Annotated in this window: 103 protein-coding genes and 3 pseudogenes (2 of these 106 cut by a window edge); 39 read left to right on the top strand and 67 right to left on the bottom strand. The window is 38.1% G+C overall.

Going from position 1 to position 115,343, the window contains the following annotated elements:
- On the top strand, positions 1-301 hold the 3' portion of the coding sequence (locus F3D3_RS13865; protein WP_139132095.1) for a hypothetical protein. Its footprint begins 221 nt before the window's first position; the window shows 301 of its 522 coding nt (coding positions 222-522); its start codon lies off the left edge, out of view; its stop codon occupies positions 299-301.
- A gap of 202 nt (positions 302-503) precedes the next feature.
- Here F3D3_RS13865 and F3D3_RS13860 read toward each other — a convergent pair whose 3' ends face one another.
- From F3D3_RS13860 to F3D3_RS13815, 11 genes and pseudogenes are all read right to left on the bottom strand, one after another.
- Positions 504-1,592: a leucine-rich repeat domain-containing protein gene (locus tag F3D3_RS13860; protein ID WP_069874812.1), complete on the bottom strand. Its 1,089-nt coding sequence runs from the start codon at positions 1,590-1,592 to the stop codon at positions 504-506.
- Between the two features lie 122 nt (positions 1,593-1,714).
- Positions 1,715-2,497, bottom strand: a pseudogene (locus F3D3_RS13855) (RNA-guided endonuclease InsQ/TnpB family protein); the annotation flags it as partial.
- A gap of 195 nt (positions 2,498-2,692) precedes the next feature.
- The gene (locus F3D3_RS25195) at positions 2,693-2,776 is read right to left on the bottom strand and encodes a helix-turn-helix domain-containing protein (RefSeq protein ID WP_084389042.1); all 84 of its coding nucleotides are present in this window, start codon (positions 2,774-2,776) and stop codon (positions 2,693-2,695) included.
- A complete protein-coding gene (gene tnpA / locus F3D3_RS13850) occupies positions 2,773-3,174 on the bottom strand; it encodes an IS200/IS605 family transposase (RefSeq protein WP_069874809.1) in 402 nt (133 codons plus the stop codon). Before tnpA (F3D3_RS13850) ends, F3D3_RS25195 begins: the two co-directional genes overlap by 4 nt.
- A 255-nt stretch (positions 3,175-3,429) precedes the next feature.
- Positions 3,430-4,281, bottom strand: a complete 852-nt coding sequence (locus F3D3_RS13845; RefSeq protein ID WP_069874807.1) for a DUF5022 domain-containing protein — start codon at positions 4,279-4,281, stop codon at positions 3,430-3,432.
- A 438-nt stretch (positions 4,282-4,719) separates the two neighbouring features.
- Positions 4,720-6,714, bottom strand: a complete 1,995-nt coding sequence (locus tag F3D3_RS13840) for a TRAP transporter permease (RefSeq protein ID WP_084389041.1) — start codon at positions 6,712-6,714, stop codon at positions 4,720-4,722.
- Positions 6,696-7,226 (bottom strand): DUF1850 domain-containing protein, encoded by a 531-nt coding sequence (locus tag F3D3_RS13835; RefSeq protein ID WP_084389040.1) that lies wholly within the window; start codon positions 7,224-7,226, stop codon positions 6,696-6,698. The genes F3D3_RS13840 and F3D3_RS13835 overlap by 19 nt, the downstream gene beginning before the upstream one ends.
- A 3-nt stretch (positions 7,227-7,229) precedes the next feature.
- Positions 7,230-8,273: a TAXI family TRAP transporter solute-binding subunit gene (locus F3D3_RS13830; RefSeq protein ID WP_084389039.1), complete on the bottom strand. Its 1,044-nt coding sequence runs from the start codon at positions 8,271-8,273 to the stop codon at positions 7,230-7,232.
- 234 nt (positions 8,274-8,507) lie between these two features.
- Complete coding sequence (locus F3D3_RS13825) at positions 8,508-9,884, bottom strand: sigma-54 dependent transcriptional regulator (RefSeq protein WP_069874805.1); 1,377 nt, start codon at positions 9,882-9,884, stop codon at positions 8,508-8,510.
- The gene (locus F3D3_RS13820; RefSeq protein WP_175438379.1) at positions 9,856-11,862 is read right to left on the bottom strand and encodes a transporter substrate-binding domain-containing protein; all 2,007 of its coding nucleotides are present in this window, start codon (positions 11,860-11,862) and stop codon (positions 9,856-9,858) included. Before F3D3_RS13820 ends, F3D3_RS13825 begins: the two co-directional genes overlap by 29 nt.
- 279 nt (positions 11,863-12,141) lie before the next feature.
- Positions 12,142-15,576 carry a pyruvate carboxylase gene (locus F3D3_RS13815; RefSeq protein WP_069874802.1) on the bottom strand — a complete coding sequence of 1,145 codons (3,435 nt, stop codon included), beginning with the start codon at positions 15,574-15,576 and terminating at the stop codon, positions 12,142-12,144.
- Positions 15,577-16,107: 531 nt separating this feature from the next.
- On the opposite strand from F3D3_RS13815, the gene acpP reads away from it, so the two are divergent.
- From acpP to F3D3_RS13770, 9 genes are all read left to right on the top strand, one after another.
- Positions 16,108-16,329 carry an acyl carrier protein gene (acpP, locus tag F3D3_RS13810; protein WP_069874801.1) on the top strand — a complete coding sequence of 74 codons (222 nt, stop codon included), beginning with the start codon at positions 16,108-16,110 and terminating at the stop codon, positions 16,327-16,329.
- Between the two features lie 114 nt (positions 16,330-16,443).
- Positions 16,444-17,394 (top strand): enoyl-[acyl-carrier-protein] reductase FabK, encoded by a 951-nt coding sequence (gene fabK, locus F3D3_RS13805; RefSeq protein ID WP_069874799.1) that lies wholly within the window; start codon positions 16,444-16,446, stop codon positions 17,392-17,394.
- Positions 17,395-17,409: 15 nt separating this feature from the next.
- The gene (gene fabD / locus F3D3_RS13800) at positions 17,410-18,366 is read left to right on the top strand and encodes an ACP S-malonyltransferase (RefSeq protein ID WP_069874798.1); all 957 of its coding nucleotides are present in this window, start codon (positions 17,410-17,412) and stop codon (positions 18,364-18,366) included.
- Positions 18,367-18,484: 118 nt separating this feature from the next.
- On the top strand, positions 18,485-19,207 hold the full coding sequence (gene fabG, locus F3D3_RS13795; protein ID WP_069874796.1) for a 3-oxoacyl-[acyl-carrier-protein] reductase: 723 nt from the start codon (positions 18,485-18,487) through the stop codon (positions 19,205-19,207).
- A 52-nt stretch (positions 19,208-19,259) separates the two neighbouring features.
- Positions 19,260-20,498 carry a beta-ketoacyl-ACP synthase II gene (gene fabF, locus F3D3_RS13790; protein WP_069874794.1) on the top strand — a complete coding sequence of 413 codons (1,239 nt, stop codon included), beginning with the start codon at positions 19,260-19,262 and terminating at the stop codon, positions 20,496-20,498.
- A gap of 57 nt (positions 20,499-20,555) precedes the next feature.
- Positions 20,556-20,990 carry a 3-hydroxyacyl-ACP dehydratase FabZ gene (gene fabZ, locus F3D3_RS13785; RefSeq protein WP_069874791.1) on the top strand — a complete coding sequence of 145 codons (435 nt, stop codon included), beginning with the start codon at positions 20,556-20,558 and terminating at the stop codon, positions 20,988-20,990.
- Between the two features lie 188 nt (positions 20,991-21,178).
- Positions 21,179-21,976 carry a glutamate 5-kinase gene (gene proB, locus F3D3_RS13780; RefSeq protein ID WP_069874790.1) on the top strand — a complete coding sequence of 266 codons (798 nt, stop codon included), beginning with the start codon at positions 21,179-21,181 and terminating at the stop codon, positions 21,974-21,976.
- A gap of 23 nt (positions 21,977-21,999) precedes the next feature.
- A complete protein-coding gene (locus F3D3_RS13775; RefSeq protein WP_069874789.1) occupies positions 22,000-23,280 on the top strand; it encodes a glutamate-5-semialdehyde dehydrogenase in 1,281 nt (426 codons plus the stop codon).
- Between the two features lie 119 nt (positions 23,281-23,399).
- Positions 23,400-23,858, top strand: a complete 459-nt coding sequence (locus F3D3_RS13770; RefSeq protein ID WP_069874788.1) for a MarR family winged helix-turn-helix transcriptional regulator — start codon at positions 23,400-23,402, stop codon at positions 23,856-23,858.
- 127 nt (positions 23,859-23,985) lie between these two features.
- On the opposite strand, the gene F3D3_RS13765 is transcribed toward F3D3_RS13770, so the two are convergent.
- Entirely contained in the window at positions 23,986-24,348 is a 363-nt protein-coding gene (locus F3D3_RS13765; protein WP_069874786.1) for a phage holin family protein, read from the bottom strand.
- A 182-nt stretch (positions 24,349-24,530) separates the two neighbouring features.
- Here F3D3_RS13765 and F3D3_RS13760 point away from each other — a divergent pair, with 182 nt between their 5' ends.
- The 3 genes from F3D3_RS13760 to F3D3_RS13750 all read left to right on the top strand — a co-directional run bounded on the left by F3D3_RS13760 (position 24,531) and on the right by F3D3_RS13750 (position 29,356).
- A complete protein-coding gene (locus F3D3_RS13760) occupies positions 24,531-26,690 on the top strand; it encodes a M3 family oligoendopeptidase (protein ID WP_069874785.1) in 2,160 nt (719 codons plus the stop codon).
- Between the two features lie 170 nt (positions 26,691-26,860).
- Entirely contained in the window at positions 26,861-27,217 is a 357-nt protein-coding gene (locus tag F3D3_RS13755; protein WP_069874783.1) for a metalloregulator ArsR/SmtB family transcription factor, read from the top strand.
- 12 nt (positions 27,218-27,229) lie between these two features.
- Positions 27,230-29,356, top strand: a complete 2,127-nt coding sequence (locus tag F3D3_RS13750; RefSeq protein WP_069874781.1) for a heavy metal translocating P-type ATPase — start codon at positions 27,230-27,232, stop codon at positions 29,354-29,356.
- Between the two features lie 118 nt (positions 29,357-29,474).
- Here the strand turns inward: F3D3_RS13750 and F3D3_RS13745 are convergent, their stop codons facing one another.
- The 8 genes from F3D3_RS13745 to F3D3_RS13715 form a co-directional block, all read right to left on the bottom strand.
- A complete protein-coding gene (locus F3D3_RS13745; protein ID WP_069874780.1) occupies positions 29,475-30,143 on the bottom strand; it encodes a hypothetical protein in 669 nt (222 codons plus the stop codon).
- A gap of 129 nt (positions 30,144-30,272) precedes the next feature.
- On the bottom strand, positions 30,273-30,383 hold the full coding sequence (locus F3D3_RS23375) for a DUF2000 family protein (protein WP_139132094.1): 111 nt from the start codon (positions 30,381-30,383) through the stop codon (positions 30,273-30,275).
- A gap of 232 nt (positions 30,384-30,615) precedes the next feature.
- A complete protein-coding gene (gene ilvB / locus F3D3_RS13740) occupies positions 30,616-32,280 on the bottom strand; it encodes a biosynthetic-type acetolactate synthase large subunit (protein WP_069874778.1) in 1,665 nt (554 codons plus the stop codon).
- Between the two features lie 33 nt (positions 32,281-32,313).
- Positions 32,314-34,047: a dihydroxy-acid dehydratase gene (gene ilvD, locus F3D3_RS13735; RefSeq protein WP_069874776.1), complete on the bottom strand. Its 1,734-nt coding sequence runs from the start codon at positions 34,045-34,047 to the stop codon at positions 32,314-32,316.
- A 58-nt stretch (positions 34,048-34,105) separates the two neighbouring features.
- On the bottom strand, positions 34,106-35,095 hold the full coding sequence (gene ilvC, locus F3D3_RS13730; protein ID WP_069874774.1) for a ketol-acid reductoisomerase: 990 nt from the start codon (positions 35,093-35,095) through the stop codon (positions 34,106-34,108).
- Entirely contained in the window at positions 35,095-35,337 is a 243-nt protein-coding gene (locus F3D3_RS13725; RefSeq protein WP_069874773.1) for an ACT domain-containing protein, read from the bottom strand. Before F3D3_RS13725 ends, ilvC begins: the two co-directional genes overlap by 1 nt.
- A 676-nt stretch (positions 35,338-36,013) precedes the next feature.
- Positions 36,014-37,444: an amidohydrolase gene (locus F3D3_RS13720; protein WP_069874771.1), complete on the bottom strand. Its 1,431-nt coding sequence runs from the start codon at positions 37,442-37,444 to the stop codon at positions 36,014-36,016.
- Complete coding sequence (locus F3D3_RS13715) at positions 37,437-37,628, bottom strand: hypothetical protein (protein ID WP_175438378.1); 192 nt, start codon at positions 37,626-37,628, stop codon at positions 37,437-37,439. The genes F3D3_RS13720 and F3D3_RS13715 overlap by 8 nt, the downstream gene beginning before the upstream one ends.
- 132 nt (positions 37,629-37,760) lie before the next feature.
- Between F3D3_RS13715 and def the strand changes: the two genes are divergently transcribed.
- The 5 genes from def to speB all read left to right on the top strand — a co-directional run bounded on the left by def (position 37,761) and on the right by speB (position 42,644).
- Positions 37,761-38,216 (top strand): peptide deformylase, encoded by a 456-nt coding sequence (def, locus tag F3D3_RS13710; protein WP_069874767.1) that lies wholly within the window; start codon positions 37,761-37,763, stop codon positions 38,214-38,216.
- Between the two features lie 408 nt (positions 38,217-38,624).
- Positions 38,625-39,437: an adenosylmethionine decarboxylase gene (gene speD / locus F3D3_RS13700; RefSeq protein WP_069874764.1), complete on the top strand. Its 813-nt coding sequence runs from the start codon at positions 38,625-38,627 to the stop codon at positions 39,435-39,437.
- A gap of 20 nt (positions 39,438-39,457) precedes the next feature.
- On the top strand, positions 39,458-40,903 hold the full coding sequence (locus F3D3_RS13695) for an aminotransferase class I/II-fold pyridoxal phosphate-dependent enzyme (RefSeq protein WP_069874763.1): 1,446 nt from the start codon (positions 39,458-39,460) through the stop codon (positions 40,901-40,903).
- A 32-nt stretch (positions 40,904-40,935) separates the two neighbouring features.
- Positions 40,936-41,781, top strand: a complete 846-nt coding sequence (gene speE, locus F3D3_RS13690) for a polyamine aminopropyltransferase (RefSeq protein WP_069874761.1) — start codon at positions 40,936-40,938, stop codon at positions 41,779-41,781.
- 11 nt (positions 41,782-41,792) lie between these two features.
- Positions 41,793-42,644: an agmatinase gene (speB, locus tag F3D3_RS13685; RefSeq protein ID WP_069874759.1), complete on the top strand. Its 852-nt coding sequence runs from the start codon at positions 41,793-41,795 to the stop codon at positions 42,642-42,644.
- Positions 42,645-42,874: 230 nt separating this feature from the next.
- Here the strand turns inward: speB and F3D3_RS13680 are convergent, their stop codons facing one another.
- The 3 genes from F3D3_RS13680 to F3D3_RS13670 all read right to left on the bottom strand — a co-directional run bounded on the left by F3D3_RS13680 (position 42,875) and on the right by F3D3_RS13670 (position 46,896).
- Entirely contained in the window at positions 42,875-44,587 is a 1,713-nt protein-coding gene (locus F3D3_RS13680) for an HD-GYP domain-containing protein (protein WP_069874758.1), read from the bottom strand.
- A gap of 166 nt (positions 44,588-44,753) precedes the next feature.
- Positions 44,754-46,379, bottom strand: a complete 1,626-nt coding sequence (locus F3D3_RS13675; protein WP_069874756.1) for a hypothetical protein — start codon at positions 46,377-46,379, stop codon at positions 44,754-44,756.
- A 229-nt stretch (positions 46,380-46,608) separates the two neighbouring features.
- Complete coding sequence (locus tag F3D3_RS13670) at positions 46,609-46,896, bottom strand: hypothetical protein (protein WP_069874754.1); 288 nt, start codon at positions 46,894-46,896, stop codon at positions 46,609-46,611.
- 200 nt (positions 46,897-47,096) lie between these two features.
- Between F3D3_RS13670 and F3D3_RS13665 the strand changes: the two genes are divergently transcribed.
- On the top strand, positions 47,097-47,825 hold the full coding sequence (locus tag F3D3_RS13665; protein ID WP_069874753.1) for a YaaA family protein: 729 nt from the start codon (positions 47,097-47,099) through the stop codon (positions 47,823-47,825).
- A gap of 196 nt (positions 47,826-48,021) precedes the next feature.
- On the opposite strand, the gene F3D3_RS13660 is transcribed toward F3D3_RS13665, so the two are convergent.
- Positions 48,022-48,345 (bottom strand): helix-turn-helix domain-containing protein, encoded by a 324-nt coding sequence (locus F3D3_RS13660; protein ID WP_069874751.1) that lies wholly within the window; start codon positions 48,343-48,345, stop codon positions 48,022-48,024.
- Positions 48,346-48,389: 44 nt separating this feature from the next.
- The gene (locus tag F3D3_RS24670; protein WP_069874749.1) at positions 48,390-48,854 is read right to left on the bottom strand and encodes a cytochrome b5 domain-containing protein; all 465 of its coding nucleotides are present in this window, start codon (positions 48,852-48,854) and stop codon (positions 48,390-48,392) included.
- Positions 48,855-49,050: 196 nt separating this feature from the next.
- Between F3D3_RS24670 and F3D3_RS13650 the strand changes: the two genes are divergently transcribed.
- On the top strand, positions 49,051-49,524 hold the full coding sequence (locus F3D3_RS13650) for an S-ribosylhomocysteine lyase (protein WP_069874748.1): 474 nt from the start codon (positions 49,051-49,053) through the stop codon (positions 49,522-49,524).
- Positions 49,525-49,604: 80 nt separating this feature from the next.
- Positions 49,605-50,312: a 5'-methylthioadenosine/adenosylhomocysteine nucleosidase gene (locus F3D3_RS13645; protein ID WP_069874746.1), complete on the top strand. Its 708-nt coding sequence runs from the start codon at positions 49,605-49,607 to the stop codon at positions 50,310-50,312.
- A gap of 118 nt (positions 50,313-50,430) precedes the next feature.
- Here the strand turns inward: F3D3_RS13645 and F3D3_RS13640 are convergent, their stop codons facing one another.
- From F3D3_RS13640 to F3D3_RS13630, 3 genes are all read right to left on the bottom strand, one after another.
- Positions 50,431-51,972: a polysaccharide biosynthesis protein gene (locus F3D3_RS13640; protein WP_069874744.1), complete on the bottom strand. Its 1,542-nt coding sequence runs from the start codon at positions 51,970-51,972 to the stop codon at positions 50,431-50,433.
- Between the two features lie 118 nt (positions 51,973-52,090).
- The gene (locus F3D3_RS13635; protein WP_069874742.1) at positions 52,091-53,536 is read right to left on the bottom strand and encodes an HlyD family efflux transporter periplasmic adaptor subunit; all 1,446 of its coding nucleotides are present in this window, start codon (positions 53,534-53,536) and stop codon (positions 52,091-52,093) included.
- Positions 53,533-55,758 carry a peptidase domain-containing ABC transporter gene (locus F3D3_RS13630; RefSeq protein ID WP_242877138.1) on the bottom strand — a complete coding sequence of 742 codons (2,226 nt, stop codon included), beginning with the start codon at positions 55,756-55,758 and terminating at the stop codon, positions 53,533-53,535. The genes F3D3_RS13635 and F3D3_RS13630 overlap by 4 nt, the downstream gene beginning before the upstream one ends.
- A gap of 482 nt (positions 55,759-56,240) precedes the next feature.
- Here F3D3_RS13630 and F3D3_RS13625 point away from each other — a divergent pair, with 482 nt between their 5' ends.
- From F3D3_RS13625 to F3D3_RS13615, 3 genes are all read left to right on the top strand, one after another.
- On the top strand, positions 56,241-56,420 hold the full coding sequence (locus F3D3_RS13625; RefSeq protein ID WP_139132092.1) for a hypothetical protein: 180 nt from the start codon (positions 56,241-56,243) through the stop codon (positions 56,418-56,420).
- A gap of 61 nt (positions 56,421-56,481) precedes the next feature.
- Positions 56,482-58,344: a S9 family peptidase gene (locus F3D3_RS13620; RefSeq protein WP_069874739.1), complete on the top strand. Its 1,863-nt coding sequence runs from the start codon at positions 56,482-56,484 to the stop codon at positions 58,342-58,344.
- A gap of 209 nt (positions 58,345-58,553) precedes the next feature.
- Positions 58,554-59,069 carry a hypothetical protein gene (locus tag F3D3_RS13615; RefSeq protein WP_139132091.1) on the top strand — a complete coding sequence of 172 codons (516 nt, stop codon included), beginning with the start codon at positions 58,554-58,556 and terminating at the stop codon, positions 59,067-59,069.
- A gap of 497 nt (positions 59,070-59,566) precedes the next feature.
- Here F3D3_RS13615 and F3D3_RS13610 read toward each other — a convergent pair whose 3' ends face one another.
- The 14 genes from F3D3_RS13610 to aroF all read right to left on the bottom strand — a co-directional run bounded on the left by F3D3_RS13610 (position 59,567) and on the right by aroF (position 73,309).
- Positions 59,567-60,376, bottom strand: coding sequence for an alpha/beta fold hydrolase (locus F3D3_RS13610; protein ID WP_069874736.1), 810 nt, complete (start codon positions 60,374-60,376; stop codon positions 59,567-59,569).
- 85 nt (positions 60,377-60,461) lie between these two features.
- The gene (locus F3D3_RS13605; RefSeq protein WP_084389046.1) at positions 60,462-61,364 is read right to left on the bottom strand and encodes an alpha/beta fold hydrolase; all 903 of its coding nucleotides are present in this window, start codon (positions 61,362-61,364) and stop codon (positions 60,462-60,464) included.
- A 25-nt stretch (positions 61,365-61,389) separates the two neighbouring features.
- Positions 61,390-62,697, bottom strand: a complete 1,308-nt coding sequence (locus F3D3_RS13600) for an ABC transporter substrate-binding protein (RefSeq protein WP_069874733.1) — start codon at positions 62,695-62,697, stop codon at positions 61,390-61,392.
- A gap of 18 nt (positions 62,698-62,715) precedes the next feature.
- Positions 62,716-63,435 (bottom strand): ABC transporter ATP-binding protein, encoded by a 720-nt coding sequence (locus F3D3_RS13595; protein ID WP_306455959.1) that lies wholly within the window; start codon positions 63,433-63,435, stop codon positions 62,716-62,718.
- Positions 63,422-64,213, bottom strand: a complete 792-nt coding sequence (locus tag F3D3_RS13590; protein WP_069874730.1) for an ABC transporter ATP-binding protein — start codon at positions 64,211-64,213, stop codon at positions 63,422-63,424. The genes F3D3_RS13595 and F3D3_RS13590 overlap by 14 nt, the downstream gene beginning before the upstream one ends.
- Entirely contained in the window at positions 64,191-65,192 is a 1,002-nt protein-coding gene (locus F3D3_RS13585; RefSeq protein ID WP_139132090.1) for a branched-chain amino acid ABC transporter permease, read from the bottom strand. Before F3D3_RS13585 ends, F3D3_RS13590 begins: the two co-directional genes overlap by 23 nt.
- 8 nt (positions 65,193-65,200) lie before the next feature.
- Positions 65,201-66,073, bottom strand: a complete 873-nt coding sequence (locus tag F3D3_RS13580; protein WP_069874728.1) for a branched-chain amino acid ABC transporter permease — start codon at positions 66,071-66,073, stop codon at positions 65,201-65,203.
- Positions 66,074-66,281: 208 nt separating this feature from the next.
- Positions 66,282-67,055 carry a shikimate dehydrogenase gene (locus F3D3_RS13575; RefSeq protein WP_069874727.1) on the bottom strand — a complete coding sequence of 258 codons (774 nt, stop codon included), beginning with the start codon at positions 67,053-67,055 and terminating at the stop codon, positions 66,282-66,284.
- Positions 67,052-67,873 (bottom strand): prephenate dehydratase, encoded by an 822-nt coding sequence (gene pheA, locus F3D3_RS13570; RefSeq protein ID WP_069874725.1) that lies wholly within the window; start codon positions 67,871-67,873, stop codon positions 67,052-67,054. The genes F3D3_RS13575 and pheA overlap by 4 nt, the downstream gene beginning before the upstream one ends.
- A complete protein-coding gene (gene aroC, locus F3D3_RS13565; protein ID WP_069874723.1) occupies positions 67,866-68,954 on the bottom strand; it encodes a chorismate synthase in 1,089 nt (362 codons plus the stop codon). The genes pheA and aroC overlap by 8 nt, the downstream gene beginning before the upstream one ends.
- Entirely contained in the window at positions 68,926-70,260 is a 1,335-nt protein-coding gene (aroA, locus tag F3D3_RS13560; RefSeq protein ID WP_069874721.1) for a 3-phosphoshikimate 1-carboxyvinyltransferase, read from the bottom strand. The genes aroC and aroA overlap by 29 nt, the downstream gene beginning before the upstream one ends.
- On the bottom strand, positions 70,257-71,333 hold the full coding sequence (gene aroB / locus F3D3_RS13555) for a 3-dehydroquinate synthase (RefSeq protein WP_069874720.1): 1,077 nt from the start codon (positions 71,331-71,333) through the stop codon (positions 70,257-70,259). The genes aroA and aroB overlap by 4 nt, the downstream gene beginning before the upstream one ends.
- A 223-nt stretch (positions 71,334-71,556) precedes the next feature.
- Positions 71,557-72,417 carry a prephenate dehydrogenase/arogenate dehydrogenase family protein gene (locus F3D3_RS13550; protein WP_084389036.1) on the bottom strand — a complete coding sequence of 287 codons (861 nt, stop codon included), beginning with the start codon at positions 72,415-72,417 and terminating at the stop codon, positions 71,557-71,559.
- A 1-nt stretch (position 72,418) separates the two neighbouring features.
- On the bottom strand, positions 72,419-73,309 hold the full coding sequence (gene aroF, locus F3D3_RS13545) for a 3-deoxy-7-phosphoheptulonate synthase (protein ID WP_069874718.1): 891 nt from the start codon (positions 73,307-73,309) through the stop codon (positions 72,419-72,421).
- 477 nt (positions 73,310-73,786) lie between these two features.
- Between aroF and F3D3_RS13540 the strand changes: the two genes are divergently transcribed.
- Positions 73,787-75,013, top strand: coding sequence for an aminopeptidase (locus F3D3_RS13540; RefSeq protein WP_069874717.1), 1,227 nt, complete (start codon positions 73,787-73,789; stop codon positions 75,011-75,013).
- A gap of 38 nt (positions 75,014-75,051) precedes the next feature.
- Here the strand turns inward: F3D3_RS13540 and F3D3_RS13535 are convergent, their stop codons facing one another.
- The gene (locus tag F3D3_RS13535) at positions 75,052-75,897 is read right to left on the bottom strand and encodes a Cof-type HAD-IIB family hydrolase (RefSeq protein WP_069874715.1); all 846 of its coding nucleotides are present in this window, start codon (positions 75,895-75,897) and stop codon (positions 75,052-75,054) included.
- A gap of 469 nt (positions 75,898-76,366) precedes the next feature.
- On the opposite strand from F3D3_RS13535, the gene F3D3_RS24170 reads away from it, so the two are divergent.
- Positions 76,367-76,540 (top strand): hypothetical protein, encoded by a 174-nt coding sequence (locus tag F3D3_RS24170; RefSeq protein ID WP_175438377.1) that lies wholly within the window; start codon positions 76,367-76,369, stop codon positions 76,538-76,540.
- A 287-nt stretch (positions 76,541-76,827) separates the two neighbouring features.
- Here the strand turns inward: F3D3_RS24170 and F3D3_RS13530 are convergent, their stop codons facing one another.
- The 16 genes from F3D3_RS13530 to F3D3_RS13455 all read right to left on the bottom strand — a co-directional run bounded on the left by F3D3_RS13530 (position 76,828) and on the right by F3D3_RS13455 (position 92,754).
- Complete coding sequence (locus tag F3D3_RS13530; RefSeq protein ID WP_069874714.1) at positions 76,828-78,036, bottom strand: hypothetical protein; 1,209 nt, start codon at positions 78,034-78,036, stop codon at positions 76,828-76,830.
- A gap of 13 nt (positions 78,037-78,049) precedes the next feature.
- Complete coding sequence (locus tag F3D3_RS13525; protein ID WP_069874712.1) at positions 78,050-78,889, bottom strand: serine/threonine-protein kinase; 840 nt, start codon at positions 78,887-78,889, stop codon at positions 78,050-78,052.
- On the bottom strand, positions 78,882-79,619 hold the full coding sequence (locus F3D3_RS13520; protein WP_069874710.1) for a transcriptional regulator: 738 nt from the start codon (positions 79,617-79,619) through the stop codon (positions 78,882-78,884). The genes F3D3_RS13525 and F3D3_RS13520 overlap by 8 nt, the downstream gene beginning before the upstream one ends.
- A gap of 220 nt (positions 79,620-79,839) precedes the next feature.
- On the bottom strand, positions 79,840-81,201 hold the full coding sequence (locus tag F3D3_RS13515) for a DUF4179 domain-containing protein (RefSeq protein ID WP_069874709.1): 1,362 nt from the start codon (positions 81,199-81,201) through the stop codon (positions 79,840-79,842).
- Positions 81,202-81,768: a sigma-70 family RNA polymerase sigma factor gene (locus F3D3_RS13510; RefSeq protein ID WP_069874707.1), complete on the bottom strand. Its 567-nt coding sequence runs from the start codon at positions 81,766-81,768 to the stop codon at positions 81,202-81,204.
- A gap of 295 nt (positions 81,769-82,063) precedes the next feature.
- The gene (locus tag F3D3_RS13505) at positions 82,064-82,507 is read right to left on the bottom strand and encodes a pyridoxamine 5'-phosphate oxidase family protein (protein WP_069874705.1); all 444 of its coding nucleotides are present in this window, start codon (positions 82,505-82,507) and stop codon (positions 82,064-82,066) included.
- Positions 82,508-82,612: 105 nt separating this feature from the next.
- On the bottom strand, positions 82,613-83,485 hold the full coding sequence (locus F3D3_RS13500) for a YafY family protein (protein WP_069874703.1): 873 nt from the start codon (positions 83,483-83,485) through the stop codon (positions 82,613-82,615).
- Between the two features lie 494 nt (positions 83,486-83,979).
- Entirely contained in the window at positions 83,980-85,626 is a 1,647-nt protein-coding gene (gene hcp / locus F3D3_RS13495; protein ID WP_069874702.1) for a hydroxylamine reductase, read from the bottom strand.
- Positions 85,627-85,803: 177 nt separating this feature from the next.
- Positions 85,804-86,550 (bottom strand): nickel pincer cofactor biosynthesis protein LarB, encoded by a 747-nt coding sequence (gene larB, locus F3D3_RS13490; RefSeq protein ID WP_069874700.1) that lies wholly within the window; start codon positions 86,548-86,550, stop codon positions 85,804-85,806.
- 3 nt (positions 86,551-86,553) lie between these two features.
- Positions 86,554-87,387 carry an ATP-dependent sacrificial sulfur transferase LarE gene (larE, locus tag F3D3_RS13485; protein WP_069874833.1) on the bottom strand — a complete coding sequence of 278 codons (834 nt, stop codon included), beginning with the start codon at positions 87,385-87,387 and terminating at the stop codon, positions 86,554-86,556.
- 17 nt (positions 87,388-87,404) lie between these two features.
- Positions 87,405-88,754, bottom strand: coding sequence for a nickel pincer cofactor biosynthesis protein LarC (gene larC / locus F3D3_RS13480; RefSeq protein ID WP_175438376.1), 1,350 nt, complete (start codon positions 88,752-88,754; stop codon positions 87,405-87,407).
- Positions 88,755-88,814: 60 nt separating this feature from the next.
- Complete coding sequence (gene truA, locus F3D3_RS13475; protein WP_084389032.1) at positions 88,815-89,558, bottom strand: tRNA pseudouridine(38-40) synthase TruA; 744 nt, start codon at positions 89,556-89,558, stop codon at positions 88,815-88,817.
- Positions 89,548-90,234 (bottom strand): metal-dependent hydrolase, encoded by a 687-nt coding sequence (locus F3D3_RS13470; RefSeq protein ID WP_069874696.1) that lies wholly within the window; start codon positions 90,232-90,234, stop codon positions 89,548-89,550. Before F3D3_RS13470 ends, truA begins: the two co-directional genes overlap by 11 nt.
- 317 nt (positions 90,235-90,551) lie before the next feature.
- Positions 90,552-90,884: a hypothetical protein gene (locus tag F3D3_RS13465; RefSeq protein WP_069874694.1), complete on the bottom strand. Its 333-nt coding sequence runs from the start codon at positions 90,882-90,884 to the stop codon at positions 90,552-90,554.
- Positions 90,885-91,019: 135 nt separating this feature from the next.
- On the bottom strand, positions 91,020-92,033 hold the full coding sequence (locus F3D3_RS13460; RefSeq protein WP_069874692.1) for a hypothetical protein: 1,014 nt from the start codon (positions 92,031-92,033) through the stop codon (positions 91,020-91,022).
- Positions 92,034-92,058: 25 nt separating this feature from the next.
- Positions 92,059-92,754: a metallophosphoesterase gene (locus F3D3_RS13455; RefSeq protein WP_069874691.1), complete on the bottom strand. Its 696-nt coding sequence runs from the start codon at positions 92,752-92,754 to the stop codon at positions 92,059-92,061.
- A 110-nt stretch (positions 92,755-92,864) separates the two neighbouring features.
- Between F3D3_RS13455 and F3D3_RS13450 the strand changes: the two genes are divergently transcribed.
- The 7 genes and pseudogenes from F3D3_RS13450 to F3D3_RS23365 all read left to right on the top strand — a co-directional run.
- A complete protein-coding gene (locus F3D3_RS13450) occupies positions 92,865-93,554 on the top strand; it encodes a response regulator transcription factor (protein ID WP_069874689.1) in 690 nt (229 codons plus the stop codon).
- On the top strand, positions 93,535-94,536 hold the full coding sequence (locus tag F3D3_RS13445; protein ID WP_069874687.1) for a HAMP domain-containing sensor histidine kinase: 1,002 nt from the start codon (positions 93,535-93,537) through the stop codon (positions 94,534-94,536). Before F3D3_RS13450 ends, F3D3_RS13445 begins: the two co-directional genes overlap by 20 nt.
- Positions 94,537-94,684: 148 nt before the next feature.
- Positions 94,685-95,449 carry an ABC transporter ATP-binding protein gene (locus F3D3_RS13440; protein WP_069874686.1) on the top strand — a complete coding sequence of 255 codons (765 nt, stop codon included), beginning with the start codon at positions 94,685-94,687 and terminating at the stop codon, positions 95,447-95,449.
- A complete protein-coding gene (locus F3D3_RS13435) occupies positions 95,436-97,370 on the top strand; it encodes an FtsX-like permease family protein (protein WP_069874684.1) in 1,935 nt (644 codons plus the stop codon). The genes F3D3_RS13440 and F3D3_RS13435 overlap by 14 nt, the downstream gene beginning before the upstream one ends.
- A 276-nt stretch (positions 97,371-97,646) precedes the next feature.
- The gene (locus F3D3_RS13430) at positions 97,647-98,150 is read left to right on the top strand and encodes an NAD(P)H-dependent oxidoreductase subunit E (protein ID WP_069874682.1); all 504 of its coding nucleotides are present in this window, start codon (positions 97,647-97,649) and stop codon (positions 98,148-98,150) included.
- 2 nt (positions 98,151-98,152) lie between these two features.
- On the top strand, positions 98,153-98,548 hold the full coding sequence (locus F3D3_RS13425; RefSeq protein WP_069874681.1) for a ferredoxin: 396 nt from the start codon (positions 98,153-98,155) through the stop codon (positions 98,546-98,548).
- 12 nt (positions 98,549-98,560) lie between these two features.
- Positions 98,561-99,772, top strand: a pseudogene (locus tag F3D3_RS23365) (NAD(P)H-dependent oxidoreductase subunit E); the annotation flags it as partial.
- A gap of 125 nt (positions 99,773-99,897) precedes the next feature.
- Here F3D3_RS23365 and tnpA (F3D3_RS13415) read toward each other — a convergent pair.
- Positions 99,898-100,320, bottom strand: coding sequence for an IS200/IS605 family transposase (gene tnpA / locus F3D3_RS13415; RefSeq protein ID WP_069871175.1), 423 nt, complete (start codon positions 100,318-100,320; stop codon positions 99,898-99,900).
- A 131-nt stretch (positions 100,321-100,451) separates the two neighbouring features.
- Here tnpA (F3D3_RS13415) and F3D3_RS13410 point away from each other — a divergent pair.
- Positions 100,452-101,024 (top strand): annotated as a pseudogene (locus tag F3D3_RS13410) (NADH-ubiquinone oxidoreductase-F iron-sulfur binding region domain-containing protein); the annotation flags it as partial.
- Between the two features lie 22 nt (positions 101,025-101,046).
- Positions 101,047-102,783 carry an NADH-dependent [FeFe] hydrogenase, group A6 gene (locus F3D3_RS13405; protein WP_069874832.1) on the top strand — a complete coding sequence of 579 codons (1,737 nt, stop codon included), beginning with the start codon at positions 101,047-101,049 and terminating at the stop codon, positions 102,781-102,783.
- A 200-nt stretch (positions 102,784-102,983) separates the two neighbouring features.
- On the opposite strand, the gene F3D3_RS13400 is transcribed toward F3D3_RS13405, so the two are convergent.
- Entirely contained in the window at positions 102,984-103,517 is a 534-nt protein-coding gene (locus F3D3_RS13400; RefSeq protein ID WP_069874677.1) for a hypothetical protein, read from the bottom strand.
- Positions 103,518-103,819: 302 nt separating this feature from the next.
- On the opposite strand from F3D3_RS13400, the gene F3D3_RS13395 reads away from it, so the two are divergent.
- Positions 103,820-105,160 (top strand): D-serine ammonia-lyase, encoded by a 1,341-nt coding sequence (locus F3D3_RS13395; RefSeq protein WP_069874675.1) that lies wholly within the window; start codon positions 103,820-103,822, stop codon positions 105,158-105,160.
- Positions 105,161-105,370: 210 nt separating this feature from the next.
- Here the strand turns inward: F3D3_RS13395 and F3D3_RS13390 are convergent, their stop codons facing one another.
- Positions 105,371-107,698, bottom strand: coding sequence for an ATP-dependent Clp protease ATP-binding subunit (locus tag F3D3_RS13390; protein WP_069874674.1), 2,328 nt, complete (start codon positions 107,696-107,698; stop codon positions 105,371-105,373).
- A gap of 182 nt (positions 107,699-107,880) precedes the next feature.
- Here F3D3_RS13390 and F3D3_RS13385 point away from each other — a divergent pair, with 182 nt between their 5' ends.
- The gene (locus F3D3_RS13385; RefSeq protein WP_069874672.1) at positions 107,881-108,522 is read left to right on the top strand and encodes a lactate utilization protein; all 642 of its coding nucleotides are present in this window, start codon (positions 107,881-107,883) and stop codon (positions 108,520-108,522) included.
- Between the two features lie 52 nt (positions 108,523-108,574).
- Here the strand turns inward: F3D3_RS13385 and F3D3_RS13380 are convergent, their stop codons facing one another.
- Positions 108,575-109,018: a MarR family winged helix-turn-helix transcriptional regulator gene (locus F3D3_RS13380; protein ID WP_069874671.1), complete on the bottom strand. Its 444-nt coding sequence runs from the start codon at positions 109,016-109,018 to the stop codon at positions 108,575-108,577.
- Positions 109,019-109,194: 176 nt separating this feature from the next.
- On the opposite strand from F3D3_RS13380, the gene F3D3_RS13375 reads away from it, so the two are divergent.
- Positions 109,195-109,746, top strand: a complete 552-nt coding sequence (locus F3D3_RS13375) for a glutathione peroxidase (RefSeq protein WP_069874669.1) — start codon at positions 109,195-109,197, stop codon at positions 109,744-109,746.
- Between the two features lie 126 nt (positions 109,747-109,872).
- On the opposite strand, the gene F3D3_RS13370 is transcribed toward F3D3_RS13375, so the two are convergent.
- The 3 genes from F3D3_RS13370 to F3D3_RS13360 form a co-directional block, all read right to left on the bottom strand.
- Positions 109,873-111,534 carry a hypothetical protein gene (locus tag F3D3_RS13370; RefSeq protein ID WP_069874668.1) on the bottom strand — a complete coding sequence of 554 codons (1,662 nt, stop codon included), beginning with the start codon at positions 111,532-111,534 and terminating at the stop codon, positions 109,873-109,875.
- A 1-nt stretch (position 111,535) separates the two neighbouring features.
- Positions 111,536-112,384: an ABC transporter ATP-binding protein gene (locus F3D3_RS13365; RefSeq protein ID WP_084389029.1), complete on the bottom strand. Its 849-nt coding sequence runs from the start codon at positions 112,382-112,384 to the stop codon at positions 111,536-111,538.
- Positions 112,385-112,572: 188 nt separating this feature from the next.
- Positions 112,573-113,208, bottom strand: coding sequence for a GPR1/FUN34/YaaH family transporter (locus F3D3_RS13360; protein WP_069874666.1), 636 nt, complete (start codon positions 113,206-113,208; stop codon positions 112,573-112,575).
- A 149-nt stretch (positions 113,209-113,357) separates the two neighbouring features.
- Here F3D3_RS13360 and F3D3_RS13355 point away from each other — a divergent pair, with 149 nt between their 5' ends.
- Positions 113,358-114,101: an HAD-IB family hydrolase gene (locus tag F3D3_RS13355; protein ID WP_069874665.1), complete on the top strand. Its 744-nt coding sequence runs from the start codon at positions 113,358-113,360 to the stop codon at positions 114,099-114,101.
- Positions 114,102-114,459: 358 nt separating this feature from the next.
- Here the strand turns inward: F3D3_RS13355 and dapF are convergent, their stop codons facing one another.
- A protein-coding gene (dapF, locus tag F3D3_RS13345) for a diaminopimelate epimerase (RefSeq protein ID WP_069874661.1) crosses the window boundary here: on the bottom strand, positions 114,460-115,343 show its 3' portion. It continues 82 nt past the right edge of the window; 884 of the gene's 966 nt are visible here — the last part of the coding sequence; its start codon lies beyond the right edge, outside the window — the gene reads right to left on this strand; it ends in the stop codon at positions 114,460-114,462.

The raw sequence follows: 115,343 nt of genomic DNA, 5'->3' as shown, positions 1-115,343 counted from the left end.
TTCACTAAAAAACAAAATATATTCAGCAACAACTGGAAGTTTCAATTCTTTAAAAGCTGCTATGTTTGAAAACATCATTACAAATGAATTGCCAATGGTTGTTGCCGTTCCAGACCATTTTATTGTTGTTCAGGAATTTGTTGGAACCCTTCCAATGGATCCAGGTGGCGGACCAATTTACAGTTCAATTACTTCCGACATGTTTACAGTGAACGATCCAGGATCTTCTTACAATTTTACACTTCAAGATGTTATTAATCAAAAAGGACCAGTTTCAAGGATTGGAGTATTTAAACAATGATTAGAAACTCCTAATATAGCCTTTTTTATCCAGGTAAAGCTGGATATTGCTTACTATCTGTCACTTAATTTTACAGACAGACTGGTTCGCTACCAACTCATCAATAAAAGACTTCTAGACGTTACACGGAAGTCTTTTATTGTATTTATGAATATGATTTTGAAACACACTAGAATTTATATTTTAATTCTATATCAATAAGTTAACCAATAAATTTATCTGAGATAATCAAATTCTTGTTTTTTATAAGCTGATTGATATCATCAATGTCTTTACTATTAAGATACAACTCTAATATTTTAGGATACGTTTCCAAATATTTTAAATTTTTAATTTGGGTTTCTCTAATATCAAGTATTCCTAAATTTGGCAATAACAACACTACAGAGCAATCTGATATATCCGTATTATTTAATGTCAATGTCTCGAGTTTATCTAGTTCTGATAAACAAGAGATGTCTGAAATGGGATTATAGCCCAAATGCAATTCTTCAATCTCTTTCAGAGTTGATAAATTTTGCAGATCTGTAATCCTATTGTTTTCTAAATATAAAAACTTTAATTTTTTTAGATTGGAGAATCCATCAAATGAAGTCAGATTAGCATTACTTAACTGAAGAAATTCTAAATTTGATAAGGAATTTAGAATTTCGACATTTTCAAGATTTATTCTCGTCAAACTCAAACTTGAAAGCTGTTCAAGTTTGGATAATTTATTTATATTTTGTATGCTGACATTATTTAAAAATAAAGTTGATAAATATTTAAGTGCTTCCAAATTAGAAATATCACAAATTACAGATGTGGGATCCAATTCATTATTAGTAATACTCAATATCTGTAGTTGATTCAAGTTTTTAATAAAATCAAGTTTATCTATCTTGCAACCATTTATTGATAAACTTGTCAAATTCAGAAGTTTGTTATATTTTAACACATCTATGTTGACATTCGATAAATTTAATTCTTTTAATTTATAAATACGCGATAAATACTTTTCATTACTAATCATCACATCAGATATGTACAGTGATTCTAAATCGTTGAATTTTGTTAAATTGTTCAAATTTAACTTACGACCACTAATGTCATTTCTCTTAATTGAAAGTGAGGTTATTTTTGATATTATTTCTTCATTGACTTCATTCGGAGGGAGATTTAAGTCCTTGGCTATAATTTTAATCAATTCGTTTTCTTGGGTTATATTACTTTGAATATTAATAAGAAAAAAAACTGATATTATCACTATAGCAATAAGCGATAATATCCACTTGCTTCTTAGATTTTTCATTTTTTATACTCCTTGTGACATACTCCCACCACTTGAAGAAGTGGGGGCTTCTTGTTCGAGTAGCCTAACGGCTACAGCATAAGCAAGCTATCCCCGTGTGCCCCACGGTTCTATGAGTTCGTTTACCCTAATAATAAGCGTATACCTTCCGTTTTGATATTTATACTTGCATTGTAATCCCTATCCATTGTCATGCCACAATCTTCGCAATGATATGTCCGCTCTGAAAGCGATAATGTTTTCTTCACTATCCCGCAAACACTACACTTTTTAGAACTTGGAAACCATTTGTCAATTTTGACGAGGTGTTTTCCTTGTTCCATCAACTTGTAATTAAGCATAGACACGAACATCCCAAACCCATTATCCATAACACTTTTACCAAAATTCAACGCYTGTGACATCACCTTCATGTCCAAATCTTCAATACACACCGCATCAACAGCATCCGCGATCTGCTTTGACTGCTTGTGTAAAAAGTCTTTTCGTTGGTTCGTCACTTTCTCATGAATTTTCGCTACTTTTATGCTTTGTTTCTTACGATTTTTACTGCCCTTTTGGCACAGAGATAGCTTTTTTTGTTCGCGTTTGAGTTGTTCAAGAGACTGTCTGTAATATCTAGGATACTCTGCTGATATGCCATCGGAAGATAGAAAAAGTGCTTTCATGGAAAAATCTAACCCTAAGAATGTTTTAGGCTGAACTGTTTCTATAGTCACTTCATATTCATATAAGATACTTGCAAAATACTTCCCAGTTGCAGTTTGACTTACCGTTACAGCTTTAAGTTTGTATTCTTTAGGAATAGCTCGGTGCTGTTTGATTTTCACAGCTTTAAGCTTTGGTAAAACAATACAACCATTTTCTAACTTGATATTTCCATTTACAAAATTAGTTGTATAACCCTTGAGGAGATGTCCCCCACTTCTCTAAGTGGGGGTTCATATTCCTAATTCAGTGGGAGTCCAAACGCCCACTGAATGCAATCCGATAGGATTGTGCAAGTGTTACGAAGGTAGCGAAGCGGACTGAGTAGACGCTTTGATCTTTTGTTATTATTTCGTTTTGACTTGAATTTAGGAAATCCTGTTTTAGGCTTTCTAACGCACACAACCAAAAGTCTTACCTATGAGCACTTCTTGTTCTGAATTTGGATATATTCTAAATTTGAACGCTTTATTCAATGCTTTTCACCTTGACTTTCTATATATTTCTTGATGACTTCAATAGGGGCGCCACCAGTTGTAAGTAAACAGTAACTTCTTGACCAAAAATATKCTTTCCATAGTTTTTKACGAATTGACTGAAATTCATTTTTGAGTAGCCTTGAGCTCGCACTTTTATAAGCATTAATAAACTTTGATAATTCACTATTTGGGTGTGCCTTGAACAGTATATGAATACGGTCACTTTCGTGATTCCACTCTAGCAATGTTATATTGTAATTTTTTGCGATATATTCGAATATTTCTTTAGCCCTTTCAGATACTGCATCTTCAAGGACCATTCGTCTATATTTGATTACTAGCACAAGATGATAATACATCAAAAACACTGAATGATTATTATTATCCATTTTCATTTATTTCCAACCTCCTTTGTATACTACTACTGATTACATTATAGCATTTTCTGCAGCATATTTCAAAGGCAAAAACCACCGATTCATCTCCCACCTACGCTCTCACTCCCTGAGCAAGGAAGGCTAAGAGGAAGGATACTTCTCGGCTTTTAGGTTAAAATATCATTTTTTTTGCAAAAGGAGAATATAATATTAGAAACTCATATTTTAAATCAATTCATAGTTACAGCTTTCAGCTATTAAAAGCACTCTCACTTAGTCCGCAATTTTTAATGTTTTATTCCCTATTTTCAAAGTAAATCTTTCATCAAAATAGCTATTAAGTTTTGCATTCGAAAGGGCAATAGCATTTGGATTTGTAAAGCCTCTTGATACGAAGAACTTGTTCGAAATACTAGTGACAACTGTGTTTTCCCATTTTCTTGTATTTTGATTAAGTACATGCGTTTCTACAGTAAGATTTAGATTATTTAGTTTTTGAGAGATTAGGCCAAGCCTATAACCACTACCATCATTTAAATCACAGTAAGTATATTTATCAACCCTTGTTGATATCGTTCCATCTACTTCAGTATAATTGCCCGATTGTGGTGTTACAGCACCATCACCCCAAAGATCAACTAAATATTCTAAAATGCTAATACCACTTACAAATAAACTAACTTCACTAATGGCAATACCTGCGGATGTCATAGCAATGCCAGTAATGGCTGTTGCATTTGAACCCGTAATTAACAAGTCAACTGGATCCGAATAATACGTCGAATCATAAGATTTATAATATACTGTGGATGAGAGCATAGCATTGACCCCAAATTGGTTTACTGGTGGCTGAATTTTTGTAATATTCGATTCAGCTATTGTAACTTGTACGTTGATAACATTATCCTTGCTTTTATGAGCCTTTTTCATTATATCATTAATAACCTCAACAGGAATATTCTCAGCTTCCATTTTACTTCTTAAGTTTTTTTCATGTATATTCCCTGTAAATAACACTTTCCTAATTGGAGGCTCTGAAATTGATTCAGTAGAAGCACAAAATGCTTGTGTTGAACCCGTAAAAACCATAATTATTAGTACAACCACAGAAATAATTTTTCTCATTAGTTTTTTCTCCTTCTTATCTCGTTGCGCAATCTAATATTGAGTTGGCCAGACTAAGCATACTTTGATCGCTACTTTAAATTTGTGTTTAGTAACCTCTGAAACAGATGCTTCATAATTATAAATATATTGCACTATTATTATGTAATCATTTTACCAATAACACTCCGATAAACAACCCAATTCAAGTTGGGTTATTCTCATACCCATACAGTTCAGCTGCTTTATCTATATATATTTTTTTAAGTCTCATGTTCCATCACATTGAGCAGTTCAATTGACATTTTAAAATTCTTATCCGAATCTGGACATCGAAGATTCTTTTTTAGAAACTGCTCGTCGGAATAAGAGCCCACTCAAAAATATAAAAATAACCCCATCATTATGAACAACGTGTTCATTTAAATAGGGTTATTTGGGAGATGTTAAAAATAAATTTTATTCAAAAGCTGCTTCTGTCTGCTTGCTTTTAATTTTTTGAACAACGATTACGAGGATAAAAATCGAAAGCCCAATAGCATCCTGAGTCACACTTTCAGTGATTAATAAGAGCGACCCCGCAAATACAACCACACGAATAAGGGGATTAAGCTTGCCTTTCAAGTACCCCTCTGTGGCGATTCCGATCATGAAAACACCGATAATCGCTGTTATAGTTACTCTAATCGCAACAAATGGGGTGGTATCTAATAAGAGTAATCCCGTATTATACACGAACATATAGGGTACGATAAAGCCTGCAAGCGCCAATTTTACAGATTGAAGCCCCGTTTTCATTGGATCGCCACCTGAAATACCTGCTGCTGCAAAAGAAGCCAATGCCACAGGTGGTGTAATGTTGGCGAACATTGCAAAATAGAATACAAACATATGTGCTGCAATTGCTGGAACACCAAGTTGAATAAGTGCAGGTGCTGCCATGGTTGCTGTGATCAAATAAGCTGGAATTGAAGGCAAGCCCATGCCAAGGATCATACAAGTGACCATCGTGAGCATAAGTGTCGCCAAAAGGCTGGTGTGACCAAGTTGAATGATTGCATTTGCCATGTTGAGACCAAATCCAGTTAAACTTACAACACCGATGATGATACCCACCACTGCACATGCCACTGCAACCGATACAACTGATTTCGTCCCTTCTTCAAATGCATCTAAGATATCACGAAAGCTCATACGCGTTTCTTTCTTGATCATACTTACAGCTATCGTTACGATGATTGTACAAAATGCAGAGAAGATAACAGTTCTACCGCTAAATAGCAACATATAGAGCAAGAAAATAATCGGAAGTAATAAGTGCCCTCTGGCTTTCATAACTTCTTTTACCTTAGGCAATTCCGCTTTCGGAATACCCACAAGGTTATTTTTAGAAGCACGGAGCTGAACTTGGACAATAATGCCCAAATAGTATAAAAGTGCAGGAATTGCAGCACTGACAACGATTACGCTGTACTTAACGCCCAGCATCTCTGCCATGATAAATGCAGCAGCCCCCATAATTGGCGGCAAAAGCTGTCCGCCTACTGAGGCCGTCGCTTCGACAGACCCTGAAAATTCGTCACTATAACCTGTTTTCTTCATAAGTGGAATGGTGAACGCGCCTGTGGTAACGACATTTGCAACCGCTGAACCATTGATACTGCCCAAGAAACCACTTGCAATAACCGCTACTTTTGCAGGACCACCTTTAGTATGCCCTGCAAGCGCAAGCGCAATATCATTGAAGAACTGACCCATCCCCGATTTGTTCATAATGGCACCAAACAAAATGAATAGGAAGATATAGCTGGCTGCCACATTGACTGACGTACCATAGATGCCTTCTGTATTAATAAATACATGGTTTACGAGTTTGCCCCATGTATAACCTCTGTGCATGAAGATACTCGGCATATATTGTCCAAAGAGCCCATATGCCAAAAATAGAGCACTTAATATGACCAGTGGCCATCCCGAAATCCGTCTTGACGCTTCCATAACAAGGAAGATGAGCATTGTGCCTACGATGACGTCCATCGTATTTGGCATTCCCATTCGGTTGATAAAATTGACATAATCTGACCAAACGTATACCGCCACTGCTATTGCCATCAATGCAAGGACATAATCATACCATGGAATGGCTTTATGATTTGACTTTCCAGTTGCTGGATACAGAAAAAATGCCATCACAAGCATCATAGCCACATGAAGTGATCTGTGAAGATGCGTTGCGGGGTAACCCATAAATGAAGTGATAAAATGATAAAGCGCAATCCCTATAGCCAACCAGTACACTATCTTTGAGATCGATTTATTGTCAAACTTACGCGTTTTAGATTCTTTATCAAATTTTTCTAAAAGTTCTTGTTGTTGAGCATCCATCACACCTTCGAGGTTTTTAACCGCTTTGGGAGATGTGCTTTTCTCTTTTTCTATTGAGGCTTTCGCCATAATTGAAACCTCCTTTCAATTTTCAGCAAAATGGGTTCATGATGCGGTAATTCTGACCCTCTAATGATGGGTTTATCATTAACTGCGATGTACTGATTTGCTGTTTGTGAATTAATCCACTGGATCTCTTTAAAAATTTCATGAATATTGGACATGTAAACCATGCCCTCTTTCACCGTTACTGTGCCTTTATTTTCTGGAATACCTGCCCCAAATCCAGCGACTCTAATCTCTTCGAGATCAAGACAGGATTCACCTATTATTCTAAAATCTTCGTACCAAGGAATATGCTCAAAAGAATGAATCCATTCATAGGTTAGTAAATCGCCTGCATGCACAGGCATGGTCAAATAAACCTCTCCAGTTTCCTGATGTGAGATTACAAGTTTCAGTTCCCTATGAGTCCAAATAAAAATACCTAATATCATAATGCCTATGCCTATAAAGGTCATTCCTTTTTTAAGAGAGGGGAAAGCCACTCTTGGCTTCCCCTTCATATCCTTCTGATTCATAATCTAATTTATACCTTGCTCTTCGTAATATTTAAGTGCGCCTGGATGGAAAGGAATATCAACGCCTAATTTTGCATTTTCAAGTGAAATATTTTTTTCTGCCGTTGCATGAGATGCTTTGATATCATCAATATTTTCAAAAATACCTTTTGTCAAGTCATAAACAACATCATCCGGTAAGTCTTTGCTCACAAGCATAATATTTCTAACCGTTGCAGTTGTAATGTCCTTCTCAGTACCGTAGACATCTGCTGGAATTCGAGCGCCCACAAAGAAAGGATACTTAGCAATCAAATTCTCAAGACCTTCGCCTTCGATTGGAATAATTACGATTTTAGCCGCTGTACCAAGTTCCATAACCGTTGCGTTTGGAATACCACTGGTTACAAACACAGCATCCACTTGATTGTTCTTCATTTGATCGATCGCTTCACCGTAGTTGAGGTAATCCACACTACTGTCTTCATAAGTCATACCATGCGCTTCGTACATCATTCTTGCATTTAACTCAACGCCTGAGTTCGGCGCGCCAATACCCACACGTTTACCTTTAAGGTCTTCAAATTTAGTGATGCCGCTTTTGTCTGTTGTCACTAACTGTACATAGTTCGGATAAAGTGACATTAAGCATCTCAAATCTTGTGCAGGCTCTTTGCCTTCAAATGCGCCAAATGCATCATATGCCTGAGCCACTGAATCCGACATTGTGATTGCCATTTCTGCCCCACCAGTGAGAATCAAGTTGATGTTTTCAACAGATGCGCCTGTTGCTTGAGCTGATGATTTATAACCCAATTTATTTTGGAATACGCTTGAAAAAGCACCTCCAATCGGATAGTAAAGTCCGCTCGTTGCCCCTGTTGCCACTGTGATAAAATACTGGCTTCTATCTAGCGTTGGTTCGCTCGTAGCTTGTACTTCTGTTCCTGATTCTGGTGCTGCTTCTGTAGCTGGTGCTGGCTCTGCAGGCTTGCTTGAACATGCCGTTAATAATAACGCCCCCGTTAGAATTAAAACACCTAATTTAGAAATTTTACTTTTTAACATGGAAGTCCTCCCCATAATTTTTTAGTCACAATTACATAACGCAAAGATGGTGCCAATGCATCGCTGTTTTTGATAAAGTGCTTTTTCTAGCAATGAGAGGCTGTGAAGCGATTTTCTTGTTTTTTTAAATTCAAAAATGTTCAAAAAAAAACGGCAGTTTTTGCCGCAAGGCAATTTTTGCCGTTTTACGATCCACTCGACTCAACCCAAAAGCATTCATGAGGTTTATTCAGCTTAATGAATCCCATAATCTTGAATTTTATTTCTGAGGCCCCTTTCGCTGATGCCGAGCATCGTTGCAGTGGCTTTCTTATGACCCTTATTCAATTTGAGTGCAGCACTTATCAATTCTTTTTCAGCTTCTTGTAGAGTTAACCCGACTAAGTTCTGCGTCCCAATCTTCACACCAATCGTAAGATCCAAAGTGTCTCCACTGAGGCCCTTTTGCGCTCTCAATTCCATCGGCAAATTTTCGACTTCTATTATTTTATCTTTGGAGAGCAAGACGGCACACTCCATTATGTTGGCAAGTTCCCTTACATTTCCAGGATAATGATATTCTCGTAAAAGTGACTCTGCTTTTTTAGAGATGCCTTCCACATTTTGCGACATACTCTCATTATAAAGTCGGATGAAATTTTGAAGCAAAAGCGGTATATCGGATCTTCTTTCTCTAAGAGGTGGCAATTGAATTTCAATCACATTGAGTCTAAAATAAAGATCACTCCTAAACTTTCCTTCTTCTACCATTTTCTTTAGATTTTGATTCGTTGCAGCCAAGACTCTCACATTGACCTTAATGGCTTCATTACTCCCAAGAGGCGTGTATTCTTTTTGCTGCAAAACCCTTAACAATTTGGCCTGAAGCGGATAGGGCATATCTCCAATCTCATCAAGAAAAATGGTGCCACCATCTGCATATTCAAATTTACCAATTTTATCTGTCACAGCACCTGTAAAAGTCCCCTTTACATGTCCAAAGAGTTCCTCTTCTAGAAGCCCTTCTGGAATTGCCGCACAATTGATCTCCACGAACTTCTTATGTTTTCGCTTGCCCGCATAGTGAATGGCCCTTGCCACAAGTTCCTTACCGGTGCCACTTTCACCGTTGATCACCACACTGGTATCCACATCTTTTAATTTCTCTATATAGCTGAAAACATTTTTCATGACGGCGCTTTTTCCGATGATTCCATGATAAACATACTCACCCTCGCCATCATACTCAAAGCGAACAGCTTCTCGATGCATTTGAAATTCTAATGCCTGCTCTATCGACTTATAGAGTAAATCCAAATCCAGCGGCTTCGTAAGATACGTGAAAGCACCTTTCTTAATAGCATCTACTGAAGATACAATCGTGCCATATGCTGTCATTATGATGACCTGAATCGTCTTGTCTATATTTTTAATCTCCTCTAAAAGATCAATGCCATCCACATTGCCAATCCTCAGATCTAAAAGCACTAAGTTGAAATTCTCTTTCACTAAATAATCAAGTCCCTTTTGAGGCAATACTGTGGTCTTGACCTCATATAGATCTTCCAGTGCAAACTCAAGAGATGAGCAAATATCCTCTTCGTCATCTATGATCAATATCTTTTTGTTCATCAAATGCCCCCTTAAACAATAACCCGATTTGAGTCCCTACAAATTTTTGACTCTCGATCTTAATTTGTCCCCCATTGTCTTCAATCATCTGTTTTGAAAGTGGCATCCCAATACCACTCCCCTTGACTTTCGTGGTATAAAAAAGCTCAAATATGAGTGCCATTTCATCTGGCGTCATGCCCACACCATTATCCGACACGTTTATCAAAACCTGTTCATCGTCTCTATGTGCTTCTATTGTAATTTGATTTGCGAGTTCTAAATGCTGTAGCCTTGATTCGATAATGGCATCTATGGCATTTAAGATCAAGTTGATAAACACTTGCTTCATTTGATCTTTATCTGCTAAGATCGTTAACCCCTCATCAATCATTATGTTAAGATGAATGTTATTTTCGTTTAAAGTCGGTGAAAACAAAACCGAGCAGTATTCAACGAGCAACTGAACATCTACGACTTCTATATTTTTAGCTTTTGGCTTAACATAATCGATTAAGTTTTCGATTAATTTATTCACGCGTTCCACTTCATTGGGCACTACCTTTGTGATCTGTTTCTGAAATTCAGCATTGTCCTTTTTACGTGGCAATAATTCAACGTAAGTCTTTATCGAAGTCAGCGGATTTCGAATTTCATGTGCAATTCCAGAGATCATGCGCAATAAAACCCGATTCTTTTCTTTTTCAACCACTTGCTCTTTTAATATTTTTTCCTCAGTGATATCTTCAATGGTAATAATCCCGCCACTGGAATTCATCAAGGGGTAAATCACATATCTGTAGTACATTTTAATACCGTTTGTAATGATTTCAAATTCCTTTTCCGAATAAGACTCACCATATTTTATAACGCGTTCAATCCCATTTTTAATCATCTCGCTCAGTGGCACCAATGTAAATATATCGGTGCCCACGGGCATTTCTGTAAGCTTGCAAAGCGCTAAAGCGGGCTCATTCATGGCAGAAATCTTATAATTTTTATCAAAGATGGCAATGCTTCTCGGACTACTCTCAAAGATGAGATTTTTAAGTTCATTCGAATTGTTAATTTCAATAATCTTATGTTCAAGTTGCTTATTCGTTGCACTTAATTCCTCTGTTTTTTCATCCACTCTTTTTTTAAGCTGAACACTGATCATCGCCGCTATAAAAATCACGCATAGCGCCAGTACCAAGCCAAATCCCGTAATTTTCATAAACCGTTCAAAATTTTTTTGATTCTCTAAATTTTTATCATCAATCCAGACATTATACATTTTTTCATATTCGCCATCCAGTTTAAGCCGTTTCAAAGCTTCGTTAAAACGAATGAGCATGATTTCTTCTGACTTATTCATGGCGAGATAATAATCGATTGGTGTTACATAACTGTTGTTAAAACTGTATAATGACGTCAAATTATTTTTTTCGAGCAAATACTCAGCCACATGTCTAACGCCAATCATCATATCCGCACGTTTTAACATCATAAGATCTACAACGGCTTCTTGATTAAAGGTATTGTTAAAATTGGCTTTTTTGATATTCCTGACATACTCAAATTCTGCGGAGTCCCTTTCTACTGCAATGAGCACCGTTGACTTGCCTATACTCTTTTGAATATTATCTTCACTTGCTTTAGGCACCACGATGGAAATCGTTGAATTCACAAGGCTATCGCTAAAATTAAGCGTTTCGTCTAAGTCACCGTTGTATCTTAAGCCTAAAATCATATCAATTTCACGGGCTTCAAATTTATTTAGGCATTCCGCATACGGCAACGGGATGAACGTAACACTTACATTGAGCTCTTTAAAAATAGACTGTGTCAAATCGATTAAAAACCCTTGATAGGCACCCGCTTCATAAAACTGATAGGGGGGAAGCGCTGGATCGAATCCAATTCGAATCACTTTCTCTAGACCATTACGATCATCCTCAGAGTAAGTCAAAACAGAAAGGTTCCCTACTAAAAGAGAAATCATTACTATGCACATCATAAAGCTTTTAAACTTAATGCTCTTCACGTTTGCCACATGCCTTTCAAATGATTTTCAATACACTTTTATGATCGCGCAACTTAATTAATAGTATAGTTTAAACCCCAGTTGATGTAAAGTTCCTTCGCCTTCAAAAAGGGGATAGCCTCTATCTGAACGTTATAAGCTCTATAATCAACAAAAGCGATTATCCCTTCCTCTAGTCATGAGTCCTCGGCAGAAATGCGCTGCCTGTGGCGTGACCGTCTGAATGAATAATCGCTTTTATACAGTTAAAACTTATCCGATGCACACCTCAAGTAGTAGTTCACCTGATTTCACAAGTTGATCCTGTTTCACATAAATTTTCTCCACTGTGCCGCCTTGCTTTGCACTGATAGTGGTTTCCATCTTCATGGCTTCAATGATAAACAGCACATCATTTTCTGCCACTTCATCCCCTTCGCTTACCAAAACTTTGGTCACTTTTCCTGGTATTGGACTGCCGATTTCACAAGGATTTGTCTCATCTGCAAATACCGTTTGAGCAAGGTTACTTCTCAGCGATGAACTCTCATCTTTAATAGAGACTTCTCTTCTATTGCCATTTACCTCATAGATGATCGCTCTTGTGCCGTCCTCTTGGAGTTTACCGATTTCAAGCAATTTTATATTCAATATTTTACCAGATTCAATTTCCACCTCACATGTTTCACCTTCGATAAGACCGTGAAAGAAAATGTCACTGCCCATTCTGCTGAAATCACCATGCTTATCCAGATAATCATAGTAATCATCCACCACTTTTGGATAAAGCGCGTAACTGATCAAATCCGATTTACTGGGTTTAATATTGTATTTATTTCTAAGGTGTGAATCAATCGCACCAAAGTCCTCTGGAGGCAACAAATCACCCGGTCTACAAGTCACAGGCTCTTGATTTTTGAGCACGATCTTTTGGAGTGGCTCGGGAAAACCACCTTGTGGCTGTCCCATATAACCACCAAAGTAAGAAACTACCGAATCTGGAAAAGCAAGATCTTTACCTTTCTCTAAGATATTCTCTGGTGTAAGTTCATTTTGCACCATAAAGATGGCCATGTCGCCCACGGCTTTAGAGGAAGGTGTTACCTTGATGATATCCCCAAACATATCGTTTACGGCTTTATACATTTCCTTAACTTCACCAAACTTGTGTGAAAGACCAAAACTGTCTACCTGTGGTTTGAGATTTGAGTACTGTCCACCGGGAATTTCATATTTGTAAATCTCAGCACTAGAAGTCTTGAGATCGGATTCAAAACTCTGATATACTGGTCTTACATTCGCCCAATAATCCGATATTTGCTGGATATGATCCAGTTTAAGCCCCGTATCTCTTGACGAATTCGAAAGTGCTGCCACGATGCTGTTGAGTGCGGGTTGACTTGTGAGACCTGACATGCTGTTAAAGGCAGTATCTACGATATCCACACCTGCCTCTGCTGCCATGAGCAATGTTGCCACACCATTTCCAGTGGTATCATGTGTGTGAAGATGAATGGGTATTGAAATCTCATTTTTCAGTGCCGTTATGAGTTTCTTCGCCGCATATGGTTTTAAAAGTGCTGACATATCCTTGATGCCCAATATGTGCGCACCCATTTTTTCAACTTCTTTAGCCATTTTCACATAGTACTCAAGGCTGTATTTATCCCGCGTTTCGTCCAGTATATCCCCTGTATAACAAAGCGTTCCCTCAGCAATTTTTCCAGTTTGAAGCACTTGATCCATCGAGACCTTCATACCTTCAAGCCAGTTGAGCGAGTCAAAGATTCTAAAGACATCAATCCCTCTCATTGCGGATTCATCGATTAAGGCTTTAATCACATTATCAGGATAATTCTTATACCCAACGCCATTTGAGCCTCTGATGAGCATTTGAAGCAGTACATTAGGTACTCTTTCCCTGATGCTATCGAGTCTATCCCATGGGTTTTCTTTTAGAAAACGATACGCCACATCAAAAGTTGCACCGCCCCACATTTCAAGCGAAAAGAGCTCTGGCGCAAGCACTGCTGTGGCTTTTGCGATCTTCTTCATATCCACAGTTCTCATGCGCGTCGCCATTAGTGATTGATGAGCATCGCGCATAGTGGTATCTGTCAGAAGCAATCTGTTTTGACCTCTAATCCAGTCCACAACACCTTTTGCACCTTTTTGATCCAGTATTTGCTTTGTACCGAAGCCCCGAGCCATCCCCTCAATATTAGGGACATGCGGCACATCGAACTCTTGTTTTCGGCCCTTCGTTTCATTGACCACTTTTTCTCCAATGAAATTGAGGACGCGCAATTCTTTATCTGTTTTAGATTTAAAATCCACTAACGACTTGTTATCTGCTATAAAATTCGTATCGCAAAGCCCTTTGTGGAAAGTCTCATGATTGAGCACATTAATAAGGAAATCTGTATTCGTCTTAACCCCACTAATCTTAATTTCCTTAATCGCTCTTACCGATTTACGAATCGCATCTTCAAAGCTTCTTGACCAAGTGGTACATTTAACCAATAAACTGTCATAGTAAGGTGAAATGACTGCACCTGTAAACCCGTTGCCACCATCAAGTCTCACACCAAATCCAGAGCCTGTTCTATAGACATCAATCTTGCCTGTGTCTGGCATAAAATCATGTTTGGGATCTTCTGTTGTGATCCGGCATTGAATGGCATAACCGTTGACGTGAATGCTCTCTTGACCTTTAATATCGATCTCTTGAGAATCCAGCGCATAGCCTTCTGCAACTAAAATTTGCGCTTGTACAAGGTCAATACCTGTGACCATCTCGGTAACCGTATGTTCTACTTGAATTCTAGGATTCATTTCAATAAAGTAATGTGCCCCTGTCTGATCTACTAAAAATTCACAAGTCCCAGCACCTCTATAGTTAACAGCCCTTGCTATTTTTAGAGCGTCCTCACAAATCATCTTTCTCTGTGCATCTGTCAAGCAAAGTGAAGGTGTGAACTCCACAACTTTTTGATGTCTTCTTTGAATAGAACAATCCCTTTCAAAGAGATGGACGATATGCCCCTGCTTATCCCCTAAAATCTGAACTTCAATATGCTTTGGTGCCTCTAAATATTTTTCAATAAAAATATCATCATTGCCAAAAGCTTTAAGCGCTTCTGAACGCGCTGCGTGAAATTCCTTCAAAATATGTTTTTCATCCCTTACAATCCTCATACCTCTACCGCCACCGCCTGACGCTGCTTTGAGCATAATCGGATAACCTGCTTTTTGTGCGAATTGTTTTGCCTCTTCATCATTCGCTATCGGTCTTTCAACACCAGGAATTATAGGGACCCCTGCTGTGGTAGCCACTATTTTAGACTTGATTTTATCCCCTACAGAAATCATCATTTCCGGTGTCGGCCCTATAAATTCAATCCCAGCTTCTGCACATTTCTTTGCGAAATCTGGATTTTCTGATAGAAAACCATAGCCGGGATGAATGGCATCAACACCTTTTTTGATTGCAAGTTTCACGATTTCATCGATATCAAGATACGCCTCAATCGGCCCTTTATTTTTGCCTATAAGATAGGATTCATCTGCCTTCGTTCTAAAGAGTGAATTTTGATCTTCTTTAGAATAGACTGCCACCGTTCTAATACCAAGTTCATGGCATGCCCTAAAGACGCGAATCGCAATTTCACCTCTATTGGCTACAAGTACACGTTTAAACTTCTTCACGTCTGAGCCCTCCTCACATTTAATTCATACCAATATATCAGTCTTCACATAAAAATACAACCCATTTTGTATATTTTCATTGAACATAATGTTTTTTTCTTTAGCTTGTGCTGTTTTTTAAAGTTTTTTTGCCTTTTACTTTATCAAATTCGATTTTAGGCGTCCGTAGACAGCGTTCAACTTAAATTTATTAATAAGAATAGATGTATTTTTATGCATCAATGTTGCATAAACCACAATCAGCCCTATTGGATTGTTTCGATTCTCACAAGTAAGTTTCTTCTATTATATTCTCTTATCTATAAGCCTTAAGATTTATGCGTTTTAAAGGCCTCTCTCTTAGAGGCACGCCTTCATTTTCTTTATTAACAATTTATGCTCAATTATAAACAATTTATAAAATGCCTTGATTCTCATGTTTAAGTGACATATACTTTGAATGTCAAATGATTATCGGCGATTCTGTCGCCACTATTATTCGGAATAATGATGAACTCATAATATGAAATGAAATTTAGGAGGAACTTTAAAATGACTTTTGAAAAAGTAAGAGATATTCTAGTAGAAGAATTAGATTTAGATGCAAATGAAGTGACATTGGAAAGCAACATCAGAGAAGACTTAGGCGCAGATTCACTGGATATGGTGGATTTGATCATGTCAATCGAAGATGCTTTTGAAGTAAAAGTTGAAGAAAACGACGCTGTAAACATCAAAACAGTGGGCGATATCGTTAATTACATCAATAAATAACATTTATGATCTCAATATCCTTTAATGAAAATCCTTGGCTTATGCCTAGGATTTTCTTCATAAAGAAAACAAATAAACTTTTTATAAACTTTTTATAGTCTTCAAGGAGGCAATATGTTTAGAACAAACATCTGCGATTTACTTAATATTGAATACCCAATCTTACAAGGTGGGATGGCATGGATTTCAGATGCCGACTTAGCTGCAGCCGTTTCCAACGCAGGTGGTCTTGGGGTTATTGCTGGCGGCAATGCTGAAAAGCATATTGTCGAAAAACAAATTACTAGAATTCAAAGCTTAACTCAAAAACCTTATGCACTTAACGTCATGTTATTAAGCCCCTTTGTGGATGATATCATCGACCTCGCAATTGAAAAAAAAGTCCCTATTGTCATTACAGGGGCAGGGAGTCCAGGCAAATATATCGAACGTCTAAAAGCGGCAAATATCAAGATTATTCCAGTGGTTGCATCTGTGGCCCTCGCCAGAAGAATGGAGTCTTTAAACGTAGATGCACTCATTGCTGAGGGCATGGAATCAGGCGGGCATATTGGCGAGCTCACAACCATGGCACTTGTCCCGCAGGTCATTGATTCTGTCAACATCCCCGTTATAGCAGCTGGTGGGATTGCCGACGGTAGAGGTGCAGCAGCCGCGTTTATGCTCGGTGCTCAAGGCATCCAAGTCGGTACACGTTTTCTTGTTGCTCACGAGTGCAATGTGCACGCGGCTTATAAAGGCATGGTCATCAGTGCAAAAGATACTTCTTCTGTGATCTCTGGAAGATCAACGGGCCACCCTGTGAGAATTCTAAAAAACAAACTCTATCGTCAATGTGCTGAACTTGAAAAGCAGAATGCTTCGCCTGAAGCAATCGATGCGCTTGGTGTAGGTGCTCTCAGAAAAGCAGCTGTTGATGGCGATATTCAGTTTGGTTCTGTCATGGCAGGTCAAGTGGCTGGTCTTATAAAAAAGGAAGAGTCCTCTGAAGAAATTATTAAACAAATTTTTACTGAATGTGAAACAGTCATACTCAAAAACTTTAAAATGGTTGCTAATAAATAGAAAGGACGGTATGTTATGAAAATTGGTTATGTGTTTGCAGGACAAGGTGCACAAAAAGAAGGTATGGGAAAAGAATTCTTCGAGGCTTATGAAGTCAGTCGTGTTGTTTATGATCAAGCAAATCTCGCTTTAGGATATGATTTAAAATCACTTTGCTTTAACGGTCCTCAAGAAGATCTTAACAAGACTGAAATCACTCAGCCAGCGATCTTAACAACCTCCATCGCTATGCTCAAAGCCTTTGAATCTAAAATGTCGATCAAACCGAGTGCCGTTGCAGGCTTAAGCCTTGGTGAATACAGTGCACATGTTTGTTCAGGCTCTCTCGCTTTTGATGAAGCGGTTCAACTCGTCAAAAAAAGAGGTGCTTTTATGCAAGAAGCCGTTCCTTTTGGTGTTGGTGGTATGAGCGCCATTGTAGGCTTATCGCCTGAAGAAACAGAAGAAGTTGCTAAACTTGCCAGTGCTCATGGCACTGTAGAAGTCTGTAATTACAATTCTCCAAAGCAAATCGTCATTGGCGGCGATCTCAAAGCACTTGAAATCGCTGGTGAAATCGCAAAAGAAAAAGGTGCCAAACGCGTGTTACCACTTCCTGTGAGTGCGCCTTTCCATACCTCTATGCTTGTTAAAGCTCAAGAAAATTTAGCAGCTGAACTTGAAAACGTCAATATCTTTGATATGAAAGTGCCTGTTATTTCAAATGTAGATGGCAGAATCGTATCTTCTGAAACCCTGATTAAAGATACACTTGCCAAGCAAGTTACGAGTTCCGTAAGATGGATTGAGTGTATTGAGTCCATGAAATCCATAGGCATTGACACAATCGTCGAATTCGGCCCTGGAAATGCACTTTCCTCTTTTATTGGCAAGATTGATAAAAGCATCAAAGTCGTTTCAATTCATGATTTAGAATCCTTAAATAGCGCTGTTGCTTATTTCAATGATGCCTTTATTGAAAGAGCTATATAAGGTTAGCGCGTCAAAAGTCAAAAATTATTTTGTCTATTATCTGACCCTAGAAATAGTCTTTTCAAAATGAAAAGACTATTTCTAGGCAAGTCATGCCCTATAAAAATGAGGTGTTCAAATGAAAGTCGCAATCGTTACAGGTGCCAGTCGAGGCATTGGAAAAGCCATCGCCATCGCACTTGCCGAAGAAGGCTACAACTTAGTCCTTAACTATCGAAATAGTCGTGAGGCGCTTGAGGAACTTGCAAGCACATTAAAAACAGAAACCATCTTAGTTCAAGGTGACGTCAGCAATTTTGAAGAGGCCGAAAACATCATCAATACTGCTAAATCAACTTTTGGACAAATTGATCTCCTTGTAAACAATGCTGGGATCACCAAGGACAATCTCATCCTCAGAATGAGCGAAGCAGATTTTGATTCCGTCCAAAACATCAATTTAAAAGGGACTTTTAATTGTACCAAGCACGTGTCAAGAATCATGCTCAAACAGAAATTTGGTAGAATCATCAACATATCATCTGTTGTTGGTATCACTGGGAACGTTGGACAATCCAACTATGCAGCTTCAAAAGCAGGTATTATCGGTTTTACGAAATCCATCGCCAGAGAACTCGCTTCAAGAAACATCACTGTCAATGCCATAGCCCCTGGGTTTATTCAAACGAAAATGTCCGATGCCATTAGCGAAGAAGCAAAACAAGCTTCCTTATCCAAAATTCCTCTTGGTAAATTTGGTCAACCCGAAGATGTTGCTGGTGTGGTGGTTTTCCTAGCATCTGATAAGGCCAATTATATTACAGGTCAAGTCATCCAAGTAGATGGCGGTATGGCAATTTAGAACAATGCGTTAAAAACATTATTAACAAAATCATGACTGGAGGCATTTTATAATGAATAATAGAGTTGTTGTTACTGGAATGGGTGTTGTATCCCCTATCGGAGCAGGAAAAGATACCTTTTTAAAAAATATCAAAGCAGGTACATGTGGAATCAGTTTAATTGAATCTTTTGATACAGCAAATTTCAAAGTTAAATGTGCTGGCGAGATCAAAGATTTCGTTGTCACCGATTATATCAATAAAAAAGACGCAAAACGTATGGATCGTTTTACACATTTCGCCATTGCAGCATCGCAACTTGCTGTACAAGATTCTAATTTAACAATTGATGATGACAATGCCCAAGCTGTTGGTGTTTATTTAGGCTCGGGGATTGGTGGTCTCATCACAATCGAAGAAAATAGTGAAAAACTTATTACTAAAGGCGCTGACAGAATGTCACCGTTTTTCATCCCAATGTCGATCTCTAACATGGCTGCGGGTAACGTCTCTATAGCACTTGGTGTAAAAGGCTCTTGTCTTACTTACAATACCGCATGTGCATCAAGCGCAAGTGCTATTGGAGAAGCTTTTAAAGATTTGAGATGTGGCTATCATGATGTGATCATCGCTGGCGGTTCTGAAGCTTCTATTTCAGCACTTGGCATCGGTGGTTTTCAAGCGATGACTGCACTTAATGAATCTCATGATCCCATGAGAGCCTCTATCCCTTTTGACAAGGAAAGAAGTGGTTTTGTCATGTCAGAAGGTGCTGCAATGCTCGTACTCGAAACACTTGAGCACGCTCAAAAAAGAGGTGCAACAATCTATGCTGAACTCGTAGGCTATGGTTCAACAAGTGATTCGCACCACATTACAACGCCTGCTCCAGGGGGTGAAGGTGGCGCTAGAGCGATGAAAATGGCATTGAAAGATGCGGGGATCACACCAGAGGAAGTGGGTTACATCAATGCTCACGGTACAAGTACGCCATACAATGATATCTTTGAAACTGCAGCCATTAAATCCGCATTTGGTGATTATGCTTACAAGGTACCTGTATCCTCTACCAAATCTATGACTGGCCATTTACTCGGTGCAGCGGGCGCAATTGAATCCATCGTTTGTATCCATTCAATCATGGACAGTTTCGTACCACCTACCATCAACTTTACAGAAGCAGATGAACTTTGTGATCTGGATTATGTGCCAAACGTTGGTAGAAATCAAGAAGTGACTTATGCACTTACCAATTCACTTGGCTTTGGTGGACACAACGCTACCTTGATTTTCAGAAAATTTAAAGGTTAATGAGTAAGTGTTTTAGAGTTTCAAAAATCAAGATATCGTTTTATTGAGGAGACTATCATGGAAACCCTATTAAATAGCAATCAAATTCAAGAAATCATTCCACACCGTTACCCTTTTTTGCTCGTGGATAAGATCGTAGCACTTGAAGAAGGTATAAGTGCAGTGGGCATCAAAAATGTCACTGCAAACGAGTATTTCTTTCAAGGTCATTTTCCTCAGGAACATGTAATGCCAGGCGTACTCATCGTGGAAGCCCTTGCGCAAGTAGGTGCAGTAGTCCTTCTTAAAAAAGCAGAAAACATGGGAAAAATCGCTTACTTTGCAGGCATCAATAACTGCAAATTTAGGAGAAAGGTAATCCCTGGTGATACTTTATCTCTTGAAATAGAAATCATTAAATCGAGAGCCAACTTCGGTGTGGGCAAAGCCGTTGCAAAAGTCGATGGCAAAGTTGCATGTGAAGCGGAACTCTCCTTTATGATTGGATCATGATTAGATAATGATAGAAAGTTCCCCACTCGAGGGAACTTTTTTTCAATCTTCAATTGAGATTATCCTCTATGTGCGTTCAAAAGCAATTTTTGAGAGTTTTTAAGTGTATGACTTTACTAAAGGGCTTTTTTTTGATATAATGCGTCGATACAATTGTTACATTTCCGAAATTTTTAGGGGGGGTTAATATGCGTCAAAAGGTCACTACTCAAAATAAAATCGTAATCAAGATTGGCTCTTCATCACTCACGCACGAAAGTGGGTTGATTGATTTGTGGAAGATGGAGTCCTTGGTCCGACAGATTGTCAATATTCACAATAGTGGTAAAAAAGTCATCGTCGTCTCTTCAGGTGCTATAGCGGCTGGTATGGGTAAGATGCATTTGAGCGAGCGCCCCCAATCGATCCCCGAGAAGCAGGCTGCAGCTGCAGTTGGTCAAAGCACTCTCATGCACATGTATGAAAAATTCTTCTCTGAATACGGTATTACCGTAGCTCAGGTTCTCTTAACCAAAGAAGACATGTATGAAGAAACACGTCGAGAACACTGTACAAATGCATTGAATACATTAATCAAACACAATATTATACCCATCATCAATGAAAATGATGTGGTTGCCATAGACGAAATAAAAGTAGGTGACAACGATACACTCTCTGCTGAAGTCTGTAAAATGATTTCCTTTGAATGCTTAATTATCCTGTCAGATATCAACGGCGTGTACGATAAAGATCCAAGACAAAATCCAGATGCTGTTCAAATTTTTGAAATTGATGACATCAGAGCACTTGATAAAATAGACGCAAGCGATTCCAACACTTCAGTAGGTACAGGAGGTATGATTACAAAATTCAATGCCGCCAGACTCCTTGCACCTTCAAAAATCAATTTACTCATCATCAACAGTCAAGTAGATCATATTCTTGATAGAACGCTTGAAGGCGAAAAATTGGGAACCTTTTTTCACTTTAGCAACTCATATTGAATAGACTATAACGGAGGCTTATTATGATAAACGATTATAAAAAGATGCTAGAACAGATGGGCTTCGAATCCAAAGAGGCCGCTGTGAGGCTTAGAACGCTGAGCTCAACAGATAAAAACAGACTCTTGCAAACGATTGGAAAGCAACTCCTCATTTTTGAATCTAAAATCTTAGAAGCAAATGAAATTGATATGAAAAACGCAAAACAAGCGGGTACTTCTGAAGCCATGCTAGATCGCCTCAGATTGGATTCAAAACGCATTCAAGATATGATAAAGGGCATTGAGCAAACTGTCGCTCTAAAGGACCCCGTGGGCACTGTGGATAAGATGTGGATTAATGATGCTGGTCTTAACATAGGCGCTAGACGTGTCCCCCTTGGCGTCATCGGCATTATTTATGAATCTAGACCCAATGTTACGGTGGATGCTGCGACACTTTGTTTAAAAACCGGCAATTCGGTTATCTTAAAAGGGGGCAAAGAAGCCGTCAATACCAACGTCGTATTGATTGAAGCCATTCAGGAAGCCCTTAAATTCAGAGCACTTCCTACTTCTTGTGTTCAGCTTATTCCAAGTTCTGATCGCGAACTCATCAAAATGTTCTTAGGCCTCAAATCTCTAGATTGTGTAATTCCAAGAGGTGGCGCTGGTCTCATACAATTTGTTCTAGAACATGCCAAAGTCCCTGTAATTGAAACAGGCACTGGAAATTGTCATATTTTCGTTGACCATCAATATCCAATTGACAATGCAACCGACATTATCCTCAACGCCAAAATTCAAAAACCGGGTGCTTGCAATGCAGTTGAAACCGTATTGCTTCACGAAAAAAACTTGGACTCTCACCTCATTCCAATTGTAGAATCGCTACATCTAGAAAATGTTAAAGTCGCTGTTTGTGATAAATGCTATAATCATCTGAAAAATTTCAACAAACTTGGGGATCACATTAGCCTCGCAACTGAGACGGATTGGGAAACCGAATATTTGGATTACAAACTTGCGATAAAAGCAGTCACTGACATCAAGGAAGCGATTGAGCACATTGAAACATTTAGCACACATCATTCAGAAGCAATCCTCACTGAAAATTATGCGCATTCTGAGTACTTTTTAAATCATGTAGATTCAGCTGCGGTTTATGTCAATGCTTCTACACGCTTTACAGATGGTAACCAGTTCGGTTTTGGAGCAGAAATAGGTATAAGTACTCAAAAACTACATGCTAGGGGCCCAATGGGACTTGAAGCTTTAACAACCATCAAATATATTATTTATGGACAAGGACAAATTCGGGATTAGTTACATTGTGTGGAAATTACTTCTGCTTGTTATTGTTTAATCAAAATTATTAATTTTTAATAAACTCTACTTGCATTTAAGGCTTCAAAATTCTATAATCTATTATAAGGAGTGATTTTATGAATGATAACAAGATTAACAGCATACTTAAACAAGTCATTATTTTCAATGATATCTACGAAGAAGTTATCCACTCTAGCTTTAAGAAAAATAAACACCAAGATGTTAGCAAGCTAGAATTTAAAATGCTTCAAACCGTATATAGACATAAAAAATTAATGATTTCCGAAGTATCTGAATTGCTTGATATTTCTCTACCAAATTGTAGCAGATATATTAAGACAGCCATTAATGAAGGCTATTTTACAAAAGAGATCGATGCCTTAGATAAACGAATCTACTACATTTCATTGAGCGAAAAAGGAAAAGCAATTGTTGAAACAACGCTGGATCGTTTTTCAAATGAGATGTTCCAACAGCTTGAAGTATTAGACACAAGCGATTTAGACCGATTAGATGAGTCTTTCTCGAATCTTAACTCCGCATTGTCGGATACTTTGCTCAACAAGAGCAATTAGTTTTAATGGTCAGTTCGTCATTAGGTCAAGACTCCCTAATGATCAAAAAAACCTCCAATGATTTAACCATCATTAGAGGTTTTTTTAGAATTTAACTAGACAATACCGTTTGAACCACGTTTTCCGATTAGTCCCTTTTATGACGGTCTTTAACACCAAAAATCGTATTCAACACCATAGTTGAAACTGAAATTACAACAGATGCTAAAATTGCATCCCATAAACTCGACACTTGAACCGTCTTGAGAAGCATCCCAAGTATATAAACCAAAATACCATTGACCACAAATAAAAATAGGCCAAATGTTATTAAAGTCACTGGAAATGTCAAAATACTTAAAATGGGTTTGATTGAAAAATTGAGAAGTCCAAAGACAAAAGCTGCACCAAATGCAGCTTGCCACCCAGATACTTGAAACCCATTTATCACTTGGCTCGCTAAGTAGATGGAAACTGCTGCTATAATCCATTTAGATAGTAATTTTTTCATGTTACCCTCACCTATTTCTTATTATATGGACACCGAAAGGCCACATCTTTCTGCTATAATCGCATACGGGATAGGAGGGTCTGTAGTGAAACTCACCCTAACCCTACGAAACACTTTGTCGTCCACCATTCTTATTATATCAAAGTTAAGACACCATCACAAATATATAAACGGAGGCACTCATGTCTACTTTTCTACCAAAGTATATTCAAAAATCAATAGTACTCACAATCTCTATATTGCTCATTTTCAACACCTTTTCATTTGCTGCGGATTATCCAACCGAATGGGACCTCACAAAAATCTTTGCGAGCGAATCTGAATTTAATGACAGCGTGGAAAATCTCAATAAAAAGATTATCCCAGAACTCGAAAAATTCAAGGGCCATCTCGCAGATGCTGGTCAATTAGAAGACTGTTTATCGCTTTATTTAGAGGCTTCCATCATGAGCGATAAACTCTATATTTATGCTTCTATGCTTCAGGATACCGATACCACCAATTCCAATTACCAAGAATATTTTTCTACAGCTATGGATGCCTATGCCAATTTAGAAGAGGTCGTGGCTTATGTTAAGCCCGAACTCATGACATACTCTGATAATGATCTTATCCAGTTGGCCAAGCTTAAACAATTTGAGCCTTTTAAAAATTATTTCTTATCACTTGTGGATGCTAGACCTTACATTCTCGCAGAAGAAGCAGAAAGCATCTTAGCCTATGCCACAGAATTCTCTGAAATGCCGAAAGAGATCTATGACCAGCTCACCATTTCGGATGTCCACTATGATGAATTTTTAAATCCCCTTGGTGAAACTCGCCTCTTTGATTTTGATATAGATACCATTTATTTTTATAGTGATCAACTGGAAGATCGTCTCAAAGCAAATGACGCCTATATGAAACCCTATAGCATGCACGCCAATACCATTGCAAGTGTTTTTATAGCAGAAGTTCAAAAGAATATATTTCTCTCTAAATCACGCGGTTACGACTCAGTTCTAGAATATGCAACTTCTGGCATAATTGAACCTGACCAATACAGAAATCTCATCAAAACTGCACGTGCAAACGCTACATTAATTCAACAATTTAATCATATTAAACAAAAATCTCTTGGCTATGAAGCACTCCACAGTTCTGATTTTCATCTTCCCTACGCAAGTTCTTACTATGCAGAGGTTTCTTATGAAGATGGTATTCAAGAGGTCTTAGAGGCACTTTCTCCACTTGGAGAGTCATACATTGAGGGGCTCAATCAATTTCTACAAAGTGGCAATATCGACGTTTACCCCGGCGACTTTAAAACCAACTCACAGTATACTTGGGGTGCTTATGACGCACCAATTTATGTGTTGCTCAACTACACAGATGATTTTTCAAGCGAGTCCACACTAGCTCATGAACTTGGCCATGCAATGCATCAGTTGTATACAACTGAAAATCAAACTTATTTTGACACGAGTGTCGGTTCATTTCCTTCAGAAGCCACATCAACTCTAAATGAGCTTTTGTTACTTGAGTCCTTAAAAAACAAAGCTGATGATGACGAACTCAAGCTCTTTTATTTAGAAAAAGAAATTGAACTCTACTACGAGACGTTCTTCATGCAAACGATTTTAGCTGATTTTGAAATGCGTGTTTATGATGAAGCAGAAATGGGCAACCCACTTTCACTCGATAAATTAAATGCACTTTGGCTTGAAACTTCTAAAGATTATTATGGTGATCGTGTTATCTTAGATGACGCTTACCAATATCAATGGATGCAGATTCCACATATGTATCAAACTTTCTATGTTTATTCATATGCAATGAGTATCGCTGCCTCTACTGCCATTAAGGATCATCTCACCAGCGAAGGTGATGCTTATCAAAAGGTGTATCTAGACTTTTTAAAGAGTGGCGCTTCATCATCTCCAACGGAACAAATGGCAAATCTAAAAATTGATTTGAATAGCCCTGAATTCTACACGACTCTCTTTGCACATTTTGAAAGTTTACTTGAAGAAATGGACCAGACCCTAGAGGCACTTAAGTATTATGATACTCATCCTGCACTTGACTATTTATACACGCCCGATGAGATAAAAAGGGCGTATAAGGACTACGATGCACTTAAGACGGAAAGCACAGCGTCGAGCGGAGATACTCGTGAAGATCCAGATGATGCCCTCTATGAAGCTTTAGGTTATGGCTTACTCCTCTTCATGCTTTTCATTTTCATTTATTCTATTGTAATAACTATACTTTATGTGTCCAAATCCAAAAAACTAAAACAACTAGAAAGAGAATACTTGCACGCATCCAAAAGATATGATCCCTTTGATGATCGATTTTAGAAATCCAAAAAATCTCAATTCCGAACGTCCAGAATTGAGATTTTTTTAAATTTAATGCCGAGTGCTATTGATTTTTAAGTTGAAGAGGATTATACTATACATGAGCAGTTGTTCATACGTTCATATGTTCATATGTTCTAAACCTATTATGAAAGGATTAAGGTATTATAATGACCGAACAAAAGGTTTGTAAATGTTCTCGTGTATTAGAAGAGGCCATAAGCAATGGCGCTCACGTTATGATCGAAAACGATATGGCGAATGCAGTGGCCGATATTTTTAAAGTTTTTGGAGATACTACGCGCATAAAAATTTTGCATCTCCTCATTACGTCTGAGTTTTGTGTCTACGATATATCCGAATCTCTTGGAATGACGCAATCTGCCATTTCGCATCAACTTCGTGTTTTAAAGCAAGCTGGTCTCGTGAAAAACAGGAAAGAAGGTAAAGTCGTTTATTACTCATTAGATGATGATCATGTCTTGACAATACTCACACAAGGCATCGATCATGTTGTCCACAAATAAGCAGGTGATCCCATGACAAAAGTAAATTTATATCTCGAAGGCCTTGGCTGTGCCAATTGCGCTGCAAAAATCGAAACTAAAACCAAAAATATCGTCGGTCTAAGTAAAGTCAATTTGGACTTTTCTCAATCTAAATTGACTTTTGAATACGATGAAAAACAACTTTCAAAACAAGATTCCTCTTTAAAAATTAAAGAAATTGAGAAGATTGTCACTGATCTGGAACCCGATGTTAAAGTTCTCTTAAAATCAGATTCAAATTCAAAGGAAACTGCCGACGCACATAAATCACATACCCATAAAGAACTCATTCGCTTAGGCCTTAGTTTAACGCTTTTCTTTGGCTCTTTCGTGGCACCGCTATTTGAGATCAAATTGGGTTTGCTAGGCATCGCATATGTGATTTCCGGACACCGAGTCTTATACAAATCTCTAAGAAATATATTAAAAGGGCAAATTTTCGATGAAAATTTTCTCATGTCCATCGCCACTTTTGGCGCAATAGGCATTGGAGAATATCCTGAAGCCGTTGCGGTTATGATATTTTATGAAATTGGTGAATTTTTTGAAGACTTAGCTGTCAATCATTCAAGAAATGCCATTAAATCGCTTATAAATCTTAAGCCTGACAAGGCTATTGTTGTTGAAGGCCATTCACAAAGAGAAGTGCCGCCTGAAGAAGTGTCCATTGGCGACATTATTTTAGTAAAACCAGGCATGCGTATACCGATTGACGGCACCATCGTCGAGGGGCGTACCATGATTGATACATCTGCTCTTACTGGAGAATCCATGCCAATAAGCTATGGCATTGGCGATAACGTACTCAGCGGTACTGTGGTTATGAACGCGGTTGTTAAGATGAAGGTTTCAAAGCTCTATAAGGATTCAACCGTGGCTAGGATACTCGACCTCGTCGAAAATGCCAGTGGTCAAAAAGCAAAAACGGAACATTTTATCACAAAATTTGCTCGGATTTACACCCCAATTGTTGTGGGTATTGCAGCTTTCATTGCGATCGTGCCGCCATTTTTGATCTCTGGTGCTCATTTTCATGAATGGCTCTATAGAAGTTTGATTTTCCTTGTTATTTCATGTCCATGTGCACTTGTATTATCTGTTCCTCTTGGCTTTTTTAGCGGTATTGGTACGGCTTCTAAAAACGGTATTCTTGTGAAAGGCAGCAACTACCTAGAAGCTTTAAGCCAAATCGATACTGTTGTCTTTGATAAGACAGGAACACTTACTAAAGGCCGTTTTGAAGTGAGCCAAGTAATCGTTGCCAATGATGCAACGCATAAAGAGCTCATAGAAAGTGCCTATATGTGTGAAAGACATTCAAACCACCCTATTGCTAAATCTATCATCCAGTATATATCCGAACACGAAAACCTTTCTGTTCTTGAGACAATAACGGGTGATACCGTGGAAGAGATCAGCGGAAAAGGGGTTCAAGTAACGCTTTCAAGCACCACATATCTCGCTGGAAACGCCTCCCTTGGGAGTCTTTATGACCTTCCCGTACCTGAAGTTCAACAAAGGGGAACACTTGTCTATCTCTTTAAAAACAAAAAATATGTCGGCGTAATCGTCCTTGAAGATATGTTAAAAGTCGACAGCAAGAAAACCATTGAAGCGCTCAAAAAGAGCCATCACGAAGTCTGGATGCTCACTGGAGATCGCGAACTTCAAGCAAAAGAAACGGCTCAAATACTCTCTATTGAAAATTATAAGAGTGCGCTATTGCCAGAAGATAAATTTAGGCAGGTGCAAGCCTTAAAAGCCCAAGGAAAAAAAATCGCTTTCTTAGGCGATGGTATTAACGATGCCCCCGTACTAACACTTGCTGATGTGGGTATCTCCATGGGATCCATTGGTAGTGATGCGGCTATAGAAGCTTCTGACATCGTCTTTATGACCGATGAACCTTCAAAACTCATCACAGCCATCTCAATTTCAAAATTTACTAAACGGATCGTCACACAAAACATCATCTTCGCACTTTCCGTTAAAGTAATGATCATGATTCTAGGCGTGATGGGACTTGGCACCATGTGGCTTGCCATTTTCGGAGATGTTGGGGTCGCATTACTGGCTGTACTGAACGCCACACGCATTTTAAATTATAAGCACAATTAAAAGGGTTTTCATGCAGAAATTGACGATATTCACAACAGCTATTTTATGATGCCTGAGCTCTTTATGCCCGCAGCTGCCCAGTGGTTTAATGCACACTAATACTAAAAATCAATTTTTTCTATACGACACTTTTTTCTTCAATAATACATTCAGGCGAACAGGCCTTTAAAAGATTTTCAAGATGATCAAGTGTCTGATGGATATTGAGCTCTAATGCGTTTACCTCATAAGGCCCATAAATCACAAAGAGAGCATCCCGTGTACTTTCGGTAACGCGTGTTCTATAATCAGGTCCCTTTAAAATACTTGAAATGACACCTTCCGCGTCACTGATATAAAAATCATTTTCACTTATTTTTTGGTCACGATGGCTAATCCCCACATAGTGAATCGCATCATCTGCGGCCCCCTTTTCTAACGTCAGTGGCATTTTAACCGCAGTCATGTCATGACAAGCCATCAGTAGCATGCTTTCTAGCTCCGTAAGCAGCAATACTTTTAAAAGGGGGATATCGACTTCTAGTTGTTTATCCCCCTTTAAAAAGGATTCTAGCTGCCCCAGCACAGGGTAACTGTATCCATATTGCTTATAGTGTTCTGCAAACATGTCTATTGGAGATTTCTGCTTCAATTGCTTACGGCTCAACGCACCATAATCTTGATGGATCTTGACAATTGTCTGATCGACCAGTGTATTAAAATGCGTCTGATCTCCTATTGGTTTGAAATTTCTTATCCTCAACAAACCGATTTGCACATTTTCGCTCTTTATTTTGATTGATGTCATCCTAAGCCCTCCCAGTCTAGTTAAAGTCTTTACACAGTCTACACCTTTTCGTTTTAATCTCATTATACAAAACAATCTGGTATAGTAAAGCACCAGTAAACCACTATGTTTAAAGTACCAGTTGAGCTTTTAAGGTGTAGCGCCTTCTACCTCACTCGCCAAACTTATACCAAGAGCAGCCGCTGTGTTCATCTGAATGCCAAGCGGCAATTCTAAATCAATAATCATTACACATTTCATATGCATCACCTCAAAACTAGCATATGACAAATCGAACATAAATTCTTGTATGTAATTGACCTACCGAGCGATCGGATTGATCCCTACCCTTACATATCGTCTGTTTCAAATAGTATGCTTAAAATACTTTGCTCCAAAAAAGGAAAAAAACCCACTGTCCTGTGTGAGTTCTTTTCCTTATATCTAGTATTGGAGTTTAAACCTATAGCTGGGCTATAGAGATTTAATAAAGTTATCGTGTCAGATACTGGTCTATTGATTTTCCAGGGGGCACGATTGGATAGACATCTTCATTTTTATTAATTTTACATTCAATAAACATCGCTTTTCCGCTTTTCTTAAAGCGTTCAACACTTTGCTTGAGCTCAAAAATGGATCTCGCTTTGACACTCTCGATGCCATAAGCACTGGCGAGTTTACAATAATCCATATTGCTTGGAAGTGTCGTCTCTGCATATCTGCCATCTTGAAATAACTTCTGCCATTGTCTGACCATTCCAAGCACACTGTTGTTAAATAAAATGATGAGCATGGGGATGTTGTAATCCACCACAGTGGCAAGTTCGTTGTTGTTCATCCTAAAGCTCCCATCACCAGTGATTAAAACCACGTGTTTATCAGGATTCCCCATTTTCGAACCGATTGCAGCCCCAAGTCCGAAGCCCATTGTGCCAAGACCACCTGAAGTGATAAATTGACGCTGATTTTGGAACTTAAAGTACTGAGCAGTCCACATTTGATGTTGTCCGACATCGGTGGCAATAATACTGGTTTCACCAAGACTCTCGTGAACCGTTTCTATGATATCCTTGGGTGGTAAACCCTCTCCCATGGTTTCAGAAATCTGTTGTTCAACACAGTAAGCCTTAATTTCCTTCAGCCACGGTCCCCGATGCCTTTCTTCAACATTTTGATTAAACGCTTCTAAAATTGTATTGAGATCGCCACAGATATCCACATCTGCATCGATATTTTTACTGAATTCAGTAAGGTCAAAGTCCACATGGATGACTTTAGCATTTTCTGCGAAATCCTTAGGGTTCCCAATCACACGATCGCTAAATCTTGCACCGATGGCGATAATCAAGTCCGATTTTGTAATGGCCATATTGGCTTCTGGGTAACCGTGCATCCCCACCATGCCAAGAGAGAGTTCATGTGTTCTTGGAAATGTCCCTAAGCTCATCAGTGTATTTACCACTGGGATTTCTTTATCTATACAAAAGCTTCGGAGCTTCTCATGCGCATTGGCAATTCGAATTCCTCCACCTGCATAAACGATAGGTCTTTCAGATTGATTAATAAGCGTACACGCATATTTGACCTTTTCCTCATCAATTTCTGGTTGGCTCATCTTGTATTCATACTCTGGGTACCTCGGAAACTCAATTTCTTTGATAAACAAATCCTTCGGAATGTCTATCAAAACAGGTCCTGGTCTTCCAGTCGTTGCAATTTTAATCGCTTTTCGGATAATCTTTTCAAGGTCTTCAAGTTTTCTTACCAGAACGGAATATTTAGTGATCGACATGCACATGCCTGTGATATCAATTTCTTGAAAGGAGTCCTTCCCGAGCAATGCTGTTGGCACTTGACCCGAGATCACAAGCAGCGGTGACGAGTCTAGATATGCAGTCGCTATACCCGTTACCGTATTAGTAACGCCGGGGCCAGAAGTTGCAAAGCAAACGCCTAGCTTTCCTGTAGAGCGCGCATAACCATCTGCAGCATGCACTGCGCCCTGCTCGTGTGAAGTTCTAATATGAGTAAAGCGATCGTATTGTACACCGAGTTCGTGATACAAGGGAATCACAGCGCCGCCCGGGTATCCGAAGATTGTATCAATACCACTTTCATGTAATAAATCTAGTAATATCTGGGCGCCATTTTTTAGCATATACTCTTACTCCTTTATCTATTATACATATTTCTACTTTTTGCTGATCGCACCTTGATCTGCAGATGTCACAGATTGACGGTAGCGTGTTAAATAGCCTTTTATTGGTTTTTCTAAAATTTGATGTGTTGATCGTCTGATTTCAAGCTCCGCATCTGAAACTTGTAAGTTCAAGATGCCTTCTGGTATATTGATTTCAATCAGATCGCCCTCTTTGACAAGTCCAATCACACCGCCTTCATAGGCTTCTGGTGAAACGTGTCCAATAGCAGCACCTCTTGTACCTCCAGAGAATCTGCCATCGGTTATAAGCGATACGGCTTCATCAAGCCCCATCCCTGAAAGCGCAGAAGTAGGTGTCAACATTTCACGCATTCCCGGTCCACCTTTAGGGCCTTCATAACGTATAACCACCACATCACCCGCAACGATTTGTCTTTTTAAAATCGCCTCTGTTGCGGCTTCTTCTGATTCAAATACTCTGGCTTTGCCAATATTTTTAAGCATTTTTTCTGAAACTGCTGATTTCTTAACCACAGCCCCATTAGGTGCCAAAGATCCCTTTAAAACTTTTAAGCCCCCTGTTGGGCTATAAGGAGACTCTATTGAAGCAATCACACCTTTTGATTTTCGATGAGCAGCCTTTAGTTTAACACTTAAAAGCACGCCTTCTGAAACCGTCTTAACATTAAGATCTAAAAGATTTGCCTTTGAAAGTTCTTTCATCACCGCATCTATGCCGCCATCTTCATGTAAATCTTGAATATGCCAAGGTCCAGCTGGACTGAGTTTACAAAGGTTTGGTGTCTTCTCACATACGGCATCAAAATCCGAAAGACCAATAGGCAGTTCGAGTTCACTAGCAATCGCTGTTAAATGTAAAATCGTATTCGTAGAACATCCAAGTGCCATGTCCACAGTCAGTGCATTTTTAAGAGCCTCTGCTGTGACGATATCTCTCGGTTTTAAGTCCATTTCAATCAGTTCAACGATGCGTTCACCCGTCTCTTTTGCCAACCTGACACGGTCTTGATAAACCGCTGGGATCGTTCCATTTCCAGATAAGGCAAGCCCCAAAACTTCTGTGATACAGTTCATCGAATTCGCTGTGAACATCCCTGAACACGAGCCACAAGTTGGACATGCCGAATCCTCAATTTCTTCAAGTACATCCAGATCAATCTTGTTATTTTGATAGGCACCCACAGCTTCAAAAGCCGTTGTGAGATCAATCGCCGTGTTGATGGCACCTTTTCTAATTTCGCTTAGTGTATCTATCGTGCCTGAAAATTTACCTGCAAGCATTGGCCCCCCACTGACAAAGATAGAAGGTCTATCGATTCGAGCGGCTGCCATGAGCATCCCTGGTACAGTCTTATCACAATTCGGAATAAAGACGATGCCGTCAAAAGCATGTGCCTTTACCATGATCTCAATACTATCTGCGATGAGCTCCCTTGAAGCAAGTGAATACTTCATGCCTTCATGGTTCATGGCAATCCCATCACACACGGCTATCGCTGGAATTTCAAAAGGCAATCCCCCTGCCATTAGGATACCCTTCTTAACGGCATCCACCACACGTTTGAGTTCCACATGTCCAGGCACGATTTCGTTATACGAATTCACCACGGCCACAAAGGGCTTTTTCATATCGCTATTTGAAAGTCCAAGTGCTTTTAAAAGCGAACGATGGGGGGTCTTTTCCACACCGTTCACAATATTGGCACTTGTGTATTTATCTGATTTATAATTGAATGTTTTCATTGATCTCCCTCTCAAATCTGTAGCAGTTCTTATAGACTGTCTCTATAAAGCATTTGGTCTATTCTTTAATCCAAGACATCATGCCTCTTAATCTTTTGCCCACTTCAACAATTGGATGCTCAAGCTCAAGTGCTTTAACGCGGTTGAACATCGGTCTATTAAGTTGATTTTCAAGCAAGAACTCTTGAGCAAATTTACCGGTTTGAATTTCACTAAGTACTTTTTTCATTTCCGCTTTAGTTTCAGCGGTTACAATTCTGTTACCAATTGCATAATCGCCATATTCTGCTGTATCACTTACAGAATATCTCATCTTCTCGAAGCCGCCTTCATAAAGTAAATCTACGATGAGTTTCATCTCATGAAGACACTCAAAATAGGCAACTTCTGGTTGATAGCCTGCTTCAGTTAAAGTCTCGAAACCTGCTTTGATCAGTGAAGTTAAGCCCCCGCAAAGAACAGCTTGCTCACCAAATAAATCTGTTTCTGTTTCCTCTTGGAATGTCGTTTCGATAACGCCTGCTCTTGTGCCTCCAATTGCATTGGCATACTCAAGTGCCAAGTCACGTGCATTTCCAGTATAATCTTGATAAACGGCAAATAAGTTAGGAACGCCTTTGCCCTCTTGATAAACTCTTCTTACCAAATGTCCAGGACCTTTAGGTGCTACCATAAATACATCAATATTTTTAGGCGGATGAATTTGAGTAAAGTGAATATTGAAACCATGTGCAAAAGCCAAAGCTTTTCCTTCTGCTAAATTGGGTTTAATTTCTGCTTCGTATACCATTCTCTGTTTTTCATCTGGAAGCAAAATCATGATCACATCCGATTTCTTAACAGCTTCTGCCACTGTGAATACTTCAAGACCACCTGCCTCAGCTTTTGCTTTTGATGGACTGCCTTCATATAAACCTACACATACATCTATGCCTGATTCTTTCATGTTGAGTGCGTGCGCATGTCCTTGTGAACCGAATCCGATTACTGCTACTTTTTTACCTTGTAAGTGCTGAGTTGTTACATCCTCTTTGTAGTAAACTTTCATTAGTTTTCTCCTCCGTCAATTGTAATGTTTTGAATATCTATAATTTTTTCAAGCTGATATTTTGCATATTCAGCATTGAGTTTTTCCTTTTCTCTCAAGGTTATGCATATGTCTGCACGGTCCTCATCGAAACAATTCATGTTGACACCCACTACGTCAAACTCTTTTCTTCTAAGCGTTGCTACAACCTTAATCAGTGAATGCACCCCGTAATCCGTACTTGCATAAATCTTTCTTAGCATAATCCTCACTCCTTCCAAAATTGCCTGTGACCAACGTCTTTTTTGTATAATCATTGTCCGTCTAACCACTTACAGCAGGTTCAACATGCCTGCACTACGCTGGACGAAAACGAATGATCTATATAAAAAAGTCCCTATAAACAATCTCATACGATTGTTTATAGGGACGAATTATTATCCGCGGTACCACCCAATTTCAGTTTAGCAAACTGCTCTCATCAAGTCGATCTCACTTTTTTATTATTTTCAAGCCTTGAATAGATTTTCACCCATCCAATGCTGCTTATAAAAAAATTCAACGAACTTTAGTCTTATAACGGTGACTACCGGAATCATCTACATTGTCGAATCATCAATTCGGGAGTGATTTTCATCTTAAGTCTGTTGCTACACTTGCACCCTCTGTAGCTCGCTTTGAACAGTGTTTTTAAGAATCGTTCTCCGTCGTTATCTTTATCAGTGTTTTAGTTGATATTGAAATTGATTATAAACATATTTAAGGGTTGTGTCAACACTTTAAAACGTTTTTTTCTGATAATTCTCATTTATTAAGATTTTGTCAGAACCACTACCCTTTGCATGTCCGCCACAGAAGCACATATTGAGTTCTGTTTCAAAAAGTATAGATTTCAGAACATTTGTAGCCCACTTGCTACGACCACATCACACCGATTTATCACGGTATTTTAGGATAAACGTCATTTGGAATAGGGCAAACATAGACCTTCCCCTGTAAAGTTTCTAGGTGTTCTTCTTTTGCGCGCATAATATGATCCGTATCTTCCAATAAACAGATCCCCGTAAGTGCTAAAGTTTTAGCGGCGGCGATCATTCCTGCATGCGCTGTGGCCGTTTTACCTTGAGAGACCATCTGCCAAGTGTGCATCGCTGTGCCAATCGCTGCACTTGCTGTATAAAACTGAGCCGTTGGCACAATCCAGCTCACATCACCGACATCCGTTGACCCATAGAGTCTAGTTTGCTTTGCACTATAGGGTAATGCAACATCGGCAAGTACTTTCTGCTTGTAAGCTTTTCTAAGCTCAGGCGGCATCTCACCCGCGAGGCCTTCCATCATGTCAAGATCGTTATCAACCTCTTCTGATGTAAAAGTCTCTCGAATACGAGCAGCGCTCTCATAATCTGCCTCTTTGAATTTAGGTAATTGCATTTGCGCTGCAATAAGTTTTCCCAAAGTTTGGTTTGGTATATAATTGGAACAAGCTTTATCAAATGTCCTTTCAACTTGAGTCCCCGTCATTAAAGCGGCACCTTGAGCGATGTCACACACCCTTTCATACAGCACATTGACATCTGAAATTTTCGGCGCTCTGATCAAGTAGAGCACTTCTGCTTCTGCTTGAACAACATTGGGCGATCGCCCACCCGTGTCTGTAATCGCATAGTGAACCCTAGCCTCTAGAGGCATATGTTCTCTCAAAAAATTGGTACCCACATTCATAAGTTCCACAGCATCCAGTGCACTGCGGCCAAGATGTGGCGAAGCGGCTGCATGAGCGCTAATCCCTTTAAATTTAAAATAGACCTGGCAATTCGCAAGTGTTTCTGATCCAAATATAGCATTATGTGTCATGGGATGCCATGTTAAAGCCACATCAAGCGCGTTAAAGACACCTTCCCTTGCCATAAAAGTCTTGCCAGAACCCCCTTCTTCACCTGGGCACCCCAAAACAACAACTTGTCCTGAAAGGTGATGCGCCTCCATATAAGCTTTAAGTGCAATTGCTGAAGCGATCACGGCCGTTCCTAAAGCATGATGACCACAGCCGTGCCCATTATCATGCCCCTTTCGTTTTAAAGGCACCCTTTCATCCGCACATTGACTTAAACCCGACAGTGCATCATACTCTGCCAATAAACCAATGATTGGTTTGCCGTGTCCAAAAGACGCCTTAAAAGCAGTCTGTAAATACGCCACTGGTTTTTCCACTGTGAAAGCATTTTCTTCAAGGATTTTCATCAAGAGTACTGCCGACTCTATTTCTTTGAATCTAATCTCCGCATAATCCCAAATTTTATTTTGAATATCCATAAATTCAGCCGATCTTGATTCAATAAAATGAGATATCCAGTCCACTTTATCCATATAACGATCCTTTCGATAATAGATTTAAAACAACGCCTGTAAAGACTTTGACGCTTTCCAGTAGCGCCTCTTCTCTAAAATCAAAGTTTGAAGTATGATGACCCATGCCGCCCTCTTCAACAGGTGAGGCCCCAATCATAAAAAAGGCTGCTTTGCCACCTTGTGATTGAACGGCTGACATCATATATTCTATGATTTCATTTTACTACACATCGATTAAATGCACAACGGACCTTCAATTCATACAATATAATAGACAACAAATGAATAACCCAGTAAAATAGAATTAGTAAAAATGATTTAAAAGGAGACTTTCATGGCACTTAGAACAATAAGAATAAATGACGATCCCATCCTCCGCAAGACTTGTAGAGCTGTTGATGTCATTGATGAAAAAATAAAACTCATTTTAGATGATATGGCGGATACACTTTACCACACGGATAATAGCGCCGCTCTGGCTGCGCCGCAATTAGGTATTCTCAAGAGACTTGTCGTGATCGATATTGGTGATGGCCTCATCGAGCTGATTAATCCCATTATAATAGAATCCAGAGGCGTTCAAGAAGTGACCGAAGGCTGTCTCAGCCTCCCTGATCAATGGGGAAAACTTAAACGTCCAAGCTTTGTTAAAGTCTCTGCACAAAATCGTTTAGGTGAAACTATTGAAATTGAAGGTGAAGGTATTATGGCGAAGTGCTTATGCCATGAAATTGATCATCTAGATGGCATTCTTTTTATCGATAAAGTTTATGAATTTATAGAAGGTTAGGGTGTCAAATTCAAAAGTTGAGCAACCCTCTAACCCTAGAATGAAACTCACATGAATATCAATTTCGAAAACGCCCTTCATACATGAGGGGCGTTTTTATGCTTACAAAGTCACTTGCACAATTCTATTGGATTGCATTCATTTAACATCAATATAAGCATTTTCAAATACTAAAAGTTTGTCAGTGGCATTTATATGACTTAATATTTTAAACTTATATTTGTTAAAAAAGCTTATGATTTTTTATTTGAAAATAACCTACAAAACACTAGCATTTATAATTTTTTCTGATATAATTGTACTTGTGTAAAAAATAGTATTAGTATACTTCCGGGTTAATATTTTAAGTATTATCTGTCGCTTTTCACCACTGAAAAAAAACGTGTTTTGAACAAGGAGGGTCATCCGTTGAAAGGTTATAAAAAAATCAAACTTCATGGGTTTAACAACCTCACTAAGACTTTGAGTTTTAACATCTACGACATCAGCTATACGAAAACTGAGGCCGATCGTAAAAAATATATAGAATACATTGACGAACAATACAATTCAGACCGTCTAACACATATTTTAGAAGATGTTACCGAGATGATTGGTGCCCATGTGTTGAATGTTGCAAAGCAAGACTATGATCCTCAAGGTGCAAGCGTAACCATACTGATTTCTGAAGAGGAGGTTCCCCAATCTGCTTTGGATGACTCCTGCAACAAAGGCATTCTCGTCAACGTGCCCCAACATGTGGTCGGGCACTTAGATAAAAGTCATTTAACCGTTCATACGTATCCGGAATACCATCCCGATAACGGCATCAGTACTTTCAGAGTTGATATTGACGTATCCACTTGCGGCCAAATTTCACCCCTAAAAGCCCTTAATTATTTAATTGATAGCTTTGACTCTGATATTATCACCATTGATTACAGGGTAAGAGGCTTTACAAGAGATGCTTCTGGACAAAAATTATTTATTGACCACAACATCAATTCGATTCAAAATTTCATTGCAAAACGCACTTTAAATAAGTATCAATTAATTGATGTCAACATCTACCAAGAAAATATTTTTCACACGAAGATGATGCTCAAAGATTTTGAACTCGCGAGCTATCTCTTTGAAATTAACAAAGATGATCTCACCGTCAAAGAACAACGCGAGATCATCACAAAACTCAAAAAAGAAATGGCTGAAATCTACCACGGGCGCAACATGCCGAAGATGTAATTTAAAAAGGAGAAGTGATAATGGATCATTCAAAAACACCAGTTTTTACCGCTATGAAGGCATATCATGCAAAAAAAGTGATTCCCTTTGATGTCCCTGGACACAAACATGGTCGCGGGCTACCTGAATACGCTGCTTATTTTGGAAACACAATGCTTGAACTTGATGTCAATTCTATGAAGCCATTAGATTTTCTAGGCAATCCAACCAGCGTCATTAAAGAAGGCGAAGAACTTCTAGCAGACGCTTTTGGTGCGGATCGTGGTTTTTTCATAGTGGGTGGTACCTCTTTCGCCGTTCAGACCATGATTATGGCCACTGTAACCACTGGCGATAAAATCATCTTGCCTAGAAATGTTCATAAATCGGCCATCAACGCACTTATTTTATGTGGCGCAGAACCCGTTTATATGGCGCCAGAGATTGACAATGAAATGGGTGTTTCTCATAACATCACCCTTGAAAGTTTAAAAAAAGCATACGAAGAACATCCAGAATCCAAGGCAGCTTTCATAATCAACCCAACCTATTATGGCGCTGCATGCGACTTAAAGACTGTTGTCGATTATTGTCATGAAAAGGGGATGTTCGTTCTCGTAGACGAAGCGCACGGCTCACATTTTCATTTTCACGAAAAATTTCCACTCAGTGGTATGGCCGCAGGTGCAGATATGTCCTCAGTCAGCCTTCACAAAACAGGCGGGTCGTTAACGCAGAGTTCTGCACTCCTAATAAAAACCGATCGTATTGATGGTCAATATGTTCGAAAAGTGATCAATACCATGCAGACCACAAGTCCATCGTACTTACTCATGGGCTCTATTGATGTCGCACGTAAAATGCTCGCAACAGAAGGGCATGATATATTATCGCATGTCATAGAAATAGCCGACTATGCAAGGACAGAAATCAACCAAATTCCCGGTTGTTACGCCATCGGATATGAATCTGAAGGTCAACCCGGTATCTATAAATTTGATCCCACTAAACTAAGTGTAACCACTCGCAATATGGGCCTTAACGGCATGGAGCTCTACGATATTTTGAGAGATGAATACAACATTCAAATGGAAACTGGAGATGTTTACAACTCACTTGCCATTTTAAGCGTTGGCGATGATTATGATAGTGTCAACGCTCTGATTGACGCACTAAAGGCTATTAGCAAACGCTTCCATTCCGAGCGTATTGATTACAAAAAAATAGATTTACATTACCCAGAAGTGGTATTAACACCAAGAGAGGCCTTTTATGCAGTGAAAGAAATGGTTGCTCTCGAAGACACACTTGGTCGAATCAGTGGCGAATCGCTTATGAGCTACCCTCCAGGAATTCCTGTTGTAAGTTATGGCGAACGCATCAATGAATCCGTCATTGAGCAAATTAAACTCTTTAAGGCGTCACACGGTGTTGTTACTGGCATGGAAGATCCTGACGCAAATTTCATAAAGGTCATTAAAGGATAACACATGAACTATACTTTAGAGGAGGATTTAGCATGGAATTATGGTACACCGAAAAACACACAGATACAGTTGATTTTTCAATTAAAGTTCAAAAACATTTTTATTCAGAAACCAGCCCTTTTCAACAAATTGATTTCTTTAAATCAGAAGAATTCGGCACCTTCTTTACATTAGATGGTCTGATGATGGTCAATGAAAAAGATGAATTTGTCTACCACGATATGATCACACATGTGGCTATGGCAACCAATCCAGATATTAAACGCGTCCTCGTCATCGGCGGTGGTGACGGGGGCACAGTAAGAGAACTCACAAGATATAAACACATTGAAAAGATTGATATGGTGGAAATAGATGAAATGGTCGTTAGAGCTTGTCAAAAATACTTGCCGCTCACAGCCGATAAACTCACGGACCCACGTGTTACCCTTTACTTTGAAGACGGTTTAAAATTCATCGAAGGCAAAGTTGCCCAGTATGATTTAATCCTTGTGGATTCTACAGATCCAATCGGCCCAGGTGAAGGTTTATTCTCTGAGGCATTTTACACAGACTGTTTTAATGCCCTTACTGAAATTGGTATTCTCATTAACCAACACGAAAGCCCGTATTATTCAAACTACGCAAGAGAAATGAAACGTTCGCATGATAAAATAGAAAAGATATTCCCAATCAGTAGAGTATATCAATTCCATATGCCAACTTATCCATCTGGACATTGGTTATTTGGATTTGCTTCCAAATCACTCGATCCCATAAAGGATTTCAAAAAAGAAGCGTGGGAAGCATTTGGACTTGAAACAAAATACTACAACACAGAGCTTCACACAGGTTGTTTTGCACTGCCTACTTTTGTAAAAAAACTATTGTCTGAATAACGGAGGAACCTATGCATTCAAATATTCATACTTTTATCGGTTGTGATTCTGATTATCAAGATGCCGAGCTCGTCATCTACGGCGCACCGTTCGACTCAACGACTTCTTTCAGACCAGGAACACGTTTTGCCGCTGATTTTATCAGAATGGATTCTTATGGTCTGGAAACCTATAGCCCCTATCAAGACAAAGATCTTGCAGATTACGCTCTAACCGACGTGGGCAATCTCGATCTACCTTTTGGCAATGCGAAAAAATCACTTGAAGTTATAGAAGACATGGCTAGGACCATTTTGAAAGCAGGCAAAAAGCCCTTCTTGATTGGCGGCGAACACTTAGTCTCTCTCGGGGCAATTAAAGCTTCCTATGAAGTATACCCAGACCTTGTGCTATTTCATCTGGATGCACATGCGGATTTGAGGGAACACTACATGGGAGAGCCTCTTTCTCATTCAACAGTGATCAGACGCGCTTGGGACTTTATGGGCGATCATAAAATCAATCAGTTCTGCATTCGTTCAGGTGAGAAATGGGAATTCGAGTGGGCCAAATCGCATACGCATTTGGAAAAATTCACTTTCTCAACATTAAAAGAGCGCATCGCTGCGATTGGTCCAAAGACACCTTGTTACATCACCATTGATCTCGATGTTCTAGATCCTTCCATATTTTCAGGGACTGGAACACCTGAACCTGGCGGTATCTCTTTCATCGAGATGATGACTATTATACAGTCTTTTAAGGATTTAAACGTCATAGGCGCTGATATTGTAGAATTGTCACCGCATTATGATCAATCTGGCGTGAGCACAGCTACCGCTTGTAAAGTCATGAGAGAATTCTTACTTGCAATTCTAAGATAACAGCGAATGCGCAATGCGCTTTATCCTTTCACAAGTTCACTGCCTTTCCTAATTCAGTGGGAGTCCAAACTCACACTGAATGCAATCCAAACGGATTGCGCAAGGGTTACGAAGGTAGCATAGCGGACTGAGTATACGCTTTGATAAAATAAGCGTTGCTATTTTGGCTCTTACCAGACTTCTTAATCAAAGTCCATAAGAATTATAATAGCAACGCTTCTCTACTTGAGTTAAATCACACTTGTCTTCAACCTAACTTGTCTATCATGCGTTTGTTTTCTAAAAAGCATTCTTAAAATCGAATCTCTTTCCACACTGTTAATGTTGGTGTACTTAAATACGAAAACGGTGACATTTTGAAAATTAAAAAACCTTATGATCCTGCCCATTAGCGAAAGCCTATTGTGCACATGATCGATTTCCAAATCAAAATCTATCATTGCCGTTTTATCAATGCTCGAAACCAAAATATCATTAAAAAACTGATCTGCAACTTCAAAAACTAATGTATCACCACCCACTTTTATAATTTTTACATTACCTTTTCTATTTGAAGGTGTTTTTAATATCCCCGTTAATTCCCATATTAAAGAAAAATATTTATCTGTGGGCACAAATTTAAATCCCGTCATCAGTATCTGATTATTCAATGCGCCTAATATCTCGACTTCATATTCTAAAAAATCGTTCAGTGCAAAAAAACTGATAGAAGGTTTATAGACGCGACTTACTTGAAGATCAGATAACGCACCACCACTATGTATGATCAATTTCCCAGTTCTTTCATTCATAATGAGATTGCCTACATACGAACGTTGATTTTGAAAGTTATCATAGTAAAAATTAAGCGAAGCTTGGGGGATAAAATTCATTTCCTCAACGAAGGTCTCACCAGTGTCCTTAGTCCTACTTCTAAGCAGTTGAATCATTACATTTGCAATTTCCGGATCAAATTGTTTGCCGCTTCCTTTTAAAAGTTCTTTTATGACAAAATCTTCAGAGAGTAAATCTCGATAAGCTCTTCTTGACAACATTGCATCGGTTGCGTCTGCCACTGAGATAATTCGACTTAAAAAGGGAATTTCCTCTCCACTTTTTTTGGAAGGATAACCGCTACCATCAAACCACTCATGATGATATCGGATAATGTTGGGCACATTTTTAAAAAAATGCATCCCATAGAGTGTAGTCTTTGTGATCTCATAGCTTTTTTCTGGCACTTGCCTCATCAAACCATACTCTTCTTCACTTAGTTTGCTGGATTTATTAATAATCTTTTCAGGAATGTACACAATGCCAATATCATGCATTAAGGAAGCCACATACAAAGTAAGCCGATCTTTGTAATCTAAATTGAGTTCATTGGCAATCGACATGGTCCAATTGGCGACATTGGTCATGTGATAAGGCATAAAGCGATCTTTTGTAGTCACAATTTCCGAAAAAAAGTCGATCAAATAATATAATTTTTCATAGTTTTCAATATTAATTCTAATACTGTTGATCAAATAATCAATTCTCAAGAAACTCTTTTTTTTATTTTGCGTTTTAAGGAGAAGCGCCTCATATTTCTTATCAATTGTAAAATAAACATATCCGACTAAATTATCTTCTTCTTCAAGTGGATCAAGCGAGATCAGAGCAATTTCATAAAACTGTTCTCTTACCTCATCATCATCCAAAATTGAATTGAATAGGATATATTTCATATTACCCATACCCAGTTCTGCTTTGGTAATGACATCCATTGTCATATTTATATCTAACCGTTTTAAAAAAGCATCATCACATGTCCTATATATATACGCATTTTCACCACTTGCATGGGTGTAAATGCTGAGTATCAGTTGATCCGCATAAACAAGAACATCCGAATTTTCAATCATCGTTTGGATTGTTTCATCAAATTTTAGCATATCATCATAAAGTAAAGTTGTTTTCATTACGCATCCCCTCTCCACTGAATAGTGTTTAGGTTATATGGAGCCATCACATCATTTTTACCCATTTACATTTTCAACTAACATTATAATTATATTTTTTTAACTTTTCGAATGTTTTTTTAGGTCATTAGGACTATAAAAACCAGACTAATAGACCTGATAGTTCTTAATTTAAAATGGTAATCGTCTTATTCAGTTCGTCGACCTGTACCTTGAAACCTATTTTTTCCATATCAGATATCTTTACCAATTGTTCATATTGATCTTTTTTCATTAACAAATATACTGGGATGCTCGTTTCATTATTGGATACACATAGAGTAGACTGTATCACTTTCTTTGTTTCACTTTCTTTATCACCAACTCTTGGGAGTTCTTTTTGCTCTAGTCCACTCAACAACGCTCCATACTTACTACTACTCAGTAAAGTATTCGCTCTGCTCATGTACAGCTCTCCATCGATCTCAAAGACCTCATATGCTTCTTCTCCTATTTTAGCGCGCCATTTTGACTCCCGAGCATCCCCTACAACAATATTAGGTAAATGCCACGTTAAATTTATAGAAGCATTCTGTTCGTTTGCTAAAATAGGTTTTTTCTCTCCATCAGCTTGTAAAATTCTACTTTGGTTGTAATAATAGGGTACAAACATCTGTGGTGGTATCGAAGCAAATTTGGGACTTATCGAGCCAAAAGAAGTCATGCTAAAACTAAGTGTGTATAACTGATTTTCGATAAAAGTTAAATTCACATGGGTATATTTTTGATCTACATTCTGATAGATGGATTGGACTATACGCTTACCCGTTTTAACCTCTGTAGCAGCTACACTGATCTCCCTGATATAACTGCTATCAATCGCACCAAAAACATCCCCCTCTAAGTTTAATGTGAGACTTACTTCCTGTTTTGGTAACAACTCAATATTAACGTTCGAATAAACATCTTGATAATAACTCATACGCTTTAAAAAAGGATGTTCTAAACAACTACTCTTCTCTAAATCATAATGAATATACTGGCCTTCTTCTGTTTCTATCTCGTAACCCATATAGCCATAAATGTTAATATCATAAAAAGGCGTACTCACAGCTGAATTGGATGGCAATATCATCTCATAATTAACATTGGATTCACCTTCATCAATAGCGTAACTTTCGCCTAGATATTTTACCAATCGACCCCTTTCAGCATAGTAAAATACAGGTTTTACAACTAAACCTCCCTTTGGTGAGCCCACCCCTTCAGGAAGCCTTATTATGCCGCCTACATGTATATCATGAATTTCCGCTCTCTCAACGCTAACATATCTCTTTTCAGTAAGATCAGAAAATTTAACCAAACTGTATCCGCCAATATTATAGGCAGGCAGTTCAATTCCATCAACAAAAACTTTGATATCACTGTAATAGACATGCCCACTTGTCTTGACAAATCTTTCAGTTCCTGATGATTTAACCTGATTATAGTCAGCCCAAGTGGTTCTAGTCAGACGTTCCATAGGATGCCAAGTTACTCGACCGCCATAATATTTAAGGTCTTCAATCACAAAGCAAAGTTCATTGCCCATTTCATATGTTGGGATGGTTTTCTCCCCCAATTTCATTTGAGTCGCGCTTTTTTTAAAGGAACCGACCACATCACCAATTTGATGCTCCTCTTTTTCTTCAAATAAAACGTCCCCTTGAAATGTATCATCACCGTATGTATTGATACTTCCAATATAAACCCAAAACATTAGTATAAATAGAATACTTATGTTTTTAAACTGTTCACGCCTTCTCACTGTCATTTGATGCCTCCATCACTGTCATTTTAGTAGTATTTCATCTTTCTAGTTATAGATTACCACATATGTGGTTTAGAAAGATATTTTGTTTGAAATTTGTAACGAATAAATTCAAGCTTTAATAATATTTGAATTTTCTTCAGGTCCAACGACCTGATCCAACAAATTTAATGATTTATCTCATAAAAAAATCACCTATGATCATATTGCATCAAGGTGATATCAATCATTGTTAAGCACATCGCGTTCGCGATTTTCTATGGTTATTGTTATAATTTTCTTTTTTCCGCTTTGGAGTCAAAGTCTCAAATCCTTCTCCTAATAATCTTTTAGCTGCTTTTAGCATATAAGGCGAAGTTGGTTTTAGACCATTTTCAATAAGAGCCAATAAATGGTACAGCGGTTGGATTGATTTGAAGTGTGCATGATTTTCATAAGCTAGTGTCATGTTGATGACGACATAATCTCTATTTGTCGCTAAAATCTTATAATCTCCTCTTACCTCAAGAACCTTTGACATATGATCACTCCTTTGCTACTCTTATGGTATCAACGGTTTGTTATATCAGGTTTAAAGTTAGGTAAAAAATGCGCACTTTTTTTGTAAAACCTACAATATATCCGGATTAATAAAACTTTCTATCTATATATAGTATATCGGATCAAATAAGCATTGACTTTAATGATATCTAAAAATTTATTACATGAGAGGCGTTTAATATGAAAATAATCATGTCCCCGAGTAAAACCCAGCGAACACCGTCATCAGAATCCCCCCTTTGCTACAGCCCCGAAAAGCATATAACTTACTTTTCACCAGAGCAAGACACACTGACCAATCAAGTGATATCAACTCTCCTTTTAGAGGATTTTTCACGTATTTACAAAGATAAATCCGATTATTATGAGACGCATTACAAAAACTTTAATAAGCACGAGCGCCTTCCTGCTATTCACTCATATACTGGTCTCGTTTTCAAGCAATTAGAGCTCCAAAACTATAACAAAGCGGACTTTAATTATATAGATCAGCATCTCATTATATTGAGTGCTCTATATGGTATGACTTCTCCCTTTGATCCTATTAAACCTTATCGCTTGGACTTTCAAATGAAAATAAAGAACCTAAATTTATATACGCATTGGCATGATTATATCCAAGCCTTATTTAAAGAAAATGAAATCATCATCGATCTCGCTTCTAATGAATTCTCTAAAATGGTTACTCTTCCTAAAATCACAATTCACTTTAGAGAAGACACTCAAGGTAAGCTGATCAATAAAGCGACCTTTGCTAAAATGGCGCGTGGCAAAATGATTCACTTAATGACCAAAGAACGTATAAAAACAGTAAAAGCATTGAAATCAGTCACCTTTGACGGCTATGCTTTCAACGCTTCTATCTCTGATTCAAACAACCTTTACTATGTCCGTTCTACTAATCTGTAATCAAGTGACTGCCTTCACTTGAATTTACATAAAATCTGCGGTTTCACCGTGAAGTACTTCATCAAGACCTGTCACTTGCTCTCTTGCATCGACTCTTACAGGTGTAACCATATCAATGAGATAAAGTAGCCCCTATGAAATCACAAATGCGTATAATGATGCAAATGCAACGGCACCCACTTCAACTAAAAAGAAATTAACCCCTCCATGAATCAAGCCATACGATCGCCGCAAACGAAGCTGAAATATCCGTATTTAAAAATGCCAATGCGGTAATAGAATCTACTCTGAGTTCACTGCCTGCATTGAAGCCATACCATCCAAACCATAAAATAGCAGTCCCAATTGCTATAAGAGGAATACGATGAAGCGACCATCTACTAATTCCTAACTTTTCAGCTGCTTTCGTAATATTACCACCCCAAGCCTCAAGCGCTCCCTTTAAGACCTCTGCCTCAACGGATTCCTTATAAGCTTCAAGTGATTCTGTGGGAATCGTGTTCTTTTTTAGTACAGACAATAAAATTTAAGTGTTGTTCAAGTTCAATGCTCTTTTGCTCAATTTTACTCAAGTGTGCCCACTATGGGCGCATTGTCTGTGAGATTCGTTGGTGCATGTGGGGCTAAGTTATTGAGGACATCAGTCAAATCTTGTCCAGCTTCATACTTGCCTTGATGGGTGCCGTTTTTCCAAGCTTTAATCTCAGAGACATCATATACGTTCCCTTCATAACCCACGTATGCCGACATGCCCTCCTTCCCATTGTATTTTGCAAGTTCTTCAAGTGTAAAAACAGGAAGCTCATTCATTGAATTATTTTCTCCAGGTGCAGTTTCTGGTGTAGTTGCTTCTGGTGTAGTTGCTTCTGGTGTAGTTGCTTCTGGTGTAGTTGCTTCTGGTGTAGTTGCTTCTGGTGATTCAGTTGTAGATTTGTCCACTTGAGCCGTGGGTGTTCCTGCAGTACATGCTACTAAAAGCACCACAGAAACTAAAAATATGAGCATCAGCCCTAAAGGCCATTTTTTCATGGCGTAACCTCCTTATATGCGATCTGTCAAATTCAGTTGTAAAATCTAACACTAACATCTGTTTCATACCCTTTTAAATTCTTTTTAGTCGCCCAAGTGCCGTTTTATGATACAATAGCATTGAAAACCAACACTAGAACAAAAAATTGAAAGGAGTGCGTGATGACATCATTAGAGGTATCATGCAAAGCTTAAAATGAAGAAAATTGATAGTTTTACGGTGAATCATATTAAACTTAAAAAAGGTGTTTACGTCTCTCGCATGGATCACTACGGCGCAGAAACATTGACAACATTTGATGTCAGAATGAAGCTTCCCAACAGCGATATGCTTGAAAACGGCTCTATTCACACATTAGAGCACCTCATTGCCACTTTTGTCAGAAATGATGCAGAGTTCAAATCAAGCATTGCTTATTTTGGACCTATGGGATGTCTCACAGGGATGTACCTCATCGTAAACGGTGCTTACACCTCAGAGCAAATTCTCCCCTTACTCATACGTGCCTTTGAATTCGTTTCAACTTTTGAAGGCGAAATTCCTGGTGCAAGTGAAATCGAATGCGGCAACTATAAACTACACAATTTAGAAGGGGCTAAACAAGAAGCGTTAGCGTATCTTGACGTTTTAAAAAATGCAACGACTGAAAATTTAATTTACCCACAGTAAGAACTTGTGAAACATGAATCGTTTCACATTTCAAAACTAAAAAAAGTTTAAATTATGATTTATATAGAACGGAGATCAATATGAAATTAGGTATTATCGGTGCTATGGATTTAGAAACAGAAATTCTTAAAAGTAAGATGTGTGTTGAAAGCACAATGGAAATCGCAGGAATGACCTATTATTCAGGCACATTACATGACAAACCTGTGGTGGTCGTGACTTGTGGTATAGGTAAAGTCAACGCCGCTGCTTGTTCACAGATTCTCGTCTCAAACTTTAAAGTCGATGCGATTGTCAATACAGGTGTTTCGGGTGCCATCCACGATGACCTCAACGTTGGCGATATCGTCATCTCCACGGATTGTATGGAGCACGATGTGGACTGCACTGGATTTGGTTATGAGTACGGTATCATCCCTCAAATGGAAACCTCAACCTTTATTGCAGATCCCTACCTTGTAGACCTTGCTTACAATTCTAGCATTGAAGCGGTTAAATCGCATAAAATTTTTAAAGGCAGAATCGTCTCTGGCGATCAATTCGTGTCCTCAGCAGAGCGCAAAATATTTATTGAAACAAACTTTGGTGCTCACACCACTGAAATGGAAGGTGCATCCATTGCACATGTTTGTTATCTCAACAAACTTCCATTTGTCATCATCAGATCCATGTCTGATAAAGCCGACGGTTCTGCTCATGTGAATTATGCTGAGTTTGCAGAAGAAGCTGCTAAAAATTCGACTCAAATCATTCTGAATATGGTCGGCAATATGAAGACTGCAATATAAAAATAGTCTCAAATCAAATAAAACAATAAAAGGACATTCCCTAGTCTGCCGATTTTACAGTCAGTGACAGGAAATGTCCTTTTTTTATTTTAAACTTTACCTTTAATGATTCAATCCTCTACTTATTATCCATTGCAGTCAAATCTTCTTTTGTAACCACTTTGGTCAGAAGCATCATCCCCGCATAGACGATAACTGCCACAAGTATGCCAACGAGCAAACTCAACCTTGCACCAAGATATGCATGCACTAAAATGAATGAACCTTTAGCAGCTACAATCATCACTGCATTTGACATCAATGTCAATGCTGCTTTTCTAATAAAAGACTTTGGCATTTCCACATGTTTGAGTAATACGATCATATTTAAAGTTGCCGCAACTGCATAAGCTAATAATGTAGAAATTGCTGCCCCTTTTATATTTAAGGTTGGAATACCCAGCAAGATATATGCTGTAATCACTTTTACCACCGCACCTACGAATAGATTTTTAACAGGCTTCTTGTAGAGATTGATGCCCTGTAGGATGCCCGTAGACGCTTGATAAAGAGATAAGAAGGCAACGCCTAGACCTAAAATGCCAAGCACTGGTGCCGCTCCTAGGATCATCTCAGCTTTATTAGGATAAAGGAAAACTAATATTTCTCTTGAAAACACTGCAATTCCAAGTCCCATTGGAAGTCCAAGAAGAAGCGCTGTCAAAACGCCGAGGTAAACTTTCTCTCGGAACTGTTCGCTCTTTTGTGTAAAAGCACGTGTAATCATTGGGAGCAGACTTACTTGAAGGGCTGTGAAAATAATTTGTGCAAGATTGATGATTGGCACTGAGTAGAATGTAATAAAGGTATACATCACGCCAGCTTGATCACCAAAGCCCGTCTGTCTAAGTCTCCAAATGATCATGGTCGCGTCTATTATTGTGAGTAACGGCATAATCGATGCACCTAGCGCAATTGGAAATACCATTTTCAAAATCTTTTCAATTAACGGTTTATGATCTTTAAGCGCTACCTTTTGTGAAGGTGCTACTTTCAGCTTCTTGTACTTATTCGCCACATAAATCCAACTGATCAACGCTCCAAAAGCAGCCCCTGAAGTTCCCGCAGCAGCAAGCCATGAATCGGGTGCCGCCATGGTACTGAGAATCCACACAAGCAAAAGTCCAATTCCAGCGCGTCCCAATTGTTCGAAGAGTTGAGATATCCCGAAGATTTCTAATCTCTGTGTGCCTTGAAAATAACCTCTATAGGCCGCATTTGAAGCGACAAAATAAGAAGCTATGGCGAGGACATAGAAAGAATAAATACTCTCTGAATACCCCGATGCACTGGATATAAGTCCCGCTGCAGCTGATAAAAATATCAAGGTAACAATTCCAAAGACCTTCATTAAACGCCTTGAAACATCAAATACAAGCGTTTGACCTTCTATATCATCTTTAGCACCATATTCAGCGGTGAGTTTTGCAATAACAGCGGGTAATGCGGTGGTGGATATAACGATTAAAAAGGTATACCAAGGATAAGCAATAGAGTAATACGTCACTGCATTTTCTGGCATAATATAAGCCAGTGGCAATCTATAGAGTGCCCCAATGACTTTTATAACAAGGCCTATAATTCCAAGTATCCCAAGTTGCTTTGCAAATTTATTTTTCATAATTTGAATTTTGCCTCTCTCTCAATGAAATAGGGTGAAAAACACCTATTATCATTATATTGTTTTTCAGTGAAAATTCAACAAAAAAAGGATAAGTCGTTTTTATCGCGTTAGAAGTTTACCATAAATCAATCTTTTCAAGTAGATAGTGCAGTATTTTTTTGCGTTTGGTGATAATTTGCCCTTCTAGTGTCATACCCACTTTTATCGTGGATGTCTCACCTTTATAAGAGACGAGTGGTCTACTGTCTACCTGTGCCTCCACTAAGTAATAACGGGTTCCTATTAAGGCGTTATAACTTGAATCCGCATTGATGTGTATGATTTGGCCCTCAAGCATGCCATACTCTTTATAAGGCAGTGCTTGAAATTTAAATTTAACATCATCTCCCACATGAATTTGACTTATATCTCTATTTTTCACCGAAAGTTGAATTTTAAAATCCGTATCACCCGTGGGGACTACTGTTCCCATGGCCATACCAATCCCGATTTGATCACCCACAACATAGTTTTGTTCAACATTGAGAATGCCCTCAATAGGACTTCTAATAGAAGCATTTTCCACATCGAGATCTATGCTCTGTATGGACTCATTTAACCGATCTATTTGCGTGGCATAATCTTCTAATTTACTATTGAGATCAATTAATTGCTCATTTTCATAATAAGCAAACCCAGATTTCGTCTGGGTTTCCGGTGTCAATTTGCTGAGCTCTAACTGGTATTGAGCTTGATTATTTTTAGCTTCCTCAATTGCAGATTTATAATTGAGCTGAACTTCATTCTTATATTTTTCCAGTGCATTTTGAGTTTTTAAATATTCATTTTTCGATTCTTTAAGTTCATTTTCTGAAACACTTCCCGTCTCATAGAGTGCTTCCATAGCAGTATAATCCACTTGAGCCTTAAGGCATTGAGCATCTAGATCATTTATATTAAAGGTATAGTCCAGATACTTTAACGCATATTCATCCTTTTGCTCAAAACAATTCTTATTCTGATCAATGGATTCTATCAATTTACTGTAACCATCAATCACCTTTTGATATGTTTCTATTCGCTTTGTGTAACTGTCAATGCTTTCACGCACTTTTAAAAGTTCCATTTCATACTGTGCATACTTTTGATAGTATTCTGACTCACTCTGAGGATCAAACAAATTCGTCTTTTTCAAAATGGAGTTCACCAATTTCTGAGTTAAAGTATTTTCTGTCATGGCTTTTTCAAGTTCTTTTTCAAGACCTTGCTTTTGAATTAAAAGTACTCCATGGTCAATTGTAAAAAGTAAATCGTTTTTCTCGACCACTTCTCCATTGCCAAAATTGATTGTTAAGAGTTTCCCACTAATCTTTGACGTTAAGGTACTTACGCCTACCGAAGGGCGCACAATACCATCTGCCTTAACCACAATATCGATCTCTCCAAAATAAGTCCATATAAAGGCTGCACTCACTAAAGCAATGAAGCCATAAATAAACCAAATTGCAAATGGTTTTGGTTTATTTTCCATGAGTTCTTTAGAATCACTCAAATCTGAGAAATTACTGATTATCCCTTTCATGATGCAATCTCCTCCTGACTGGATGTGTTATTCATATAAAATTCAGGCAGTTGATCTTTCCACATCTCGTAATATTTCCCATTCCTGCTTATAAGCGCTTTATGATTTCCAAACTCGATAATTTCTCCCTTTTCCATCACATAGATCGTGTCACACCTCATAATCGTACTGAGTCTATGTGCAATTATGATCGTCGTAATCCCTTTGCCCACTTCGTTGATGGTCTTTTCGATAGCCTTTTCTGTGATAGAATCAAGGCTACTGGTGGCTTCATCTAATATTAAAATATCAGGCGCCTTTAAAATGGCACGTGCAATTGACAACCGCTGTCGTTGTCCACCTGACAAGTTTGCGCCATTTTCTTCAAGACGCGTACTGTATCTCAGTGGTAGCTCGTTTATAAAATCATGCGCTTTAGCAAGTTTAGTTGCACTGATGATTTCATCCATAACTTTACCACTTGTTCCAAGTCTTAGATTTTCCTCAATAGTCCCACTGAATAAAAATGTATCTTGAGGCACATATGCGATACGCTCTCTTAATACCTCCACAGAAATATCTTTGATATTATTATCATCGATTAATATCTCTCCTTTTTCAGGAGAATAAAGATCCAAGAGCAGCTTCACCAAAGTCGTCTTACCAGAACCACTTTCACCAACCAGTGCTATGCGCTCACCCGATTTAATCTGCATATTGATATTTTTTAAAGTTTTATCACGTGTACCATATCTAAAATCGATGTTTTTCAGTTCAATATCACCCATTAAACTTGCTGGCTTCATTTTTCGGTTATCATTTTCTGCTTTTTCAATTTCAAGATCGAGTATCTCACCCAGCCTATCAGATGCCACTATTGCAGTCTGCATCATCGGTTGAAGGTTGATTAAATTCTTAACAGGATCTACAAAATAAGCGAGCAAAGCATTAAAAACCAATAATTGTCCAATGGTCAAATTGCCCCGCATTACATTTAATGCACCGATCCATAAAATAACAATGCCCCCCACTGATCCTACTAATCCAATGAGGGCACCCATCACATTACTCAGTAGTCCCATCTTAAAAGTCGTCTTAAGCAGCTTTACAAATAAAAATTCAGTCTTATATTTGGAATCTCGTTCAGCGTTGAATGCTTTAACGGTTTCGATACCATTTAAACTCTCAATCAAATAGGATGTTAATTGAGAGTTTTCCTCCATTTGCTTTCGATTGATTTCTCGTATCGGTTTATTAAACACAAAGACAAGCACCCCATAGATGATCAGCATGATCACTGCAATCCCAAACAAAGAGGCGTTATAACTGTATAGGATGATGCCGCCGCCAATCGCCATAAGTGTATCAATCATAATCGTCAGTGTGGCACCTGAAATGGCATCTCTTATCTTACCCGCATCCATAAATCGGGATATAATCTCCCCGACTTTACGTGTCCCGAAAAAATTCATCGGTAAATCCAAAACATGATTATAATAGCCAAGGATCATTGGAATGTCTATCCGTTGACTCAAATAAAGGAGCAAATAACTTCTAAATGAATTCAATATAATTTTAAAGACATTAAGTAGTATAATCCCTATCGAAATCACGTGAAGTGAGTTTAATAAGCCATAAGGTAAAATATCATCCAATAGAAATTTAAAGTAAAATGCCCCTAATATCCCTAAGAATGTATAGAGTAGAGATGCTAAAAATACATGTATTATTAAATTTTTTTGAGGTACAAGCAAACCAAAAAAACGTTTAAAAACACCTTGTGTCATGTCTCCTTTTTCAAATTTCACATCAGGGACTAAGAGRATTAAAACGCCTGTCCATAACTTCATAAAGTCATCGAGTTCATAGGTTATCAAGCCTTTGGCAGGATCTGCTACGATTATTTTATCTTTCGCAATTTTATGTATCACCATATAATGTAGCAGCGAACCCTCCACGACTATGTGAGCGATTGCAGGTAATGGAAACTCAGAAAAAAGTGCTTCTTTATCTCCTTTGACCCCTTTTGCTGAAAAGCCCAATTTTTCTGCTGCCTTAATGACACCATAAGCATTTGTCCCCTGCTTATCCGTTCCAGCGATTTCTCTAATTCTCGTTATTGGTATTTTAAGACCATATTGTTTTGAAACTGTGGCAAGACATGCTGCACCACAGTCCGTTGTGTCGTATTGCTTGACGCAATGAAACTTTTCTTTTATAACCCTTGAGGAGATGTCCCCCACTTCTCAAAGTGGGGGTTCATATTCCTAATTCAGTGGGAGTCCAAACGCCCACTGAATGCAATCCGATAGGATTGCGTAAGGGTTACGAAGGTAGCGAAGCGGACTGAGTATACGCTTTGATAAAACATGAAACCCTCCGATGTGATTTAAGAAAATTTTAATGCAATGAACACTTGTTGGACACATAAAAATTGTAATATAGTGTAAGCGTGAATAGGTTATACCCATTTTCAAGATAACATAGCCCGCTTGGTTTTACAACAGGCTATATGCATTTTGTTCTATTTTTTACTTTTTTTGTTTTTGCTATTGACACGACATTTCCCATCTGGTACCATAAAATTAATCTTGTGGCAATTATTCTGGAAAATATTGTTGCAGATTAAAAATCAATTAATAAGTTACATAACGCATGCATTGGTAATGAGAAATTAGAAAAATGATATTTTATGGAAGTATAACAGATGTTTAAAGAATTAGATATGAATGAAATGCTAGTGGTAAATGGTGGACATTACGGATACGGAGAAAGTCCTGAAAACAATAAACTCTTTCCTGACGCCGAAAATAAAGTAATGGCATTTGTAGCAGACGTCGCTACAGGACCAATTAGAGACACTATAACAACTGTCTGTGACGCGATCGAAAGACAGTGCAAATAAAATAATTAATAAAACTAGGTGGCAGATTTATTTTCTGCTACTTAGTTTTTTAGGAGTATTTATGAAAAAAAGAATAATCTTTGCAGTTCTTTTATTAACGGTATTAATCATAAGTCAAATTAAATTTAAATCAGAAACTCAAACACCTGTAAATCCTGATATTGAGAATGCTTATAACGAAATTTACAACAGTGAATCTTATGCCTTTGAAAGTGATTACGGCATAAATGCTATTGGTTCAAAAGTATTTAAAATAAGCAAAAACATTATGAATGTTTATAATCCTAATTTGGTTGAAATTGATGAGATTGAGCTTCCTTTTGATCTAAAAGATATTGTTAAATACATAACCTCAACAAATGAAAACATTATATATATAGCAACTGTAGATTACTCGAATTACACAGCTGTTTATAATGAATCTTCATTGACCCCTAAAAGTATTTACTCAATTGACTTTTCCACCTCTGAAGTAATAAAACTCAGTAATGATGAATGTATAATATTTGACATTATGAGTTCCGTTGAGGACGAGAGAAAGCTTTATATAAAGTATGCCTTTGACGATCACCTATATTATGGTTATCTTGATCTTTTTACTGGAAAATTCCAGTCGGTTGTTGAGTTGAATGAAGATAATTATTATGATGTTTATGATAATTCTACTTTATTAGCCACTGTTGAAACTACTGATGACCAAAGAATTGAAGTTAATTCTGTATTAGGTACATCAATATATATGAATAGAATCGTATCCAAGCACCCAGAGCGTTCATTTGCATTAACGCCATTTAAATATATTGTACATGACGGAAAAATTTACTTTTTAGACGAAACAAGAGGTTCATATGGCACACTTAGGTGTTTTGATACACTTTCAAATCAGTTTAGTGCGATCACCTATGAACTAACGGCTCCACTTTATAAAATTGGACATCGTAGTGATATCGATGAAATCCGGACTTTATTGTATGATGACTCATCCCTATCCCCATATGTTGAACATATCTATTCGTTCAATGAATCCCTAATGAGTGAACATTCTACAGAGATAGCGGAAAAAAGTGCATTCTCAAGATTACAAATCGTCTCCTCAGAGAATCACAAAGTTGGAATTATCTATCAGTCTTCTGAGAAAAGTATTGAAATTATATACATCAACTCAAACACCAACACAGAACAGATCTTAGAAACAGTCCCGCTTCCTCAATATAGAGTGAACAAAATCGCACAAGAAATCAAAGATAAAAAAGGTAATATGATATTAACCTATATATACAAACATCCCGATGCTGAAAAAAAACCCGTTGTGATTTTTATTCATGGAGGACCATTTACAAGATATACCAAGAACCAAATAGATCCCCAAGCTTCTTTGATCTATAAACTTGGTTACAATATTATTGAACTCAATTATTTTGGTTCGGATGGTTTAGGCATATATTACCGTGAATTGGCTGATCAAAATCTTCCAGAAGCTGCCTTAGGTAACGTAGAAGCATTAATAGATTGGATTGATCAAACACCTGAAATGGATGGAGATAATATCTCTGTTTTCGGAAATTCGTTTGGAGGTTATTTGAGCATGCTCACAAAGCTCCGTTTTCCTGACAGAATCAAATGTGCAATTGCTATAGCTCCAGGCTCAATTAATGACATTAAAACAGGGAACTTGTATGAATACAAGGAAACACTAGAAAATTCAGATGATTATGATGTCATTCATTTATTGAAACAAAACCCTCAAGAAATTGGTATCGTTTACAACTATCTTGACCCTCAATTGGCTGTTAAGACTGATTGGAAAACTGTTGCTAAAACAAATCCATCTCTAAAGATCCTCGATCAATTTGATCAAGGACATTTTGTGCCTCCAGATTCATTTAAAAAAGCTGTCTACTATTTAATAGATCAGACAAAATGAAGACAACTTGAGAGCTTCTATTGTAAAGAAGGGGGATTTTTCTATCCTAGTGACAGTGTATCATTACAAAGTATTACAACTACCAATCATAATTTTAACGAGTGCAAAGTTTTTAGTTGTTCTTCATACGATTATGGTTATCATTCTGTTGGAATTCATACATTAAGTACTTATATTGTATCTAGTGATGGACTTGATAAAATGTTCGTTTGGAGATTAGTAAAAATACATTGCATAACAGCGAAGCAATTGCGTTTATTGACGATACATCTATCCTTTGGGAAGATATAAAAGAACGAGCAGAAACTTATAAAGCCTATTCAGATTTTGACGCAATGAGTAACAGAGACATATATACAATAGCGCTAAATAAGATTTCCTTTGAAATCCAAGAAGCTAAGTGCTTAGAAAAAGAAGGAAATTCAGTTTCAGATTCTAATATTCAAAGTGCGCTGAAATCTATGAGAGCAGCTGATGAAACAGTGCCTTTTGATGAAAGTCCAATTCAACAATATATTAAATATTCAAACATTAATAGTGATTATTACTGGAACACTATCCCTATTAAATACGCAGAAATGAAACGTTACTTAACACACTTAAAATATGTTGAATTAAATGATGCTCTTGAAAATAATACCTTAGACAATAATACAAATGAAAAAACATTCGACATAAGCAGTACAATTATAATCCGGCGGGGTAATGAGAAATTGGAAAAATAATATTTTATGGGGGTACAACAGATGTTTAAAGAATTAGAAATGGAAGAAATGATGGTAATTGAAGGTGGCATCATGCTTTTTACATACAGTCTTTTGTCTTAATACAACTTTTTATTTAGGATTAAACATTTAGTTAGAGTGTCAAAAACCCGTTTTGCATAACACTCTAACCACAAAAAAACTTCTAGCTCGGGCTAGAAGTTTTTTTAATAAATATGTTATTCGGGGGAAATCATGTGAGTGGGAATTGGGGGAAACCCACTCTGAATTCATTTGGGGTTTTGTTATTAATTGGGGTTAATCATGTTTAAGATTTATGGGGGTGTTAAGCTCTCACTTAACTTGTACTCAGTATATAATTTTGTTATGTATACACTATGAAGCAATTGAGAACAAATTGTTAAGTCGGATTTTGGCTTAAATCTAGTTGTCTATAAGCCCTAAAATACACCTCCACTCAAGACAAATCATCACTGAACAGAGGTGTATCTATTGGATTATATTTCAAATTGATCCTGACCACACAGCATGAATCCAAGCACTAAGCTAAAAAACTCTGTTGGCTTTTCATACATAGCTGCATGACCGCAGTGCTTTATGACCACTAATTTAGCATCTCTTATGCGTGCCTTAAGATCCGTTTGACATTGAGGCGGTGTGATCACATCTTCCTCAGCACTGATGATTAAAACAGGAATCTGAATGTCACTTAAATTTGCGCGCTCATCATGCGATTCTGCGCTTCGAACAAGTCTTATAAAACCTTCATACCATACGGGTTTAAAAGCCTTTTTAAACAGTTTTTCTCGTTCATTAAGCCATTCGATGCGATCGTTATAAAACGTCTTTGAATAGATCGGGGGGATTGTCGCTTTAAAAAAAACGGATCCATCAAAGGTCTCTGCCGCATAAACCCAGCTATCACCAATAGCCTTCAAAGACTGATCCGTATGCGCTGTCGTATTTGCCAAAATCAGTTGATTCACACGTGAAGATCTACATTTCATAGCGACTTCGCCGCCATATGATATGCCTAATAATGTCACCTGCTGAAGGTCAAGTGCATCGAGGAGCGCTTCCACTAATTCCAGTTGAATGGCCTGCGTATAGTTTTCCGTCATAGGCTCTGATTTGCCCTGATCAAAGAAATCCACTAGAATAACCTGAGTTGTTCTCTTAAGCATTGGTATAAAGGGTAACCAACTTGAAGTACTCATCATAATCCCATTTAAGATCATCAATGTCTTATCACTTTTGCCATGTACTTCATAATATGCATTTTTACCATTCAAATTGAAATAAGCCATTTTTCTCTCCTCACAATCGTTGTCTTATACATTTAATGCATTTACATAAATTATAACTTTTACAATTTCTACAACTTTTCCAGTTCTATAGACAGCTCTCATCGCTTTGTTTCTGCCCTATGATAATCGACTTCACTTTATCTAATTGATCTACCATAGGATTGTGTCCACTATTTTTTAAAACTTTTAAAGTCTTCTCACACTTGAGCTGCGCTAAAATTTCCTCTGCCATAGCCATGGGCACCACGATGTCTTTTTCACCCTGAACGACAATCACAGGACATTTGATTTTTTTCACATCACCAGTGCCCTTACCATAAGCGTTTTCAAGGTCTGTTATGTTAAATCTTGAAAGCGCATAATCAATATCTACTAAATTCCGTTGCAAAAGCATCTCCGTAATATAGCGTACATAGTCTTCCACATCTGGTTTTTTAGCACCCGTGTAAATTGCCGCATCCCAAAGCGCTCTATAAAAAGCGGAATCTCCTTTAGATAAAGCCTCAAGCACTGGTGCCACTTGAACTGGATCTGATGCAATTTCACTTTTTGTCATAAGCGGTCTGGACAAATCTGGGTGTCCTTTTTCATCTTTAAAATACATAGGATATCCTGAGGCCCCTACACTTTCCAGCAGAACCAAGCGTTTGACTAACCCTGGATTATCTGCTGCAAACTGCATGGCAATACCACCACCAGTTGACCATCCCACAAGCTCTATGTCTTTTAGTCTGAGCTTATCTACGAAATATTCTAAGTCCTCACTTAGTGCCTTTAACGAATCAAATGATTCATGATAGGAAGAATGTCCAAACCCACGTAAATCAGGTGCATAGATTTTAAACTCATCCGATAGAGCATTCATCAAATGATCGAAATGTAAGGAAGATGACATATTACCATGAATCAGCAAGAGTGTACGAGCCCCTTCACCACATTCTCTATAAGCCAAGATTTCATTGCCCACTTGCATTTTTTTAAATTCCATCTCAATCAAATTTTATCACCTACTCTTATTTTAAATCGTCTATACCAAAAAAGCCAGTCACTGAAGTCCATTTCGAAGGACTATTCACATCTACTTTAGATAAAACCATTTGTTGCGTACCTGTTCTCATACCGTCTGCATAACTGATGGAGCCCCCAAAAGGATTTTGAATGGGTGCGGACTCAAGTGCCTCCATATAATTTTTAAAGTTTAGAACTTGACCATTGTCTGCAACTCTTCTAACACCTTCGGTAAAGAAACTTCCTGCAATCCATCCAGTTGCTGAATAAGCATTGAGTTCATCTTGATAACCCAATTTTGTCATGTTTGCTACGAAATCCTCCCAAACTTTAGGATTGCTTTCAAGATCTACCCAGCCAAGTCCATATAAGTTTTCCATTACCTTTGAAGCTTCGTTGTAATTGCTGTCCACGAATACACTGGAAACGTTAGAATACGTTGTCACCACTGGAATACCAGTTACGCCTTGTTGTTCCATCGTTTTAAGCACTGGTGCAAGTTCAGCTGAAAGCGACGGAATAATAATCACTTCTGGAGCGGCCTCTTTCACTTTTAACACTTGGGCAGTTGCATCTGTAAGACCTGGAGATACAGATTCCACTGCAACGATGGTAATGTCTGGATAGGTGGCAAGTTGCTCTTTAATCCCTTCAAAAGTGTTGATGCCCGCTTCATTGTTGGTATAGATAATCGCCACTTTCGTCGCTTTAAAATAGTTGATTGCATATGCAGACATAATCTTGCCTTCATATGAATAAATCGGTTGTACAGGATATATCGTACGCTCAGGATCATCCGTACTGTACAAATCTGCAACGCCACCCGCAAAGTAAACTGCTGGCACACCACTGTCTTCAAGGTCCATCAAGGTTGCTGCGATACATGGCGAACCAAAATGACCAACCACTGAGAAGACCTTATCTTCAAACAATAATTTCTCTAAATATTGCGCCGTTGTTGCGGGGTCAAATTCATCATCATAATGAATAAATTTGATCTTTCTACCATCGATTCCCCCTGCTGAATTCACTGCCTCAAGATAGGCTTCAATGCCGTGAATAAAAGGAAGACCAATCGGTGCAAACGCACCACTTGTAGCCGCACTATTTCCAATGAGAATCTCAGTGTCTGTTACCCCTTGAGATACCTCTTCAGTAGCGGGCTCTGCCGAAGGTGTTACTTCTGAGCCTTCAGAAACAGCAGGACTCGACTCTGTATTTGCAGGTTCAGCTGCTGCCTTTCCACACCCCGTAAACATCCCCATAATCAAAACAAATGCTAGTAAAATGATTAAACTCTTCTTAAATTGCATCTCTTTCTCCTCCTAATTTTATGATTTATTGCCACCAAGGTAAGCTTCTATAACGCGCTCATCTTGAAGTAAATCCAACCCTTTGCCTTGCATGATTATTCTGCCTGTCTCTAAAACATAAGCATAATCTGCAATTTTTAAAGTTTGTAACGCATTTTGTTCTACAATCAAAATCGTGACGCCTTGCTGATTTAATTTTTTAATAATTTCGAATATATCTTTCACAATTAAGGGTGCAAGTCCAAGCGAGGGTTCATCTAGCAAGAGCACTGAAGGATTCGCCATAAGTGCTCTGCCGATGGCAAGCATTTGTTGTTCCCCACCCGAAAGCGTTCCTGATACTTGATTTTGTCTTTCTAATAATCTTGGAAATAGGTCATAAACAAATTTTAGTCTCTCCTGAATGACACTTTTACGGCGTTCATTAAATGCACCCACTCTTAAGTTCTCCGCTACTGTCAAAGAAACAAATATCTGACGCCCTTCTGGAGATTGAACAATTCCCTTTTGTGCTATTTTTTCTGGTTTTAAATTTAAAAGGGATTCTCCCTTAAATTCTATTAGCCCTTGGTCCACGGGTAATACACCTGAAATCGCTTTCAGTGTGGAAGTCTTTCCCGCACCATTTGATCCAAGAAGTGCCACAATTTTGCCCTCAGGAATATGAATATCTATGCCTTTAACCGCCACAATACTTCCATACGAGGCCTTTAATCCTTCAAGTTTAAGCAATTTCATCCTCCTTCCCAAGATAGGCTTCTTGAACATCCTTGTTGCGTTTGATCTCATCTGGCGTGCCTTCCGCCAATTTCTTGCCGAAATTGATCGCACAAATGCGCTCACAAGTATTCATAACAAGTCCCATATCATGTTCAACCATCAATATGGCACAATGGTAGGTATCTCTGATCTTACGAATCATGATCGCAAGTGCATCTGTCTCTGTTTCATTTAATCCAGCTGCGGGTTCATCAATGATAATTAGCTTAGGATCACTCATTAGGGTTCTGGCAAGTTCCACATTTTTGAGTACGCCGTAAGGTTGTGAACCTGTAATCTCTTCTGCTTTGTCTTCAAGGTTTAAATCTTTGAGGATATGCATCGCTTTTTCACGAATCCGTTTTTCTTCAAAGCGTGCACGTTTGAGCATAAAAGCCTGTTCTATAACCGTCGCTTTGTATTGAGAATGTGCCCCAATTAAAAGATTATCGATAATGGACAAATCTTTGATGAGTTCCACATTTTGAAAGGTTCTGACTAAGCCTAATTTTACGATTTCATGTACTTTATAATCCATTAATTCAACGACTTTGTCTTCAATGGTTTTGAATTTCACACTGCCTTGATTTGGCGTATAAAACTTCGTAATACAGTTAAAAACAGTTGTTTTCCCAGCACCGTTCGGACCAATAAGACCGTAAATCATTTTATCTTCTATTTCAAAGCTGAGGTCATCAACCGCTTTCAACCCGCCGAAGCTAATGGAGAGATTTTCAATTTTCAACACGGATGCCATCCTTACCTCCTTTTTTGCGCTTCTTTATAAACCTTGCATATAGGTCATTTGGGATATTGATTAACCCTTTAGGGTAGAACATGATGAATATAATGATACATACACCTGTCAGGACAAACGAAAGACCATCTATATCGCCAAGTATGGGGAGTCCCTGTAAGAATGTTGGTAAAAGCTTTAGAAAAGCCACACCTATCACAGCACCCCCTATTGTTCCAATGCCTCCAATAACAACACTTGCAAGTAAATCAAGCGATAGCCCAATGCCCCACAGTTTAGGTTCGCAGAATCTGAAAAAGTGGATATAAAGACTCCCTGCAATTCCCGCATACATCGTGCTCAATGAAAAAGCCAATAATTTGTATTTGAACAAGCTGACACCCATAGCTTGTGCCGCATGTTCACTTTTTTTCATGGCAATTAGTGCCCTGCCTGTTGAAGATTTCATAAAATTATAAGTGGCAATCATCAGTCCAACCAAAACAAAGATCACTAAAGCGTAAACGGATTCCTTATCAAATTTGTAACCCAAGATTTCAGGAAAACCTGCTTTTGTGCCTGACCAGCCTCCTGTAAATCCAGAAAACTCTGCAAATATTTCTTCGATGACCACTGCAAAACCCAATGTTGCAATGGCAAGATAATGCCCTTCAAGCCTCAAAGCAATTAAGCCCAGCACAAATCCTACGAGTAAGGGAATAACTGCCGCCATGACAAGCCCAACGATAAAGGGGAGGTCCATCTTCGCCACCAAATAAGCGGACATATAAGCGCCCATGCCCATGAAAGCACCATGACCCAATGAGATCTGACCAGAATAACCCAACAGAATATTGAAACCAAGGGCTGCAATTGAGATAATGCCAATAGATGCAAGCAATGTGTAGGTTGAACCCTTTGCACTTAAAAGCATAGGTAAAACAATGGCGATAATGCCAAACAAACTGTATTGTAAAGGTTTTCTTTTTAATAACTGCACGCTGCCACCTACACTTTCTTAATGAATTTTTTACCAAACAACCCTGTTGGTTTAAGGACTAAAACAATGAGTATGAAAACATATAAAATTGCAGTTGCCCACTTTGATGAAATATAAAATCCAATAATATTGTTGAGCATCCCAATGATAAAGGCACCCACCACAGGTCCATAAAACGTTGCAAAGCCGCCTAAAACTGCAGAAATAAATGACTTGAGATGAATATCTGCCATCATACTGACACTAACAGTGGTCAGTGGTGCCACCATAATCGCTGCAAGTGCACCGAGTACAGTCCCCAGCATCCAGATCACAAGTGAAACGCGTTGTGTAGGAATGCCCATAAGTCTAGCCGTATTCACATTTTCAGCAGTGACTCTAATGGCAAGCCCCCACCGTGTCTTCTGTAAAACATAAAAGAGAATCCCCATAATCGTTAGAGTGATGGTGATAATGAGAAGTGTATTGGGCAGTATAGAGATACCAAAAATGGTGATTGGATCGCCTCCAAGTAGTTTTGGAAAATATAATGGATTGTTTCCAAATAACATGGGTGCCAATCCTTGGGCAACCATAACCAGCCCCATGGTCATGATCATCTTGCCAAGTGGATCAATCTTAACCGCATGGCGCATAATCCCCCATTCAATTAAAAAACCCACCGCACCTGCAATTAGCAATGTCACTAAAACCGCTAACCCTACGGGAACACCCGCGGCCAAAAGTGCTGCTGCAACAAATGCATGGAACATACCAAGCTCTCCTTGAGCAAAGTTGATAACACCTGTTGTCTTATAAATGAGTACAAGACCTAGTGCTGCAAGTCCATACATACTGGCAGATTGCATGCCTCCTACGATATTTTGAAAAAATAATGTCATTCTTCCCCTCCTTAATGCAATGTATCTATGTATAGTTGCAAATACAATGCCAAATTCAGCTTCAAAAAATTTAATGCATCAAGCCTTCTGCATACTTGTATTTTCAATACTTCTAAGCATTAATATCCACAATGCCTTTCAAGCGTTATTTATAGGCATAAAAAAAATGTTCATTCTTTGTACAAGTTTCTGTACAAAGAATGAACATCTATTCCACAATCCATTTAAGCTCTTGATAAAGTTTTTGTATCTGAATTGATGTGTCTGGAAACCATAATTGATCCGCGTATAAAGCCTGAACGATCAACATCATTAGACCATTAGCATATGGAATTTGAAGGCTTTCAGCCATTTTCAAGAGCGGTGTCATCGTGGGCACATAGATGATATCGATCACACTTTTTTGACGTCTAACCACCTGCTCACTTACAGGTGAATCTTGCGCTCTACCAACTGGTGTACAATTTATAAGCAAATCACTTTGAATCTCACTGTTTTCAAGCATTTCATAAGTGATACAGCACTCATTTTCAAAGCTTGTTTTTGCTTTTCTTGAAACAATCCAGATTGCTTTTACCCCTACATCTTTAAGCACATGATAGACCGCTTTAGCGGCACCACCTGTCCCTAAAATCACAGCACTTTCTGGTATCTTATTAGAAATAGACAACAGCGTTTCTTTAAACCCATGATAATCCGTATTATAGCCAAACCATTTACCAGCGTTCTTTACCACCGTGTTCACTGCACCAATTTTACGTGATGCCTCATCTTGATCTGCAAGATAAGGCATGATTTCCTGCTTGTATGGAATGGTGACATTAAAACCGTCCAATTGTTTTAGCAGTTCTAATTTTTCTTCAAGAACGCCATCTACTATTTTATAATCACAGTCTAAAGATAATTGCTCATAGACATACGTATGAATCCTTGGTGATATACTATAAGTAATGCCTTTTCCCAACAACCCGTAATGCCTCATACAGGCTCTCCCATTTTATAATTGCCTAATAGTTTAAAAGCATTAGAATAGCGTTTGATATTGTCTAATGCTTTAAGCGTAGATTCAGATTCAAGGTTCCCCTCAAAGTCAATGTAAAAAGTATATTCCCATGTTTTATTTCGAATGGGCCTAGACTCTATTTTAAGAAGATTAATTTGTTCTGTTTCAAAACAACTGAGCATCTTGTAGAGTGATCCGGGGGTGTGGTTTATTACAGCTTGGAAAGAAATTTTATCGGCTTTTGGATTTAATACGACTTCTTTACTAATGATGATAAATCTTGTGAAGTTATTAACTTGATCGTTGATGTTTGCTTCTATTATATGAAGACCAAACTGCTTTGCAGCTAGAGTACTTGCTACAGCTGCTTGATTCCTCTTTTTTTCCTGAGCCACTTTCTGTGCGCTTAATGCCGTATTCTTAAATGGAATTCGGTGCATATTTTCATGCTTTTTAAAGAACATTTGGCATTGATCAAAGCCTTGTTGATGCGAATAGACAACCTCAACTTCACTCAGAGAAATTGGTTCTATCGCCATTAAGTTGTGATTGATACGAAGGGTTGTCTCTGCCACGATCTGTACATCATATTGATTGAGCAAATCATATACAGCTGAAATACTGCCCGTGGATGAATTTTCAATTGGCAAAATACCAAGTTGACATTGTTCAGTCATCACAGACTCAAAGACCGATTCAAATGTATCATAACACGCATAAGGTTTTGGACCATATAATTGAAGCATCGCCTCATAGCTATATGAGCCTTCAATGCCCTGTAAAGCAATTTTAACCATTTGCCATCTCCTTTCTTATAAGGTCATAAATTTTGATAGCAGTCACGGCTTTGACCACAACTGCACCTCTAAGAGCGACACACGGATCATGCCTTCCGATGATTTCAAGTTTTTCTGCTTTAAAAGTTTCTAGATTCACAGTGTCTTGAGGTTTTGCTATAGAAGGCGTTGGTTTGAATGCGCATCTGAACCAAAGGGGCATGCCATTGCTGATCCCCCCATTAATGCCACCGTTGTGGTTGGTTTTCGTCTTAATCACATTTTCTTCTATTATAAATGCATCATTCGCTTCTGATCCTCTCATTTTTGAAAGCTCAAACCCAGTCCCAAAGCTCACACCTTTCACAGCCGGAATGCCGAATAAGCCATACGAGAGTTCGCTTTCTATAGTATCGAACATTGGATTGCCAACGCCCACTGGCATATTTAAAACCAAAGTTTCCACCACACCCCCTACAGAATCCAGTGCATTTCGAGCATTCTCAATTTCCTCTAGAACAGAAGCTTCATAATCAGGATGAATCAAAAGTGGTGTCTTATCAAACTGGTCTAACAAAGGCATGATATCGTCATATTCTGCAAGGCTCTTACAGTTCACGGCTCCCACCGATTCCACTTGAGATATGACTTTGACGTTCAGTGCATCCAATAGTTGTTCTGCAATGGCACCTGCAAAGACTAACGGTGCCGTCAATCGAGCTGAAAAATGGCCGCCACCACGAAAGTCATTGGCACCATGCCATTTGATTGCACCCGTGTAATCTGCATGAGCAGGTCTTAAAAGCGCTTTTGTCTTTTCATAATCCTTTGATCTCGTATCGTGGTTTTTAATCATCATACAAAGGGGAGTTCCTGTGGTCTGATCGTTAAAGAAGCCGCTTAGAATTTCAAAGCGGTCACCTTCTTGCCTTGGTGTCGTAAACGCTCCTTGACCTGGTTTACGCTGTGCCATTCTCTTGCGAATCAAGTCTAAATCAAGTTTTGTTCCTGCTGGAATGCCTTCGATCACACACCCTATAGCAGTGCCGTGTGATTCACCAAATATGGATACTTTATAAATTTCGCCAATCTGACTCCCCATGAATCACGCCTCCTAATTTTTCATAGTCTACCCAAAACATCGGGTAGGATTTCTTTACGGCCTCAAATCCAGTGATTTCTACGGGCCCATCTGCACGTGTCGCAGCGATTGCAAGCGCCATCGCAATTCGGTGATCATTCCAAGAGTCAACCACTGCACCTTTAAAACCCTTAACACCATTTACCCTTAAACCCTCTTCAAGCTCTTCTACTTGTCCACCCATTTTATTGAGCTCTGTACAAATCGCCTTTAGTCGATCGGATTCTTTTATGCGCAACCTACCCGCATTGATAATTTCAGAAGTGCCACTCCCCATACTGAGCAGAACCGTCAATACAGGCACGAGATCGGGACACTGAGAAGCATCTACTATAACCGTTGATAAATCTGACGGTGTAGCCATTACCCCTTCTGTTTGCCAAGTTATTTTACCGCCTAGTCTTTCTACGATTTCTAAAATCGCATGATCACCCTGTAACGATGTTTTTTGCATGCCTTCCAGCATAACCTCATTGCCAAGGCTTCCTGCCACTAACCAAAACGCAGCTTGTGAGTAATCACCTTCTACTGCATATGTTGTACCTTTATAATGTTGATTCCCTTTTATAACAAACGTTTGAGGATCAGGCATTTCCACAGAAACACCAAATTGTCTAGACGTGTCAATGGTTAAATCCACATAACCTTTAGATTCAAGCGGTGTCGTCAGTTCGATCTTAGAGGTTTCTCCAAGCAGTGGTAAAATAAGCATTAAACCACTGATGAACTGCGAACTCACATTACCAGCCATCTGAAAGTGATCTGGTTTTAATGTGCCTGTTATGGTTACAGGCAACAAGCCTTCTGTGGTCTCATAGGGAATGTTTTGATTTCTTAAAAGCTTATAGAAGGTTTCGTATGGTCGCTCACCCAATCGCCCTTTACCTGTAAAGGTCATTGGTGCGCTAGATAAAGTAAAGAATGGCATTAAAAATCTAATTGTCGTTCCTGATTCACTGCAATGTACAGTAGTGGGTTCTGAAATAATTTTATAATCTTGGGCTTTGAGTTTAGTAATGGCTTTGTTTTGCAAGGTGAGGCGATAACGCTCACCTACTTTTTCTTCATTTAAAACTTGCATGCCAAAATGTTTCATCGCTTCAATTGTAGTGATGATATCATCTGAGTAAATTAGATTCTCAACGATTGAAACATATTCTGATAGGCCCGCACACATAATGCCACGATGGCTTAAACTCTTTGATGGGGGTACATTAACCGTACCCGATAATTTATGAGGTTCTATTATGATGCTGTTTGTTTTCATAGATCACATTCCCTATTCATATTTTTAATTTTTTGAGCAATTTCTTCAAACTGCACACCTTCAATTCGACATTTTCCAATGGCATCTACACAAATCCATTTAATATGAGCGCCAGTCGATTTCTTATCTAAATGAATGGCTTCCAGTAGCGTAGAAAACATCTTTGGTTCTTCAAGTTCAAGTGGTAAATGATACTGCTCAAATAATTTTTCGATACGCTCAATGGCCTGTTGGTCTATTCTTTTTTCGAAAAAGGCAATTCGGCTCTTTACCACCATACCAATAGCAATCGCTTGCCCATGCGTATATTTTTTATACTGATAAAACTGCTCAATGGCATGTCCAATGGTATGTCCTAAATTGAGCAATTGTCTCACTGCAACATCTCTTTCATCTTCATGTACAATCTGCGCTTTGATCCGGCAACATGTCTCAACGATGTCCAGTACTGCTTCTTGATGTTCAGGCGAACTCAACTTATCCAGGTTTAAGGCTTCTAGTTTACTAAAAAGCTTAGGATCAAAACCCAAACCGTATTTGATAACCTCTGCCATACCATCTGAAAGTACTTTCTGAGTCAATGTCTTTAGAAAATTGACATCCATATAAACGGCCTCTGGTTGATAAAAGGCACCAATCAAGTTTTTAGCACTGGTATGATTTATAGCGACTTTGCCACCCACGCTGCTATCAACCATAGCCAGCAATGTCGTTGGTATTTGAACGAAATGGATCCCTCTCATATAGGATGCTGCCACATAACCCGTGAGGTCTCCTATGACCCCCCCACCGAAGGCGATCAATACACTGGATCGATTAAACTGCTTATCTTGCAGCAGGTCTATAACCTTTTCAAAGTATTTAAGGCTTTTAGTGCCCTCGCCCACAGGGAGTACAAGACATTCAAAAGATTTCAAGAGATCGCCATAATGCGAATAGACATTCTCGTCTGTTACAATTAAGTACTTTCGATTTTGGATGATTTCATTTATTTTTTGCGCATCAATCCATCCAGCATCAATGATAATATCATATTCCGATTGAGGCGTTGTCACTGTGATGCTTCTTGCCATATTATGGACTCCTTGTTTTTTTATCAAAGCGTATACTCAGTCCGCTTCGCTACCTTCGTAACCCTCTTGCAATCCTATCGGATTGCATCCAGCGGGCGTTTGGACTCCCACTGGATCAGGAACCCCCCATTTTAAGAAGTGGGGGACATCTCCTCAAGGGTTATATAAACCACAAAATTTGAGCCTAATTTGAATTTAATACTGTCAACTTATTATATCAAAATTACTTAAAGCTTATAAGTCCACTTAAATCATCTACATTTTGATTTTTAAGTGCTACCTGTACAGCCTTAATTTCGGTTTCAAAAGATTCTAAAATTTTGATTACATTGAACTGATTACACATCAGAAGTTCTGTCCAGAGCGCTAGGTTCATGTTCCCCACTCTTGTGGCATCTCTAAAACTGCCTCCGACAAGTGAATTGACTTCAGCATTCGGTTTGTTTTTAAGAAGGAGTGATGCGATGATATGCGGCAAATGACTTGTATAAGCAATCATCTCATCATGTACCCCAGCTTCCATGCAAGTTACAGAACTGAATCCAATTTTCTGAATTAATGCCGTCAACTGTTCAATAGAAGATGCTCTGTTCCCTCTGTGAGGCGTCAAAACATAAGAAGCGCCTACAAAAAACTGATCAGATGAGTTGGAGAATCCGGATTTTTCACTGCCAGCAATGGGATGTCCACCTACGAAATCAATGCCCTTTGCATTATGCGTGAGTTTGCTATAAAACTGAACAATCTCTGATTTGAGGCCCGCTGTATCCGTGACGATTGAACCTTCTTTAAAATCATTGTAATGTTGCTTAACAAATTCAACCGTCTCAAATGGATAGAGACATAAAAATACGATATCACTTTTCCCAAGTGTCTCTTCGATCCGCTCAGGCGCTTCATCTATCACGCCTTCTGATAGTGCGGATGTCATCACATCCTTTTGAAGATCAAAGCCGATGATATGATGATTCGTATGGGTTCTAACTGCCTTTGCCAGTGAACCGCCTATTAAACCTAACCCGATTATTGCAACTGATACCCCAATTGGCTTCCCCCTTTGTGCTTTCAATGCGTTCATATTCATATCACATCATCTTTCCTGTAATTTCTGCGATTTGTTTCACTTTGATCATCAATTCTTTAAACGCTTGTGGTGTCAATGATTGCTTACCGTCAGACACCGCTTTTTCTGGATTGTTATGCACTTCAATCATCAGACCATCTGCACCCGCTGCAACTGCCGCAAGTGCCATGGATTCAACATATCTCGCATCTCCCGTTGCATGTGATGGATCAATAACCACTGGTAGGTGAGAAAATCTTTTAATCACGGGAATAGCGCTTAAATCCAAAGTGTTTCGCGTGTATTTCTCAAAAGTTCTAATGCCGCGTTCACATAGGATCACTTGATGGTTGCCACCTGCTAAGATGTATTCAGATGCCATCAAAAATTCTTCGATTGTAGCCGACATGCCTCTTTTGAGTAGTACTGGTTTATTGATTTTACCTGCTGCTTTTAAAAGATCGAAGTTCTGCATATTCCTTGCACCAATTTGAACCACATCAATAATATCTGCATAATCTTCAAGTTGCTTTACCGACATAATTTCTGTTACAAACGGCATGCCAGTCGCCTTCTTTGCCGCTCTCAAGAGTTCTAAACCTTCACCTTGAAGGCCTTGAAAATCATATGGCGATGTTCTTGGTTTAAACGCACCACCTCTTAAAAATTTGGCACCTGATCCATCGATTGATTGTGCTATATCTATGATTTGTGAATGGCTTTCCACTGAACACGGTCCTGCAATTACTGCAAAGTGACCATTACCGATACTTCTGCCTTCTACAGTAACCATTGAGTCAACACCTTTGTATGCTCTACTTGCCATTTTAAAAGGTTCTTTAATCCTCGCAATCATTTCGATAATTTCTTGTTCTTTTTCTTCTCTTTCTTTTCTCTGAATGGCACTTACCATCTCAATACCTCCTTGGCATAATTTAACAGTTTGTTGCTGCTGACATAAAAAAAAGAGACTCCTATGAGTCTCCATTAGTTCTTAGTTGTTAATTCCAGCATGTGGATAATACTATGCTGTGCCTAAACTCATTAGGTTGTTCTTCAATATTCCGTTGCAATACAAATAGTCAGCGCTAAAATAAAAATAGCTCCAACCGTAATAAAAGAAAAATGTATTGTTTTTAAGGAATTTTTTAGAAGATAACATAATGACACCGCTTTCATATTTGTTGAGATTTGATCTCAGTAGTTCTTGTTGATTTGAAATTGATTATAGCACTCTCAAAGTTCCTGTCAACTGCTTTTTTGAAATTTACATGCATTTTTTTGAACTGCCAATTTTTTCGCAACCGTGTTTTACTTTCCAAAATAAATTGACCATCCCTTAATAAAACATGATATTATAAGTGTATAAAATAATTTTTACGGAGGTTTTATGGATACAACTCTTTTAAAAAAATATGCTGAGGTTGCCATCAGAGTGGGTGTAAATCTACAGCCCGGCCAACCTTTAATCATCAACGCACCTGTGACAGCACTGGAATATGTCAGAGCATTAACAGAAGTTGCTTATCTCTCTGGCGCAAGCCTTGTCAGATGCGAATACCATGACGATCTTCAAAATAAACTCAGATATTTGTATTCGAGTGACGAACATCTTGATTATTTCCCACTCTGGAGAGCAGAGTACATGGAAGGCTATGCACGAGATGGCGCTTGTGTGATTTCAGTCTTAGCACCCAATCCAGATTTACTCGCAGACGTTGATCCCATTAAAATTGCACGCGTTAACAAGAGTACTGCCATAGGGATTTCTAACTATCGCGAAATTTTCAGCAAAGGCGGTGTCAGTTGGCTTGTGATTGCTGTACCCTCTCCAGAATGGGCACAAAAAGTATTCCCAGAATTATCTATTGAGGCTGGTATCGACGCACTCTGGCAATTAATCTATGAAGTAAATCGCATTGATCATCACGATCCCGTTATGGCCTGGGAATCACATGTGGAGAAGCTTCAAGAAAAAGTTAATTTCCTCAATCATCTCCATATCAAATCGCTTCACTACGAAGCTCCAGGTACGGATTTAACAGTAGAACTCCCTATGGACTATGTATTTGAAGGTGGTGGTAGTGTCAACACTTCCAACGACGCTTATTATGTGCCCAATCTGCCAACGGAAGAAGTTTTTTCGGCACCCTATAAATTTGGAGTAGAGGGTATCCTTAAAGCCACTATGCCACTGAGTCACAACGGTGTTCTTATTGAAAATTTCACCTTCACTTTTGAAAAAGGGAAAATCATCAGTTTCAGTGCTGATAAAGGATACGAAACATTAAAAGCGCTGCTTGACACTGATGACGGTGCACGCTATCTTGGTGAAGTTGCACTGGTGCCTGTCACAAGTCCGATCTATCAAAGCGGCAAAATTTTCTACAATACTCTATTTGATGAAAATGCCACTTGTCACTTTGCACTTGGACGTGCCTACCCTACCACTATCAAAGGAGGATTAGAAGTCTCACCACAAGAGCTTGAAAAACTTGGCGGTAACTACAGTTTAATCCACGTTGATTTCATGGTCGGTTCTGAAATGCTTAACATCACTGCAACCACTCATGATGGTAAAACCGTTGTTATTTTTAAAAATGGCAACTGGGCATAAAAAAAGCCTCCTTATGTTTTAAAGACCCTATTAAGTTCTTAAGAAGCACTTAAAGGGTCTTTTTTAATGGATTCTATTGAAAATATCTCAATGATTTTTTTAGCCACAGCATCCTCTGCATGATGTCCAATTTGCGGATTATTAGGTAATCGCATTTTAAGTTGATCATTTGCATTTGCCATAAGGTAACCCGTGCCAACGACACTTAACATTTCAAAATCATTCATGCCATCCCCAAAAGCAACACTTTCATCAAGTGTAATCCCAAGATGTTTTAGTGTTTCAGTGAGTGCCTGTCCTTTATTCGTTCCCTTTGGCATTATTTCAAGACATTGAGGCATCGAAAAAGTTACATCCACATAATCACCATAATTTTCGAGTACTTGCTTTTCGATGGGTATCAAAAGATCATGATCTCTCGATGTAAAAAACATTTTATTAATCGGCTTTGAGAGTTGCTCTTTCAATTTACAAAGTGTATAGACAAAATCCCCTTCTTGATAGTAATCTTCAAAAACGCGATCTATCACTTCCACCATCCAATGGTCTTCTTGATAAATGTTTTTAAAAACACCTTCTCCAATTTCTAGCTCTAGTAATCGTGCGACAACTTCGGGATTCATCACCGCTTGATGAATGATTTCACCTGCTGGATTAAGTACTGTTGCACCATTAGCTGCAATAATAAAAGCCTCTACATCCAAACGTTCTCTAATCTTCTTTGCATCACAATGGTGCCTCCCGGTTGCTATTAAAAACTGTACACCATGATCTTTTAATACTTTAATGGTCTCTTTGCTCAATTCACTTAAGGTATGATGTTGATTTAAAAGTGTACCATCAAGGTCTGAGATCACTGCTTTAATTCTTTTTGTATTCTCCATAATATATTTCACCTCCTTGTGAAGTCCTCTCCTCAGTATAACCATAACGGCTCTATAATTCAATCAAGGAAATGTTATATTTTCTTGAACATTCAAAGTCCGTCCTACGAGAACATTTTAGAAACTACTTTTGACACTCTAACAAATTATTAGTTTTTTAAAAATATTCTCACAATTTGTATTGACAGACGATTCTGCCCTTGTTATAATACCTATTAATATAACTGTTCAGTATAAATATACTGACACTTCGCAATCAGATTTCTAACCACAATGGTTGCGAATGAATCAATGAATTTGGGTAGTTCCTTTAAAGACTTTGGTATAAATAAGTGGTTCCGCAATTAGCCTCGTCCTATTGTAAAAATGGATGAGGATTTTTATACCCTAAATTGCATATATATACCATGTAAAGGATTTTTATACACCTTGGATTCTTACTCAAACTATAAAATATGGAGGTCTTATTATGAAACTAGAAGCTTATACTGTAAAGAATAATGAACCTGAAACCATTAAACAAGTTTCAGGTAAGGTCGTAGAATTTAAAAAGAGGGGCGAGTCCTCATATGACTATCTAAAGCCTTCTGCCAACTACTTTGGTGCAGGTTTAAATAACTTAACTTCCTATCTTGATGATTAAGAGCTAGATCCCATCAATCTAGCTCTTTTTTTCGTTAAAAATCTACATTCTGCTGAATCAAACTAGAAATAAGGAGTTGTAAATTCCATAAACCTTAGATTTAAATATTAGATTTTTGAAACCCATTCATCGGCACTTTGGATTTTTTTCTGCTCATGCGCCTCTTCTTTTGTTACATGAAAATAAGCAAGAATCCGAGAAGGTTTTTAATTAACCTTCAGAAGCCATGCTTCATAGCTTTCTATCCGATAAGGATACCATATAAAAAGTGCAGTTTCGTACAATTATTATAAAGAATTCCAAGAATGCTCTAATAAAAAACCTCTTGCTGTATGTAATCGACTAATAGCAGCTCTATTTACATCAACAACATCTTTAAAACTTCGCGTTTGTGCAAATACACCTCTTTTTTCAAGCAACTCAATTCTTCTTTCAGCTGTTTCAAGCAACAATTCATTTGCTGCCTTTGTTTCAGTATAGGTATCTCTTGAGTACATTTTGATCTGTTCTTTTAAACAATGAAAATAATGCATAAAAGCTTTAGTCTCATTAAACTGAACTGTGGATGGCATTACATTAGAAAATAGTAAATCACTATATTCATTTGTTAATCCCTCATCAGGTTTTAAAAGCATTATACTTCCACTACTATATGCACTATCTAAAAATGAAATCTTGTATTCTGACATTGCTTGTGGACAATAATACCAAGTTGTTTTTCTCTTAATCCCCATATCTTGATCATCATATTTATTTGAAAATCTTCTTGCATTCAAATAAGTTCCAGAAGCAAATCCATCAATTTTAGCTGTTGCTAAGCTCAACATTTGATGATTACCATAACCTACAATCACTTTTTTTTCATTAAGCTTTAAAGCTGCACATATAAGCATTAGATTAGTAAACCATAATGGATTATCAACCAAATACTTTTCCTCTGGTGGTTGAGGAACAATATAGTATCCATCAATATCCAATGTAATCGCTTCCTCAATAAATTTTTCTATCACTTCTTCATGTTGAAGGAGCAACTCACTAGGTAAAACTAGTGTCAATAATTTCTCCTTACTTAATTCAATTTTATTAGCAGCATCCACAACTTTTTCTGAATATTTTTTCCATTTTATCAACCAATCTTCACTATAATTTATTAAGTATGAAGGAATAATAAATTTTTTTGTTTCAACAACATTATTATATGATAAAACTTTTTCAATTAATTGCTCCTCATAGCTAAGCATTGAACCCATGTTTGTTGCCAATGAGTTATCCCAATAATCATATTGTGATAACTTCTTATGATTACTTTTAGGAAAATAGCATTGAGGATCAAAAAGGCACTCAACATTATTTTTTTTAAAATCTGAACTCCATTTTTTTAGTTGTTCTGGAGTAATATCTCTAGGGCTTAAAATCACCTTGACACCACCCCATTTTTTGGCCATTTCTATGGTCATACTCTTCATTCCATGTGCAAACTGTAGATAAAATTCCATAAGCCCCCCTTTATTAATATATTATTGTTGGCACTATTGCTTTATACCACTCAAAAGCCTGTTTGGCGGATGGTGGTCTTCTAGTGATATGTTTCTGCATTAACGTCATTATAAAACCTATCAATTGTGAAGCTGTATCGCCTTTAATAATGTAATGCTTAGGTGTTACAGTTACCGTTTGGTACCATATTTGATTTACATCTCGTTCATCACCTGTAATAAAAGGATGCGTACCAGTTATACTTTCAAATACAACTACACCAATCGAAAATAAATCAGCCCTAGAATCAATATTTTTTTTACTATACTGAAACAATTCTGGTGCTCCATAGCCTGGCGTGTGTGGTCCCATTTTAGCCTGAGTCATAGTCAATGATTTATCATTTAGCAACCTTGCAATTCCAAAATCTATAAGAAAAAATTCTTCCTTCCTAATTAAAATATTATCTGGTTTAATATCCCTGTGCACCACACCAATTTCTTCTAATTCAACACAGATTTTCAATAGACTTTCCAACAATTTCATACTTTCTTTTGTTGTTAACTTCTCTTTTACTAATCTTTCTTTTAATGTTTCACCTTGAATAAATTCTTCAAATATTAACAGATATAATTCACCTTCATACTCAATTTTATTTACTGATATTATCTTTGGCACATTACTTATTTTGTTTTGTGTTACAATATCAATTTCTCGTTTGACTCTTTCATCAGATTCACTAACTACTTTTAAAATTAATAACTGCTCATTCTTATTTTTCACTAAGTGTACACTTTTCTGACCACTTTTAGGAAAACTTTTGATTATTTCAAAATCAGAAATAATTTCTTTAATAGCTCCATTACTAATCATTAATTGCTCCTCTATAATCAGATGAATTTAAGATTCTTCCAATCCATTCATTAAATAAAATTGATTGAAAACTTACTGGAAACGAATTAATATTTGATTTCTTGTACCTTAAAAAATGATCATCCTCATTCAAGTAAATGCCAATTCCAAACTCTTCAAACTTATCCCATGTGGCATTAACTTTTGCATTTTTATTCGACAAAATATAACTTTCAGAAGCAAAAGCTTTGTTAATTATTGCTTGTTGCAAAACATCATTTACCTTACCAATTTTTGCTTCTACGGCTTCAATTTTGTTTAAAAATATCGTTTTCTTGCTTTTTACACTCCAATTTTTATTTCTTCTTTGTATTAATTTAGAATCATATAATTTTTCAACTGAAAGCATCACATCTTTCCAATTAACACCTAATTGAGCAACAATATCACTTGCATTCAATGGACCTGATGATATCATATGATACAAAATTTTTAGTTCTATATTAGAAATATTATTTCTGTTTGGTATCCATTTTTCATAATTATCTGGATTATATTCTACAAAAACAACATCTGGATACGCATTATTCACTTTAGGCTCAATGAATATAGCAAGATCATTTTCTGAAGTTTTATTGAATTCATTTTTCTTAAAATCAATAAATTTTCTTACCATATCGAACTCTTTACCTTCAGTAATTTTTCTTGTTAAAATACCAAATTCTTTATAATTATCATATATCTCTATCATCACTTTCACACTCCACTTAACGTAATTTTATCATAAATAGTAAACACCTACAATATGCTATTAAGTGTTCTGGAAACAACATCTCCTCTGTGATTAAGTACTGTTACTTTGCCCGTTTTAGTTGAATGTATGAGCCTTTTGGTCTTGCTTCAACCCCTTTCCATAAATCTTCATATTTAATTTTTTCAATTTTAATTATTTGTTCTGATATACATATTTACTACCGATCACTTAAATCAATTGTAAACGCCGCCCCTTCAATTATATCTATATCTGCCATCGTATCTGTTCCAAAATAAAGTGCGCTCTCTGGATGATCTTCAAACACAGCTGTGAGCATATCAGCACTACCTTCAACATTGTAACGGCTTTCATCATCTGCGATGCCCTCTAAGCGTTCATTCTGATCACCATATAGATACAATCGATATTCTTGGATCTGATAAGAAATGCCCTCTGTCTTGAAATCAACATAGACTTTATCAGCTCTGCGTTCCACATGATAAATAATAATCTTATTTTGATCATCTTGTTCTAATTCAAGTGGCAATTTACCTTCGAATTTTATTGGAATTGTTCTAATCTCATCTTGATCTATACCTCTATTTTCATAATACGGAATCACGGTAAGTGTCTTAGAGCCTTCTGGTACCGCAGAAAAGTTCACTTCTCCTCTCGTTTTTCTGAATAAAATATCTAACAAATGACCCGTTCCAAAACCAGACATTTCCTCTATCAGTGCGTTTCCCTTCTCATCCATTATTAAAAAATTTATTGGCCTTTTACCCCTAAATGTATACTTCAAATGTGTTGTGAGTGGGGTAATCGTTATGTCTTTTAGATACATCTCCACGTCATTATAGACCACTTTTCTTTTGAGCTTATAGGTTTCAGTCTTGCTTTCAATCGCAGCTTTAGAGATCGCAAAATCAAACACCCAAGGACCCTTTATCATTTTATTTTCACCCTTTTTATCTAGATACGAAAAATTTTCATACATAATTTTCATGTTGATATTTGAAGGAATCTTTGTGTCGTGTACCTCTATCATAGAAATATTAACCAACGTACCTGGTTCAATATATTCGCCAGTTCCACTTCCCCCACGAGACCTTAATATATTGCCATTGATAAACACCGTTGGCATTGCAGGGTAAAAATTTTCTTCATAAGCATTTTCAATGTTAATCGTTGTCGCTATTCTGAGCTGATTACTATCTAACATAACCTCATTCAGTGTAATCTTTATGCCATCTTTTTCTACTGATTTATTGATCACTGCTGTATACTGATCGAAGAGATCATTGCCATAACCCGAAATTTCTTTAATGATACTTCCAAATACAGGTATACTCGTTGCAAAAGTTGGATTTATCTTAAAAGAAATAAATGTTGTAGAAAATAAAATACAAAGAAGAACAATCGCAATCTTTGAACTTTGCACAAAAGGATTTTTTCGATTTTCAATCTGTCCCCTTGCTCTTTTTTTAATCTTTTTTCTGTAAACTTCATCAAGCATATTTTCTTCAAATTCGTCTAAATGGATATCAGCTTCATTAAGAAGTTCGTATATGTCTTTCATCTATTTATTCACCTCACTAAAAATGATTGCCTTCAGTTTCTTTCGACCTCTGCTCAATCTATTGTTCACTGCAGCCCTGTTCATGCCCACATGAGCTGCGATTTCACCCGTACTCTCATCATCAAAATATCTTCTAATAAAAATCTCTTGATCTTCTGGTTTAAGATTAGACAAAAGTTTAACAAGTTCTGCCTGAGTTTCTTTTTCTAAAATTCTACTTGAAGTTGAGTCTTCACGTCCAATCTCAACCACAACATTCAGTTCATCTAAATTTTCATTGCGTAATTCTTTTAGCAGTTTTCGCCTATAATCTATTGCCTTGTATTTTGAAATGGCAGCGATCCAGCTTTTGAAACTATTCGTCTTTTGAAATTTATCGATGTTGTGCCATATGGCTAGTAGAACATCATTGATACATTCCTCCACACTACCACTTCCCTTGAATTCAGAAAGCGTCTTTGAAACAATGGCATAAATTAAACCGCCATACTGGTCAACGATATAATCTAGTGCTTTAGGATTTCTTTTTTTTAGCTGTGAAATCACATTTTGTGCGTTTACCTTCATTAAATTATTTCTCCTCTCCATAAGAGCGCTTATATGTATTAAGTCGGATTGAGTTTGCTTTTTATATCAAAATAAAAAAATGATTAAAAAAAGAGCCCCTTGAATATCATTACAAGGAGGCTCCAAATTTATTGATTAATTTGTAACAGGATTTATACGACTCAGAATTCGGAAAATGCCTCACTTAATTTGAGCCTCTATCCATGCCATCAAATAAGGTTCGAAGGTTTCAATTACTTTTTCCCAGTATATCACATTAGAAAGTCTCCAACAACATCTCATTCAATCGCTTTGGCTATTTTGCAGTTCCTGCAATTCCTGTAATCTCATCCATATCAAATTTATAGACTTTTCTATCCACCCACATGGAAACCCTTTCGGTGGTAAACCTAACCACGCAGTACTCTGGATCTTCAACGCCTCCAGGAAAGTGATCGATAAACCAATCTACCCACAATGATTTCTTAATCCCCATATCGGTAACGACTTCACTTTGTCCAATTAACGAAATGTTATCGCCCTCATTTCTAAAACAAACGGCTGTTTTAGAGTTTCTCATGACCGAACTTGCCATATCCCCACTGGTTCCCGTGGAAAAAAAGATTTCTGTAATGCCATTGGATTTAACGTTTGATCTCGTGGCAACGCTGGGATAACCATTCACATCAAGTACAGAAAAGTACCCAACCTCACAATGATTGACCATGTCCGATGCCTTCTTAAAGATATCCTTATACATGTTGTTACCTCCTCAAATTTAAGTGCTTGATCTTCAATATTCCGTAAACCGTAACAACATTCTAACATACATAACACGACACCTATATGTCATGTTTAAATATATTTAATCAAAAATCATCACATTTTCTTTCAGTTTCAAAATAAGAGATTCTGGTGCAATCACTTTTGCCTTATTCCCAAAGCTGAGAAGCCAACTGATGATATAACTTTCATTTGTATAAAAGCCCTTAAAGTGAAGTTTGCCTTCTGGGGTTTCAACATAGCAATCAGGTCCATAATTTTCTACCAATAAATACGTCACACTTTTATCAAATAAGACTTCAACTGGCCGATCATCTGCTATATGGCTTCCAATTTCCAAATCGGATTGACTGAGTTTTCGAGGTTCAAATATCTGATTGAGGCCCTTAAGGTCCCATAATCTATTGAGTTTGAAAACACGCATCCCTTTTTTGTCAATACAGTATGCGAGGAGATACCATCCAGACCATTTATACATAATTTTATAAGGTTCAGCACGTCTGATTTCCTGCCCTTTAGGATTATAGTATTCAAACTCTATAATATAACGTCCACTAATCGCACCTTTGATTTTCTCAATTTTGTCGGACAAACTATTTTTATAATATGAGGCCAAATCTATGATCATATCGCTTTCATCATCACAGAGTCTAGACTGTAAATGCTTATGTGCACCGCTTTTACGAATACTTTCGATCCCCTTAAGGCCAGCGACGAGATCCTTTAATTCTTCCTTCTTAAGAATGCGTTTGTCAATGGTATAGCCTTCCATTAAAGATATGCCTCCATTTTTGCCCTGTGTTGTAACGATGGGGATGCCCGCCAGACAAAGTTCATCTACATCTCTATTGATGGTTCGTTTGGAAACTTCAAATCGCTCTGCCAGCATAGGGGCCGTCAGTATTTTATACTCCGTTAGTAGATTTATAAGGGCCAGTTGTCTGTCGCTTTTCATCGCTTTACCTTTCGTTTTTTAATGTCTATTATGTAAATAATAGAATACATCTTATGTATATGTCAATTAAAAGCGCCCGCAAATCTATACACTTAACATAAGATTTGCGGGCGTTTATCTACTATTCAAATGGAAACTTCACCATAAGTTCACCACTTGCCAGATCATTCATGGATCAAAGCGTCTACTCAGTCCGCTTCGCTACCTTCGTAACACTTGCACAATCCTATCGGATTGCATTCAGTGGGCGTTTGGACTCCCAATGAATTAGGAATATGAACCCCCACTTTGAGAAGTGGGGGACATCTCCTCAAGGGTTATATACGCTTTGTAAGATATCTGCACAAACAAAGCCCCCACAGATCCATGCACATACTGCACGATTTATGGGGGCCTCATTTTACCCTATTTCAATCTCTCTATTTTGGAAATTCTTTAGCTTTGTCAAAAGCCAGTTTTGCATGAACCCTACTACGTTCTTTAAAATTCTAAAATTAACCTAAGAATTGTACAATATCTTCTTGAACCGTTCCAATACCATTGATACCAAACGTTTCAACAAGAACATTTGCTACATTTGGTGATAAGAACGCTGGAAGTGTTGGTCCGAGCTTGATATTTTTAACGCCAAGGTACAAGAGGGCAAGTAATACGATTACTGCTTTTTGCTCATACCATGCGATGTTATAAGAAATCGGCAACGCGTTGATGTCGTTGAGTTCAAAGACTTCTTTGAGCTTAAGTGCAATAACTGCCAGTGAATAAGAATCATTACATTGACCTGCATCTAATACTCTAGGAATGCCACCGATATCACCAAGGTTTAACTTGTTGTATCTGTATTTTGCACAGCCAGCCGTTAAAATCACTGTATCACTTGGAAGTTCATTTGCAAAATCCGTATAGTAATCTCTTGATTTCATTCTACCGTCACAGCCTGCCATAACGAAGAATTGCTTGATTGCGCCTGTTTTCACAGCGTCAACCACTTTATCTGCAAGTGCAATCACTTGATTATGTGCGAAGCCACCGACGATTTTACCTGTTTCGATTTCTGTTGGTGCTGGTAATTTCTTAGCATGCTCTATGATTTGACTAAAATCTTTCGCTTTGCCATCTGCTCTATTTGGAATGTGGTTAAAGCCTTCAAAACCAGCTGAACCAGTGGTATAAACTCTATCTTTATATGAATCTGCTGGTGGTACGATACAGTTCGTTGTGAAGATGATCGGTCCGTTAAACGATTCAAATTCTTCTTTTTGTTTCCACCAAGCATTACCGTAGTTGCCCACGAAATGATCGTATTTTTTAAACGCTGGGTAGTAATGTGCTGGCAGCATTTCTGAATGTGTATAAACATCCACGCCAGTGCCTTCAGTTTGTGCTAAAAGTTCTTCCATATCTTTAAGATCATGACCTGAAATTAAGATCGCAGGCTTTGTGCCCACGCCGATGTTAACTTCAGTGATTTCAGGATTGCCATAAGAAGTTGTGTTTGCTTTATCGAGAAGTGCCATTACATTAACGCCATATTTACCCGTTTCAAGTGTCAATGCCACGAGCTCGTCTGCTGATAAGCTGTCATTAAGTGTTGCGAGAAGTGCTTTTTCGATGAAATCATAAATTGTTTCATCTGCAAAACCTAAGTTTGCTGCATGTTCTGCATAAGCTGCAATCCCTTTTAAGCCGTAAGTAATGAGTTCTCTAAGACTTCTCACATCTTCATTCACTGTGGATAAAACGCCTACGCCACTTGTAGATTTAGATTCAAAAGAGGCTCTATCGCCAGTCCAAACTGCTGAATCATGATAGGCCTTAGCAGCAAGCTTACCATTTGATTCTAAAGTTGCTTTAATGGCATCTCTTACTTTAATTGCGTTTTCAATTTTAGCTGAAATTGCATGCTTATCAAAATTTGCATTTGTTATAGTTGTAAATAGTCCATCTAGTAACACTTGATCTGCCTCAACTGTGTTTAACCCCGCTGCTCTTGCTTGTTGATTGTATTCAGAAACCCCTTTTAATGTATAAATCAATAAGTCTTGAAGATTAGCCACATTGTCCGTCTTCCCACATACACCGATTTTAGTGCAGCCTTTTCCGCCTGCTGCCTCTTGACATTGATAACAAAACATACTCATCTTGAATCTCCTTTCAAATTATATACCCTTTAATTAAATACCTTTTCGCAGTTGAACTCAATTCAAATCAGCAATGGATATTGTAACTATTTTCCTATCCATCTACTTTATAGCCTTCAACCTTATGTGCTAATCATATATTAATTAAAAAGAGATTTCGGTAACATGTGTTACATTTCACAGTCTATTAATCTGTGATGCCGCATAAGCCGCACCAAAGCCATTATCTATATTAACCACCGTCACACCACTAGCACAGCTGTTCAGCATTGTAAGAAGTGCGCTGATCCCACCAAAACTTGCTCCATAACCCACACTGGTAGGCACTGCAATCACAGGTTTATCCACAAGACCTGCCACAACACTTGCAAGCGCGCCTTCCATGCCCGCAACAACGACGACCACTTTGGCACCTCTAATCACATCTAGTCTTGCGAACAATCGGTGTATACCCGCAACGCCAACATCCACGACTTTCTCCACGCGATTTCCAAATGCAACTGCAGTTTCATAAGCTTCTTCAACCACTGGTAAATCTGAAGTCCCTGCCGCAACGATGGCAATGTAGTCATCCGTCATAGGCACTGCCTCATAAGTCAAAGTAATCACTCTTGCGGCTTCATTGTATTTCGCATCCATATAAAGGGGCTTGATCGCTTCATAAAGTACCGCTGACGCTCTTGTAGCGAGCACATTGACATGTCTTGAAGACATATTGTCAAATATTTTTATCACTTGTTCTGTGGTTTTCCCTTCACAATAAATCACCTCAGGATAACCCACCCTGAGATGACGATGATGATCAATCATGGCAAATCCAAGGTCATCAAATGGTAGCGCAGAAAGTGTTTTCATTGCATCTTCTATGGTAACTTCAGACTGCTTAACCTTTTGTAATAACGATTCTAATTGATTTTGATTCATAGATTACTCCTTTTCAAGGGTATCATTGAAACTCCCCATTTTATAGCCCGCAAGATCTAATGTCACATAATTAAAGCCATAACTTTTTAGCGCCTCTACGACCTTAGATATCACCTTGAGATTGAGCATTTTAGACATTTCTTTAGCATCCACTTCAATTCTAGCCAAATCATTGTGCTTTCGTACGCGGATCGCTCTAATCCCCATATCTATAATAAAGGCTTCTGCTTTTTCAATCATTTTAAGTGCTTCTGGTTCAACCAAAGTATCATAAGGCATTCTGGTTAATAAACACGCATAAGGGGGTTTATCCCAAGTTTCAAGCCCTAAAGTCTTCGACCACGATCTAATCTCAGCTTTAGTGACTTGGCATTCAAGGAGAGGGCTTTTGATTTCAAGCTCTTTAAGTGCTCTCATACCCGGTCTATAATCACCAAGATCATCATAGTTTGAACCATCACAGACCGTATTGTAATGCGCTTTTTCAGCTATTTTTTTGATCTTACTAAAAATCTCGCGTTTACATAAATAACATCGATCACTTGGATTGTACTTTATAGTCTCTGGAATCGTCGCTTCTAAAATATGATGTTCCAGATTTAAGACTTTCGTCAAATCTACTGCTTCTTCTATTTCCCATGTTGCGATATAAGGAGATCTCACCGTAAGTGCCATAACACGTCTTGCCACCACAGATGCAACCGCCACTAAAAATGTACTATCAACGCCACCCGAAAATGCCACCACAATTGAAGGCGTTTCTTCTAGCGTCTTACACAATATCTCAAATTTAGGTTCTACTTTTCTCAATTTCTCTATGGCCTGATTTATATTCATCGTGCTTTCTTCTATATTCATTTCATCAACGCCTCATTCACTGTTTTATAGATTTCAGAAAGTGTCACCTGATTTTCAAGCGCTAAGCGTTTGCATTCTTCATACTCTGGTTTTTGATTTACAATTTTGCCCTCTAAAAGCGCTGTTTTAATGGTCACGCTGCCGTATTGAGTTTCAACCTGTTGATAAGCTCTGTCTAGCATCACTTTATCCACAGAATACTTGCGCAATCCTATACTTGTGGTTTCAGTGAATAAAATCTTTTGAAGTGCTTCTATGTCTTCTGTCTTTGCTAAGATCGTCATTTTAATAGCTGGTCTACCCTTTTTCATAATGATGGCGGTCTTATAGACATCCAGTGCTCCCACAGCAAACAACCGCTCTTCTGCAAACACAAGTTGTTCAGAGCTCATATCATCTATATTGGTTTCTATAATCCATTGAGACTGGTTTTTCTGATCCTCTACGATTATCGCTCTAAGACAATTGGGAATCTCTAAATTTCTTGTTCCCATACCGTAACCGATCTTTTGAGCTTTCATCCGCTTGTTCTCGGGAAAATCGGTTACAAATGCGCTGATAATTGCTGCTCCTGTTGGCGTGGTCATCTCATAGCCTTTGACTTTTGAAAGTGTCGGGGCACCTATTAAAATTTCAGCCGTTGCTGGTGCAGGCACTGGCATTTTACCATGTGCACACTTAACAAAGCCGTCGCCTACTTCTATTGGAGATGCTAAAACAGTATCAATTTCGAGCAACGCCATACAAATGGCAGCACCAATCACGTCCACAATAGAATCAATTGCACCCACTTCATGGAAATGGACTTCATCTACTGCTTTACCATGTATCTTCGCCTCTGCCTTTGCTATGAGTTCAAAGATTTTTAAACTGTCCCCTTTGACACGTTCCGAAAGTGAACTTTTTTGAATTATTTTTTTTATTTCACCGAAATTTCTAAGCTGGTCATGATCATGTGTATGAGCGTGTTTATGATCGTGATGCGCTTCATGTGTATGTCCATTGTGACCCTGATGTGCATGCCCGTGGCTGTGATCCGCCTCATGCGAATGCACATGTTCGTGCAAATGCTCGTGTGCATGCTTGTGTTCATGCGAATGCTCGTGTGCATCATTATGATCCTCATGACTGTGACTCAAATGATTATGGTCTATCACATCTACTTTTGTACCAAATATGCCAAGCTTTGAATCTCTTCTCATTTCTATATCAAATTCATGATCAAGCCCCAGTTTGCTTAGCTCTGATTTTAGCATTTCAAAATCAACCCCTAAATCCACCATAGCTCCCATGAACATATCTCCACTGATGCCCGCAAAACAATCTAAATATAACGTTTTCACCATAGCCTCCTCAAATAAGTCTCATCCAATTGACTTTCTTAATTATTTCGCCTTCCGAAATTATTACACAGAACTGTTTTCTATCTTGTACAATATTAAGCCTTGTGGCGGCGCTGTTTCTCCTGCGATATTCCTATCGCCAGTCTCTATAATGCGTTTAACACTTTCCGCGGTCCTTTGACCCGAACCAACTTCCATCAATGTGCCCACAATAATTCTGACCATATTATACAAAAATCCATTGCCTTCAACGAATATTTTAAGTTCCTCATCTGTTTCTGAAAAAGTTATGGCATTAATTTTTCTCACAGTGGACTTCTTCGTTTTATCTGTGCAAAACCCTTTAAAGTCATGTTCACCTTCGAGAATGTGCGCTGCAGATTTCATAGCTTCAACATCAAGTGAAACGCCTCTGTATTGGGTAACTGTTCGCCTTTCAAATACAGAGGGATATTCTGCCTTCCAGATGCGATAGAGGTAGACCTTTTCTTTAGACCCAAATCTTGCATGATACGATTCTGAAACCGCCCCAATATTTCGGATACAAATATCTTCTGGCAGGTATTGATTCATGTAAGCTTTAAGTTCAGACACATCAACAGCCATCTCTGTTTTAAAGTTGGCAAGCTGACAAAGTGCATGTACACCAGAATCCGTTCTACTTGCGCCATTAATTTCAGTTTCTACCCCTAAAAATCTGGATAAAACAGCTTCAATTTTACCTTGAATCGTCATATCACTATTTTTCAGTCTTTGCCAGCCCCTATATTTTGTCCCCTCATAGGTGATTTCCATTTTATAGTTCATACGATTCATCCCCCCCTAATAAAATTGCTTCCGTTCCACATTTTAGTTTCTTAACACCTTCTATAAACAGCGCCTCATCGGTCTGAATCATAGGAAATGTATTGTAATGCATTGGAATTACTTTTTTAGGTTTGATCATTCCAACAGCTTTCAGTGCATCCGTGATATCCATCGTGTAATTGCCCCCAATCGGAAGCATCGCAAGGTCAATTTCAGCCGACTCAAGCAACTGCATTTCCATAGAGAGACCTGTATCTCCTGCGTGATAGAGTATTTTTTCCTCTATCTCTATGAGAAAACCACAAGGATTTCCGCCTTCTTTTGGTTCACCATCAATCATGATAGAGGATCCATGAAGTGCAGGGATCATCTTCACACTCCCAAATTCAAAACTCTTTTTACCACCTATGTGCATCGTATGTGTCTTTACGCCAACCTTGTTAAGATGATGTGCAAGCTCGGGGTTCAAAATAACAGTTGCACCTGTTTGCTTCGCTAAGTCAACCGTACTCCCGATATGATCCTCGTGCCCATGAGTCACTAAGATATAGTCGATTTGCGTAAAATCAGCTACCTTCATCTTGGTAATCCCATTTTGTAAAAAAGGATCTATCATCAATGTAAATTGATCTGTCTCTATTAAAAACGCCGCATGTCCTAAAAAAGTAATTGTCATTGTCAACCTCTCTTTTTAATTTTAAAAAAGCCGACGAAAATCTTTCGTCAGCCATATCATTAGTCTTCGTCCAGCTTGGAGCAGGAATGTTTAACCTGCGAGAAGCGGTTAGATGAAGACGGGTCCGTTAAAACATCGTTTTGACGGACAATGATATACTCATTAGTCTTCGTCCAGCTTGGAGCAGGAATGTTTAGCCTGCGAGAAGCGGTTAGACGAAGACGGGCCCGTTAAAACATCGTTTTGACGGACAATGATATACTCATTAGTCTTCGTCCAGCTTGGAGCAGGAATGTTTAACCTGTGAAAGTCAAATTTTATACTTCATCGTGTTCAATGACAAGCAAATGATCCCCTAGTTTTTCATCAATACTATTTAGAACTTCCATGACAGATTTATCTGAAGAGTAAGGAATTTCAAGCAATACAACATTATAGCCTTCCGCTAAATGCTTGAGTATATTTTTTTGGTACCATTCTAAATAGATGCCAGCTCTCGCATCCTGATCAAACTGTCTCCCATAATTAGAAAACTCAACAACATCAGAAGGCTCATCAATTTCTCTAATACTGTGTTTTTTAACGATTGCTTCAACATCTGGTGTAACATCCTTATAGGCAACAGCGACCACTGAATATTTTATGCTCATTTCTTTCTCCTCCGAATTCATTGACAATATTGTATACATATTATTTTATTCCATTATACCAAATTAAGCCTAAAAACAACACCTAAATCACTTGAATTGAAAATTCAAGTGATTACCTTATGCTCTACTTAACCTTTATCGAGATACAAAAATGTATTCTTCCATATTTATTAACGTCTCAACATCCTTTTGTTCTAGCTTCTTGTAGAGCTCGTGTCTATAGCGCAGACTTAATGCTTCCTTCCCCCTGACGCCTTTGATTCTGACCTCATCCCAGTGCACTTTTTTCTTCTTATAGAAGAGATCATAATCCACAATACGCTCACCGTTTTCTAGATATTCCAGCGCAAGTAATATCTTTTTAATTTCATGGGGCGTTAGATAAGTAAATAGTGTTACTTTATAGACGCCCACGATGAGAAATATCTTAGCGGCATCTTCTCCCCAACCTTCCCTCAATATAATGCCTGCACCAAGCTTATCGAGCACATGAACCAAACGGTCATACTGTAATTTATAAGCTTCATAACTGTCATATATTTTAATGGTCAAATCATACCACTCCTGTTTATCCAAGTTTCTATTGATATATTTTAAGGAATGATTGTCTAATGTTTTGATCACTTCTGAAAAATGAACTTCTGTAAATACCGCATGTTCATACATATCACTGAATTTTACATTTTTATTGATATTGGCTTTAGTAAAACACACCACCGTGCCTTGAGTATGGCCATTAAAGCTTTCCTTAATGGGCTCAATCACACCCTCAAAATCATCCGCGACGTTATCAATCGTCGAGTCCATGTTGCCGATCACCTGCATGATTACAATTCTAGGCGCTTTCCTAATCTGCCTGATCTCCGTTGCCATGTTGTGATTGATCGCATACATGAGAAAATTTTGTGCCCCTTCGTTAATAATGATACATTTTTCTCGGTTAAATTTTCGGATGTTCTCTTTTGCATTATCCGCAAGATAGACAAGTGTTTGATGCTGATTCATCTCTGAAATCGCATCATCAAAAGTCAAAACTGTTTCGAGCAATAATTTGCTGTCAAAATGTTTTAAGATAAACTTTTTAAAATTAGCTTCATTTTCAGGCTCAATAATGAGCACCTTAGGACCACTTCTAACGAACGACATCATAAGACCCTCTCCTTCATACATACCTCTATATCCCTATCCTCATTCGAAGCAGTCTCGAATCATCTGTTCCAATGGGATATCTTAAAAAAAAGTACTGTTTATTGGTAATATCCATCACGGTAATCTGTTCTAATCCATTTAAGTAGAGCTGTCCCCCTGTGCTCACCTCTGTTTTGTGATATTTATTATGTCCAAAAAGATAAATATCGGCATCATAAGCTTTTAAGAGTTCAATATAATGGGCATAAGCTATTGCAAATGTGCCTATTGTCAGCACATCCGCTTTTTTACAAATATGAAAAGGCGGATTAAGTGCCATTATGGAATCATAGTGATCGTGGTTCCCCAGTGATATATATACCTCACTATTAGTCATTTCTAACATTCTTGTGAGTTTAGCAATATGCTGCCTATAGAGATCAATTTTTGAAAAGGAAAGTTCAAGTTTAATATTATCCACTAAATCCCCAGTATGAATAATCCATTTGGGATTAAGTCTTTTTAACAGGTGGCTGATGGCATCGTAGCTCATTAAAGGCGTATCACTTATATGTACAAGTAAATCACCCTTGGCCTCTAAAAGTTCTTTCGGGATATAAATTGACCCCGTCATATATTGCCACTTTTCTTTAAAGACATCTTTGATTGGCATCTCTTCAACCTCAATCACATTATTATTGAAATCATTATACCATAGCCCAAAATAAATGTCAGAAATCAAATTTCAGATGCAATCTTAAAATTCAATTAAAACCCTCATATTGATTCTAAAATTCAGTATAATACTACTAAAAGGCAATCGATCCAATGAGATTACAGCAGGAGGTAAGAATGTACAAGATCATGGTGGTGGAAGATGATTTTACAATCGCATCCACCCTTAAAGATACACTCGAAAAATGGGGCTACGAAGCTTCTATCGTCACAGACTTTGATAACGTCATGGAGCACTTTATTGCTTATGCACCACATCTGATCCTCATGGACATCACACTGCCTAAATTTGATGGTTATTACTTTTGTCAAAAGATCCGAGAACATGCGACATTGCCCATACTCTTTATGTCCTCTCGTGATGGCAACATGGACATCATCATGGCGATCAACCTCGGTGCAGATGATTACATTACAAAACCTTTTGATCTCAACCTTTTGCTCGCCAAGATTACAGCACTGCTCAGAAGAAGTTACGCTTACCAAGACAACACGCTCTCACTTATTGAGTATGAGCATCTCATATTAAACCTAGACCAAATGACCGCAACTTACTTTGATGCCACGACCCCACTGACCAAAAATGAACTTCGAATTTTAAAGCGCCTCATTGAAAAAGCGCCGCAAATCGTCACAAGAGAAGACATCATGCGCACACTCTGGGATCACGAAAGCTTCGTAGATGACAATACACTCACCGTTAACATCAATCGTCTTCGAAAAAAACTAGAGTCACTGTCTTTAACCGATTGGCTCCAAACTAAGAAAGGGCAAGGGTATTCCATAAATGTTCAAAAATTATTTTAAATATCGCAAAACTTGGTTTATACTCCAGTTCATTATCGCGATAACCATATCCTCTGTTTTTATGCTTGATCCATTTATGAAGCTTACCCTCTCGAGCATCATCTACATCAATGGACTCATTCTCTTTTGGAGTGTTTTATTTTTCATTTGGGATTTTCAAAAATTCAAGTCCAACTTAAACTGGCTGGACCATTTCGACTTCGATCCGCCTTCTACACTAGATCCTGTTACGCGTAAAGCGATCTTGCGCATGCAGGAGACCACACGTCAAAAGGATGATGATATCACCAAGCATCAACTGGAGCAATTGAAATTTAGAGACTTTATAAACAGCTGGGTTCACGGCATAAAAACCCCGCTTTCGGCAGCAAAGATGCTCCTTGAGACCTTACCTTATGATACTGCACATCAAAACCTAAACAAAGAAATTGACAGTATAGAATACTACATCAATCAAACGCTATTTTATGCTCGGCTTGAAAGTTTTTCAGATGATTATCATATAAAATCTCATGCTTTAAATGATATTTTTAATCGCGCCTTTAAACAATTTAAATCTGCTTTTATTTTAAAATCTCTGAAAATCGATCTCAATATCGAAGATCTTAACGTGCTCACGGATGATAAATGGTTAAAATTTATTTTAGACCAACTGATTTCTAACGCCATCAAATATGCCGATCATCACTCTAAACTCACAATTAAAACAGAGTGTACCAACCCATTTTGCATTCTCAAGATTCAAAACCAGGGCGTCGGCATTGCACCCTCTGATCTCAATCGAGTCTTTAAAAGAGGTTTCACAGGTTCTAATGTGCGTTCTCAAAATCAATCCACAGGTATGGGACTCTACCTTGCAAAGAAATCTTGCGAAAAATTAGGTCATGATTTATGGCTCACCTCAGAAGCTAATCTCACGACAGCCACACTGAGATTTAAACGTCCTAGCGACTATTATGACGTCTCTCTTTTTAAAGCTTAAGCCAGAGCACTCGTCCCCCAAAGATGGAACCTTACACAATTGTAAGGTAGCACACGCATTTGTAAGTTCATTCGATGGTCATAAACTTCACATGCTCTTATACTTAAAGTACAATCAACGTCATTTTAGTTTTAAAAAGGAGCAACCCATGACCAAAATACTATGTGCAGAAAACATCACCAAAATCTATGGTTCAAAAAACAATCAGACTTTAGCACTGGACCATTTTTCATTTGAAGTTCACGAAGGCGAATTTTTAGGCATTATGGGCCCTTCAGGTAGCGGAAAAAGTACATTATTGAATGTTATTTCCACCATAGATACGCCTACCGCAGGTCGAATTCTCTACGAACAAACCGACATTGCCACCATCAAGAAAAAAGCGCTCGCCGATTTCAGACGCGAAAAGCTCGGTTTCATTTTTCAGGACTTTAATTTGCTGGACACTTTAAATGTAAAAGAAAATATTCTGCTGCCACTTGCTATTGGTAACGTCCCCTCACTAGAGATAAAAACACGCATTGAAGCTGCCTCTAAACTGCTTGGGATAACCGATATTCTTCATAAGTATCCAAGCGAAATCTCTGGAGGTCAAAAACAAAGAACGGCTGCTGCAAGAGCGATGATCAACCGGCCAAGGCTCATTCTTGCAGACGAACCCACTGGCGCGCTGGATTCTAAATCTTCTCAAAAGCTACTGGAATCCATGAGGGCACTCAATACAAATCAAAATGCAACTCTTTTGATGGTAACCCATGACCCTTACGCTGCTAGCTACTGCGACCGCATTATCTTTATCAAAGACGGTAAGATGTTCACTGAAATCTACAGCGATGGCAACCGAAAGCCCTTTTATAATAAGATCATATCCACACTAGGGGCTCTTGGAGGTGGTATTAATGACCTTCTCTAGTTTAGCACTCAAAAATATTCACCGTAACTTTAAGAACTATCTGCTTTACATTTTTTCAGTGACAATTGCCATCACTTTCTATTACATTTTTTGTTCAATCAAATACAATTCTCAAATTATGTTTGCTGCGGATACTTCTCAGAAGTTTCAAGTGATTATGAATATGTCCAGTGTAGTTCTCGTTTTATTTACCGCAGTCTTCATTTGGTACTGTAATGCTTTTTTTACGAAGAAACGGAAAAAAGAAGTAGCACTCTATACACTTCTTGGTGTTCCCAAGCAGAGAGTTGCAAGGATGCTCTTTATTGAAAATATGCTCGTTATGGTTTTAAGCCTTACCTTGGGCATATTGATCGGTATTTTATTTTCAAAATTTTTTATGATGCTGGTTTTGAAACTTATGGAAATCCCTGTGGAAGTCGGTTTTTCAGTGCCTCTTAGAGCGGTTTTAGATACGGGAATCATATTTGTCATCCTCTTTGTGGTTGCTTCTATTCACAGCGCCTCACTAATTTATAGATTTCAAATTATCGAACTTTTTTCAGCTTCTAAAAAAGTAGAAAAAGAACCTAAGACGAGTTTTATTTTATCATTAGCTTCTATTGCTTGCTTAGGCTTGGGCTATTACTTATCACAACATATGCTCAATCAATATTTAGCGCTCATTGCACTTGCTGTTTTGCTTCTAGTGATCCTCGGCACATTTGGGCTCTTTTCATCAGTGATTGTAACCTTTACTAAATCGCTTAAAAGATTCGAAGGCTTTTATTACAAAGGGGATCATCTAATTGCAATTTCCAATATCGTCTACCGCATTAGGACCCATGCACGTACACTTGCTTTAATTGCAATATTAAGTGCGACGACTTTAACAGCTTTTGGCGTTTGCTATTCCTTCTTCTTTGACTACGACCAAAGCACACATAATCGCTATCCACATGCCTATATTTATCAGTATGATGATCTCAGTCAAGAAAATAAGATTGCCTCTGCTTTTATGGACACAATCGGCAAATCCGATCATCCACTGGTTTATGAATACAATATCGAAGCTTCCATTATTCCACTTGAAGTTGTCTCAGAGGATACGAATACCAACAAGGAAAATGCCTTTTATATCCCCCAAAATAGAGACGCTTACTTTGTATCCGAATCCACTGCAAACCTCTACTTAAAAAGTCACCATTTGAGCGAAATTTCTGTACCCTCAGGTGAATTTATCGCGATGGATCCATATGCAGCAAAGGGATGGTATGATTATAGTAGTATCAAACAGATTTACACCGCCAATCAATCCTCACATGAATTAAAAATTTCTAGCGTGTTGCCTTACTACCTCACCACCCAAAGAGAGTCCCCTGTTTATATCCTAGAAGATGACGCTTACAATCAACTCAACGCGCCTTTAAAAACATATTTTCATGCTTATAGCATACAAGATGATAAAAAAGCGGGACAACTTGATGAGGCTCTCAGCTCTATTGTGAATTCATATGAAGGCGTTGAATTGTATAGCTTCTATAAAAATTATATCAATCTTGGTGACATGAAAGGGCTCATGCTCTTCTCTGGAATATTCATGGGCATTGTCTTTTTAATCCTAACCGGCTCAATTCTCTACTTCAAAATGATTAATGAGGCCGAAGAAGATCAAGATAAGTACACTATTATGCGAAAAATCGGCTACAGTCATCCTATGATAAAGCAAGCGATCTACAAGCAAATGGCTGTTATGTTCAGTCTGCCAATCATCTTAGGGATTTTACACGCACTCTTTGCATTACGCGCATTTGAAACCCTTATGATGAGTTCGCTTGTGGTGCCTATACTCATATCCGTTGGCATGTATATTTTCATCTATCTCTGCTTCTACTTTTTAACGGTGCAGTACTATTACAGAACCGCCATTTCTGGAAAATAAATATTTCTCAAAGGCTGTACTGCTGTTGCAAAATAGCCCTCAAAAAGAAAAAGGACTCTGGCAAATCAAATCAGATTTGTAATAGTCCCTTTTCTTTTTGTACCAAAAACTGTATAATTGAATTATCTGAAAATTGAGAACATACTGACTTATGCATAACTTTTTTGTATGAACTCAATCTTTTTGGGTAAAAATGATCTGTGGTACGTCTATTTTTTAACGAACCACAATCGTTTGTGTTCATAAAGCAGCGAGAATAGAAAGGATGGTTTATTTATGGCAGATGTTTTTAGTCTTGATAACGCTAAAGAAAAACTTGAAGCACTAGATGCTTTCGTTGATGCACAAGCGTCAAAGGAAGATGCCCTTATTGCAGTGCTTCATAAAGCTCAAGATCTATTTGGGTATTTACCAAGCGAGCTACAACTCTATGTTGCTCGTAAGCTCAAAATCCCTGCATCAAAAGTTTATGGTGTCGTTAGCTTTTATTCCTATTTTACGCAAGAAAAACGTGGCGAATTCACAGTTAGTATCTGCATGGGAACCGCTTGTTTTGTTAAAGGGATTGATAAAGTCGTCGATGAATTTACGAAACAGCTTGGTGTCAAGTTTGGCGAAACGACACCCGATGGTCTCTTTACTATGAATGATGTGCGCTGTATAGGGGCCTGTGGACTTGCACCTGTAGTCATGGTCAATGATAAAGTATTCGGTCACGTTAAAGCTTCTGATGTAGCCGGTATTATCGAAACCTATAAAAATAGCGAAAGGAGCGAATAACCATGCCTATTAAATCTTTAGATGAACTCAAAAAAATCCGTGATAATCAAATCAAAAAAGTAAAACTTCGTGAATCTGGTGATTCGGAAGATCAAACAATCGAAATTCTCGTGGGCATGGCGACTTGCGGTATCGCAGCAGGCAGCCGTGAGGTGCTCAATGAACTGGTGAGCATCATCAGTGCTGAGGCCATCGATCATATAAAAGTCGTGCAAGTTGGGTGTATGGGCTATTGTCATAGTGAACCTACTGTTCAAGTCAATGTACCTGGTAAGCAGCCTATTATCTATGGTAACGTCGATAAAGCTACTGCAAAAGACATCATAGAGAAATATATTAAACAAGGCATCATCGTTGATGATCATGTGCTTATCAAAACTTTTAACAGTGCATTATAAGGAGGGGGAACTATGGCTATAGAAAGAACGCACATAATGGTCTGTGGCGGTACTGGTTGTGTTTCTGCACAGAGCCTTGAAATGGTAGATTTGTTGAAGAGTAAATTAGTGGAGAAAGGCTATGATCAAGAGATCAGCGTGGTTAAAACAGGCTGCTTTGGTTTTTGCGGTCAAGGCCCTATTATCAAAATTCACCCTGAAAACGTCTTTTATGTTCAGGTTGGTCTTGATGATATCGACGATATTATCAACGAACACATTATCAAAGGTAGACCCGTTGAGAGACTACTTTACAAAGAACCTGAAACTCAAATCAATCTTTCTAAGCATGATGAAATGAGTTTTTATAAAAAACAATATCGGATTGCACTCAGAAACTGTGGTTTAATCAATCCTGAAGATATCAATGAATATATCGCTTTTAATGGCTATGAAGCACTTGGCAAAGTACTTGCTGAGCAGACGCCAGAACAAGTTATCGAAACAGTTAAGGCCAGTGGCCTCAGAGGCCGTGGTGGTGGTGGATTCTCCACAGGACTCAAATGGGAACTCACACGCAAACCTGTTGCGGATCAAAAATATGTCATCTGCAATGCTGATGAAGGCGATCCCGGTGCTTTTATGGATCGTTCCATTCTAGAAGGTGATCCACACTCAGTCCTAGAAGCAATGGCCATCGCAGGCTACGCTATTGGTGCAAGTAAAGGTGTTATTTATATCCGTGCAGAATATCCTCTTGCTATTTCTAGACTTCAAGTGGCTATGGGACAAGCTAAAGAATTTGGTTTGCTCGGCGAAAACATCTTTGGTTCTGATTTTAGTTTTGACATCGAAATAAAACTCGGTGCTGGCGCATTCGTCTGTGGCGAAGAGACTGCACTGATTCACTCTGTGGAAGGTTGCCGTGGTGAACCCACTAAAAAACCGCCTTATCCTTCTATTCAGGGCTATCATAAAAAACCGACAAGCGTCAACAATGTTGAAACCTTTGCTAATGTGGCGCCTATTATTTTAAAAGGCGCTGAGTGGTTCAGCAGTATTGGTACTGAAAAATCAAAAGGTACTAAAGTATTTGCCCTTGCAGGTAAAATTAACAATGTTGGTCTTGTGGAAGTGCCAATGGGCACGACTCTAAGAGAAATTATCTATGATATCGGTGGTGGCATCATCGATGGTAAAGAATTCAAGGCTGTCCAAACAGGTGGGCCATCTGGTGGCGTCATCACCAAACTCGAGTCATCAACCACCACTTCAAGTGGTGGTTTGAAATTAGCCCTATAAGGGCTGTTTACTTGCACGCCTTAAAGGCGGGTGTCGCAAGCTTTACTACCAACAGCCTCTAAAAGAGGCTATCTTCTTTTTGTTTCTTCAATTTTTGCTTCCTCTTGTTGTTCTTGAATATAACGTTTTATGGCTTCTTCTGTAATGTTTCCTACTGTTGATACATAGTAGCCTCTTGCCCAAAATTTCCTATCCCATTTGCTTCCATGCTCTGAATGTTTATCAAATATCATGAGCGCACTTTTACCTTTTAGGTATCCCACAAACTCTGATACAGATAGCTTAGGCGGGATACTAACACATAGATGCACATGGTCTGAACATACTGCTCCTTCTATTATTTCTACTTTTTTATATTCACATAACTTCTTCAATATTTCTCTTATATCTGCCTTTGTTTGTCCGAACATCACCTTTCTTCTATACTTAGGTATAAAAACTATGTGGTATTGGCATTTCCACTTACAGTGTGATAAACTTGAATTGTCCATTGGGACCGCCTCCTATGTTTTGATATGGCTTACGACACCATTATCATTGTAACATAGGAGGCTTTATTATAATCGACGTAACACTTCTGTTTACTCTATTCTCCCCAGCATAGCTGGGGGATTAATATTGTCATTTAGATACACCTATTGATTACGAAAGTTTAAAAGCCATAGGTTCCATGATGGGATCTGGTGGTATGATCGTTATGGACGAAGACGATTGTATGGTCAACATCGCGAAGTTCTATTTAGACTTTACTCAGGATGAATCCTGTGGCAAATGTACGCCGTGCAGGATTGGCACTAAGAGAATGTATGAAATTTTAGATAAAATCACTATTGGTGAAGGCACTATGGAAGACATCACCAAGCTTCGAAACCTCGGTAAAATGATCAAAGACAGTGCCCTTTGTGGTCTTGGCCAAACAGCACCCAATCCTGTACTGAGCACACTTGAATACTTCTACGATGAATACCTTGCGCATATTCAGGATAAACGTTGTCCTGCGGGTGCATGTAAGGCCCTTGCTAAATACAAAATCGATGCAGATAAATGCATTGGGTGTACCGCTTGTGCAAGAGTTTGTCCAGTAAATTGTATCGAAGGCAAACCAAAGCAAAAACATGTCATTGACGCAGAAAAATGTATTGCTTGTGGCGCATGCTATACGGCATGTAAATTCGACGCAGTAATCCGACCATAAAGAAGGGGGTATTCTTTTGAAGATGCTTAATATCAAAATAAACAACTTAGATTTACAAGTTCCTGAAGGCACGACCATTTTAGATGCAACTAAGCAAGTTAACATAAAAATACCAACACTTTGTCATCTCAATCTTCATGAATTTGGTATCGTGAATCAAACCGCTTCATGCCGCGTGTGTATGGTTGAAGTTGAAGGCCGTCCTGCTCTTGTGCCCTCTTGCTCTGAAATATGTACGGATGGTATGGTCATTAGAACTGATAATATTCGTTCCATCACGGCAAGAAGAATGGCTGTAGAATTATTACTCTCCAATCATCCTTATGATTGTCTCGTATGTGCAAAAAACCTTGAATGTGATCTCCAAGCACTTGCTCAAGAACTCGGCATCCGTGAAATTCGTTTTAAAGGTGAAAAGATGAATTATCCTAAAGACACTTCCTCTTTCTCACTTGTAAAAGACCCTAATAAATGTGTTATGTGCCGTCGCTGTGAAACCATGTGTAATGACATTCAGACTTGTGGTATTCTATCTGCGGTGAACAGAGGCTTCGATGTTTTCGTTGGCCCAGCTTTCAATTTAGACATGGTAGATACTTCTTGTACCTACTGTGGTCAGTGCGTAGCGGTCTGTCCAACGGCTGCTCTCACCGAAGTCAATAACACGGATAAAGTTTGGGATATGCTAAATGATCCTAAAAAACACGTGGTAGTTCAAGTGGCACCTGCCGTTCGTGTGGCAATCGGAGAACTTTTTGATATGCCTGCGGGGACCATTAGCACAGGTAAAATGGTAAGTTCATTAAGAGGGCTTGGATTTGATGCCATATTTGATACCGATTTTGGTGCTGACCTCACCATTATGGAAGAAGCTTCCGAACTGATCCACAGGATCCAAAATGGCGGTCGTCTACCAATGCTTACAAGTTGCTGTCCAGCATGGGTCAAATTTTTCGAGCATCAATTCCCCGATTTATTGGATATTCCATCTACCTGTAAATCGCCTCAAATCATGCTTGGAGCAATCATTAAAACTTACTATGCTGAGAAAATGAATATGAATCCAGATGATATTGTTGTGGTTTCCGTGATGCCATGCTTGGCTAAAAAAGCTGAGGCCGCAAGACCCGAACTCACTAAAGACGAAAATAGCAATGTAGATATCGTCATTACCACACGCGAACTTGGCCTTATGCTTAAAGAAGCTGCTGTGGACTATGCGGGATTGCCCGAAAGTGATTTTGACTCTATCCTCGGCGAAAGTACTGGTGCTTCAGTAATCTTTGGGACTACAGGTGGTGTTATTGAAGCCGCGGTTAGAACGGCTTATGAATGGATTACGAATGAAACCCTCGAAAAGGTTGAATTTGAACAACTTAGGGGATTTGAAGGCATCCGAGAAGGTCATGTACAGATTGGCGATCTCAACCTTCGAATTGGTATTGCTCATGGTCTAGGTAACGCCAGAACACTCCTTGAAGAAATTCAGGCTGGCACTTCTCATTATGATGCCATCGAAATCATGGCATGTCCTGGTGGCTGTATTGGTGGTGGTGGTCAACCCTACCATCATGGCGATATGGAAATCATCAAGAAAAGACAAGCTGCAATCTATCAAGAAGATCGAAATAAAGTCCTTAGAAAATCACATGAGAATCCTTACATTAAAAAACTCTACGATGATTTCCTAGGCAAACCCAATAGTCATAAAGCGCATGAACTGCTTCATACGCATTATGTGCCTAAGGAAAAAATTTAGTAAGGGTTCGGTTTTAAATAGCTCTAATAATAGTTAGTGTGTCAAAAGTTCAACTTATAATTTCTGACTAAAATTAAAAAAGATGATTTTTGATTACTCAAAAATCATCTTTTTTAATTTAAAAACAACAGATATTCCAAGCGGCCTTACATACTAAACCATTGAAAGGTAATAATTCTTACACTTTTCCAAAAAATATTTTATATTTCTTGAGTAAAATCTATTTTCTTACCCTCTTTTATCACATAAACAGAATATACAATCCCTATTACAGCGGCTAGAAAACATAAATAAAATCCAAATCCAGTATTGGTGACATTCCCAACAAGTTCTCTCATTTCAGCATTGATATTGCTCACAATAGCCATCGCCATGAATACAAACAGAGCAAAAGCATATTGAATCAAATGAAATCTAAAGGCCAGTTTATGTCTTAACCCGCTGAGAATAATTGCTGCAATACCTAACAAAGGGATTAGTAATAATAAATAGCCCAGATAGATGACATTCGCTGATGCGGGAAAATTATAAGCCGTTCCAAAAGCACTGATCATCTGCACTGCAAAATTAATGCCCATGACAAGGCTCATACCCGAAAAACTTGCCTTAGAAGTGGCAAACATACTGAAATTCGGGTCCATTGTGAGCCATGGCAAGAAAAATCCAACGACTAAAATCAAACTAATGCTCATTAGGATGGTTTGTTTATGCTGAAGCAAATTTGACAGTCTCATACCTACTCTCCTTTTGATAAATAAGTCCTTATATGACTTTATTATAGCATATTTACCTTCCCGTAATATGACATTTAAATGATAAATCTACCTTTATATTTAACATATTCTTTGATATGATTGGTATAATCCTTGAGGAGATGTCCCCCACTTCTCTAAGTGGGGGTTCATATGCCTAATTCAGTGGGCGTGCAAACGCCCACTGAATGCAATCCGATAGGGATTGTGCAAGTGTTACGAAGGTAGCGAAGCGGACTGAGTATACGCTTTGATTCAGTACAAGTTCAAAAGGAGGCACTACTATGGTCAATGTGATCGATCAGCTTAAATCTTATACAGAAACACTTTGGATTAATCCAAACCTCAAACCTTTTTTGGAAGCAACTTCACAGATTGATAAGATGGAGGTTCCATTTCCTTCTCTTAGTGATATTAAAGACGCCGATGCACGGCTTAGACGATTTGCACCTTTTTTTGAAGTAGCATTTGAAGAGACAAAGGCATCAAACGGTATTATCGAATCGCCGCTGCTCTCTATTGAAGATTATCAAAAAGCGGTCATCACTTTTATTGGCGGTCGCATCTTAGGCGATTGGTTTTTAAAAGCAGATAGCCACTTACCCATTGCAGGCTCCATTAAAGCCAGAGGTGGCGTATATGAAGTCATCAAGTTTGCAGAAAAACTCGCACTAGAAGCAGGTCTAATCACTTTAGAAGATTCTTATGAAAAATTCTTATCTGAACCTGTAAACGCACATCTCTCACAGTACTCTATTGCTGTTGGCTCTACAGGTAACCTTGGGCTCAGTATCGGTACCATCAGTCGTGCTCTAGGCTTTAAAGTCAATGTTCATATGTCACATGATGCCAAACCGTGGAAAATTCAGATGTTAAGAGATAGAGGCGCCAATGTAATTCTCTATGATTCTGATTATTCAAAAGCCGTTGAAGAGGGCCGCAAAATGGCTGATCTTGATCCTTACTGTCATTTTATAGATGATGAAAACTCACTTGATCTCTTTACGGGGTATGCCGTGGCGGCACTTAGACTTAAAGAACAATTTGAAAAAATCGGACACCTTATTGATGAAGAACATCCACTCTTTGCTTACTTACCTTGTGGGGTCGGTGGCGCTCCTGGTGGCATTGCTTATGCTTTAAAACTCATATATGGAGATGCTGTTCACATCTTCTTTGCAGAGCCAACTCACTCACCTTGCATGCTCCTAGGTATGTCCACAGAAAAATATGACAATATTTCTGTAAATGATATTGGTATAGATAACAAAACCATAGCAGATGGTCTCGCTGTTGGCAGACCTTCAAAACTTGTGGGTAAAGTCATGAGTCCCCTTTTAAGCGGCATCTATACCGTTTCAGACGAAAAACTTTATCGTATGCTTTATCTTATGGCCGCATCTCAAAATCTTGGCCTTGAGCCTTCAGCACTAGCAGGTGCCATTGGTCCGATTAAGCTTTTCTATGATACAATGGGCTTCAACTATCTAAAGGAACATAATCTATTGGATAAAATGGAACATTGCACCCATCTCTCTTGGGCAACAGGTGGCAACCTTGTGCCTGAAGAGATCATGGAAGCGGATATTGCCAAAGGCCAAGATTCTGATCTTATGACACTTTAAAGTTTATAAATAATCACCTAATATATAAACAAAAGCTGATCCAATCACTTTCTTCGGAGACCGGTCCTCAGCGTTACGCTTGAGGAGCTCCTGCAAAAGTGAATGGTTCAGCTTCTGTAAACTGTAATATCTGTATCTCATATTTTGAACGATTATGTTGCTTAAGGATTTTTAATAACCTTAGATCTTATTCATAAACTTCTTCGTCATTTACGAAAGTTCAATTTTAACTTTTTGATTTTCTAAGATCGCTTTTAGGGTCATACCCTCTTTGATGAGCTTACGGATATAGAGTTCTGCAATTTCATCTTCAATGAGTTTTTGAATAGTCCTTCTAAGCGGTCTAGCACCATATTTATCATCAAAACCTTCACTTAAAATAAGGGCTTTTACTTCATCACTGACTTCAAGTTTCATATGCTTTTCACTGACTTCTTCTTTCACTTCGTTAAGTTGCAAATCAATAATTTTTCGAAGCTCTTCCTTATTAAGCGTTCTAAACACAACAATATCATCAATTCGATTTAAAAATTCTGGTTTGAAAGTTTCTTTAAGCATCTCACGAATTTTATTTTCAGCTTTGAGATCAGATTCACTTCCAAAGCCAATGCCACTCGATTTCAGGTTTGTCCCTACATTGGACGTCATAATCAACACTGTATTTTCAAAGAAAACAGTTCTCCCTTGACCATCGGTCAATCGTCCATCTTCAAGTATTTGCAGCAATACATTAAAAATATCTGGATGTGCTTTCTCAATTTCATCCAGTAAGATGACTGAATAAGGGTTGCGTCTCACTTTTTCAGTGAGTTGTCCACCTTGCTCATAGCCCACATACCCTGGAGGCGCACCAATTAATTTTGAAACCGTATGCTTCTCCATAAATTCAGACATATCCACTCGAATCATTGCATCTTCTGTTCCAAAGAGTTCTTCTGAAAGTGCTCTTGCAAGTTCTGTTTTGCCTACACCTGTTGGTCCTACGAACACAAATGATGCTGGCTTTCTTCTCTTTCTAAAACCAGAACGATTACGCCTAATTGCCTTTGCGATTAATTCAATCGCATGCTCTTGGCCAATCACACGACGGTGCAATCTATTTTCAAGTTCTATGAGCTTTTCAGCTTCTTCTTCCGTAATCTTCTGAACAGGGATCTTGGTCCAAGCTTCTATGACATAAGCCACATCTTCAATTGATAAAGTGACTTCATTTGAAGATTTTTGAATACGCTCTATCTTTTCCTGTAGCTTGAGTTCATCCACTCTGAGCTCAGCTGCCTTTTCAAATAACCCGCGTTCAGTGGCCTCTTCTCTGATATCTTCAAGTCTAGACAATTCATCTTCAAGTGCTTTGACTTCCACCAATCCATGATTTTTTAGATTGGCTCTTGACCCCGCTTCATCGATGACATCGATTGCTTTATCTGGTAAGAATCGATCTGTAATGTAGCGTTCAGAAAGCTTGACGGCAGCTTCAATAACCACATCAGGAATAAAGACTTTATGAAAACTCTCGTAATAATCCTTAATACCCATGAGAATTTCGATACTATCTGACACATTCGGTTCATCTATGATCACAGGCTGAAAGCGTCTTTCAAGCGCCGCATCTTTTTCAATATGTTTTCTGTACTCTTCCATTGTGGTTGCACCTATGATTTGAACTTCACCACGTGCAAGCGCAGGTTTTAAAATGTTTGCTGCATTCATTACACCACCGTGAACTTCACCAGCACCCATGATATTATGCACCTCATCAATGACCAAGATGATGTTGCCATGTTGATTTGCTTCATTGATAATTGCCTTCATTCGACCTTCAAACTGCCCTCTGAACTGTGTCCCTGCGACGATAGCCGTCATATCCAAAAGATAGATTTCTGTTTCAAGCAATTTTTCTGGCACTTGTTTATCCACAATTCTCACAGCAAGCCCCTCAGCTATGGCCGTTTTACCCACACCTGGTTCTCCGAGTAAAATAGGATTGTTCTTGCTTCTTCTATTTAATATTTGAACCACTCTATCAATTTCTCTATTACGACCAATAATACGATCTATCTCGCCCTTTTGAGCTTTCTCTATCAAATTGGTACCAAATTTAGGTAACGATTTTAATTTCATTTTTTTTACTTTTTGACTTGATCTACGCTTATGCTCTGCCCCTTTAAGCCCTGACTCATCCTCTTCATGGTGATCGCCTTCATGATCATGATCATCAAATGCTTCTTCAAATTCGTTCTCTTCATATACTTCATCGACTTCATCAGCCTCCAAATCCTCTTGATCAAAATTCATCAAGTTCATAAGCGGATTGTCTTCATCCTGAGAAATATTATCAAAGAGTTTATTCATTTGCTTAGACAGATTGTCCATCTCTTCGGGGCTGAGATTGATCTGATTCATAATTTCATCCATAACGGGATAGCCCATCTTCTCAGCACATTCAAGGCATAAATCTATATATTCAGTCTTACCATTTTCTATTTTAGCAGTACGCATCATCGCAACATTTTTATTACATACAGAACATTTCTTCATGAGTTATCATCCTTTATTATACGACTTCGAACCTTTTCTTAACCTCATTATACACTATTTTTATTTTGTAATCGCTCATAAACCTTAAATTTTTTATGAACACTTATGCAGTTGCTTTTCTTTACTCAATTGCTTACAATAGGGGTATCAAGCGTATACTACTTTATTTTAAGGAGGATCATATGGATCAAAACACCAACAAAATAATGTCTCTCAAAATTAATCGAACTTTAAAAAATCTCGAAAAGAATCAAATGAAGGCCCATTATATTGAGTCCATCTCAGAACTGAAACCGCTTATTAAGTCACTTCTATCTCCAGGTGATATTGTCGCAGTTGGGGGTTCTCAAACGTTATTTGAAACAGATCTTTTTGAGATTTTACGCTCGGGAGAATATGAGTTTCTGGATCGATATGCACCGAATCTAACACCAGAGGCCATAAGACAAGTTCACAGAAGCGCTTTTTCTGCAAACGCCTATTTGATGAGCACAAATGCACTTACTGAAAATGGTGAACTGTACAATGTCGACGGCTCTGGTAATCGCGTCGCAGCACTCACCTATGGACCAGATCGAGTGATTGTCATCGCTGGAATCAACAAGCTCGTCAGAAATCTCGATGATGCTGTACATCGGAACAGACAAATAGCCGCGCCAGCAAATTGTACAAGACTCAATTGCAACACCCCTTGTGTTGTCACTGGCGAATGTCAAGACTGCATGAGTCCTGGTCGTATTTGCTGTCATTACGTAACGACTAGCTATCAACGCGTTAAAGATCGTATACAGGTTATCCTCGTAGGTGAGCCCATCGGCTATTGATCTATTTACCCCTATTCACATGGCAGTACTCATTTTTAGAGCATACTGCTTTTTACATACAAGCCTCTTCGAATTGTGATTTTAACATCTGATGCAATATTCTGTGAAGTGCAATGATATCACTCATAGGCAAATCTAAACACTTGGCAAGTTTTAAGGGGATATCTTTGACCTTTTCTCTCAATTGCCAGCCTTCTTCTGTCAAATTTATCTTAACAGACCTCTCATCCGCCACATACCTCGCCTTAGTGATCAGTCCTCTTTTTTCAAGTTTTTTAAGTAAAGGCGTCAAAGTCCCCGAGTCCAGATATAAAGTTGCTCCAAGCTCATTTACTGCAATGCCATCATTTTCCCAAAGAGATAACAATGTGATGTATTGTGTATAAGTGAGTTCGAATGGTTCTAACAAAGGCTTATACAAGCGTGTGGTCATTTTGGAAGCTGCATAAAGTGGAAAACACAATTGATTTTTTAATTTTAATTGATCATAGTCCATGGGATCACCTCATTATTTAAACGCAATTTAATTTTGTGCAATTTAATTATACGCACTATTTAAAGGGCTGTCAAGATTTTAAAAAGCTTTAAAATGAGAGTTGACAAATGAATGCCAAACGCTTATAATCATTTTATACAATTCAATTGCGCACAATTTATTTTGAGGAGGACATTATGTCACTATATGATATTAAGGTAAAAGACATCGATGGCAACGCGGTCGATTTAAACCAATTTAAAGGCCAAGTTATGATTATCGCTAATACTGCAAGTAAATGTGGATTTACACCACAGTATAAAGATCTTGAGAAAATTTATAAGCAATACAAAGAAAAAGGACTCGTTATATTAGGAGCACCCTGTGATCAATTTGCCGATCAGGAATTCACGACAAATGATGAAGTGAAATCATTTTGTGAACTGAACTACGGTGTTACATTTCCCCTATTTGAAAAAATGGATGTAAGAGGTTCATCTGCTCATCCGTTGTTTAAATATTTAACAGAAAAGGCACCTTTTAAAGGTTTTGACAATAGTCAAGCCAGCCATAAAATGCTTGAAAAAGTACTCGAAGAAAAGTTTCCTGAAATGTTACACGGCGACAGCATCAAGTGGAACTTCACCAAATTCTTAGTGGATCAAGAAGGCAATATTGTAAAACGTTTCGAATCTCCAGTTGATCCGCTGGATATGATTGATGATATTGAGCGTTTGCTTCAAATATAATCCCCTTTACACATAATGCCCCACTGGCAAACCGCTTAAGCAGGGTCTTCCACAGTTCGCGAGGACTGGACCCGAAATAAGAGGTTTACTAGTGGGGCATTTATTTGTCATAGGCTCCTCATAGGCTCAATTTGAGTCGCATTTCACAGGACGTTTAAAAAAAGTCACATACGCAAGCTGCGTCATGATTATCATAACCACGAGTACCAGTAATCCTATCAGTATATTATTTTTAACAAATAAAAATTGTGCACCCGCAATCAATGCGCATAATCCCATTAAACCGAAAACAGGGGCTGGATTCTTATTCCCTGCTGAACTAATCTCTTTAGAAAATGGCAGTTCAAGGGCTGTCATTTTATATCTGAGTAACAACATGAAAAAGCTCATGACATCTATGATCAACAATCCAACAAGAGAGGTCCACCCACATAAAATCAGAAAAAACACATTAATTAAAAGCATTCCTGGTAACATGTATTTGATATAATAAGCCTTGATGGCGCCTGAAAATATAACGCGTTTATCTTCAATCGGAAAGCTATCATAGATAAAAGAAGCTTCAAATTTTTCGCTGTATTGTAAAAACTCAAAATTAGAGATAAACATCACAAGTGCCCAGTAAGCATTTAGATACATCAAAGAGCCATTCATACCTGCAAGTGCACCTTCTATACCACCGCTTCTTCCTAAAAAAGGTAAAATCATAATGAGTGGAAATACATAACCCAGTGCTTGATTGGGCAAAATCATCAGTTTTAACTTTCGGTCTCGACTTAGATTTGCGTCTGCAAATTTAATAAAAGCACGTTCCTTATGATCACTTGCAATCAAATTGTAAATAAAGGTCTTAAATTTCTCTTTAAGTGAATTTTTAGGCACAAAGACCCCATCTTCTATTTGAAGTTTTGAAAGATAACTTTCGTATCTCGGTAAAATCCACTTGATTAAAGCACTCCCAGCAGCGACTGGTACCACTATTGATAAAGCCGCCATGATCAGATAAGCTCTCGTGAAGTCTCCCTCTACCAGGACTTTAAACATTGAGGCATACCATGCTGGTGGTAAAAGATAAGTCCACCATTTGATGTGGATCACGAGCTCAAAGTTGACGAATTCAAATATTCTGCCCACAAGCTGATAAGAAATCATCGTGATTACTGAAAGGGCGATCTGAAAAACATTGATGATATCTTTGAGTTTTTCACCACTGAAGCGTTCAAGTAAAATACTATAGAGAATTGTAGTCACAAACACAATAAACAATGAGAGCAACACCAGCATAATGGCAAATCCTAATACAATCATAGGTCCAAACTGTATCGTCAATATAACAATAGAAATCACATTGAGCGCTAGGAACAAACTGATCATGTAGTAAATAACGTGAATCAATCTCGATGCATTCATGGTTTCAAGTCCAACGGGTTTAGTCAGTATAATATCTTTATCTCTCGTATCCAATAGAACGCTTGAAAAATCAGAAATCATAAACAAAACCATAAAAAAGAGGTCCATAGCTGTAATGATAGAGATCTTGTAAAAGAGATCAAATGGAACAAACATAATCATCCCAATAAAAAATCCAAAAAAACCTTGCATCAATAGATTTGCCTTCATCCCTGTGAGTTTCTGTTTCTTACCAGCACCCATGGCACTTGCCTTGCGGTTATCTAAAGTCAACTTCAAAGACAATATGGTAACGAGATCATCAAAATTGACTGATGCGTTTTTAAAAACACCTTTAAATTTCATCAAGAGTTTAATTAGCAAAAAATCTTTTTTCATCTCACACCTCTTGTTGTGTCATCGGCTCTAACGCATCACGTTCATGGACAGCATCCAGATTAATCGTATCCACTAAAGACTTCGCAATGACTTCATGTTCATTGAAACCCGTCAGTTGGTTAAAAATATCTTGCAGAGAACCTTCTTTGCTCTTTTCCTTAAGCATCTCAAAGTTGCCGTCTGCCACTATAACGCCACCATTGAGCACAATAATCCGATCACTGATTTTTTCAACCACTTCCATGATGTGCGATGAATAAAAGATGGTTTTGCCTTGCTCCGAAAGCAACTTGATCATCTCCTTAAAAACCATAACACTGTTCGCATCAAGCCCACTAATCGGTTCATCAAAAAAGAGAATATCGGGATCATGAATTAGACTCGAAATAATCAGTAACTTTTGTTTCATGCCTTTTGAGTAAGACGAAATACGATTGTAAAGCGCTTCCTTAATTCCAAACAATTCGAACATTTTTTTTGCTTTATACACCACGAGATCAAGATCCAATTTGTAGAGTTCACCAATAAAGATGAGATATTCATAACCTGATAAGCTGTCATAAATAACTGCAACCTCTGGCACATAGCCAATGCGTTGCTTGTACAATACTGCATTTTGTTTAATGTTTTCACCAAAGATTTCCACATCACCTTCATAACTTTGAATCATGCCGAGCATAATTTTTACAGTCGTACTTTTTCCCGCGCCGTTTGGTCCAATATAGCCAATAATCTGCCCAGGCATTATTTCAAGATCAATGCCTTTTAAAACATAATCGGCTTTTTCGCTATATCGCATTTTTAAATTGGTCATTTTTATTACTGCATCCATTTTTATCACTGCATCCATTTTTATCACTCCTATGTACTTATTTAAATCAATTTTACCATTTATTGCTTATGTTTTTAATCATTTTTGATTAAAAAACCATTAAGTTCAGGTTAAAGGGATATATCTGATATTAAAAAGGACCCAAGGCTGCGCCTTGAGTCCACTATTGTCATTCACTTAACTGTCAACGCTTTAAGTTATAAGGGTTATTTCTTAAAAATTCCAAGTGGTTTGCCCACTGGTAAGAATTCTCTTCCAAATGTATGGTTTAATACATTTGCACCTGACCCATAAAAACCAACTAAAGCAATAAAAAACTCACTCCAAGCAGCGATTTCATGACCTATTTCAATCCCCCAAATGATACTCATACTTAATCCTAAAAATAAGAAATCAATGAGAATAAAAATAATCATCAAGACTTTATTTGTTTCTAAAGAGCCTATCGTCATGAAAACCGAGAAAATCAAATATCCTAAAAACGCAAAACCCAATTGTTTCGGATCAGCACTTTTAGCCATTGCTTCACCAAAAACACCATTTGTTATCATCCAAGACATTGCCACTGCAAGCCAAAAGAAGCTGTAAGCTCCAAATGCAGTTGCTCCGAATACATTTCCTTTTTTTGCATCGTTTACACAAGCATATATTTGTGCACAAGCACCTAAAAATATAGCCCAAGGAATGATAAATGAAGTGCCCGTAGTCCAGCCCAATTTCTGTGTCGATGCAACAAATGTGATCATTGCAAGTCCAAACAACCCCAAAGCTGACGGGTCTGCTGTAAAGATTTTTCTTTCGTTTTGATTCACGAATGTTTCCTCCCTAATTTTAGTTTCCATTAACAATACTGCCCGTCATAGATTATCACATACAGGTTTAAAAATCAATGCTTACACCAGATATTTTCAACAATTAGGGTGGACTTTTTGAATAAAAAAGCGTATATTGGAATATAAATTAATGAACCGTTATTGAAAGGACGTAAATTATGAATATTGCAGCATTTTTAGACATAGATGGTACGCTCTATCGCAACTCGTTGATGATAGAGCACTTTAAAAAACTTGTGAAATACGAAGTCGTAGATCCTGGTTTATGGCATACAAGTGTCAAAGATGCCTTTGTGGAATGGCGCAAACGCGTCGGCGAATACGAGGATTATATGTTAGAACTTGTGGACATCTACTATGAAGCCCTTAAAGGAAGACGTGCCGCTGACCTCGAATTTATTTCTAACCAAGTCATCACCTTAAACGGCGATATTGTTTATAAGTATACACGCAATCGCATCTTATGGCATCAACAACAAGGCCACAAAGTCTTTTTCATCTCGGGTAGTCCTTCTTTTCTTGTGGGGAAAATGGCTCAAAAATATCAAATTGATGGTTTTAGAGGCACGGATTATCTCGTGGATGAAGAAGGGAGATTTACAGGTGAAGTGGTTCCTATGTGGGATTCTGTAAGCAAAAATAAAGCCATTGATGCCTTTGTTAAAGAATATGATATTGACCTCACCCAAAGTTACGCTTACGGTGATACCAACGGTGACTTATCTATGTTAACACTCGTCGGACATCCTATTGCCATCAATCCTGCAAAGGAGCTTCTGCTCAATATCAAACATTCCCCTAAACTCAAAGAAACAGCAACCATCATTATTGAGCGTAAAGATGTGATCTATAAATTAGATGCAGATGTTGAAATCATATCAGAAAGTGATTTATTTTTATAACCCTTGAGGAGATGTCCCCCACTTCTCAAAGTGGGGGTTCATATGCCTAATTCAGAAACGCCCGCTGAATGCAATCCGATAGGATTGTGCAAGTGTTACGAAGGTAGCGAAGCGGACTGAGTATACGCTTTGATAATTTTTTGATATCCATTGACAGATTACAATTGCATGCGCTAAAATACATTTTATTCCCCTTTTGGTAGGGGCTATTTTTTTAGGAGGCACTTTCATTATTATGATAACAAACATTAAAAACCACATGAACTGGTCTTGGCTTATTATTATCGCTTTTTTTATACTCAGTACCATTGACATTAGGTTCGGGATATTGTGCATGACAATGCCTTTAATACACGGCTTACAAACCCGCTATTTGATTTTTAGCCCATTCTAGAAACAATTGATACTGATTAACTTCATGAGTTGCATCTACAATCTTAACAGACGACATTGTAAGTGTACTTAACTCTTCAGGCTCTGCTTCAAATGAAAATTCATGTGATGCATTCCCTACAAATCTCGCATGATAAGCATTTTTACTCACGGCTTCAACCTGACACAGAATCATACCGCCATCGTTAAAAACTTCTATCCATCTCTGAAACCTGTTTTGATCTCTTGCATATCGCGTTACACTTGAAGTCATACCCGTACCACAAGATTTCGTAATACCAACGCCTCTTTCAAAAGTCCTCACATAAAGTTTATCTTCATCGAGAACCGTGCAAAAGTTTACATTGACACCCAGCTCAAATGGAGAATCCGAACTGTTTGCATAGCCCCCGATTTCGAGAAGCACAGTGTCATTTGGAATTGCTTTTTCTTGTATACTCACCACATGCAAGTTAGAAATCGTAAAAAATTCGAAATCATATGAATACTTTGAGCTAAACTGAGTTTCAAGAGCTTTGGATTGCTCAGTCTTCCCAAAGGCTATAACGTTGTTTAATAAGATTTCATAGCCCTCTAAATGCGGATTGAAATCTGAGACACGCTTAACCGAGTACTCTGCCTGAGCGGTTTCGACCTTTATTGCATCTATGCCCATGTCGTCTAAAACATATCTGCCAAAGCATCTTAAGCCATTGCCGCACATCATGGCCTCTGTACCATCCGCATTGAAAATACGCATTTTCACATCTGAAGATTCACTCTCTAGTACAAACATCACGCCATCCGTTCCAAAAAGGGCACAGAGTTTTTCGGTGATTTGATGACGCGTTACTTGTTCCCCTTCGTAAA

Source organism: Fusibacter sp. 3D3 (genome assembly GCF_001748365.1).
Lineage (GTDB): Bacteria > Bacillota > Clostridia > Peptostreptococcales > Acidaminobacteraceae > Fusibacter_A.
Note: the sequence above shows the minus strand (reverse complement) of the source record. Positions and strands in the feature narration are given on the sequence as shown.

Excerpts from the sequence above, each read along its gene's own strand:
- F3D3_RS13355 (WP_069874665.1), top strand. The coding sequence starts at position 113,358 with ATGAATATTGCAGCATTTTTAGACATAGATGGTACGCTCTATCGCAAC.
- F3D3_RS13845 (WP_069874807.1), bottom strand. The coding sequence starts at position 4,281 with ATGAGAAAAATTATTTCTGTGGTTGTACTAATAATTATGGTTTTTACG.
- F3D3_RS13860 (WP_069874812.1), bottom strand. The coding sequence starts at position 1,592 with ATGAAAAATCTAAGAAGCAAGTGGATATTATCGCTTATTGCTATAGTG.
- F3D3_RS13375 (WP_069874669.1), top strand. The coding sequence starts at position 109,195 with ATGTCACTATATGATATTAAGGTAAAAGACATCGATGGCAACGCGGTC.
- F3D3_RS13600 (WP_069874733.1), bottom strand. The coding sequence starts at position 62,697 with ATGCAATTTAAGAAGAGTTTAATCATTTTACTAGCATTTGTTTTGATT.
- F3D3_RS13505 (WP_069874705.1), bottom strand. The coding sequence starts at position 82,507 with ATGTATAAGGATATCTTTAAGAAGGCATCGGACATGGTCAATCATTGT.
- F3D3_RS13380 (WP_069874671.1), bottom strand. The coding sequence starts at position 109,018 with ATGGACTATGATCAATTAAAATTAAAAAATCAATTGTGTTTTCCACTT.
- ilvB (WP_069874778.1), bottom strand. The coding sequence starts at position 32,280 with ATGCTAAAAAATGGCGCCCAGATATTACTAGATTTATTACATGAAAGT.
- larB (WP_069874700.1), bottom strand. The coding sequence starts at position 86,550 with ATGAATCAAAATCAATTAGAATCGTTATTACAAAAGGTTAAGCAGTCT.
- F3D3_RS13830 (WP_084389039.1), bottom strand. The coding sequence starts at position 8,273 with ATGTTAAAAAGTAAAATTTCTAAATTAGGTGTTTTAATTCTAACGGGG.
- F3D3_RS13520 (WP_069874710.1), bottom strand. The coding sequence starts at position 79,619 with ATGATAGAGATATATGATAATTATAAAGAATTTGGTATTTTAACAAGA.
- F3D3_RS24170 (WP_175438377.1), top strand. The coding sequence starts at position 76,367 with ATGAAACTAGAAGCTTATACTGTAAAGAATAATGAACCTGAAACCATT.
- F3D3_RS13365 (WP_084389029.1), bottom strand. The coding sequence starts at position 112,384 with ATGGATGCAGTGATAAAAATGGATGCAGTAATAAAAATGACCAATTTA.
- F3D3_RS13640 (WP_069874744.1), bottom strand. The coding sequence starts at position 51,972 with ATGAAAAATAAATTTGCAAAGCAACTTGGGATACTTGGAATTATAGGC.
- F3D3_RS13390 (WP_069874674.1), bottom strand. The coding sequence starts at position 107,698 with ATGAAGAAATGTTCTGTATGTAATAAAAATGTTGCGATGATGCGTACT.
- F3D3_RS13645 (WP_069874746.1), top strand. The coding sequence starts at position 49,605 with ATGAAATTAGGTATTATCGGTGCTATGGATTTAGAAACAGAAATTCTT.
- ilvD (WP_069874776.1), bottom strand. The coding sequence starts at position 34,047 with ATGAAAACATTCAATTATAAATCAGATAAATACACAAGTGCCAATATT.
- F3D3_RS13515 (WP_069874709.1), bottom strand. The coding sequence starts at position 81,201 with ATGAAAGACATATACGAACTTCTTAATGAAGCTGATATCCATTTAGAC.
- F3D3_RS13595 (WP_306455959.1), bottom strand. The coding sequence starts at position 63,435 with ATGAAATTGCTTAAACTTGAAGGATTAAAGGCCTCGTATGGAAGTATT.
- F3D3_RS13510 (WP_069874707.1), bottom strand. The coding sequence starts at position 81,768 with ATGAAGGTAAACGCACAAAATGTGATTTCACAGCTAAAAAAAAGAAAT.
- F3D3_RS13770 (WP_069874788.1), top strand. The coding sequence starts at position 23,400 with ATGAATGATAACAAGATTAACAGCATACTTAAACAAGTCATTATTTTC.
- F3D3_RS13835 (WP_084389040.1), bottom strand. The coding sequence starts at position 7,226 with ATGAATCAGAAGGATATGAAGGGGAAGCCAAGAGTGGCTTTCCCCTCT.
- F3D3_RS13370 (WP_069874668.1), bottom strand. The coding sequence starts at position 111,534 with ATGAAAAAAGATTTTTTGCTAATTAAACTCTTGATGAAATTTAAAGGT.
- F3D3_RS13470 (WP_069874696.1), bottom strand. The coding sequence starts at position 90,234 with ATGACAATTACTTTTTTAGGACATGCGGCGTTTTTAATAGAGACAGAT.
- F3D3_RS13550 (WP_084389036.1), bottom strand. The coding sequence starts at position 72,417 with ATGAATATGAACGCATTGAAAGCACAAAGGGGGAAGCCAATTGGGGTA.
- F3D3_RS13745 (WP_069874780.1), bottom strand. The coding sequence starts at position 30,143 with ATGACATCAATCAAAATAAAGAGCGAAAATGTGCAAATCGGTTTGTTG.
- F3D3_RS13425 (WP_069874681.1), top strand. The coding sequence starts at position 98,153 with ATGCCTATTAAATCTTTAGATGAACTCAAAAAAATCCGTGATAATCAA.
- hcp (WP_069874702.1), bottom strand. The coding sequence starts at position 85,626 with ATGAGTATGTTTTGTTATCAATGTCAAGAGGCAGCAGGCGGAAAAGGC.
- fabZ (WP_069874791.1), top strand. The coding sequence starts at position 20,556 with ATGGAAACCCTATTAAATAGCAATCAAATTCAAGAAATCATTCCACAC.
- aroF (WP_069874718.1), bottom strand. The coding sequence starts at position 73,309 with ATGGTAAGTGCCATTCAGAGAAAAGAAAGAGAAGAAAAAGAACAAGAA.
- truA (WP_084389032.1), bottom strand. The coding sequence starts at position 89,558 with ATGAACTATAAAATGGAAATCACCTATGAGGGGACAAAATATAGGGGC.
- aroA (WP_069874721.1), bottom strand. The coding sequence starts at position 70,260 with ATGAAAACAAACAGCATCATAATAGAACCTCATAAATTATCGGGTACG.
- tnpA (WP_069871175.1), bottom strand. The coding sequence starts at position 100,320 with ATGGACAATTCAAGTTTATCACACTGTAAGTGGAAATGCCAATACCAC.
- fabF (WP_069874794.1), top strand. The coding sequence starts at position 19,260 with ATGAATAATAGAGTTGTTGTTACTGGAATGGGTGTTGTATCCCCTATC.
- F3D3_RS13750 (WP_069874781.1), top strand. The coding sequence starts at position 27,230 with ATGACAAAAGTAAATTTATATCTCGAAGGCCTTGGCTGTGCCAATTGC.
- F3D3_RS13775 (WP_069874789.1), top strand. The coding sequence starts at position 22,000 with ATGATAAACGATTATAAAAAGATGCTAGAACAGATGGGCTTCGAATCC.
- F3D3_RS13635 (WP_069874742.1), bottom strand. The coding sequence starts at position 53,536 with ATGAAAGGGATAATCAGTAATTTCTCAGATTTGAGTGATTCTAAAGAA.
- F3D3_RS13435 (WP_069874684.1), top strand. The coding sequence starts at position 95,436 with ATGACCTTCTCTAGTTTAGCACTCAAAAATATTCACCGTAACTTTAAG.
- F3D3_RS13450 (WP_069874689.1), top strand. The coding sequence starts at position 92,865 with ATGTACAAGATCATGGTGGTGGAAGATGATTTTACAATCGCATCCACC.
- F3D3_RS13430 (WP_069874682.1), top strand. The coding sequence starts at position 97,647 with ATGGCAGATGTTTTTAGTCTTGATAACGCTAAAGAAAAACTTGAAGCA.
- F3D3_RS13575 (WP_069874727.1), bottom strand. The coding sequence starts at position 67,055 with ATGAGGCATTACGGGTTGTTGGGAAAAGGCATTACTTATAGTATATCA.
- F3D3_RS23375 (WP_139132094.1), bottom strand. The coding sequence starts at position 30,383 with ATGAAATGTGTAATGATTATTGATTTAGAATTGCCGCTTGGCATTCAG.
- F3D3_RS13535 (WP_069874715.1), bottom strand. The coding sequence starts at position 75,897 with ATGGAGAATACAAAAAGAATTAAAGCAGTGATCTCAGACCTTGATGGT.
- speB (WP_069874759.1), top strand. The coding sequence starts at position 41,793 with ATGCATTCAAATATTCATACTTTTATCGGTTGTGATTCTGATTATCAA.
- F3D3_RS13530 (WP_069874714.1), bottom strand. The coding sequence starts at position 78,036 with ATGGAATTTTATCTACAGTTTGCACATGGAATGAAGAGTATGACCATA.
- F3D3_RS13590 (WP_069874730.1), bottom strand. The coding sequence starts at position 64,213 with ATGGCATCCGTGTTGAAAATTGAAAATCTCTCCATTAGCTTCGGCGGG.
- F3D3_RS13755 (WP_069874783.1), top strand. The coding sequence starts at position 26,861 with ATGACCGAACAAAAGGTTTGTAAATGTTCTCGTGTATTAGAAGAGGCC.
- F3D3_RS13440 (WP_069874686.1), top strand. The coding sequence starts at position 94,685 with ATGACCAAAATACTATGTGCAGAAAACATCACCAAAATCTATGGTTCA.
- F3D3_RS13500 (WP_069874703.1), bottom strand. The coding sequence starts at position 83,485 with ATGAAAAGCGACAGACAACTGGCCCTTATAAATCTACTAACGGAGTAT.
- F3D3_RS13360 (WP_069874666.1), bottom strand. The coding sequence starts at position 113,208 with ATGGAAACTAAAATTAGGGAGGAAACATTCGTGAATCAAAACGAAAGA.
- F3D3_RS13620 (WP_069874739.1), top strand. The coding sequence starts at position 56,482 with ATGAAAAAAAGAATAATCTTTGCAGTTCTTTTATTAACGGTATTAATC.
- F3D3_RS13715 (WP_175438378.1), bottom strand. The coding sequence starts at position 37,628 with ATGATGTCAGCCGTTCAATCACAAGGTGGCAAAGCAGCCTTTTTTATG.
- ilvC (WP_069874774.1), bottom strand. The coding sequence starts at position 35,095 with ATGAAAGTTTACTACAAAGAGGATGTAACAACTCAGCACTTACAAGGT.
- F3D3_RS13405 (WP_069874832.1), top strand. The coding sequence starts at position 101,047 with ATGCTTAATATCAAAATAAACAACTTAGATTTACAAGTTCCTGAAGGC.
- fabK (WP_069874799.1), top strand. The coding sequence starts at position 16,444 with ATGTTTAGAACAAACATCTGCGATTTACTTAATATTGAATACCCAATC.
- F3D3_RS13400 (WP_069874677.1), bottom strand. The coding sequence starts at position 103,517 with ATGAGACTGTCAAATTTGCTTCAGCATAAACAAACCATCCTAATGAGC.
- F3D3_RS13725 (WP_069874773.1), bottom strand. The coding sequence starts at position 35,337 with ATGCTAAGAAAGATTTATGCAAGTACGGATTACGGGGTGCATTCACTG.
- F3D3_RS13680 (WP_069874758.1), bottom strand. The coding sequence starts at position 44,587 with ATGAAAACAACTTTACTTTATGATGATATGCTAAAATTTGATGAAACA.
- F3D3_RS13540 (WP_069874717.1), top strand. The coding sequence starts at position 73,787 with ATGGATACAACTCTTTTAAAAAAATATGCTGAGGTTGCCATCAGAGTG.
- acpP (WP_069874801.1), top strand. The coding sequence starts at position 16,108 with ATGACTTTTGAAAAAGTAAGAGATATTCTAGTAGAAGAATTAGATTTA.
- F3D3_RS13695 (WP_069874763.1), top strand. The coding sequence starts at position 39,458 with ATGGATCATTCAAAAACACCAGTTTTTACCGCTATGAAGGCATATCAT.
- F3D3_RS13525 (WP_069874712.1), bottom strand. The coding sequence starts at position 78,889 with ATGATTAGTAATGGAGCTATTAAAGAAATTATTTCTGATTTTGAAATA.
- larC (WP_175438376.1), bottom strand. The coding sequence starts at position 88,754 with ATGGTGAAAACGTTATATTTAGATTGTTTTGCGGGCATCAGTGGAGAT.
- F3D3_RS24670 (WP_069874749.1), bottom strand. The coding sequence starts at position 48,854 with ATGAAAAAATGGCCTTTAGGGCTGATGCTCATATTTTTAGTTTCTGTG.
- F3D3_RS13625 (WP_139132092.1), top strand. The coding sequence starts at position 56,241 with ATGAATGAAATGCTAGTGGTAAATGGTGGACATTACGGATACGGAGAA.
- speE (WP_069874761.1), top strand. The coding sequence starts at position 40,936 with ATGGAATTATGGTACACCGAAAAACACACAGATACAGTTGATTTTTCA.
- def (WP_069874767.1), top strand. The coding sequence starts at position 37,761 with ATGGCACTTAGAACAATAAGAATAAATGACGATCCCATCCTCCGCAAG.
- F3D3_RS13610 (WP_069874736.1), bottom strand. The coding sequence starts at position 60,376 with ATGGCTTATTTCAATTTGAATGGTAAAAATGCATATTATGAAGTACAT.
- F3D3_RS13670 (WP_069874754.1), bottom strand. The coding sequence starts at position 46,896 with ATGTCAAAGGTTCTTGAGGTAAGAGGAGATTATAAGATTTTAGCGACA.
- aroB (WP_069874720.1), bottom strand. The coding sequence starts at position 71,333 with ATGGCAAGAAGCATCACAGTGACAACGCCTCAATCGGAATATGATATT.
- F3D3_RS13395 (WP_069874675.1), top strand. The coding sequence starts at position 103,820 with ATGGTCAATGTGATCGATCAGCTTAAATCTTATACAGAAACACTTTGG.
- F3D3_RS13760 (WP_069874785.1), top strand. The coding sequence starts at position 24,531 with ATGTCTACTTTTCTACCAAAGTATATTCAAAAATCAATAGTACTCACA.
- F3D3_RS13820 (WP_175438379.1), bottom strand. The coding sequence starts at position 11,862 with ATGATGTGCATAGTAATGATTTCTCTTTTAGTAGGGAACCTTTCTGTT.
- F3D3_RS13840 (WP_084389041.1), bottom strand. The coding sequence starts at position 6,714 with ATGGCGAAAGCCTCAATAGAAAAAGAGAAAAGCACATCTCCCAAAGCG.
- F3D3_RS13460 (WP_069874692.1), bottom strand. The coding sequence starts at position 92,033 with ATGATGTCGTTCGTTAGAAGTGGTCCTAAGGTGCTCATTATTGAGCCT.
- pheA (WP_069874725.1), bottom strand. The coding sequence starts at position 67,873 with ATGGTTAAAATTGCTTTACAGGGCATTGAAGGCTCATATAGCTATGAG.
- fabD (WP_069874798.1), top strand. The coding sequence starts at position 17,410 with ATGAAAATTGGTTATGTGTTTGCAGGACAAGGTGCACAAAAAGAAGGT.
- larE (WP_069874833.1), bottom strand. The coding sequence starts at position 87,387 with ATGAATATAAATCAGGCCATAGAGAAATTGAGAAAAGTAGAACCTAAA.
- F3D3_RS13665 (WP_069874753.1), top strand. The coding sequence starts at position 47,097 with ATGAAAATAATCATGTCCCCGAGTAAAACCCAGCGAACACCGTCATCA.
- fabG (WP_069874796.1), top strand. The coding sequence starts at position 18,485 with ATGAAAGTCGCAATCGTTACAGGTGCCAGTCGAGGCATTGGAAAAGCC.
- aroC (WP_069874723.1), bottom strand. The coding sequence starts at position 68,954 with ATGGGGAGTCAGATTGGCGAAATTTATAAAGTATCCATATTTGGTGAA.
- F3D3_RS13580 (WP_069874728.1), bottom strand. The coding sequence starts at position 66,073 with ATGACATTATTTTTTCAAAATATCGTAGGAGGCATGCAATCTGCCAGT.
- F3D3_RS13825 (WP_069874805.1), bottom strand. The coding sequence starts at position 9,884 with ATGAACAAAAAGATATTGATCATAGATGACGAAGAGGATATTTGCTCA.
- F3D3_RS13605 (WP_084389046.1), bottom strand. The coding sequence starts at position 61,364 with ATGGAATTTAAAAAAATGCAAGTGGGCAATGAAATCTTGGCTTATAGA.
- F3D3_RS13650 (WP_069874748.1), top strand. The coding sequence starts at position 49,051 with ATGAAGAAAATTGATAGTTTTACGGTGAATCATATTAAACTTAAAAAA.
- F3D3_RS13445 (WP_069874687.1), top strand. The coding sequence starts at position 93,535 with ATGTTCAAAAATTATTTTAAATATCGCAAAACTTGGTTTATACTCCAG.
- F3D3_RS13385 (WP_069874672.1), top strand. The coding sequence starts at position 107,881 with ATGGATCAAAACACCAACAAAATAATGTCTCTCAAAATTAATCGAACT.
- proB (WP_069874790.1), top strand. The coding sequence starts at position 21,179 with ATGCGTCAAAAGGTCACTACTCAAAATAAAATCGTAATCAAGATTGGC.
- F3D3_RS13720 (WP_069874771.1), bottom strand. The coding sequence starts at position 37,444 with ATGGATAAAGTGGACTGGATATCTCATTTTATTGAATCAAGATCGGCT.
- F3D3_RS13765 (WP_069874786.1), bottom strand. The coding sequence starts at position 24,348 with ATGAAAAAATTACTATCTAAATGGATTATAGCAGCAGTTTCCATCTAC.
- F3D3_RS13465 (WP_069874694.1), bottom strand. The coding sequence starts at position 90,884 with ATGAGCATAAAATATTCAGTGGTCGCTGTTGCCTATAAGGATGTTACA.
- F3D3_RS13675 (WP_069874756.1), bottom strand. The coding sequence starts at position 46,379 with ATGACAGTGAGAAGGCGTGAACAGTTTAAAAACATAAGTATTCTATTT.